Source organism: Streptomyces sp. 1222.5 (genome assembly GCF_900105245.1).
In the GTDB taxonomy this organism is placed as follows: Bacteria; Actinomycetota; Actinomycetes; order Streptomycetales; family Streptomycetaceae; genus Streptomyces; species Streptomyces albidocamelliae.
Genome location: NZ_FNSZ01000001.1, coordinates 2,219,418 through 2,334,760 on the forward strand (window position 1 = coordinate 2,219,418; position 115,343 = coordinate 2,334,760).

Genomic DNA, 115,343 nt, shown 5'->3' on the forward strand with positions numbered 1-115,343 from the left:
GCCTCGCGCGTACTCAAGGGCGTCGACGTCGTCTTCCTCGACACCGGCTACCACTTCCCGGAGACCATCGGCACCCGGGACGCCGTGGAGGCGGTGATGGACGTCAACGTCATCACCCTCACACCGCGGCAGACGGTCGCCGAGCAGGACGCCGAGTACGGGCCGAAGCTGCACGACCGCGACCCCGACCTGTGCTGCCGGCTGCGCAAGGTGCGGCCGCTCGAGGAGGGCCTGCAGAACTACCGGGCGTGGGCGACCGGCCTGCGCCGCGACGAGTCCCCGACCCGGGCGAACACCCCTGTGGTCGGGTGGGACGAGAAGCGGCGGAAGGTCAAGATCTCCCCGATCGCCCGCTGGACCCAGGACGACGTGGACGCGTACGTCGCGGAACACGGCGTGCTGACCAACCCCCTGCTGATGGACGGCTACGCGTCCGTCGGCTGCGCCCCGTGCACCCGCAGGGTCCTGGAGGGCGAGGACGCGCGCGCCGGCCGCTGGGCGGGGCGCAACAAGACCGAGTGCGGGCTGCACGGATGACCGACGAGCGGATTCAGGAGAACCACGTGACGACCGGAGCCACCGTCTGGCTCACGGGTCTGCCGAGCGCCGGCAAGACCACCATCGCGTACGAACTGGCGGGCCGGCTGCGTGCCGAGGGCCACCGGGTCGAGGTGCTCGACGGCGACGAGATCCGCGAGTTCATCTCGGCGGGGCTCGGCTTCTCCCGCGAGGACCGGCACACCAACGTGCAGCGCATCGGCTTCGTCGCCGAACTGCTGGCCCGCAACGGCGTCAAGGCGCTGGTGCCGGTGATCGCGCCGTACACGGACAGCCGGGACGCGGTGCGCAAGCGGCACGAGGAGAACGGGACGCCGTACCTGGAGATCCATGTGGCGACCCCGGTCGACGTGTGCAGCGAGCGCGATGTGAAGGGGCTGTACGCCAAGCAGGCCGCGGGCGAGCTGTCCGGACTCACCGGGGTCGACGACCCGTACGAGGAGCCGGAGACGCCCGATCTGCGGATCGAGTCGCAGCACCAGACGGTGCGGGAGTCCGCCGCGTCCGTGCACACGCTGCTGAGCGAGAGGGGACTGGCATGACCACGGCCTTCAAGGCGGAGGAAGGCACGGAGAGCCCGTACGCGCTCTCGCACCTGGACGCGCTGGAGTCCGAGGCGGTCCACATCTTCCGTGAGGTGGCGGGCGAGTTCGAGAACCCGGTGATCCTGTTCTCCGGCGGCAAGGACTCCATCGTCATGCTGCACCTGGCGCTGAAGGCGTTCGCCCCGGCGGCGGTCCCCTTCTCCCTGCTGCACGTGGACACCGGGCACAACTTCCCCGAGGTGCTGGAGTACCGGGACCGGGTGGTCGCCGCACATGGTCTGCGCCTCCATGTGGCCTCCGTCCAGGACTACATCGACCGCGGTGTGCTCAAGGAGCGTCCCGACGGCACCCGCAACCCGCTCCAGACCCTCCCGCTGACGGAGAAGATCCAGAGCGAGCGGTTCGACGCCGTCTTCGGCGGCGGTCGCCGGGACGAGGAGAAGGCCCGCGCCAAGGAGCGCGTGTTCTCCCTGCGCGACGAGTTCTCCCAGTGGGACCCGCGCCGCCAGCGCCCGGAGCTGTGGAACCTCTACAACGGCCGGCACGCCCCGGGCGAGCACGTCCGCGTCTTCCCGCTGTCCAACTGGACCGAGCTGGACGTGTGGCAGTACATCGCCCGCGAGGACATCGAGCTGCCGCAGATCTACTTCGCGCACGAGCGCGAGGTGTTCGCGCGCGCCGGCATGTGGCTGACCGCGGGCGAGTGGGGCGGTGCCAAGGACGGGGAGACGCTCGAGCGGCGCCTGGTCCGCTACCGGACCGTCGGCGACATGTCCTGCACCGGCGCCGTCGACTCCGACGCCACCACGCTGGACGCCGTCATCGCCGAGATCGCCGCCTCCCGGCTCACCGAGCGCGGCGCGACCCGCGCCGACGACAAGCTCTCCGAGGCCGCGATGGAAGACCGCAAGCGCGAGGGGTACTTCTAAGCATGAGCACGACCACGACCGAGGCACTCTCGGCCACCACGTTGCTGCGGTTCGCCACCGCCGGCTCCGTCGACGACGGCAAGTCCACGCTGGTCGGACGGCTGCTGCACGACTCCAAGTCGGTCCTCGTCGACCAGCTGGAGGCCGTGGAGCGCGCCTCCGCCAGCCGCGGACAGGACGCCCCGGACCTCGCGCTGCTCACCGACGGCCTGCGTGCCGAGCGGGAGCAGGGCATCACGATCGACGTGGCGTACCGCTACTTCGCCACGCCCCGCCGCCGTTTCATCCTGGCCGACACCCCCGGTCATGTGCAGTACACGCGCAACATGGTCACCGGCGCGTCCACCGCGGAGCTGACGGTCGTCCTGGTCGACGCCCGCAACGGCGTGGTCGAGCAGACCCGGCGGCACGCGGCCATCGCCGCCCTCCTGCGGGTCCCGCACGTCGTCCTCGCCGTCAACAAGATGGACCTCGTCGGCTACGAGGAGAGCGTCTTCGCGGCGATCGCCGAGGAGTTCACGGCGTACGCGACCGAGCTGGGCGTCCCGGAGGTCACCGCGATCCCGATCTCGGCGCTCGCCGGCGACAACGTCGTGGAGCCGTCCGCGAACATGGACTGGTACGGCGGCCCGACCGTGCTGGAGCACCTGGAGACCGTGCCGGTCAGCCACGACCTGGCGCACTGCCACGCGCGGCTGCCCGTGCAGTACGTGATCCGGCCGCAGACCGCCGAGCACCCGGACTACCGTGGCTACGCGGGCCAGATCGCGGCCGGTACGTTCCGCGTCGGCGACCGGGTCACGGTCCTCCCGTCCGGCCGGACGACGACGGTCTCCGGCATCGACCTGCTTGGCACGCCGGTCGACGTGGCCTGGACGACGCAGTCGGTGACCCTCCTGCTGGAGGACGACATCGACGTCTCGCGCGGCGACCTGATCGTGCCGACGAAGGACGCGCCGGCCACCACGCAGGACGTGGAGGCGACCGTCTGCCATGTCGCGGACGCCGCGCTCACCGTCGGCCACCGGGTCCTGCTCAAGCACGGCACCCGCACGGTCAAGGCGATCGTGAAGGACATCCCGTCCCGGCTGACGCTCGACGACCTGTCCCTGCACCCGCACCCGGGCCGGCTCGCCGCCAACGACATCGGCCGGGTGAAGATCCGTACCGCGGAGCCGCTGCCGGTCGACGCCTACGCCGATTCGCGCCGCACGGGCTCCTTCATCCTCATCGACCCGAACGACGGCACCACGCTCACCGCGGGCATGGTCGGCGAGTCGTTCGCGTCCCCCGAGCCGGTCAAGGACGCGGCCGACGACGACGGATGGGACTTCTGACGATGAACTCCACCGACTACTGGTCCACGTTCGCGAAGGAGGGCGGCCGCGTCGGCAGCGGAGCGCTCGGCAGCGGACAGGGCGGAGTGGCGCGATGTGCGTGCTGACGTACGCGCACTGCCTGCGCGCCCTGACCCCCCACAGCCGTAGACGCAGACCTGCCGACCTCCCGGCCACGACCTGAAAGACCGTGACCGCCGGGCCTCCGAGAGGAACACCTCCCGTGCCTGCAACACAAGCGTTCCGCCGCACCCTCGCGGTGATAGCCGCGCTCCCTCTTCTCACCCTCGCCGCCTGCGGTTACGGCTCCGAGGCCAAGGACGACGACACCGCCAAGGTCGCCGCCGGGGCGAAGAAGATCGACGGTCTCGACTCCGTCAAGATCGGCTACTTCGGCAACCTGACACACGCCACCGCGCTGGTCGGCAACCAGAAGGGCTTCTTCCAGAAGGAGCTCGGCGCCACGAAGGCGTCGTACGCGCCCTTCAACGCCGGGCCGTCCGAGATCGAGGCGCTGAACTCCGGTTCCATCGACATCGGCTGGATCGGCCCCTCCCCCGCGATCAACGGCTTCACCAAGTCGGGCGGCAAGAGCCTGAAGATCATCGGCGGTTCCGCGTCGGGCGGTGTGAAGCTCGTGGTGAACCCGAAGAAGATCAAGTCCCTGAAGGACGTCGAGGGCAAGCGGATCGCCACCCCGCAGCTGGGCAACACGCAGGACGTGGCCTTCCTCAACTGGGCCGCCGAGCAGGGCTGGAAGGTCGACGCGCAGAGCGGCAAGGGTGACGTGACGGTCGTCCGCACCGACAACAAGATCACCCCGGACGCCTACAAGTCGGGGTCGGTCGACGGTGCCTGGGTGCCGGAGCCGACCGCGTCGAAGCTGGTCGCCGAGGGCGGCAAGGTGCTGCTGGACGAGTCGTCGCTGTGGCCGGACAAGAAGTTCGTGATCACGAACATCATCGTGCGGCAGGCCTTCCTCAAGGAGCACCCGAAGGCGGTCGAGGCCGTCCTGAAGGCGTCGGTCGAGACCAACAAGTGGATCAACGCCAACCCGGACGAGGCGAAGGCCGCCGCGAACAAGCAGCTGGAGTCGGACTCCGGCAAGGCGCTGCCGGCCGACGTCCTCGACCCGGCGTGGAAGTCGATCCGGTTCACCGACGACCCGCTGGCGTCCACGCTCCACACCGAGGCGGACCACGCGGTCAAGGCCGGTCTGCTGGAGAAGCCGGACCTGAACGGGATCTACGACCTCACGCTCCTCAACAAGGTCCTCAAGGCCGAGGGCGCGAGCGCGGTCGGCGACGCCGGTCTCGGCAGCTGACACGGATCCGACGAGTTCCCAGGAGGTGACGACCATGGCCACGACCACGACTCTCGCCAAGGCCGCCGAGTCGGTCGAGTACGCGGCACGCCTTGAGCACGTCTCGAAGTCCTTCGCGACCCCGGCGGGGCAGCAGCTCGTGCTGGACGACATCAGCATCGATGTCGCGCCGGGTGAGTTCGTCACCCTCCTGGGGGCATCGGGCTGCGGCAAGTCCACGCTGCTCAACCTGGTGGCCGGCCTCGACCGGCCCACCGCGGGTGCCATCCGGACGGACGGCCGCCCGGCCCTGATTTTCCAGGAACACGCCCTCTTCCCGTGGCTGACCGCGGGCAAGAACATCGAACTCGCCCTGAAGCTCAGGGGGGTGCCGAAGAACGAGCGGCGCGGCAAGGCCGAGGAGCTGCTCGAACTCGTCCGGCTGAAGGGCGCGTACGGCAAGCGCGTCCACGAGCTGTCGGGTGGTATGCGCCAGCGGGTGGCGATGGCCCGCGCGCTGGCCCAGGAGAGCCAGATCCTGCTGATGGACGAGCCGTTCGCGGCCCTGGACGCCATCACCCGGGACGTGCTGCACGACGAGCTGACCCGGATCTGGCAGGAGACGGGTCTGTCGGTCCTGTTCGTCACGCACAACGTGCGCGAGGCGGTGCGGCTCGCCCAGCGGGTCGTCCTGCTGTCCTCCCGTCCGGGCCGGATCGCGCGCGAGTGGACGGTCGACATCCCGCAGCCGCGCCGCATCGAGGACGCGCCCGTGGCCGAACTGTCCCTCGAGATCACCGATGTACTGCGTGGGGAGATCCGCCGTCATGGCCAGCACTGAGACGAAGCCGGGCCAGGACGCGGGGAGCGTCGAGGCGGGCCTGGACGCACTGGAGACGGCGGCCACCGGGCGGCCGACCCTGCGGCAGACCCTCGTCAGCAAGGTCCTTCCGCCGGTCACCGCGATCGCGGTGGTCCTCGTGGTCTGGTCCCTGCTCTACCCGGTCGTCGACGACCCGACCAAGCTGCCCTCGCCGTCGGCGGTGGGGCACGCGTTCCGGGACGCCTGGGTGCAGGGCAATCTGCTCGGCTACATCTGGACCAGCGTCTCGCGCGGTCTGCTGGGCTTCTTCTTCGCGCTGCTCATCGGCACCCCGCTGGGACTGCTGGTGGCGCGGGTGAAGTTCGTGCGCGCGGCCATCGGCCCGATCCTGTCCGGTCTGCAGTCGCTGCCGTCGGTGGCGTGGGTGCCGCCGGCCGTGATCTGGCTCGGCCTGGACAACTCCATGATGTACGCGGTGATCCTGCTCGGCGCGGTACCCTCGATCGCCAACGGGCTGGTGTCCGGTGTCGACCAGGTTCCGCCGCTGTTCCTGCGCGCGGGCCGCACGATGGGCGCGACGGGCGTCAAGGGCGTCTGGTACGTCACCCTTCCCGCGGCGCTGCCCGGTTACGTGGCGGGCCTGAAGCAGGGCTGGGCGTTCTCCTGGCGGTCGCTGATGGCCGCCGAGATCATCGCCCAGTTCCCCGATCTGGGCGTGGGCCTCGGCCAGCTGCTGGAGAACGCCCGCACCGCGAGCGACATGGCCATGGTGTTCGAGGCGATCCTGCTCATCCTGTTCGTCGGCATCGCCATCGACCTGCTGATCTTCAGCCCGCTGGAGCGGTGGGTGCTGCGCAGCCGCGGCTTGATGGTGAAGAGCTGATCAGCGTGCACGCGAAGCCCGTTCTCCTCGTCGTCGCCCACGGCAGCCGCGATCCGCGGCACGCCGCGACCGTGCACGCCCTCGTGCAGCGGGTGCGGTCGCTGCGGCCGGGGCTGCGCGTGGAGACCGGCTTCCTGGACTTCAACGTCCCCTCGGTGCAGGGGGTGCTGGAGTCCCTGGCGGCGGAGGGCGTGCGGGACGTCGTCGCCCTGCCGCTGCTGCTGACCCGCGCCTTCCACGCCAAGGCCGACATCCCGGCCGTGCTGCGGGAGGCGCCGACGCGGCTGCGGATCCGGCAGGCGGAGGTGCTGGGCCCCTCCCCGCTGCTGGTCTCGGCGCTGGAACGGCGCCTGTACGAGGCGGGGCTGACGCCCGCCGACAAGTCCTCGACCGGGGTCGTGCTGGCCTCGGCGGGGTCATCGGACCCGGAGGCGAGCGCAGTGATCGCCGACATCGCGCGGGAGTGGTGGCACACCGGTTGGTGCGCCGTGCGGCCTGCGTTCGCCTCCGCATCCCTTCCGCGCACCGAGGACGCCGTACGGGAGTTGCGCGCCCTCGGCTGCGAACGGGTGGCCGTCGCGCCGTACGTCCTGGCCCCCGGCTTCCTGCCGGATCGCATCGCGCGGGGCGCGGCCGAGGCGGACGTGCTCGCGGATGTGCTGGGCCCGGCGCCGGAGGTGGCGCGCGTGCTGCTGGAACGCTACGACGCGGCCCGCTGGCCGGTCCTCGCGGCGATCGGCGCCTGATCCCGGCCGCCGCGCCCGGTGCGGCTCAGGCCGGTCACAGACCGAGGGCGTGCGTGAGGTGCTGGGTGTAGGTGAGGCTGCCGGTCCCGGCCGACGCCCGGATGGCGACGACCTCCAGCGCGGTGCGGATCCGGCCGCGGTTGGGCGGCAGCCCGTCCTCGGCGGAGAGCGCCAGCTCGCGCTGGATGACCTCGCCGTGGCCGACGAGCGCCGGGTACTCGGCGTGCAGTGTCGCGGTGAGCCGGTCGGCGGTGTTCATCAGGCTTTCGAGGTCCAGGGCGTAGGGATCGGCGGTGCTGCCGGGCTCGCCGAAGCCGGCCGGTCCGTTGACATGTCCGAAGTTGTACGTGCTCATGTCCTGTCCTCGCTTCTGGTCCTGGGGCTTCGGTCCTGAGCGGCCGTGGCGGGCTCGGGTCCGGATTCGGGCGCGCGGTGCCGGGGGCCGACGTTACCGATGTCGGTGGTCCAAGTACGGGCGCTCGGTGCGGCATTGACGTACGCCTTGACGGACGCCGTGACATGCGCATCGACGCGCGGCTCGGGCGGGGAGGAAGGTCCGGCGGGCCGCGTCGGGGGCGGTTTCGCGATCACGGTGCCACGGACGGCGGCACGTACGCCAAGTGGGCCGAAAACCGCCACCCGTCCGGGTGACGACGGTCCGTTGACCGGTGGCCGGAGGCCTGTGCGGAGGGCACGTGCTGCCGCCGCACGGGGGCAGGGGCCCGCCCGTCGCCTTCATCCGTCTCCCCTCCAGCTGTTCCGCGCGCTCCAGACTAGGGAGCGGTCACGGATTTCTCGCGGAGTTCGGCGACCCGGGCCCTTCGGAGGCGGCGCCGTGGTAACGGCCCCCGCGGTCCGGCGTTCCCCTGTGACGTCGGACCGCGGTGGCTCTTCGTTCTGCGCCGGACACGCCCCGTGTGTCACAGGCGAAGCGGGGTATCCGGGCTCGATGGGCGTTTATCGGCCAACCCCGGCCCGGCCGGCTTCCGGACCCCCGGCGCCGCTCAGCGGTCGGTGTCCGCGGGGCCGATGTCGATTCCGCGCAGGCGTTCCGGATCTGCCGTGATGTCGATGCCGGAGATCAGGCCGTCCGTGCCGAAGGTGAAGGCCAGGACCAGGCGCGGGTGTCCGCGCTCCGCCATGACCAGGCCGACCCGGCCGTCCAGCAGGGCGACCCCGGTGAGCCGGGCCCGGGCCATGGCGGCCATGGCTCCCCGGGCGACGGGTTCGGCGCCCTGGACGGTGAGCGGTTCGGGCGTGGGGACGACCAGTGCGTCGGCGCGCAGCGCGACGTCCGGGGCGAGCAGGGCGAACAGTGCCGTGAAGTCGCCGCCGCGGGTGGCGGCCAGGAACGCCTCGACGGCCGCGCGGCGGCGCCCCGCGTCGGCGGTGGGCACGGGTTCCCGGCCCCGGACCCGGCGCCGGGCACGGCTGGCCAGTTGCCGGGTGGCGGCCGGGTTCCTCTCGATCAGCGGGGCGATCTCCTCGAACGGCACCGCGAACATGTCGTGCAGTACGAAGGCGACCCGCTCGGCGGGGCTCAGGGTGTCGAGGACGACCAGCAGCGCGATGCCGACCTCGTCGGCCAGCAGTGCCTCACGGGCCGGGTCGCCGGACTCGGTGACGGCCGCGGCCGGGGAGTCGTGGGCGTCGAGAGCGTCCTCACGACGGTTGCGGCGGGCCCGCAGCAGGTTCAGGCAGACGCGGGTGACGACGGTGGTCAGCCAGCCGGTGAGGTTGCCGACCTCTCCGGTGTCGGCCTGCCGGGCCCGCAGCCAGGCCTCCTGCAGCGCGTCGTCGGCCTCGGTGGCCGACCCGAGCAGCCGGTAGGCCACGGCCGCGAGGTGCGGCCGGTCCGCCTCGAACCGCTCGGCCAGCCGCTGTCCGGCGTCCCCCGTGAAGTCGTCCACCGTTTCCCGTCCTCCCCTGTGCCCGCCGGCCCTGGGCGGCCGCGCGCCCCGGACGGGGCCACGAAACACCGAACCGGCCGGAAGATCAACCGTGTTGTGCCGCCGCTCCGCCGGCCCGGTCGGCCAGCGCGACCAGTTCGGCGACCGGCAGGGAGCCGGCCGCCCGGCGTTCCCGCGCGAATACCCCGGCGATCCGCTGGAGCAGCTCGTTGAGCGGGGTCGGCACGCCGTGCAGCCGGCCGAGGAGGACGATCTCGCCGTTGAGGTAGTCCGCCTCGATGGAGCCGGTGCCCCGGACGAGGGACTGCCAGGACGAACCCCCGCCGCGCACGGCCCCATCGAGCGGGACCAGCGTGACCTTGTCGCCGCGTGCCGCGCGCTGTTCCTCGGCGCTCGCGTGGGCGATGCCGGCCGCGTCGAGCACGGCCTCCCCCTCGGCCCGCACCCGGGCGTACAGGGCCTCGGCCGCCTCGCCGGTGACGGGCCCGCTCACCGCTTCCAGGGCGTTGCCGAGGTTGCCCAGCAGCTTGGCGTACTGCCAGCGGGCCACGTCCGGTACCACCGGCGCCTCGAAGTGCGCGTCCTGGAGGTCGGCGGAGATCCGGCGGGCGGTGCCGTCGGCGCCGTGCGGGACACGGCCGAGGTGCAGGATGCCGGTGAGCGGGGTGCCGGCCGCTGAGACGACGCCGGGTTCCACGAAGGTGGAGGGCAGCCAGACGCAGACGCCGTACACCCGGCGGAAGCGGCGCAGGGCGAGCCGTCCGCTCTCCACACCGTTCTGCAGGCAGACGAGCGGCAGTCGTTCGGCCGCCGTGCCGCCGCCCGCGACGGGCACGCCCGCCCAGGCGTCCAGGGCGGCCACGGTGTCCTGGGTCTTCACGGCGAGGACGAGCACGTCGTCGGCGCGCAGTTCACCGAGTGGGCCCGGCCCCTCGACGGCCGGCAGCCGGTACGTCGACTCGCCCTGCGGCACCCGCAGCCGCAGCCCGTGCGCGTTCAGCGCGGCGAGGTGCCGGCCACGTGCGACCAGGACGACCTCGCGCCCGGCCTGGGCCAGCCGGCCGCCGACCGTGCCGCCGACCGCTCCGGCCCCGATGATGATGTAGCGCATGGGGCAGAGCCTCGCACACCACGTGCCGTGTCCACCCGTCGCCCACGTGCGGGACCGGTGAACCCGGGCCGCTCGCGGGGCGGTTCGCCGATGCGGTCGGGGACCGCGCCGGGGCGGCGGGACGTACGCGCGGTCACGCCCCCGGAGCCGTCAGCTCGACCAGTTTGGCCACCGTGTTCCAGTTCCGGCTCGTGGCGATCAGGCCCTTGGTGATCCGCGGCCGGGCCAGTGCCTCCGCGAGCTTGGAGCGGCCGAGGCCGTCGGGGGCGTACAGGTACAGGCAGCGGTCGCCGAGCCGGAACTCCTCGGGGAGGTGGGCGGCCGGGTCGATGTCCGCGAAGCGGTCCGGGGTGACGGGTGCGGAGAAGTAGGTGACGTGCAGCTGCTTGGCCTCCAGTTCGGCGGCCGGGAAGGGGCAGGCCTCGGCGACCGCCGACAGATAGCCGTGGTCGCGTACGAGCACGTCGACGGAGAACCCGAACCGTTCCTCGATGGCCCGGGTCAGCTCCGCGGCCAGGGACTCCGCGTCGCCGCGGTCGGCGGTGAAGACGGCCTGGCCGCTCTGCAGATGGGTGCGTACGCCGGAGTGGCCGAGACCGGTCAGGAGCGTGCGCAGGTCGGCCATCGGGAGCTTCCTGGTGCCGCCGACGTTGATTCCGCGCAGCAGCGCCGCATAGGTCGTCATCCGGCCCATTTTAGAGCGGCCGTCGTGCCCCGTGGGGGTGGGCACGACGGCCGCGCCCGGCGTGCGCCGGGTTGCGCGAAACTCTCGCGGATGAGCGGGGTGCGGATCAACTCCTACACGCAGCTGTGACTTGTTCAACAAGGTTTCGTAATCACAAAGTGGATCTTGACGGCGGATCGGACACCGCCAGGCGCACCCGAGACGCGGCACCCCTGAGCCGCGTACCGGTGGATCCCCGATAGATGTAAGGGCCCGTCGTCCTCCCCAGCGGTGAGCCGGGGCCGCCGCAGCTCACCGGGCAGCACGACGAGACGCGCCCGCAGGGCCCATACCGTCGAACGGAGAAAGCACGGAAGTGGCGGCAGGGGGTCGCCACCGCACACGAGGGGGCGTACCCGTCATGGGGAAGACAGAGGTGCGGGGGCTGGCCGCCCGCGCCGGCGGCTGGAGCGCGCGGCACCGCTGGGCGGCCGTCGGCATATGGGTGCTGTTCGTGGTCCTGGCGATGGGGCTCGGCTCGGCGGCGGGGCGGGTCGACGTGGACGAGAGCGACCAGCTCAAGGGAGAGACGCACACCGCGGCCCGCATCATCGAGGACGCGGGGATCGAGGAGCCGGCCGGTGAGACCGTGCTCATCCAGTCGAAGGGCGGCTCCGTCGAGGCCACGAGCGGCGAGTTCCGGGCCGCCGTCGCCGATGTCGTCGACGCGGTGCGCGGCACCGGCAAGGTGACCGGTGTGACCTCGCCGTACGACGCGCACACCATCTCCCGGGACGGCCGCAGCGCGCTGGTGCAGTTCGATCTGCGCGGTGACGCGGAGACGGCCGCCGACCGGATCGAGCCGGTGCTGAACGCCGTGGCCGGAGTGCAGAAGGACCACGGCTCGCTGCGGATCGAGGAGATCGGCGGCGCCAGCATGCAGAAGCAGTACAAGGACGCCTTCGGGGACGACTTCCAGCAGGCCGAGTACTCGGCCGTGCCGGTGGCCCTCGGCATCCTGCTGATCGCCTTCGGGGCGCTGGTGGCCGCGCTGCTGCCGGTGGCGCTCGCGATCACCGCGATCATGGCGACGATGGGTCTGATGGGGATCGTCAGCCACCTCCAGCCGATGAGCGACACCGCCAACTCCGTGATGCTGCTGGTCGGAATGGCCGTCGGTGTCGACTACTGCCTGTTCTACCTGCGGCGCGAGCGCGAGGAGCGGGCCGCCGGGCGGGACGCGGGCACGGCCCTCCGGATCGCCGCCGCCACCAGTGGCCGGGCGATCGTCGTCTCCGGTGTCACGGTGTGCGTGGCGATGGCCGGCATGCTGTTCACCGGCCTCGCCGAGTTCGAGGCGATGGGGCTCGCCTCGCTGATGGTCGTGGCGGTCGCCATGGTCGGGTCGGTGACGGTGCTGCCGGCGCTGCTGTCGCTGCTCGGCGAGCGGGTCGAGAAGGGGCGCCTGCCCTTCGTGGGCCGGCGGCGCCGGGAGCGGGGCACCGACGGCGGGAGCCGGTTCTGGTCGGCGGTGCTGCGGGGCGTGCTCGCCAGGCCGCTGGTCTCGGTCGTCATCGCGGGCGGCACGCTGCTGGCGATCGCGGCACCCGCGCTCGGCATGAAGACCCAGCAGCTCACCCTGGACCAGGAGTTCGGCGACTCGCTGCCGATGGTGCAGACCTACAACCGCGTCAACGACGCCTTCCCGGGCGGCAGCGAACCGGCCCAGGTCGTCGTACGGGCCCAGGACATCGCCGCACCCGAAGTCCGGCAGGCACTGGCCGACTTCAAGGAGCGGGCGATCTCCTCGGGTGCCTCGCGCGGCCCGGTCGACATCAAGCTGCACAAGGCGCAGAACGTGGCGCTGGTGTCCGTGCCGCTGGTCGGCGGCTCCGACATGGACAAGGCGACGAAGAGCCTCGACAAGCTGCGGGACGAGGTACGGCCCGCGACCCTCGGCAAGGTCGACGGGGTGGAGGCACCGATCACCGGACAGGTCGCGGGCAACAGCGACTTCAACGACCAGCTGATGGGCTCGGTGGTGCCGGTCTTCGCGTTCGTGGTCGTCTTCGCCTTCCTGCTGATGCTGCTGTCGTTCCGCTCGCTGACCGTGGCGCTCACGTCGATCGTGCTCAACCTGCTGTCGGTGGCGGCCGCCTACGGCGTCCTCGTCGCCGTCTTCCAGCACGGCTGGGGCGCCTCGCTGGTGGGCGCGGAGGGCGTCGGCGCGATCGTGACCTGGCTGCCGCTGTTCCTCTTCGTGATCCTGTTCGGACTGTCCATGGACTACCACGTGTTCGTGGTCTCCCGGATCCGCGAGGCCCGGATGCGGGGTCGCGACACCCGGGACGCCATCCGGCACGGCGTGGTCACCACGGCCGGGGTGGTCACCAGCGCCGCGGTCATCATGGTCGCCGTGTTCGCGATCTTCGGCACGCTGTCCATGCAGTCCATGAAGCAGATGGGCGTGGGTCTCGCCGCGGCCGTCCTGATCGACGCGACGGTCATCCGCGGGGTGCTGCTGCCGGCGGTGATGGCACTGCTCGGCGAGCGCAACTGGTACTTCCCCAAGTGGCTGCACCGCCTCCCGGACCTGACCCATGACGAGGCGCCCGAGGTGATCGCCCAGCCGGTGCGCGGCGAGAGCGAACGGCTGCCGGTCTGATCCCACCCGCCCCGCAGGGCCCGCCGGTTCCGCGAGGAACCGGCGGGCCCTGCCCGTTGCGGGGCACGGGGTGCCTCCCCGGCGCTACTTCCGGCGCACGAGGGGCAGTTCGGCCTCGATGAGGTCGGCCGCACGCCGGGTGCCGCCCTCCTGGGCCATCTCCGCCCCAAGGGTCTTCAGACGGCGGGCCACGTCGGGGTCGTCCAGCAGCGCGAGGCCGGTCTCGCGGAGGCGCTCGGCCGTGGCCTCCTCGGTGGACAGGCGCCGGGCCACCCCGAGCGCCTGGAGCATGTCGGCGTTGCCGAACTGGTCGACGGCCTGCGGCACGGCGATCATCGGTGTGGCGGTGGCGAGCCCCTCCTGGCTGCCGCCGGCGCCGGCGTGCGTGACGAACAGGTCGGCCTGCCGCAGGATCGCCAACTGGGGCACCCAGTGGCGTACTTCGACGCCGGACGGCACGTCGCCCAGCTCGGCCGGGTCCATATGCGCGCCGATCTGCAGGACCAGGTGCCAGCCGGGCAGGTCGCCGAAGGCGCGGACGCAGCTGCGGTAGAAGGCGGGCTGCCTGGTGAAGGCCGAGCCGAGGGAGACCAGGACGACCTTCTCGGCGCCCGCGGGCCGCTGCCAGTCGCCCTGCTCGGCCCGGTCGCCCTGGCAGGCGCCGACGAAGCTGTGGACGCGTTCGTCGACACGGTCGGCGTGCGGCTGCAGCGCCTTCGGGATGAGCACCAGGGAGCGTGCCGGGCGGCCGGTGAACGGGTCCGGGTGCTCGCTGATCCCGTTCTCCGTCAGCCATGCCTCGAACCGCGCGTAGTAGGCCCGCCCGCGTGCGGTCTTCCTCGGCTCGGCCCACATCGGCTCGGCGACCTCCTCCTCGTAGCCCTCCCAGGCGACCAGGTTCGGGGACAGGGACACCGCGGGGACGCCCCAGCGACGGGCGAGGACGCGGGCCGGGTAGGAGGCGATGTCGTGCAGGACGAGGTCGGGTTCGTCGCCGGCATAGGCGTCGAGGAGCTGCGGGAGCGCCTGGATCGCGTCGTCCAGGAACGGCTCCACGTTGTCGAGCAGGGTGCTCCCCCAGGCCTCGGGATCGGCGTCGGGGCCGGGCAGGGTGGAGGTGTAGGGCACGGGCCGGGCCCCCGTGGCGGCCACCTTGTCGGCGAACACCGGCGGGACGGCGTAGGTCACGCGGTGCCCCCGGGCGACGAGTTCGCGGATCACCTCCAGGCTGGGGTTCACATGGCCGTGGGCGGCGATGGAGAACATGGCGATGTGGGCGGGGGTGACGGTCTTCGCGGTCATGTGCGGGACCGTACGCGAGACGAACCGTCTCGTCTAATCGATTTTCGGTGCTCCCGTCCTCCCGGTGGGCGCGCACACGGGCCGACCTGTGCGGATGCGAGACTGGCCGGGAACGGCCCGTACCCGGCACGCCCGGTGGGCCCACGGACCGCACGGGCAGACGGCACGGAGGCACGACGATGGACGAGGCGCGGGCGCGGGACGTACTGGACGCGGCGGGAGTCGCTTCGGGCCGGGCCCCGGACGCGCGGCTCCTCGCCCTCGGTGAGAACGCGGTGTTCGCCGCCGGCGACCTGGTGGTGAAGGTCGGCCGGGACGCCGAGCTGCTGGAGCGGGCCCGGCGCGAGCTGGACATCGCCGGCTGGCTCGCCGGGGCGCAGGTCCCGGCGGTGCGGGCGGCCGAGCCGAAGCCGCGGCTGGTCCAGGGGCACCCGGTGACCGTGTGGCGCCGGCTGCCCGACGCCGTACGCCCGGCCGAGCCGAGCGATCTGGCGCGGCTGCTGCGGATCGTGCACGCGCTGGACGCGCCGCCCTTCGCGCTGCCGCCGCGGGAGCTGCTGGGCGGTGTGGAGCGCTGGCTGCGGCTGGCGGGAGACGCGATCGACCCCGCGGACGCGGCCTACCTCCGGGCGCGCCGGGACGGTTTCGCGGCTGCCGCGGCCGCCCTGACACCGCGTCTGACGCCGGGACCGATCCACGGCGACGCCCTGCCGCGCAACGTGCACATCGGCCCGGACGGGCCGGTCCTGGTCGACCTGGAGACCTTCTCCGCCGATCTGCGCGAGCACGACCTGGTGGTGATGGCCCTCTCCCGCGACCGGTACGGACTGCCGGCCGAGGCGTACGACTCCTTCACCGAGGCGTACGGGTGGGACGTGCGGGAGTGGGAGGGCTGCGCGGTGCTGCGGGGCGCCCGGGAGACGGCCAGCTGTGCGTGGGTGGCCCAGCACGCGCCGAGCAATCCGAAGGCGCTGGCCGAGTTCCGCCGCCGGGTGGCGTCCCTGCAGGACGGGGACGAGACGGTGCGCTGGTATCCGTTCTGAATCCGGTGCGGAGCGGCCGGACCCGTGGCGACCGGCGGCACCCGTGCGGCCGGGTCAGACGGTTTCGTCCACCAGCTCCCGCAGCGGCCAGGTCCCGTCCACCACCGCCGTGGCGTCCCCCTTGCGGCGCAGGAAGTCCTGGAAGTCCGCCGCCCACTCCGCGTACCACCGGATCTGCTGCCGGTGCAGTTCCGCGGCGCCCAGGGCGGCGATCTTCGGGTGACGTTCGGCTATCGCGGACGCCAGGCACGCCGCGGCGAGGGCGTCGGCCGAGGCGGTGTGGGCCGCGTCGAGGGCTATGCCGTACTCCGCGCAGACCGCCTCCAGATTGCGCTTGCCGCGGCGGTAGCGGTCGACCCGGCGGTCGATGGTGTAGGGGTCGATGACGGGACCGGGGTGCGCGCCGCCCAGGCGGTCGGAGAGGGACGGCAGTCCGTACCGGCGCAGTTCGGCGGAGAGCAGGGTGAGGTCGAAGGCCGCGTTGTACGCGACGACCGGGACCCCGGTTCTCCAGTAGGAGACCAGGACGCCGGCGATGGCCTCGGCGACCTGGTCGGCGGGGCGGCCCTCGGCCGACGCGCGTTCGTTGCTGATGCCGTGCACGGCGACCGCGTCGGCCGGGATCTCCACGCCCGGATCGGCGAGCCATTCCCGGCGTCCCATGGGCTCACCGGCCCTGACCTCGATCACCGCGCCGGTGACGATGCGTGACTCGCGCGGATCGGTCCCGGTCGTCTCCAGGTCGAAGCCGATCAGCAGCTCCCGGTGCCAGCCCATCGGCGGCCCCCCTTCTTGCTTCTTGGTGGTGCTTTCCCCCCAGTGGTCTCCACCTTCGCACGCGGCACTGACAATCCGGGGACCGCCTTCCGCCCGCCCCCGCGGACAGTTCAGGACACCGGGCGCGAATCCGCCCAGGCCACCTCGAATTCCTCGCGGTATGTGGGGAAGAGCCCGGCTTCGCCCACGTCGTCCTTCTTGACCAGCCGGCTGCCGTTGCGCAGCACCAGCACCGGCGACTCCATCCCGCGCGCGCCCCGCAGATAGGACTGCACGACCGCGATGCCGTCGGCGCCGTCCCCGTCGACCAGGTAGGCGGTGAAGCGGGGCGTCTCGTCGTAGACCTGGATCTCGAAGGCGCCGGGGTCGCGCAGCCGGGACCGGACCCGGCGCATGTGCAGGATGTTCATCTCGACGGACCGGCTCAGTTCGCCCCGTTTCATCCCGAGTTCGCGCTCGCGGCGCTTGACCGAGCTGGAGGCCGGGTTGAGGAAGAGCAGCCGCACCCGGCAGCCGGCTTCCGCGAGCCGGACGAGCCGGCGTCCGGAGAAGTTCTGCACGAGCAGGTTGAGCCCGATGCCGATGGCGTCGAGCCGGCGTGCGCCGCCGAAGAAGTCCTCGGCCGGGAACTGGCGCAGCAGCCGCACCCGGTCGGCGTGGACGGCGACGACGTCGGCGTACCGGTCGCCGACCAGGTCCTCCACCGCGTCCACGGGCAGCCGCCGCGCGGAGGGCACGTCACCGGCCGAGCCGAGCATCTCCAGCAGCCGGGCCGAGGCCCGCTCGGCCTGGCCGAGGACCGCCTCGGACAGGGCCCGGTTGCGGGAGACGACGTTGCGGGTCACCTCCAGCTCGTCCAGGGCGAGTTCGAGGTCCCGGCGTTCGTCGAAGTACGGTTCGAAGCAGGGCCAGTGCTGCACCATCAGCTCACGCAGTTGGGGAAGGGTGAGGAAGCTGAGCACGTTGTCGTCGGCGGGGTCGAGCAAGTAGCCCTTGCGGCGGCTGACTTCACGCACCGCGACGGCGCGCTGCACCCATTCCTGTCCGGCCGGGCCCGCCGCGGCCACCACCCAGTCGTCGCCGTGGACGGGTTCGTAGACGGGACGCAGGACCGCGGCCACGACAGCACGCAGCCGCTGCTCGACGAGGTTCAGCCAGATGTAGGCCCGGCCGGCCCGCTGGGCGCGGGTGCGTACCTCGCGCCAGGCGTCGGCGTCCCAGTCCAGCTCCGGCCCGATGGTTCCCGCGTCCATCGGGCGGGCCAGGGACACCGCGCCGGGCGGGACGTCTGCGGAGTTCCCCTCGTGACCCTCGCCACCAGGGGGCAGCTCCAGCCCTCCCGAGCCCACCCGTGCACCGCCTTCCGACCCCCCGGGCCTTCCCGTCTCAACGATCAAGGAAGGGTACTCCGCGAGCGGTCGGCGGTGCAGCCGGATGGACAGGTCGGTTTCTCAACCACTTCTCTCAACTACGTGGTTTCCAATGGCCGTTCTGCCATGCGAGGTCACGGGGAGTGAGCGGATTCATAGCCGTGACGTCCCGCGGGGCGATGGCGAAGCCCTGCCAGTGCACGGGCATGGGCTGCTGGTCCTCGTCCCGCGCGATGTGGTGGAAGCCGATGTTCATCCAGACCACCGGGTGGGTCAGGGTGGTCCGGCCGTCGGCCCACTTGTCGACGGACGTGGGGTGACCCTGCCCGCACTTGGGGTTGTTGCTGGCGAACAGCTCGCACTTGTCGTACTGGGTGACGTACAGATCGTGCTTGGTGAAGCTGCGGCCCGCGTACTCGGTGGACGGCCCTGGCACGATCTCGTACGAACGGGCGTGCCCGTCCCTGTTCTTGCCGGTGGCACTGACCACACGCCACCAGCGGTAGTTCTTGTGGTCGCCGGTGAGTTCCTTGGTGACCCTGGTGCGGGTGGTCCTGGTGGTCGGGCCCTCCTGCCGGCCGGCCGGCGGGCTGACGGCCGAGTCGTACTGCTCGATCTTCGACGCGGAGGAGCCGTCGAGACCGAAGTCGAGCCGCCAGAAGACGTTGTGGCTGTGACTGGTTGCGTAGTCCTTGGCGCCCTTACCGAGGGGCCAGCCACGGCCGTCCTGGGCGTTGTAGTCGTCCCACGAGAGGCTGCCGGTCGCGCCGACGTTCATGCCGATGGTGCCGTCGTCCTGGAAGCGCCACTCGGTGATGTACTCGTACCACCCGACCTGGTTGACGGTGTAGACGAGGAAGTCCTTGCCCTGGGCCTGGTAGAGCTTGTTCGTGCTGAGGACGTCCTGCATCCGGTAGGCGTGACCGCGCGAACGGGTGGTGGTGCACAGACCCTTGACGTTCGGGTGGGTCGGGTCGCCGTCGGGCACCTTGACGGTCTTGATGGTGCCTCCGGGGCACTCGCCCGGTGCCAGGTCCATCAGTCCCTGGGCGAAGTTCTCGCCCGTGAGGTCGTCGTACTCGTGCGAGCCGTCGTCGTACGGGACGTGGATCTGGGCGAGCCGGGCGCTGTTGAGGACCTTGACCGGCTTCGGTTCGCCCTTGGGCTGGTAGGTGATCCGCTCCAGGACGAGCCCGGCCATGCTGTCGTAGCGCCAGCACATGCGCCAGGTGGTGCCGCTCGTGAGCTTCTGCTCGATCCGGTGGGCGGCGCCGCAGTCGGCGGCTGCCGGGGCGGCCGCGCGCGGCTGCGCGGCGGCCGGTCCCGCGGCGGTCGTCGCACCGGCGGCGAGCGCGGCCAGCGCCAGTCCGGCCGCCGCCGCCTTGCGCCGGGTGCGGCTGATTCTGTGCTCGGGCATGACGAGATGACTCCCTTGCCGGAGTTGCCGGGTGTGAGGTGACGGCGGTCAGCTGCGTCCGAGGGCGGCGACCTTGTGGGTGCTCAGATCGATCACGAGGGACCTCGTGTCGATCCACGGCCCGTTCCTGACCTTGGTGAACAGCCGCACGCAGCGGTGCACTCCGCACCGGTCGAGAGCCGTCGGCTGGGCGCCCGGCGCGGCCCGGTAGACACCGCCGCTCAGCAGCAGCTGGTCCGGGGAGGTGAGTTCCCGGTCCGTGGCGTCCTTGTAGTCGGCCTTCAGGCCCGCGCCCAGCGGGTCGGCGATCAGGAGCCGCGCCGCCTCGGTGTTCTCGGCCCGGCTCAGCGGCGGCTGGACGCCCCGCCGGGTGGCGGTCGCCTCGACCTTTCCGGTGTCCAGGTCGACGGTCCTGGTGATGAGGGTGTCGTCCCGGTAGTCGTAGAACGTCACGTCGGCCCGCCGGGGCGCACGCGGGTCGTCCGCCTCGCCGCCCTCCGGTTCGGCGAGGTCGACGCTCAGCCGCTGCGGGCCACGGCCCCCGTCGACGTCCTCGGCCGAGCCCAGCAGCCGCCGGTCCAGGGCGATCCGCTCGACGCGCCGGATCTCGTCGTCGGTCAGCGGGTCCCGGCCTGTGCCCCTGCTCTCCTCCGCGGGCGCCCGCTCCACGACACCGGGCGGCACCGCCCCCTGGCTCTGGGCGCTCCGCACGGTGCCCGTGCCGCCGTCGTTCCCTCCCGTCTCGTCGGCCCCTGCCGTGCCCGGCAGGGTGATCGCGACCATCGCGGCGGTCCCCACCGCCGCGAGGGCCGCTCCGGCCATCACCTTTCCCAGATGGCGGTGCACTGTCTCGCGCACGTGTTCCCCCTACTCCCCGTGATCCCGGGAGTATGTGTGCCCCACTGGTTCGGCCCACGGCGGGTACAGGAACCACCGCAGGCACTGGTCGGTGGGTAAGAGGGAGGCAAGGCACCGGAGGTTCCGTCACTTTCGGGGAGACTCGGAAGCCAACGCGGCCCCAGGGGGGCGGCACACCTGGGAGAGTCGTATCCATGCAGGTCTGGCCTGGAGAGGCGTATCCGCTCGGCGCCACGTACGACGGCGCCGGAACCAACTTCGCGGTCTTCACGGAGGCCGCGGACCGAGTAGAGCTGTGTCTGCTGCACGACGACGGCTCGGAGACGGCGGTGGAACTGCGCGAGAGCGACGCGTTCGTGCGGCACGCGTACCTGCCGGGCGTGATGCCGGGGCAACGGTACGGGTTCAGGGTGCACGGCCCCTACGACCCCGGGCGCGGGCTGCGCTGCAACTCGGCGAAGCTGCTGCTGGACCCGTACGCGAAGGCGGTCAGTGGCTCGGTCCGGTGGGGCGAGGAGGTGTACGGCTACCACTTCGGCGCGCCCGAGCGTCGCAACGACCTGGACTCGGCGCCGCACACCATGGCCTCGGTGGTGATCAACCCGTACTTCGACTGGGGCGACGACCGGCCCCCGCGCACCGAATACCACCACACGGTGATCTACGAGGCCCATGTGAAGGGTCTCACCATGCGCCACCCGGGGCTGCCGGAGGAGCTGCGCGGCACGTACGCGGGGCTCGCCCACCCGGCGGTCATAGAGCACCTGACCCAGTTGGGTGTGACGGCGCTCGAGCTGATGCCGGTGCACCAGTTCGTGAACGACCACCGGCTGGTCGACATGGGCCTGAACAACTACTGGGGCTACAACACGATCGGTTTCTTCGCCCCGCACAACGCGTACGCCTCCTGGGGCGACCGCGGCCAGCAGGTGCTGGAGTTCAAGTCGGCGGTGCGGGCGCTGCACGAGGCCGGCATCGAGGTCATCCTGGACGTCGTCTACAACCACACGGCGGAGGGCAACCATCTCGGCCCGACGCTGTCCTTCAAGGGCATCGACAACCCGTCGTACTACCGGCTCACCGACGATCCGCGCTACTACATGGACACCACGGGCACCGGCAACTCGCTGCTCATGCGGTCCCCGCACGTGCTCCAGCTGATCATGGACTCGCTGCGGTACTGGGTGACCGAGATGCACGTCGACGGCTTCCGCTTCGACCTCGCGGCCACGCTGGCCCGGCAGTTCCACGAGGTGGACCGGCTGTCGTCGTTCTTCGACCTGGTGCAGCAGGACCCGGTGGTCTCCCAGGTGAAGCTGATCGCGGAGCCCTGGGACGTCGGCGAAGGCGGCTACCAGGTGGGCAACTTCCCGCCGCTGTGGACCGAGTGGAACGGGAAGTACCGGGACACGGTCCGGGACCTGTGGCGGGGCGAGCCGCGGGCGCTGGCGGAGTTCGCCTCCCGGCTGACCGGCTCCTCCGACCTCTACCAGGACGACGGCCGCCGTCCGCTGGCCTCCATCAACTTCGTCACCTGCCACGACGGCTTCACGCTGCACGACCTCGTCTCGTACAACGACAAGCACAACCAGGCGAACGGGGAGGACAACCGGGACGGCGAGAGCCACAACCGGTCCTGGAACTGCGGGACGGAGGGAGACACCGACGACCCGGAGGTGCTGGGGCTGCGCGCCCGTCAGATGCGGAACTTCATCGCCACGCTGATGCTGTCCCAGGGCGTGCCGATGATCAGCCACGGCGACGAGTTCGCCCGCACCCAGAGCGGCAACAACAACGCCTACTGCCAGGACAACGAGCTGTCCTGGGTGCGGTGGCCCGAGGACGACAAGGACCTCCTGGAGTTCACGCGCGCGATGGTGTGGCTGCGGCGGAACCACCCGGTTCTGCGCCGGCGCCGCTTCTTCCACGGGCGCCCGGTGGAGGGCACGCACGACGACCTGTCCGACATCGCCTGGTTCACCCCCGAGGGCAGCGAGATGACCCAGCAGGACTGGGACTCGGCGCCGGCGTCCGCGCTGACGGTGTTCCTCAACGGCAACGCCATCTCCGAGCCCGGCACGCGCGGGGAGCGGATCGGCGACGACTCGTTCCTGCTGATGTTCAACGCCTCCCCGGAGCCGCTGGACTTCCTGGTGCCGGTCAACCACGGCCGGCAGTGGCAGGTGGTCGTCGACACGGCGCGCCCGGAGGGGGTGCCGGACGACCCGGCCGCGAAGGTCGCGGCCGGCGACCGCCTCACCCTGGCCGACCGCAGCCTGACGGTGCTCCAGCGACCGGCGTAGCCGGGGCGCGGGGCCGGCGGTGTCACGCGCCGGCCCCGCGCCGTCCGGCGGACCTGGTGACGGCGCCCTCGCGGAGACGGTGGTCGTCCGGCACGCGCGCAGGCAGAGCGGTACCCGCCCCCGGGGCCCCTCTCCTCTCCACGCGGGGCTGTGCGTCCGTGCACGTCCGGGTGGAGGCGTGCCGGGTGGGCGTCCGGCGTGCGCCTAGGGGAGCCGCCGGTGTGGCTCCGGGCGGGACGTCAGGGCCAGGGCGCAGGCGAGGGCCGCTGCCGTGCTCGCCGCGGCGAACGCCGCCGGCGGGCCGTAGGAGTCGGCGAGGCGGCCGGTGAGCGCGATCGCGAGGGCCTGCCCGCCGACGAGGGAGCTGGTGGCGAACGCCATCGCCTCGGACAGCCGGGACGGCGGCACCGCCCGCTCGGTCAGCCCGAAGACCGTGACGAGGTGCGAGGCGTAGGCCACCCCGAGCACGGTGACGACCGCGTACAGCCCGGCCATGCCGTCCGTGCCCAGCAGCGGCAGCGACAGCACGAAGGCGGCCCCGGTCGCCGTCCGCCACCGGGTGCGCAGCCCGAAGCGTGCCGGTACGGCGGCCATGGCGAACCCCGCGACCGCGCTCGTCACTCCCATGGCGGCGTACACGAGCCCGGCCTGGTCCTCGTGCCCGAGCCGGGCCGTGAGCGCGGTGATCCCCGCCTGGCAGGCACCGAACATGGCCCCCTGGAGGGCGAGGGCGGCCCGCAGGGCGTGGACGGAGCGGGGCATGGGGGCGGCCGCGGCCGTACGCGCGCGGTCCGGGTGACGGCACGCGGGCGCGTCCGCGCCGGCCGGCGCGGTGACCCGGGCGGTCGGATGCAGGGCGAAGGCGCTGCCGCAGACGGCGACCAGCAGGGCCGCGCCGGCGAGGGCGTACGCCGGGTGGGCCAGGACGGCGGCGACCCCGACCAGGGCCGGGCCGAGGACGAACGACATCTCGTCCAGGGTGCTCTCGAAGGACAGGGCGGCACCGACGGTGTCCTCGGAGGCACCCCAGCGGCGGGCGAGGGCCACCAGGCGGGTGCGGGCCAGCGGGCCGACGAGCGGCACGGTGGCGCCCGCCGTCGCCCCCAGCAGGGCCAGGACGGCCGTGGGCGGCCCGGCGAGCGCCCCGAGGGCGAGGGCCGCCACGGCGAGCGCGTTGGCGAGCGAGAACGCGAGGACCACCGCCCGCTGCCCGTGCCGGTCCGCGAGCCGCCCCACCAGCGGGCCGCAGGCCACCTGGCCGAGCAGCGCCCCGCCGGTCAGCCCCGCGGCCGACAGGGAGCCGCTGGTGCGGGCGACGAGCAGCACGCTGCCGAACTGGACGGTGGCCGTCGGCAGCCGCCCCAGGAACGACACGCAGGGCAGCAGCGGGCCCGTCAGGCCGATCACCCGCCGGTAGGTGTCCCGGGTGCGGCGCCGGCCCGGGATCCCGGTCGCGGCACCACTCGGCGAACCCGTCCGTGACGTTCCCATCGTCCGAAGCCAGGCACGCGCGCGTGGGTCCGGGCAGGGGTGGATGACACGAAAGGCGGCAGTCTGGGTACGTAGGTTCCCATGACTTCTGCGCGCCCCGGACCCGCAGTGCCCACGGCCACCTACCGGCTGCAGCTCCAGCCCGCGTTCCCGTTCGCCGCCGCGGCGGCGGCCGTACCGTACCTGGCGTCGCTCGGCGTCTCGCACCTGCACCTCTCCCCCGTCCTGGAGGCCGTACCGGGCTCCACCCACGGCTACGACGTCGTCGACCCCGCGCGCGTGCGCGAGGAACTCGGCGGCGAGGAGGGGCTGCGCGCGCTCTCCGCGACCGCGCGGGAGCACGGCCTCGGCCTGGTCGTGGACATCGTGCCGAATCACATGGCGATGGCGCCCCGGCACAACCGGGCCCTGTGGGAGGTGCTGCGCGAGGGGCCCGAGTCACCGTACGCGCGCTGGTTCGACATCGACTGGAACGCCCAGGGCGGGCGGGTGCTGCTGCCCGTGCTCGGCGGCCCGGTCGGCTCACAGCTCGAACACCTCGTGGCCGACGGCGACGTGCTGCGCTACCACGACCACGCCTTCCCGCTCCGCGCGGGCACCGAGGACCTGCCGCTGCCGCGGCTCCTGGACGCCCAGTGGTACCGGCCGGTGTGGTGGCGGCTGGCCCGCACCGAGCTGAACTACCGGCGGTTCTTCAGCATCTCGGAGCTGATCGGGGTGCGCGTGGAGGACCCGGAGGTGTTCGACGCCACCCACGCCAAGATCCTGCAGCTGCTGGCGGAGGGGGTGGTCGACGGACTGCGGATCGACCACCCCGACGGGCTGGCCGACCCCGACGCCTATCTGGCGCGGCTGCACGAGGCGACCGGCGGCCGCTGGACGGTCGTGGAGAAGATCCTCGCCGACGGCGAGCATCTGCCGGCCTCCTGGCCGGTCGCGGGCACCACGGGCTACGACGCCCTGCGCCAGGTCGACGGGCTGTTCACGGACCGGACGGGGGCCCACGAGCTGCTGGGCCGGTACCGGGCGTTCGCCGCCCCGCAGACGGACCGCGGCGGCAACTGGGACGCCACGGTACGGCGGGCCGCCTACAAGGTCCTCACGCACGAGCTGGCCACGGAGACCGAGCGGCTCACCCGGGTGGCGGTACGGCTGTGCGCGGCCTCGCCGGACCTGTCGCTGCGCGACCGGGCCCCGTGGGCGCTGCGGACGGCCCTGGAGGAGCTGCTGGTCCGGATGCGGGTCTACCGGCCCTACGCCCGCGGTGACGCCTCCGCCGTCGTCACGGAGGAGGCCGCCGAGGAGGCCCGGCTGGCCTTCGTGGTGCCCGAGGAGGCGGAGGCCGTCGGCGTCGTGCGGCGGCTCCTGGTGGATCCGCTCGGCGACGAGTCCGCCGCGGACCACGCCGACCGGGTGGAGTTCCGCACACGGTTCGCGCAGACCGCGTCCGCGCTGCGCGCCAAGTCCGTCGAGGACACGGCCTTCTACCGGTACGTGCCGCTGCTGTCGGCGACCGAGGTGGGCGGCGACCCCGGCGCTCCCGGCGTGGACCCGGAGGACTTCCACGCGTACTGCGCGCGCGTGCAGCGCGACTGGCCGGACACCGGAACGGTGGTCTCCACGCACGACACCAAGCGCAGCGCCGACGTCCGGGCGGCACTGGCCGTGCTCAGCGAGTGCCCCGTGCGGTGGGCCGAGCTGCTCGCCGAGGTGACGCGGGCCGAGGAGGGGGCGCCGGACGGGCAGCTGGCCTGGGCGGCCTGGCAGACGGTGTTCGGGCTGGGTCCGGCCGAGGAGGAGCGGATCCGCGAGGCGCTGCTGAAGCATGTGCGCGAGGCGGGGATGTACACCAGCTGGACGGAGCAGGAACCGCCGTACGAGGACGCGGTGGCGGCCTTCGTCGCCGCCGGCCCCTGCGGGCCGCCCGGTGAGCGCGTGGCCGCCTTCCGCAAGGTCCTGGAGCCGCACGTCCGGTCCAACGTCCTCGGCACCGCGCTGGTCCATCTGACGATGCCGGGCGTGCCGGACCTGTACCAGGGCACGGAGGGCGAGTACCGGGCGCTGGTGGACCCGGACAACCGGCGGCCCGTGCCGTTCCCGCCCGAGGTGCCCGGCGAAAAGGACGCGCTGACCGTGGCCGCGCTGCGGCTGCGGGCGCGGCGGCCGGACGTCTTCGGCACGGCGGCGGGGTACGCGCCGCTGGCCGCCGAGGGGCCCGCGGCGGAGCACTGTGTGGCGTTCGCGCGCTCGGGCGAGGCGGTCACGGCGGTGACCCGGCTCTCGCTGCGGCTCGCGGAGGCCGGAGGCTGGCGGGAGACCCGGCTGCCGCTGCCGCCCGGACGGTGGACCGACGTCCTCGCCCCGGACCGGGAGTTCACCGGTGACGCGCGCGTGGCGGACCTGTTCGAGCACCGGCCCGCGGTGCTGCTGGAACGAGTCCCCGGCAGCTGAGGCGCACGTCTGCCGGCCGCGGCCCGCACCAGCGCTGTTCCGGTGGAGCGCGGGCCCGGAAGGCCGCCGGGTGACTGCGTCCGGGCGCCCCGGCTCCCGCCCCGTCGCGTGCTTGACAGTTCACTCATCCCGTGCGGGACTTGGAGTGCGAAGCCGGGCGGAAACAAGTCGGGGGTGAGTCTCCTGCCGGAGCTGCGCTACCCCAGCGTTCCCGAACTGGTGGCCCGGGCACGAGCGTTGGCCGCTCAGGAGCCCGGGCTGTGCACGCTGCGGCAGGTGGGCAGCTCGCGCGCGGGCAGACCCCTGCACCTGCTGTCGATGGGGCACGCCGAGCGAGCGGTGCTGGTCGTCGCCGGTGCGCACGCCAACGAGCCGACGGGCGGCTCCACCCTGCAGGCGCTGGCGGAACGGGTCCTGGCGGAGCGCGGGTTGCGGTCGGGCACGTCCTGGCACTTCCTGCTGTGCGCGGACCCGGACGGGGCGAGCCTGCACGTGACCCCGGCGCCGCGCAGCCTCTTCGACTACCACCTCGGCTTCTACCGGCCCACGGGCGCGGAGCAGCCGGAGTGGTCGCCGTCGGTGCTGCCGCCGGACCGGCTGCCTCCCGAGACGGTGGCCCTGACCGGGGTGATCGACGAGGTGCGGCCGTACCTCCAGGTGACACTGCACGGCACCGATCTGGGCGGCAGCTGGGTGCAGTTGACGCGCGACGTGCCGGGTCTCGCCGAACCGTTCGCGAAGTCCGCGGCGGAGCTGCACATCCCGGTGGAGACCGGCGCCTCTGACGCGGCGGGCTGGCCGGCCTCCGGGCCCGGGGTGCATGTGATGCCCGGCCCGGAGTCGGGCGTCGCCTACCCGAGCATGCCCGACGACGCGCGGCACAGCACCTGGTACCACGCGCACCGCCACGGCGGTCTGACGGCCGTGGTGGAGGTGCCGATGTGGGCGAGCGACCTGGTGGACGACCCGGCGCCGCACCCGGCGCCCGCGGCCGCCATGCGCCGGCTGGCCCGGCGGCTGCTGCGGGACTCGCTGGAGGTGGAGGGGGTGCTCGCCGAGGCACTGCCCCGGCTGGACGGCGCGGACGGGCCGCTGCTGCGGGCCGCGCGCTGGGCGCTGCAGCTGATCCCGGGTCTCGCCGAGGACTGGGTGCACACCCCCCCGGCCGCCACGACGATGGCGTACGTGGGCAGCGTGGACGCCTTCGGACGGCGGCTGCCGCTGCGGGCGGCGGCGATGCTGCTCCGGGTGCTGCGGGAGGCGGACGACAGCGCGGCACCGCGGCTGGAACAGCTCGTGGCGCTGTGGTGCGACGCCTTCGCGACGCGTTTCGGGGCCCGCTGGGTGCCGCTGGAGAACCAGGTCGAGCATCAGTCGCGGACGGTGCTGGTGGCCGCGCACCAGGCCCGGGAGCAGGTGGTGTGAGGCGGTACGGCGCCCCGCACCACCCGGCCCGGGAGCCGCGGGGCTCAGTCGTCGAAGGCCAGGACCGATCCGGTCCGCGCTTCCATGACGCACCGGCTGGTGTACGTCTGGCGGAAGTCGACGGACCGGCCGTCCCACAGTCCGCGCGCGTGGACGGTCACCGGCGCGAAGATCATGGGGCAGAAGACGTTCTTGGCCGGGATGCGCTCGATGTCGCCCCCGGCGGCGTCGAGTTCGGCGCACGCCTCGGCCGCGCGCGCGTGCCCCAGGGGCGGGTCGCACAGCAGCAGACCGCCGCGCGGATCGCTCGGCCGGCCGTCACCCTTGGTGACCGTCAGGTAGAGCCAGTTGCCGGGGAGGGTGTCGCCGGCCGCCGCTGGGGCCGGGCCCGCGGCGAGGAGCCCGGCGGCCGCCAGCAGGGCGCCGGCCGCCGCTGTCGCTCTGGTGATGTAGGTCATGCAGGGTCCATCGGCACGGAGGCCCGGGTTCCGCAGTGCGGCTCACCCGATCGGGACGGTACGCGCGCGGAACGGAGCGCCAGTTCGAAGGCGGCCGGCCGGGATCCGCTCGGCCCGCCAAGGGCGTCAGCCCGTGGCGAGCCGGAACGCCATCCTGCCGAAGGAGACCTGGTCGCCCTCGCGGACGACGACGGAGCCGGTCACCCGGCGGCCGTTGACGGTGGTGCCGTTGGTGGAGCCGAGGTCCCGGAGGATCCACAGGCCGCCGCGGCGGCTGAGCTCGGCGTGGACGCGGGAGACGGTCTCGTGGTTCAGGCGCAGCCCGTTGGCGGGATCGCGGCCTATGCGCAGCGGGTGGGTGTGCTCGGGGTGCGGCAGCAGCAGCTTGGGCAGCCGCTCCGCCTGCCAGGCCCGGCGCAGTCGTACGGTGAAGCCGGAGACGGCCTCGACGCTGCCGAGGACCATGCGGGAGAAGCGGTTGTCACGGGGCAGGTCGGCTATGAGGACGGCGAGTTCGTCGGAGCGGCGCGCGGCGAGGGCCAGTTCCATGCGGCGCACGAACGTGTCGTGGGACAGCCGTCCCATGGCGACGCCGTCACGCAGCGCCTGCAGCGCCTTGTCGCGCTCCGCGTCGGACAACCGCGCGGGGTACGTGGAGAACTCGAAGGACGACGTCACGCTCGTGATTGTCGGGCAGTGAACCCCGAGTGTCCAGAAAACGCGGAATCGGTGCCGAAACGCGGGCACTTCCGCGACACCTGCCGGGAAAGGACTGATAGCGAAGCGGATCGATCGCCCGGGCGGCACGATGGAGCCGCGGGACAACACGGTGAGCAGACGAAGGGGAACCGTCCGTGCAGTTCGAGGTGTGGGCACCGCAGGCAGACCGAGTGACGCTCCAGTGCGAGGGCGGCACGCGCGCGTTGGCGCGCGACCCCGAGCGCACGGGCTGGTGGACGGGTGAGGCGGAGGCGGCGGACGGCGCCCGGTACGGGTTCGCGCTGGACGACGGGCCGGTGCTGCCCGATCCGCGCTCGCGCCGCCAGCCCGACGGCCCGGACGGCCTGAGCGCGGTCGTGGACCACGGCGGGTACACCTGGCGGACGCGGTGGACCGGGCGTGGGCTGCCGGGCGCCGTGCTGTACGAGCTGCACGTGGGCACGTACACGCGCGAGGGCACCCTGGACGCGGCCGCGGCCCGGCTGGAGCACCTGGTGGAACTGGGCGTCACGCACGTGGAGTTGATGCCGCTGTGCCCGTTCCCGGGCCGGCACGGCTGGGGGTACGAGGGGGTGTCGCTGTGGGCGGTGCACGAGCCGTACGGCGGCCCCGAGGCACTGAAACGGTTCGTCGACCGGGCGCACGAACTCGGCCTGGGCGTCGTCCTGGACGTCGTGCACAACCATCTGGGCCCCTCCGGCAACTACCTGCCGCTGTTCGGCCCGTACTTCACGGACACCCACCACACGCCGTGGGGCTCGGCCGTGAATCTCGACGCCCCCGGCTCGGACGAGGTCCGGGCGTTCCTGCTGGACAGCGCGCTGGCGTGGCTGCGGGACTACCGCGTCGACGGCCTGCGCCTGGACGCGGTGCACGCGCTGTACGACACGCGCGCGTGCCACTTCCTGGAGGACCTGTCTGCCGCCGTGGACGGACTCGCCGAGGAGGTGGGGCGGCCGCTGTTCCTGATCGCCGAGTCCGATCTGAACGACCCGCGGCTCATCACCCCGCGCGCGGAGAACGGCCTCGGCCTGCACGCGCAGTGGAACGACGACTTCCACCACGCGCTGCGCACCATGCTGACCGGTGAGTCGCAGGGATACTACGCCGACTTCGCCCGCGACCCGTTCGCCGCGCTGGCGAAGACGCTCACCGGCGGCTACTTCCACGACGGCACGTACTCCAGCTTCCGGGGCCGGCGGCACGGCCGTCCGCTGGACCGCGCGCGCGTGGCCGGGCACCGGCTGCTCGGTTACAGCCAGACGCACGACCAGGTCGGCAACCGCGCCCAGGGCGACCGGCTCGCCGCCGTCCTCTCCCCCGGTCTGCTGGCCTGCGCGGCGGCCCTCACTCTGACGGCGCCGTTCACCCCGATGCTGTTCATGGGTGAGGAGTGGGCCGCGGGCACGCCGTGGCAGTTCTTCACCGACCACACCGACCCCGAGCTGGCCGAGGCGGTACGGCGGGGCAGGCGGCGGGAGTTCGCGGAGCACGGGTGGGCCGAGGAGGACGTACCGGACCCGCAGGACCCGGCGACCCGGGAGCGCTCCTGCCTGGACTGGTCGGAGCCGGAGCGCGAGCCCCACGCACGCGTGCTGGCCTGGTACCGGCGGCTGATCGCGCTGCGCCACGAGCAGCCCGACCTCACCGACCCCGATCTCGCCGACACCAAGGTGGCGTACGACGACGAGGCCCGCTGGCTGGCCTTCCGGCGCGGGGACGTACGGGTGGCGGTGAACCTGGGCAAGGAGACGGCGGCGATCCCGCTCGGCACCGGCCGGACGGAGGTGCTGGCCGCGTGGGAGCCGGTCGAGGCCCCCGGCCCGGACGGGCTGCTCCAGGTGCCCGGGGAGTCCTGCGTGGTGCTGACCCAGCCCTGAGGGGCCTTCAGGGCTCGGGAGGGCGCCTCTAGGGCTCGGTCTCGTCGTCCTTGAGCTCCGTCACCCGCTCCAGCAGGATCGGCTCCCAGACCCGGCGCAGACGGGCGCGCAGCAGCGTTCCGCTGCCGCCCGTGCGACCTTCGAGGTGGCCGGTGAGGCGCACGACGGTGTCGCAGCGGGCCAGCCAGAGGCCGCGCAGGCAGGGACGGGGGCCGTAACCGGCCAGGGTGGCGGCGCGAACGGCCGCCGGGGAGCCGACGGCGACGGCGAGCCCGGCGATGTCCTCGGCGGGGTCGCCGAACGCCGCCTCGGTCCAGTCCAGGACGCCGCGCACCCGTCCGTCGGCGCCGACCACCACGTGTTCGCCGGTCAGTCCGTGGTGGGTGAGGACGGCGGTGCCGGGCTGCGCGGCGAGCTGGGCCGCCCCCGGCGGGGTGAGCTGGTGCATCCGGGAGGCGTCGAACTCGTCGGCGGCGGCGAGCCGTTCGGCCGCGTGGACGGCCATGCGGCGCAGCGCCTCCAGCGACCGCGGGGCGGTGCGGGGCACGCCGGCGCTCTCGGCCTGGCGGTGGGGCACCGCGCGCAGCCCGGTGAGCAGCCCGGCGAGGTCGGCCTCGCCGACGGCGGAGACGTCGTGCTCGTCGGCCGTGCCGCCGGGCACCAGCGTGTCGAGGGTGTAGGCGAGGCCGGGCGCCCAGTCGCCGTGCGCGATGCTGGTGGGCACGGCGACGGGCACGTGCGGGCGCACCAGGTCGCGCAGCCGCAGTTCGCGGCGGCGGCGGGCGGAGGCCTCGCGGTCGGGGGCGAGGCGCAGCACGTGGCGGGTGCCGACCCACCAGGTGTGCGCGTGGCCTTCCCGGACGGGGCGCACGTCGGGTCCGCCGGTGCCGCCGGTGCCCTCGTCGAGCAGCGAGCGGACCAGTCTGCGGACGGTGTCCGCGGTGGGTGTCGGTGCCTGGGTCATGAGTCGCGCGTGTGCCGTTCCGGGTGTCGACTGGGGATGTCCTCGGGGCCGCTCAGTCCACTATGACCATCTCACGGGTGGTGTCGTTGAGGCGGCGGCCGCCGTCCTCGGTGACCGTGACGATGTCCTCGATGCGCACCCCGAACCGGCCCGGCAGGTAGATGCCCGGCTCCACGGAGAAGCACATGCCGGGCACGAGCGGCTGCTCCTCGCCCTCGATCATGTACGGCGGCTCGTGCGTGGTGACGCCGATGCCGTGCCCGGTGCGGTGGATGAAGTACTCGCCGTAGCCGGCGTCGGTGATCACCGCGCGGGCGGCGCGGTCGACGTCCTGGCAGGCCGCGCCCGGTCGTACGGCCCGGAAGCCGGCCTCCTGGGCGGCGCGCACGACGTCGTGGACCCGGCGCTCCTCCTCGGTGGGCTCGCCGACGTGGACCGTGCGGGTGGTGTCGGAGCCGTAGCCGTCCTTCAGTCCGCCGAAGTCGAGGACGACCATGTCGCCCTCGCGGATGACGCGGTCGCCGACCTCGTGGTGCGGGTTGGCGCCGTTGGGGCCGGAGCCGACGATGGTGAAGTCGACCTGCGAGTGGCCGAAGCGGCGCAGCAGGCCGGCGAGGTCGTGGCCGATGTCGGACTCGCGGCGCCCGGCGAAGGGGACCTTCCGGATCTCCTCGAAGGCGGCGTCGGCGGCCGCGCCCGCGGCAGCGAGGAGGTCCACCTCGGCGGCGTCCTTCACCGCGCGGAGCATGGGCAGGACGTCGGTGAGGGCGGCGTAGGAGGTGCCGGGCAGGGTCCGTTGGAGCCCCAGCAGGTGCAGGGACCAGGTGTTGTCGCTGATGCCGAACCGGCCGCGGTCGTCGAGGAGGGCAGCGGTGACCGCGTAGGGATCCTTGCCGTCGGTCCAGTCGCGCAGTGTCAGCGCCGTGGCTCCGACCGCGCTCTCGGCGTCCGGGGCCTCGAGGGTGGGGACGACCAGGACGGGCTCGCGGCCGGGGGCGAGGACCAGGACGGTGAGCCGTTCGGTGACGGCGGTGGGCGTGTATCCGGTCAGCCACACCATGTCCGGCCCCGGCGCCACGAGCAGCCCGGCGAGGCCGGCGTCGGCCGCCGAGCGGGCGGCACGCTCCATGCGGGCGCCGTACTCGGCGGCGGTGAAGGGCGCGGGCGTACTACCGGTCATCCGGGCCTCCGGGCGCGGGTGGGGAAACGGGCGACGGCGTCTCGGGCAGCATCCTGCCCGGCCGGGCGGGGCGGCGCGAGCCGGTCGCCGGGAACGGGCCGGCCCGGTGACCGCGCGGGCGCCGGGGCGGCGGGTCGCCCGTGGCGCGCGGAGAATGGGCTCGGCATGGGGCCATCATGGCGCGCGGGGCGGAGGGCCACCAGAGGGTTTCGGAGCGGCGCGCGCGGCGCGCCCCGGCCCGCCCGGGTGGTCCGCGGATCCCCTCAGGTCACCACTCCCGGCGTCGCCGTCAACTGCTGGTAGCCGCCGCCGGTGTGACGCACGGTGAGGACGACGGCCTTCCCGGGCGTGGCGCGGGCGACGGCCCGGGCGAGGTCGGCGGCGGTGTCGACGCGGGCACCGCCGAACTGGAGCAGGACGTCCCCGCGGACCAGGCCGGCGGTGAAGCCGGGGCCGGGCACGTGGACGCCCACCACCAGCGCGCCCGTCTTCTCCGCGTCGACGGCCTCCACGCCCAGGGTCGCCCCGGAGCCGGCCGTGACGGGGGCCGGGGCGGCCGTGGGGGTGGCCCTGCCCGAGGGGGCCGCCGATGGGGCCTGGCGTTGCAGTTCGGCCAGTCTGCTCATGCCGATCACCGTGGCGCCGACGGTACCGACCCCGACCCCGGCGAGCAGCAGCAGGGTGCCGGCGGCCAGGCCGAGCAGCAGGGTCCGCAGCCGCCGCCCGCGCCGCCGGGCGGCGTGCGGGCGACGGGCCGGGGCGGGGGTGTCCCCGCCCCGGCGGTCCTGGCCGGGCATCGGCTTGGGCCGCAACACAGTCTGTTCCATGATTCGCTCGCCTCCGGCTGGTGCTCTACCCGGGGCACCGCGCCGCGACGAGACACGAACGAGTGAGACTGGCCGGAGGGTCGCGCAGGGTAGTCATGACCGTCGAGGCACCGGCCCGCTCAGCCGGTGTGGCCCTCGCCGTGGCCGCCGTGCGCCCCGCCGTGGTCGAACTTCAGGGCCTCCGGCGGCATCACGACGAACGGCCTCATCATGCCCATGTCCTCGTGCTCCAGCAGGTGGCAGTGGTACATGAACCGGCCGTACGCCCCGTCGAAGCGGCCCATGACCCGCAGCAGCTGGTTGCCAGGCACCCGGAACACGTCCTTGTGGCCGCGCTCGTTGGGCGCGAGCGGGATCGTCCGGCCGGCGTCGTACCTCAGGGGCGTACGGGTGCCGCCGGCCGCCGGGTCGAAGCCGGAGACGTCGTAGGCGTCCCGTCCCATCAGCTGGAAGTCGGCCAGATGGATGTGCATGGGGTGCACGATGGGCGCCAGGTTGAGGAAGCTCCACTGCTCGTGGCTGCCCTCGGCGACGGTGAATCCCAGACCGTCGTTGAACGTCCGCGCGGTGCGCCGGTAGGTCTTCGTGGTCCCGTCGGCGCCGGTGACCTGGACGATGCCGTCGGCCGGCAGTTTCAGGCCGTGCGGGGCGGCGACCTCGGTCATCTCCCAGATCTCCGGGTGCCCGCCGGCGCCCTTGGTGGCGGGCGGGGTGAGCAGGACGAGGCGGTGCCCGTGCGGGATGTCGTGGGTCAGCCGGCGGAAGGAGCCGGAGAGGACCTCGGGCAGTTCGAAGGTGTCCTCCTCGCACGTCTCTCGGACCCGGAACTCCAGCACGTGCGGGTAGCGCACGTCACCGGCCGGGTCCGGCACGCCCGGCGGCCGGCCGGGGCCCTTGTTGACGAGCCGGAGGGTGCGGCCCGCCAGGGCGCGGAAGTCGACGAGCAGGTCGAAACGCTCGGCCGGGGCCGCGGTCAGCGTGGGCATCTCCGTGTCGAAGTCGACCGGCACGGGACGCGGCAGCAGTCCGCCGTCGCTGCCGATCTGGTACACGGTCTCCGGCACCGGCTCGCCGTCCTCGTCGATCAGGACGAACTCGAAGATGCGCGCGTTGGAGGCGTTGACCAGCCGGAAGCGGTACCAGGCCGCGTCGACCTCGGCGTACGGCCAGATACGGCCGTTGACCGTGGTGTAGGGGCCGGTGAAGGGCAGCGAGACAGGCTTGCCGGTCTCCGGGTTGCTCTGCTGGACGACCACCGTCTTGTGCAGCAGCCGGCCGTTGAGGCGGCCGTCCTCGTCGGTGTCGAGGTTGCGGTCGGCGACGAGCAACGGGATCTCCCGGTCGCCGGAGGGCAGCCCCAGGGCGTCCTCCTCGTCGTCACGGACGAGGTAGGTGCCGTACAGGCCGGTCATCACGTTCCACCGGGTGATGTTCATGGCGTGGTCGTGGTACCACCACTGCACGGCCTGGTGGTCGTTGGGGTACTCCGACAGCTGGGCGTCGCCGTGGCCGACGGCGTTGTCCGCCCAGCCGTCGTTGCCGCCGCCCGTCTGGGCGCCGTGCAGGTGAGTCACCGACCAGGCGGGCAGCGCGGCCACGTCCTTGTTCGGCTCGGCGCCCCCGCGGCCGGGCTCGGTGGTGGCGGGCGGGGTGCCGGGCGCGCGGACGGGCACCTCGACGGAGGTGACCGGGTACTCGCCGCCTGCGGGGATGCGGTTGGTCCAGGCGATGCGGATCCGCCGGCCGCGCCGCACCTCGATGGTCGGCCCGGGCACCTGGCCGTCGTACCCCCACATCAGGGTCGGCGGGAGCTGCGGGTGCAGGCGCACCCAGGTGGGGCGCAGGGCGATCTCGGTCTCGCGCAGGACGTCGTCCGCGGCGGGACGCAGGACGGTGGGCACCGATAACGGCGCCGCGTACGGCGTGAGTTCACCGGGTTCGGGCGCCTTCTCCTCCGTGGTCCGCGCGGCCGGCTTCTCGATGGTCTCGGTCATGGTCGAACACCCCCGTGTGTCGCGAAGTCTGGTGGTCCGTCGTTCCTCTCGCTTCGCAAGACCCCTTGGGAGTCACGGAAGTTCCCTGAATGCCCGGTTCCGTACGCGGAGATTCGGCGACCGGCGCCGGACGTGCCGCGAGCCGTGGACCGGTCCCGGTCCACGGCTCGTGCGGAGGCGGTCAGGCGGGTGACAGTGCCGGGGTGCCGGGCGCCCGGTCCGGCAGGAAGCCGTGGGCCCGGCGGCCGAGCCACTCGGCCTTGTAGCGGTCGACGCGGCGGTGCCAGTTCAGGATGCCGGCGAGCCAGTTCTGCAGGTCGAGGACGTAGCCGTCCATGGCGGCCCGGGCCTCCTCGGACAGCCGGAAGTCGTCGTACAGCACGGGCAGTTCATGGGTGATCACGTGCTCGAACTGCTGCATGCGCTGGGTCGTCAGGTCGTGGACGACGCCGAGCGCGGTCGGGTAGTCCACGCCGAAGAAGTTCTGCACGACCAGGACGGCGTTGTGGATCTCGCCTTCGTACTCGATCTCCTTCTGGTACGAGAAGATGTCGTTCAGCAGGCAGGCGTAGTCGACGGCGGCGTTCTCCAGGGAGCGCACCGGGCCGCTGCGGTACACCTCCGGGGGTACGGCGGGGCCCCGGCCCATGCGGCACAGGCTCAGCGTGAGGTCCGAGCCGAAGGTGGCGCGCCGCATCTCCAGGTAGTCGACCGGGTCGGGGATGCGGTTCTGCAGCTGGTTGGAGAGCTCCCACACCCAGCTCTCGGTCATGGAGTCCACGGCCGCCTTGAGGCCGCGCCGCTGGTCGGGCGTCATGCCGGCGGTGGTGCGGTCCCAGAGGTCGATCAGCCCGCGCTCCATGGCGTTGCCCGGGACGACGGCCCGCTCGCCCTCGACCGGCATGCAGGCCGACAGCCGGGCCGTGGTCAGCCGGGCGGCGGCGAGGTCACGGCGGTGGCCGTACACGAGGGGGTAGTAGTCGTCGCCGTACGTCCCCCAGGCGAGCCACTGGGCGCTGAGGTCGAGGGCCTCGGGAGTGGCGTCCGGGTCCAGGCCGGCGGAGCACAGCGCCAGGTCGTACGCGGCGAGCTTGTCCTCGTCCCAGACGCCCTCCTGGAGGATGCCCGTGCGATGCGACCAGGCGACGAGACGGCGCCGGGCGGCGTCCACGTGCGGACTCAGCGCCGACTCGTACGGCATGTGGAACTCGGGGATCAGGGACGGGCCGACCTTCTGGTGGGGCACGTGGGAGTGGGCGCGCAGCCGCTCCCGGGCGGCGCCGGCGAGGAGCGCGCCGACATCGGCGGCGGAGGCACCCGGGCCGCTCGGGATCTGCCACGGCGTGCTGTCGCGGGCACCCTTGTTCATGTAGCGGCTGGAGCGCAGGTGCCATTCGTGGCCGCCGGACTGCCAGTCCTGGAGTCCCTTGGTGTAGGCGGCGACCGCGGCGGCCTCGTCCGGCCGGAGTGCCTGCTCCAGGGCGACGGCCGGGACCTCGGTCAGCGCGGTGTGCTCGAACTGGTGCAGGCGTGAGGTGAGGATGTCGTTGACGGTCTCGGCGGCCTCCTGGGTGGTGCAGCCGAAGAACTTCTCCAGGACGAGCACGCCGTTGCTGTTCTCCCCCTCGTCCTCCACCTCGCGCTGGTAGGAGAACAGGTCGTTGCGCAGGTGGACGGCGTCGGAGAAGGTCTCCATCAGCACCCGCAGCGGCCGGGTGGTGGCGACCCGGGCGGGCACCTCGGCGGTCGCGTACTCCACCAGCCCCGCCGACCAGGGGGCGCCGCCCACCTTGCGGCGCATCTCGATGTACTCGACGGGGTTGGCGATGCGCCCCTCGTTGATGTTGGACAGCTCCCACATCGACTCGTTGAGCAGGTGCTCGGTGGCCACGGAGAACCGGCGGCGCCAGTCCACGGACATCGCCGGCACCGTACGCGCCCACAGGTCCCGCAGCCCGGCCTCGACGGGGTTCTCCGGTGCGGGTACGGGCGTCGCGGGGTCGAGCGGCATGAACAGGGGCAACCGGTCCAGGTGGGCCTTGCCGGCGGCGCGGTCCTGGGTGCGCTTGAACATGTCCAGGAAGTGGTCGTCGAAGAAGAACACCCACACGTACCAGTCGGTGATGAGCGAGAGGGCGGGCCCGTCGCAGTCGGGGTGGGTGTAGGCGCACAGCAGTCCGTAGTCGTGCGCCTCCAGGTCGGCCTGCCCCCAGATCCCGGAGCCTTCCAGCATGCCCATCTCGCGCGCCCACGCGGTCGAGTGGGCGCGGGCCTCCTCGAGGTGCGGATTGAGCCGGGCGGGATACGGCATGTAGAAGTGCGGGAGTTCGAACGGCTGCGTCATGGCCCGGGCCCTACCCGCGGCCGCCGAGCCCCATCCGCCACGCCGGACATGATCACACCATCGCGTGAAAGGACCGCGAAACCCGGAACTTCCGGGGCGGATATGGGCGTTCACCGCGCGGGCCGGCCGTCGTACGCCCCCTTGCCGAGCCGGCCGCGCGGGCGCCACGGTAGCCCCATGACCTCCTTCGTACTGCCCCATGAGGTGCACGGCGACGGCGCACACAAGGTGTTCGCCGTGCACGGCTGGTTCGCCGACCGGAATGCCTGGGCCGCCGTCCTGCCGGACCTCGACCGCACCGCCTTCACCTACGCGCTGGTCGACCTGCGCGGCTACGGCGCGGCCCGGGACGCCGTGGGCTCGTACACCACGGCCGAGGCGGCCGCTGACCTGGTGGAGCTGGCCGACCGGCTCGGCTGGGAGCGGTTCTCGGTGATCGGGCACTCCATGGGCGGCGCGGTGGCGCAGCGGCTGCTGTCCGTCGCCCCGCACCGGCTGCGGCGGATCGCCGGTGTGTCGCCCGTGCCGGCCTCGGGCATGCCCCTGCCCGACGAGCAGGGCGAGTTGTTCCGGGACGCGGCGCACAAGGCGGAGAACCGGCGCATGATCATCGACTTCACCACCGGGAGCCGCCGTCCCGCGGCGTGGCTGGACCGGATGGTCGCCCGCTCGCTGGAGCGCAGTGACGCCAAGGCGTTCCGGGCCTGGCTGGACTCGTGGGCCGGGGACGACTTCCGCGCCGACGTCGAGGGCAGCGAGGTGCCCGCGCTGGCTGTGGCCGGTGAACTCGATCCGGCGCTGTCACCGGCGGTGCTGCGGGAGACCTGGCTGTCCTGGTACCCGCGCGCCGAACTGGTCGCGCTGCCGACCGCCGGCCACTACGCGATGGACGAGGCACCGCTGGACCTGATCCGGCTGGTGGAGGACTTCCTGCGCGCGGACGGCGCGGTCCCGGCCGCCGGCCGGGACCGGGCCGTCGCGGGCGAGCCGGCGTGAGCGTGCGCGAGGCCCCGCCGGTGCCGGACGTGTTCGACCCGCGCCGGTACGCGCGCGGGGTGCCGTACGACGACTACCGGGTGCTGCGCGACCACCATCCGGTGGCCTGGCAGGAGGAGCCGGAGGTGCTGGGCTGGCCGGCCGGCCCCGGCTTCTGGGCGGTGACCCGGCACGCGGACGTCGTCCGGGTGCTGAAGGACGCTCAGGTGTACTCGTCGTACCTGGGCGCGACCCAGATCCGCGATCCCGATCCGGCGGACCTGCCGTACATCCGCCGGATGATGCTCAACCAGGACCCGCCGCACCACAACCGGCTGCGACGGCTGGTGAGCCGGGCGTTCACGCCGGCACGGGTCGACCGGTTCGCGGCCCTCGCCCGGGAGCGGGCGCGCACCCTGCTGGCGGGGGCGCTGGAACGGGCCCGGCAGGGGGACGGCACGGCCGACCTGGTGGCCACGGTCACCGACGAGTACGCGCTGCTGAACCTGGCGGATCTGCTGGGCGTCCCGGAGGACGACCGGCGGCTGCTGCTGCGCTGGACCCAGCGGGTCATCGGCTACCAGGACCCGGACGAGGCGGGGGACCCGGTGCTGGACGGGGCGGGCCGGCCCGTCGACCCGCGCTCACCGGCGATGCTCGGGGACATGTTCGCCTATGCGCGGGACCTGGCCGCGCACAAGCGGCGGCATCCCGCCGACGACGTCATGACGACCCTCGCCCAGGACGGCCGGCTCGCCCCGGCCGAGCTGGAGATGTTCTTCTTCCTGCTCACCGTCGCGGGCAACGACACGGTGCGCAGCGCCGCCCCGGGCGGGCTGTCGGCCCTCGCCGGGCACCCGGAGGCGTACGAGCAGCTCCGCGCCGGGAAGGCGGAACCGGCCGCGGCCGTGGAGGAGTTGCTGCGCTGGCATCCGCCGGTGCTGACGTTCCGCCGGACGGCCGTGCGGGACACCGAGCTGGCGGGGCGGCGGATCCGGGCCGGGGACAAGGTCGTGGTGTTCCACGCCTCCGCCAACCGGGACGAGCGGGTCTTCGCCGGACCGGACCGGCTCGACCTCGCCCGCTCCCCGAATCCGCACGTCTCCTTCGGTGACGGCCCGCACGTCTGCCTCGGCGCGCACTTCGCCCGTCTGCAACTGCGGTTGCTCTACGAGGAGATGGTGCGTGCCGTGCCCCGGCCACGCCCGTCCGGCCCTCCGGGGCGGCTGGTGTCCCACTTCATCAACGGTGTGAAGTCGCTGCCGATGCACCTCATGTAGCCGAGGACACCTGGATGAGGGCGTGCGTGCCGTCGGTGCGCCAGCGCCGGCCCTCCGCCGCCACCAGCGCGTCCTCGGTCCGCGCCGAAAGACCGGTGATCACGTCGGACTTGAGGGTGCGCAGGGCGCCGACCGGTCCGGGGAAGCGTCCGGTCACCCGTGCGAACGGTGTGGTCGGCGGCCACAGCCGGTCGCCCACCAGGCGCCGGTAGTTGAGGTCTCCCTTGAGCAGGGTCAGCGTGGCCGCCGCGAAGTCGGCCCGCAGGTCGCCGGGCATCCGCTCGTACGGCAGCGGCGCGCAGGAGAACGGGTGGGCGCGGACGTCGAGCCGGCCGTCGCCGAGGGCCGACCAGAGGGCGCGGCCGTACTCACCGGCCGCGCCCGGGGCGGTGCGCAGCCGGCGCAGGGCGTCGACCACGTCGGCGGTGGTGGCGTCGGAGACGTAGTACGGGTACGGCTTGACGTGCAGCACCGCACGCGCCGCCCGCCCCTCGGTGAGGAGATGGGCGATCAGCAACAGGTCGGGGACGAGTTCGCGGCCCGCGTTGTCCGCGACCAGGACGAGGGTGCCCGCCCCGCCGGGCGGCAGCAGCGACCACAGCTCCTCGCTGTCGTCGGCGACCAGCGCGGGGGCCGGCTCGCGGGCCTCGGCGTCCACGGCGGAGAGCCGGAAACCCAGGTCGGCGCGGTTGCCCCACAGTGAGCCGTGCAGCAGCGCGCGGGCCCGGTCCTCCTCGGGCAGGTCCCGCAGGCCGTCCAGGGCCGCCAGTTCCTCGCCGGTCTCCGGAGCGTCGAGTTCCGCGCGCTTGAACGGCCGGAAGGGGTCGACACCCTGCCAGGCGCCCGGGCCGAAGTATCCGACGGCCTGGAGCAGGCGGCGGTAGAACCAGCTCTCGGACCACAGCCACGGCACGTCGTACCAGGACCGCCCGGTGTGCTCGGCCAGGTCCCACTCCTGCCAGCGGTCCCGGTCCGGGGCGTCGGCGGGCAGCGGTTCGACGGTCCCCTCGGTGCAGCTCTTCAGCAGGTCGTCCAGCGCCCGGTGCTGTCCGGGGCCGTACGGGAAGGCGTCCCGCACCTGGCTGATGATCGCGGGGTGCCGCTCGGCCAGCACGCTGTGCGGGAACGAGCCGGGTTCGTTGCCGACGATCACGGGTGCGAACGGGGTGTCGGCCATGTCCGTCACCGTACCCCGCACGTCAGGCGGTTCTGATCTCCCGCTCCAGCTGCGTGGCGAGGCTGACGTAGCGGGGGCGGCGGTGCACCGGGACCAGACCCCGGATCATCAGGTGCCACATCTCGGCGACCCGGCGCGGAAGTCGTCCGACCGGTTCGAGCGAGCGGCCGGCGACCCGGGTGCCGACGAAGAAGCAGACGAGGGAGTGCGCGACCATGCCGACGTCCAGGTCGCCGTGCACGTCGGACTCCCGGACGGCTCCGGTGAACTTCCGGGTGGCGAACTCCAGCCACTCGGTGAAGGGGTGGCGCATGGGGGGCCGTACCGCTATGTCCGCGGTGGCCAGGCGGAGTCCGGCGCGGGGCACGGGGTCCTCCACGGCGAGCCGGGCGATGCCGAAGGTGGTCCGCATCAAGGACTCCAGCGAGGAGTAGCCGCGCCCCTCGACCTCGTTCACGAGCTGCCTGGCGGCCTCGGCCTGGAGTTCCAGGATGGCGTGGGCCAGGTCCTCCTTGGCGGCGAAGTGGAAGTACAGCGCACCCTTGGTGACCTTCGCGTGCGCGACGATGTCACTCAGGCTGGTGGACTCGTAGCCGTGCTGGTCGAACAGATCGGCGGCAGCCGTGATGATCGTTGCCCGGGTCTGCTCAGCACGTAACTGCCTCGCCATCGTGTGACCCTTCCTCGCGACTCCAACGAACGGGACATGCGGTTTGTTTTTCACCCGTTGCATACGATAACTCACGGGAGGGCGGCGGGAGTCCGGGGCCGGGGCCTCGCGGCGGGACACGTGTCAGCCGTGCGTCCGGCCGCCGTCGGGACGCTCGGCGGTCCGTGCACGGACGAGACCAGAACGGCTCCCCCCTTCGTGGCGCTGTTCCCGGCAGCCGCAGGGCGACGGGTGCCGCACCCATGATCGCCACGATACGAGGCGGACGGCCGGCACCTCAACGGGGTCGCACGGGGGGCGCGAAGCAGTGGAACCGGTCGGTTCTGCGCGCCCCCCTGGGCGGCGGCCGGGCCGTTGCGCTGAACACGGGGGGCGCACGCGCCGTACAGGACTCCGCAAGACCCCGTTGCCGCGCCTGCCCAGGAGACGTCCCCGATGACTCGGAACACCGCCCGACTGGGCGTCACGGCGGCCGCCGCCGCGGCACCGCTCCTGCTGCTGCCGTGGACGGCCGGGCCCGCCCTGGCGCACGGAGCCCCCACCGACCCGGTCAGCCGGGTCTACGCCTGCTCCCCCGAGGGCGGCGACGCCGCCCGTTCGGCGGCGTGCGGGGCCGCGGTCGCCGCGAACGGCGCTCCGTTCACGGCGTGGGACAACCTGCGGGTGGCCGGGGTGGGGGGGCGGGACCGGCAGGTGATTCCGGACGGCCGGCTGTGCAGCGGGAACCTGCCCGCGTACCGGGGCCTCGACCTGGCCCGGCGGGACTGGCCGGCGACCCGGCTGGCGCCCGGGGGCCGGCTGACGATGACGTACGCCTCGACGATCGCGCACGAGGGCACGTTCCGGCTGTACCTGACCAGGCCCGGTTACGACCCGGCGAAGCCGCTGAAGTGGTCCGACCTGCCCGAGCGGCCCTTCGCCGAGATCACCGACCCACCGCTGCGGAACGGCGCCTATCGGTTCGGGGTGAAGCTGCCGGCCGACCGGACGGGCCGTCAGGTGCTCTACACGATCTGGCAGAACAGCAGCACCCCGGACACCTACTACTCGTGCTCCGACGTGGTCTTCCCGGGGGGCGGCACGGCGGCCGGCGCCGCGCGGGCCACGGGAGGGGCGACGGCCCCGGCGTCCGGGAAGCCGTCACCCCGGGCCGGCAAGCCCTCGGCCGAGGGCGGTTCCCCGGCGAAGAGCCCGGCGCCGGTGGCGTCGGCCACGCCGTCGGCGGAGGAGCGTTCACGGAAGAGCGACGCCGCCACGGACGCCGCCCCCGCGGCGGAGGCGACGCGCGGCGGCTCGGGACCCTCGGCCCCCCTGCTGGCGGGCGGCGCCGCCGCGGTGCTGGTGCTCACCGGGGGCGCCGCCCTGGCCCTGCGTCTGCGGCGGCGCTGAACCGCGTCGGCCTACGGCTCAGTTGACGTAGACCGGGGCTCCGCCGTCGGTGACGGGCGCGTACTTGGCCGTGAAGTAGCCGTTGGCGAAGCACAGCGACGAGCCGGAACTCTTGGTGAACTGCTGGTTGGTGAAGGTGATGCTGCTGTCGGCGTTGTCGGCCTTGCCGGTCAGTCCGGCCGCCTGGTAGACGCACGAGACGCTGCCCAGCAGGGTGCGCAGCTTGACCGTGGCCTGGACGACGGAGCCGCTCGGCGGCAGCACGGAGAGGGTGCCGTCGGAGGCCACCGTCGCGGTGTAGGGCAGGTTGTCGATGGTGATGCCGTTGACCCCGAGGACACCGATGACGTTGCTGGTGCAGGTGCCGCTGTCGAAGGTGTGCGCGGTGACGGACTCGGTGGCCGTGCCCGGCGCGCTCGGGTTGTCGGTGACGGTGGCCGTGAACTGGGACGACGTGCACTTGACGCCACTGGTGCCGGTCGCACTGGAGTAGAAGTTCGCCGACGTGCCCGGGGCCAGGGGCGCGGTCAGTACGTCGCCGGCCGCGGCGGCCGTGCCGCCGGCGCCGCCGGTGGTGAGGACGGCGGTGCCGTCGGCAAAGGCGGGTGCGGCCACCGTGAGGGCGAGCGCGGTGGCGGTACCGGCGAGAGCCGGCAGGGATCGCGTACGCATGCGGGTGCCTCTTTCCTGAGTGGGGTTCGGACGAGGTGACGTGCGCTGTGCGGGCCGTACGGGTGATGCCGCCGGCGCGGGGCCGTCGCGCCTTCTCCGTACGCGGCGGACCCACGACGGCGGCAGGCGGGGCGCCGGCCGGAGGTCCCGGGGGTGAACCTCCGGCCGACGAGCGGGACACGGGCGGACACCGGCCGGCCCGGGGGGAAAGGGTTCGTGCCGGAGCCGCGGCGAGGAACGACTGCCGTGCGGGTGCGTGAGCGATTGCGGTGGACCGGCGGAAGCGTCGCCATGACGGGGCCGGGAACGCGGCCGGTACCGCTCGGCGGACCCGGCGCCACGGATCCGCGGAAACAGGTGAAGTTGTAAACCTGATGCCATGTCAACGTCAAGCATTACAAGGGCTGTTGATGGTTGCAGGCGCGCGTCGCGCACATCCGACACCCTTTTCTCACATCTGTATTGACCCCCCGATGTAACCGGCGGTAACTTCCTCGCAGGCCGCCCCCACGCCGTCAGAAAGCCCTTGCGTCCGCAGGGAGTGCGAGGTGCGTGAGCGGCAGCCGCTGTCCGCGCCAGGACACCGTGCCACGGAAGCCCGATCCGCATCGCCTTCATGCCCCCTGGGAGCAGACATGGCCTCGTCCCCGGACGTCCCGTCCGCAGACAGCACCCCCGAGATCCCGGACCCGGGTGCCTCGTCCGAAGTGCCGAGCACCGCCGTCGCCGGCAGCGGGGGCGGCGAGAGGCGCGGACGCGTCCGGGGCCGCCGGGCGGCGGTGATGGCGGTGCCCGCCACGCTCGTCCTCGCGGGCCTCGCGGTCCTCACCGCGCAGGGCGCGCTCGGTGTCCAGTTCGCGATCTCCGGCATGCCGTTCACGGTGACCGCGACCGAGCTCAGCGGCACCGGTTTCGAGCAGTTCGGCGGGCTCGACAACATGGCGGACGGCAGCCCCAACGCCGGGGACACCGGCGGTCAGGTGCTCGTGGTCACCTCCGCCATCAAGAACGCCACCCTCACCAAGCTGTGCCAGAGCGTCGACCTCGGCGGCACCAACCTGCTGATCACCGCGGGCAGCGGGGCGGAGAAGGTCAGCGCGACCGACCTGACCACCGACTCCACCGAGCTGACGGGTGACGCGGCGTTCGGCAACATCGAGATCGGCAACGACGCGAGCACGCTGACCAAGGCGGGCGTGAAGGGGCCGATCGGCGTCTTCAGCCAGCAGGCGGACACCGTACGCATCGCCCATCTGCGACAGACCAACTACGCGACGACCGCTGGCGTGTTCAAGCTGCCGGGCCTCAAACTCCGGTTCAGCGAATCGGGTTGCTGACCGCCGTGCCGGACCGTCCACGCCGGGAACCGAGGCTCGCCTTCCGCGGATGGCGAGCCCGCCGGCCGTTCTGGGGCGGGCTGCTGCTCGCCCTGGGCGGCGGCGAGATCCTGCTCACCGAGAAGGCCTCGCTGAAGGTCGTGATGCACATCGGCATGCAGGGCCTGGCCGGCTATCTGCTGCCGACGCTGATGCTGCTGCTGGGCCTGCTCGTTCTCGTCAACCCCACCCAGCGACTGTTCTACTCCGTCACCGGTGTCCTGCTCTCCCTGGGCACCTGGCTCACCTCCAACCTGGGCGGCTTCTTCCTCGGTCTCCTCCTCGGCGTGACCGGCAGCTGCCTCACCTTCGGCTGGCTCCCGGACCAGGAGCCCCGCGTCGGCCGCCGCCGACGCCGCAAACGGGCACGGGCCGAACGGCGGGCGGCGCGCCGCCCACGCGTGTCTGCGGGGATTCGGTCCTGATCTCCGGAACTTCCCGGCCGCTCCGGAAGTTTCTACGGTGCTGTAGAAGTTGCTGTCGGCATGCTGAGCAGCCGGCCGGGGATACGAGGAGTGCGCATGGCCCTGTGGGACCGCTTCAAGGTGTCGGCGTCGCAGATGCAGACCCAGTTGGTGGCGAAGAAGAACGACCTGAAGAGCGGCGCGTTCCGCGACGCGAGCATGGCGATGTGCGCACTGGTCGCGGCGGCCGACGGGACCGTCGACCCGTCGGAGCGGCAGCGGGTGGCCCAGCTCATCTCCACCAACGAGGTGCTGCAGAACTTCCCGGCGGACGACCTGCGGCGCCGTTTCGAGGAGAACCTGGGCAAGCTGACGACCGACTTCGCCTTCGGCAAGGTGAGCGTGCTCCAGGAGGTCGCCAAGGCGAAGAAGAAGCCCGCCGAGGCGCGTGCCGTCATCCAGATCGGCATCGTGATCGGCGGCGCCGACGGCGACTTCGACAAGACCGAGCAGGCGGTCGTGCGCGAGGCCTGCTACACGCTGGACCTGCCGCCCCACGAGTTCGACCTCTGATCCGGGCCTGACGACGGGACGGGGGCGCGGACCACGGCGTGGTCCGCGCCCCCGTCCCCGGTGCGCGACGGTGCCGGCCGGCGGCCGGCACGGCGGGGTCAGCCGAGTCCGGCGGACTTCAGCCAGGCCTTGGCCACGTCCAGCGGGTCCTTGTTCTCCGTCTGCACCTGGGTGTCCAGGTCCAGCAGGGTCGCGGTGTCCAGCTTCGCGGAGACCGCGTCGAGCGCGTCGACGCCCTTCTGGTTCAGCGCGCCCTTGTGAACGAGCGGCTGGACGTTCTCGAAGCCGAAGAGCTTCTTCGGGTCCTGGAGGACGACGAACTTCTCCTTGCTGATGGTCGGGTCCGTGGTGAAGAGGTCGGCGGCCTGCACCGCGTCCTTCTTGAGCGCCGCCTGGGTGAGCGGGCCGCCCGCGTCCAGTGCCTTGAAGGACTTGAACTGGAGGCCGTAGACGGACTTGAGGCCCACCAGGCCCTGCTGCCGGGTCTGGAACTCCGGCGAGCCGCCGATGACCAGGTCCTTGGCGATGTCCTTCAGGTCGGCGATGGACGACTTCTCGGTGAGGTGGTACTTCTTCGCGGTGGCCGCGTTCACCGTGACCGAGTCCTTGTTCTGGGCCGTGGAGGGCTCCAGCAGGGTCAGCTTGGAGTCCAGCTTGGCCTCGATGGCGTCCGTGGTGGCGTCCGCGGTCTTCGGGGTGGCCTTCGGGTCGAGATACGCCAGCAGCGCGCCGTTGTACTCCGGCAGCACCGACAGGGAACCGTTCTTGATGAGGCCGTAGGTCGTCTCACGGCTGCCGATGTTCGGCTTGTAGGTGACCTTGATCCCCTTGGCCTTGAGCGCTTCGCCGTAGATGTCGGCGAGCAGGGTGCTCTCGGGGAAGTTGTTCGAGCCGACGACGACGCCGTCGCCGCTCGCCTTTCCTTCCGACAGGGGGTCGTCGGCCTTGTCGTTGGAGGAGCAGCCCGCCAGCAGGGCCGTCGCCGCCGCGAGGGCGACGACCGCCGCGCCTCGGTTCCTCCGGATGGACCTGCTGATAAGGGTCGTATAAGTCACTTGCTGATCCAATCCAGCCTGTTCTCGGTCAGTCAAGTGCCCCGGGGCACCGATTGGCCTCGATCTGTGGTCAGTTGTGGGTATAAGGCGGATGCCTTGTAACGGCCTCTTCACACAGGCCGAGCCGTACGGATTCAAAGAGGCGTGCCCGCCTGGGCGGTCGGCGTCAGCCGCCGCGGCGCACCCCGGGCGACACGGTGAGCCGGGACGCCGCCCAGAACACCGCGAGGGTGGCGAGGGCGAGACCGGCGACCAGGGTGGCGCCGCCCACGACCTTCTCGTAGTTGCGCTGGTAGAGGCCGTCGATGATGTAGCGGCCGAGACCGCCGAGGCTGACGTAGGCGGCGATGGTCGCCGTGGACACGATCTGGATAGCCGCGGTGCGCAGTCCGCTCAGGATCAGCGGGAGCGCGACCGGCAGTTCCACCTGGAACAGCACCCGCGCCTCCGGCATGCCCATGCCCCGCGCGGCGTCCACCGGCGAGGGGTCCACGGAGCGGACCGCCTCGTAGGTGGTGACCAGGATCGGCGGTACGGCGAGCACGACCAGCGGGATCATGACGGGCAGCAGGCCGAACCCGATCCAGATGAACATCAGCACCAGCAGACCGAAGCTGGGCAGCGCCCGCCCGGCGGTGGCGATCAGCGCGAGGGCGTTGCCGCCACGCCCGTAGTGCCCGGTGACCAGTCCGACGGGCAGCCCGATCAGGGCGGCGAGGAGGAGGGCCTCCAGCGAGTACCTGACGTGCTCGACCAGCCGGGTGGGGATGCCGTCGTACCCCTGCCAGTGGGAGGCGTCGCCGAAGAAGGCGTGCGCGAAGTTCAGTACGTTCACCGGGTGGCACCCTTCGTCGGCATCCAGGGGGTGAGGAGGCGGCGGACGAGGACGAGCAGGGCGTCGGCGAGGATCCCCAGCACCGCCGTGGTGAGCACCGAGTTCACGGCCAGGGCCGGCCGGTGGTATGTGGTGGCGGCGTACAGCATGTTGCCGAGGGCGCCCTGGTTGCCGATGAGCATGCCGACGCTGACCAGGGAGAGGCTGGACACGGTGGCCACCCGGAGGCCGGCGATGATCGCGGGCACCGCGATGGGCAACTGGACCTGTGCGTAACGGCGTACGGGACCGAAGCCCATGGCCTGCGCGGCGGCCAGGGTCTCCGGCGGGACCGAGCGGACGCCGTCCACGATCGCCGGGACCAGCACCACCAGGCTGTAGATCGCGAGCGGGACCATCACCGTGGTCTCGCTCTGGCCGAAGTAGTCGATGAGGACGACGAAGAAGGCCAGCGAGGGGATGGAGTAGAGCACCGTGGTGACGCCGAGGACGGGCGGGTAGACCCAGCGGAAGCGGACGCAGAGCTGGGCCACCGGCAGGGCGACGAGGAGCCCGGCCAGCACCGGCAGCAGGCCCTCGCGCAGATGCAGGCCGACGAGTCCCAGGTAGCCGTACTGGAGGTCGCTCGGGAGGTCGAAGAAGCCGTTCATGGGGCGGCCTTCACCGCCGCGTCCTCGGCCACCCGGCTGTGGGCGGCCCGGATCGCCTCCCCGATGACCTGCTGGGAGACGACGCCGACCGCGCGTCCCGCGTCGTCCACGGCGACGGCCCAGCCGGTCGGCGACAGCACGGCCCCGTCGAGCGCCGCGCGCAGCGAGTCGGTGCCGGGCACGAACGGACGGCCGTGGTCGATGAGCCGCTCGCGGTCGATCTCGCCGGCGGCAAGCCGGTCCGGCTCGCTCCAGCCGAGCGGCCTGCCGTCGGAGTCGGTGACGAGGAGGTAGGGAGCCGTGGCCCGGGAGGCGAGCCGTTCGGCGTCCGCGTCGATCCCCACCAGCGGCGCGGTCTCCAACTCCAGGTCCGCGGACGGGAAGAAGGACAGCCGGCGGATGCCGCGGTCGGCGCCGAGGAAGTCCTCCACGAAGGAGTCGGCGGGTGCGCTGAGCAGTTCGGCGGGCGGGGCGAACTGGGCGAGCCGGCCGCCGGTGCGCAGTACGGCGACCATCGTGCCGAGTTTGATCGCCTCGTCGATGTCGTGCGTGACGAACACGATGGTCTTGCCCAGCTCGTCCTGGATGCGCAGGAGTTCGTCCTGCAGGCCCTTGCGGACCACGGGGTCGACGGCGGAGAAGGGCTCGTCCATCAGCAGCACCGGCGGGTCGGCGGCGAGCGCGCGGGCCACGCCGACCCGCTGCTGCTGGCCGCCGGAGAGCTGGTAGGGGTACCGCTTGGCCAACGAAGTGTCCAGGCCGACCCGTTCCATCAGCTCCGCGGCCCGGGTGCGTGCCTGCTGCTTGCTGCGGCCGAGCAGCCGGGGCACGGTGGCGATGTTGTCGAGGATGGTGCGGTGCTGGAAGAGCCCGGCGTTCTGGATGACGTAACCCATCGACCGGCGCAGGGTGTTGACCGGCTGCTGCCGGATGTCGCGGCCGTCGAGGAGGATGCTGCCCTCAGTGGGTTCGACCATCCGGTTGATCATCCGCAGGGTCGTCGTCTTGCCGCAGCCGGAGGGCCCGACGAGGACGGTGATCGCGCGGTCCGGTATCTCCAGCGACAGTCGGTCGACCGCGACCGTGCCGTCCGGATATCGCTTGGTGACTGAATCTATCCGTATCAAAACGCCGAGTACCCTTCGGGTTTGGCAGCTTTCGCCCGGTCTCGGCAACGGTCGTCATGCGCAGGCCGTTGCGGGGAGAGTCTAGACCGCGAGTGTTTCGGCGCCTCGTAGATCATGTGGCGGCCGGTTCAGACCTCCTGCGGAGTGTCCTGAGCGCGCGGGTGCGGACGGGCCGCGAGCACCGCCACGTCGTCCTCGGCATGGCCGGCGTCCAGCCGGTCGACGATCGTCTCCAGAACGTCGTCGACCCCCTTGCCGACGGGGAAGCGGAGGGCGGACAGCCGGGCGAGGGAGTGGTCGATGTCCTCGCCGCGGCGCTCCACCAGCCCGTCGGTGAACAGCACCAGGGTCTCGCCCGGGGCCAGTGCGTGCGTGGCCGACTCGTATCCGCCGAGTCCGGTGCCCAGCGGTGGTCCGACGGGGACGGGCAGCTGCGTCGCCCCGCCGTCCCGGGTGATCAGCACGGGCGGCAGATGACCGGCGCTGGCCAGCGTCATCTGGCCGCGTCCCGGATCGACGCGGGCGAGCAGACAGGTGGCGGGCCTGCGGTCCGCCTCCCCGGAGGCGATGTCGTCCATCTGCCGCAGCACGCGGTGCGGGGGCAGGTCGGAGGCGGCGATGTAGCGCAGGGAGGAGCGGTAGGCGCTCATGTCGACGGCGGCCTCCAGACCGTGGCCCATCACATCGCCGACCACCAGCAGGGTGCGGCCGAAGTGCAGTCGTACGGTCTCGCACCAGTCGCCGCCGACCAGCGCGCTGCCGCCGACGGGGAGGTAGCGGATGGCGACGTCCAGGTTCGGATGCGGCCGGCCCGGGCTGGCCAGCAGGGCGCGCTGCAGGTCGCCGGCGGTGCGGCTGACGTCCTCGTAGGCGCGGGCGTGCCGGATGTGGGAGGCACCGCGCTCGGCGAGCAGGGCCAGCTGCTCGGCCTCGGCCTCGCTCGGCGGCCCCGCCTCCCGCGCCCACACCAGCACGCCGTACATGTCGTCGCCGCTGGTCAGGGGCGTACAGAGGGCGCCGCCCGAGCGGCCGCCGACCGATGGCTCCAGCCATGCGGCGGGGTTCGCGTCCACCGCGGGTGGGCCCGTCCCCCGCACCGCGGCGGTGACCCGGCGGGCGTCCGGCAGCAGCCGGGCGTCGCCGGCCACGGCTTCGTAGCCGGCGGGGGCGTCGCCGGTGCGGCGCAGCACGGCGGCGGCTCCGCCGGCCAGCCCCACGACGGCCCGGGCCAGCTCGGCGCAGGTGGTGGCCTCGTCCAGGGTCGTGCCGAGCCCGGCGAGGGCGTCCCGCAGCGCGCCGATCGGCGCTGCGGGCTCCGTGGCCGCCGAGATGCCGCCGTCCTCACGACGGCCGGCACCGAGGGGCACGGGCCTGCGGCGGGACTGGATCCAGCGCGCCACACCCAACACCCTCACAGAATCTCAAACCGGAGCGGGCGGGGCACCAGCCGCGGCCGGTGCCACCGGGCCCGGTCAGCCCTCGGCCGGCTCCAGCCGCAGGGAGATCGAATTGATGCAGTACCGCTGGTCGGTGGGGGTGGGGTACCCCTCGCCGGCGAAGACGTGCCCGAGGTGCGAGCCGCACCGGGAGCACCGCACCTCGGTGCGGACCATGCCGTGGGACCGGTCCTCGATCAGCTCCACCGCGTCGGTGTCCTTCGGGTCGAAGAACGACGGCCAGCCGCAGTGCGACTCGAACTTGGTGTCCGAGGTGAAGAGCTCGGCGCCACAGGCGCGACAGGAGTAGACACCCTTGGACTTGGTGTCCGTGTACTCACCGGTGAACGCCGGCTCGGTGCCGGCCTGGCGCAGCACGGCGTACTCCGCCGGAGTCAGCTCCGCGCGCCACTCCTCGTCCGGCTTCTCGACGTCGTACGACATGAGCCTCAGCCCCTTCACTGCGACAGGCGGTCCAGGATTTTCGGGCCCAGGTCGGTCACGTCGCCCGCGCCCATGGTGAGAACGAGATCACCGGGCTTCGCCATTCCCGCGACCACCGCGGGGATCTCCGCCTTGTCGTGCACGGCCGTCACGTCGGCGCCCGCGGCGCGCGCGGCCTCGATGATGAGCTCGCTGGTCACCCCGGGGACCGGGTCCTCACGGGCCGGGTAGATGTCGAGCACGACGGAGGCGTCCGCGAGCGTCAGCGACTGTCCCATCTCCTTGCCCAGCTCCTGGGTGCGGGAGAAGAGGTGCGGCTGGAAGACGACGAGGATGCGGGCGTCGCCGGCGGCGGCGCGCATGGCCTCCAGGTCGGCGGTCATCTCGGTCGGGTGGTGGGCGTAGGAGTCGATCACCTGGACGCCCGCCGCCTCGCCCTTGAGCTGCAGGCGCCGCTTGACCCCGGTGTACGCGGCGAGCGCGGGCGCGAGTTCCGCGGCCGGGACGCCGAGCGCGGCACCGGCGGCGAGCGCGGCGACGGCGTTGAGGGCGTAGTGGCGGCCGGGCACGGAGACCGTGAAGGTGAGCTCGCGCCCGTCCAGGAGGACCGTCACCTCGCTCCTGAGGCCCTGGGGCACCACGGACAGGACCCGGACGTCGGCGTCCTGCGCCTCGCCGTACGTCACCACCCGCACCGCACGGCCGGCGACGCGCCGGGTGAGCTCGCGGGCGCCCTCCTGGTCCGCGGAGACGACCAGGGTGCCGCCCTCGGTGACGCGGTCGACGAACGTCTCGAAGGATTCGTAGATCTCGTCCATCGAGGCGTAGTTGGCGTGGTGGTCCAGCTCGACGTTGAGGACGATGGCGACCTCGGGCGCGTACTTGTGGAAGCTGCGGTCCGATTCGTCGGCCTCGGCGACGAAGATGTCGCCCTCGCCGTGCAGCGCGTTGGAACCGGGCGCGTCCAGGTCGCCGCCGATGGCGTACGACGGCTTACGGCCCAGCGCGGTGAGGGAGACCGCCAGCATGGAGGTGGTGGTGGTCTTGCCGTGGGTGCCGGCCACCGCGATCGGGCGCAGCCCCTCCATCAGCGCGGCGAGCGCGTCGGAGCGGTGCACCACCGGGATGCCCAGCTCGGCGGCGCGGGCCAGTTCCGGGTTGTCCTCGCGGATGGCGGAGGACACCACGACACAGCTCGCGTCGTCGGCGAGGTGCGCGGCGGCGTGCCCGATGTGCACGGTGGCGCCGAGCGCGCGCAGCGCCTCGGCGGTCGCCGAGTCCCTGGCGTCGCTGCCGGCGACCTGCGCCCCGCGCTGGGCGAGGATCTTGGCGATCCCCGACATTCCGGCGCCGCCGATGCCGATGAAGTGCGGTCGGTCCATGGCGGTAGGAAGGCCGGGTGCCATGCGTTTCTCCCCAGAGACGGTACGTACGAGAGCGGGCCTAGCCTATGCGCTCGGGCACCGCCCGCCCCGCAAGGGCCCGGGGGCGGCCCGCGGTGCGGCTACGCCTTGCTGTGCGAGAACAGCTTGAGCACCGGAACGCCCACCTTGTGCCGGGCCCGGGAGGCCCAGTCCCGGTGGAAGAACTCCTCCACGTAGTGGGGGTCGGTCAGCACGATCACCTCGTCCGCCCCCACCTCGCCGACCAGCGACTTCAGCGCGTCCAGCGGATGGTCCTCGACGAGCCGCCCCTCGGCCCGGCTGCCCGCGGAGCGCAGCGCCTGCAACGACACGTCGAGGGCCTGCTGCCCCACGCTCCGGGCCTCGTCGCCCTCCGGCGTCCCGCCCTCGCGCACGGCATCGTCGAGTTCACCGAGCGCGATGTCGTCGATGGCCCGCAGCAGGCGGTCCGCCTGGTCGCCGCGCGGCTGGAGCAGCACGTGGAACGCCACCTGCTCGTCTCCGTGCAAGGTGGTGACGAACTCCACGTCGGCGGACGTCAGGGCCTTCTCGATCATCAGAACGCTTGTGAACACCCAACGCCTCTTCTCCTCCGTGGGCCCGGGACAGGGCCCCTGCGGAAACCATCCTTCCCCGTGATCGCACGGGTACTGCCGGACTAAGTCTGCCCTCCGGAAGCTGACCGGAACGGTATATTCCACCTATTTCCGGACCAACGGCCCATTTCAGGACCGACGGTAACGACCGAAGAGGAATCCGTCCTCCTCCAGGAGGGACAGGAGACCGAACCGGCGCGGAACGGCGACCGAGGGACCCCCCGCGATGCGCTGCGCGTCCCCGGCGGTCAGCGTCGGCGAGACCGTGAGGCACAGCTCGTCCAGCACCTCCGCGGCGATCAGCTGGCCGAGCAGCCGGGGGCCGCCCTCGGTGAGCAGCCGGGTGTGGCCGAGCTCGGCGAGGGCGCGCACCGCGCGGGCGGGCTCGACGCCCATGCCCTCGCCGGCCACCACCACCCGGGCGCCCGCCCTCTCGGCGGCGGCGACCCGTTCGGGGGCCGCGGCGGCTCCGGTCAGGACGAGGGTGGGGACGAGCGGCGCGGTGAACAGCGGGAGGGAGAAGTCCAGCTCCAGGCTCGCGGTGACGACCGCGATGGCCGGGGCCGGGCCCTGCCCCGCGGCCGTACGCGCGCCGGCGAACTCGGCCCGCGCCCTGGCGGGGCGGTACCCCTCCTGCCGTACCGTTTCGGCGCCGACCACGACGACGTCGGCGAGCGCCCGCAGTGTGCCGAAGATCCGCATGTCGGCGGCGCTGGAGATGGGCTGCGAGTGCCCCTCGTGCTGGGCGGCGCCGTCGAGCGAGGAGACCATGTTGGCCCGCAGCCACGGCCGCGGGGCGCCGGGCTCCGGCGTGGGGTAGGCGTAGGCGGCGGCCAGCTCGGCGAGGGTCCACTCACGGTTCACCAGGGCGTCGGCCCCGGCAGGCCCGCCCGGCCCGCCGGCGGCACCGGTCCCGGAGGCCCCCCTTCCCCCTGCCACGGCCCCGCCGAAGTCCTGGGCTGCTGTTTCGTCGGTCACAGGGAACAGGCGTCGCATGTCGTGCAGTGTGGCACGGCGCTTAGCATGGGTAACCGTGTCGTCCTCCACCCCCGCCCCCGGATCCAGCCCCGTGACCGACGCGGGCCCCCTCTCCCTGTGCGCCCGCGAGCCGCACGTGCCCGCGGACCGGCTGGTCGCCGAGATGGTGCCGCCGCCGCGTTTCGACTCGGTGCGCTTCTCCACCTACATCCCGGACCCGAACCAGCCCAGCCAGACCGAGGCCGTACGGGTCCTGGAGGGCTTCGCCGCCGGGCTCGGCGGGGCGCACGCCTCCGGCGCCGGCAGGCGCGGCTTCTTCGGGTTCGGCAGGTCCAGGGCGCCGAAGACCCCGGCCGGACCGCGCGGGGTGTACCTGGACGGCGGCTACGGCGTCGGCAAGACCCATCTGCTCGCCTCGCTGTGGCACGCCACTCCCGCCGAGCCCGCGCTCAAGGCGTTCGGCACCTTCGTGGAGCTGACCAACCTGGTCGGCGCGCTCGGCTTCCAGCAGACCGTGGCGACGCTCAGCGGCCACCGCCTGCTGTGCATCGACGAGTTCGAGCTGGACGACCCGGGCGACACGGTCCTGGTGTCCACACTGCTCGGCAAGCTGGTCGACGCGGGCGTGGCGCTCGCCGCCACCTCCAACACCCTGCCGGGCAAGCTGGGCGAGGGCCGGTTCGCCGCCGCCGACTTCCTGCGCGAGATCCAGGGCCTCTCGGCCCACTTCCGCGCCCTGCGCATCGACGGCGAGGACTACCGCCACCGCGGTCTGCCCGAGGCGCCGGCGCCGTTCGGCGACGAGGCCGTGACCAAGGCGGCGTACGCCACCGAGGGCGCCTCGCTGGACGACTTCCCGCACCTGCTGGACCACCTGGCCAAGGTGCACCCGAGCCGGTACGGCGCGCTGACCGACGGACTGCGGGCGGTGTGCCTCACCGGTGTGCGGCCGGTGCCGGACCAGTCGACGGCGCTGCGGCTGGTGGTCCTCGCGGACCGGCTCTACGACCGCGAGGTCCCGGTACTGGCCTCCGGGATGCCGTTCGACAAACTGTTCAGCGAGGAGATGCTGAACGGCGGCTACCGCAAGAAGTACTTCCGCGCGATATCCCGGCTCACGGCGCTGGCCCGCGACGCGAAGGGACTCGTCGGCTCCTAGGAGCCCTTAGTCGATCAAGCCCGCACGGGTCAAGGGCGGCTTCACGCCACGCGACCCGCATTTTTCACGCTGTCTTGCGCGTGTGACGCGCAGTTGACCCTGCAAAGGACTTTGCAGGGTTAACGTGTTTCTTGACCAATCATTGACCAGTGCTTGGTGCGCACAAGAGATGCGGATGTGGCGAAGGGGGGCGCATGTTCCGAGGTCCGACGGCCCGGGCTCTGTTCGCCCTCCTCGCCGTGGCACTGTTCGCGCTTCACCTCGTCGCCCCCGCGGGAACCTTCGCAGCCGCGCACACGGCCGGTCAGCCACTGGCCATGACCGAGCCCGGAAACCCCTCCCCCGCGATACCGGTGCGCGACGGGGCGGACACGTTCCGCGATCCGGGCCGCCCCGGTGGACCCGTGGGCCTTCCGCACGTCCGTGACCGGCAGCGCGGCTCGGCCTCCGGCTGGGCCCAGGAACACCCGCTGATACCCGGCCGGGCGGCCGAGGCGGACCCGTCGGACACCTCCGGCGCCCCGCGGCACGCCCTCCCCGGCACCTCCAGAGCGCACACCCCGGCAGCGCTCCAGGTCTTCCGCTGCTGAGGTTCGTGCCGCTCTCCCCCCACAACCGTCGTGCACGTCCGACGCGCCGGTGCGGCGCGCCAGGAGGAACCCACACGCATGCAGCCCCTCATCGACAACGCCCGTACCTTCGGACAGCGCCCTGAGGAGTTCGCCGAGCTCGCCGAAGGCCAGTCCCCTCAGGTCCTCTTCATCACCTGCTCCGACTCCCGGGTCGTGCCGGCCCTGATCACGGGCGCCCGCCCCGGCGAGCTGTTCGAGCTGCGCACCGCGGGCAACATCGTCCCGCCCCATGCCTCGCGGCACCCCACGAGCGAGGCCGCCACCATCGAATACGCCGTCGAGGTGCTCGGCGTCCGCGACATCGTCGTCTGCGGTCACTCGCACTGCGGCGCGGTCGGCGCACTGGTGCGCGGCGACGACCTCACCGCCGTACCCGCCGTGCGCGACTGGCTCGCGCACGCCACCCCGCGCCCGGCCGGCGCGGCCGAGGACCCGGAGGTCGCCGAGGGCGTCCAGAGCCACGTCCTGACCCAGCTGCTGCGGCTGCGCTCGTACCCCTGCGTCCAGCGGAGGCTGGCCCAGGGCGTGCTCGGCCTGCACGCCTGGTACTACGAGGTGCACACCGGCGCCGTACGGACGCACCGCCCGCAGACCGACACCTTCGAGTCCCTGTGAGCGCGCCGATGACCAGTGACCGCAGCCTCACCTCCCGTTTCCCTCACCTCCGGCACGACTTCGCCGCGTCCCTCGTGGTCTTCCTGGTCGCCCTGCCGCTCTGCGTCGGGGTGGCCGTGGCCTCCGGTGTCCCGGCCGAACTGGGCCTCGTCACCGGCATCGTGGGCGGCATCGTCACCGGGCTGATGCGCGGCAGCAGCCTCCAGGTGTCGGGGCCGGCGGCCGGCATGACCGTGCTCGTCTTCGAGGCGGTCAAGGAGTTCAACCTGCCCGTGCTCGGCGTGATCGTGCTCGCCGCCGGCCTGCTCCAGGTGGCCATGGGCGCCCTGGGACTCGGCCGCTGGTTCCGCGCCATCTCGGTCTCCGTCGTGGAGGGCATGCTGGCCGGAATCGGTCTGGTGCTCATCGCCGGACAGCTGTTCCCGGCGCTGGCGGCGAAGGCGCCCGACTCCGGTCTGGGCAAGATCGCCGGGCTGCCCCGCGCGTTCCTGGACGCCCTCGGCGACGGAAGGGCACTCGCCTCCCTCGCGGTGTGCGCGGGCACGGTCGCGGTGCTCGTGCTGTGGAAGCTCGCCCCGGCGAGGGTGCGCGCGCTGCCGGGTCCGCTGGCCGCGGTCGGTCTCGCCACCCTGGCCGCGTACCTGCTGAACCTGCGGGTGGCCACGGTCGAGGTGAAGGGGCTGCTGGGCTCGATCCAGCCGCCGCCGGTGAGCGCCTTCGGCGAACTGGCCGGCGTCGGCGTCCTCGGCACGATCATCGCCTTCACCCTGATCGCGTCCGCCGAGTCGCTGTTCAGCGCGGCGGCCGTGGACCGGCTGCACTCCGGTCCGCGCACCCGGTACGACCGGGAACTCATCGCCCAGGGCACCGGCAACACGGTGTGCGGGCTGCTGGGCGCGCTGCCGATGACCGCGGTGATCGTGCGCAGCGCGGCCAACGTCCAGGCGGGCGCCCGTACGAAGGCCTCCCGGGTGATGCACGGCGTGTGGCTGCTGCTGTTCGCCGCGCTGCTGCCCGGCGTGCTCGCGTACATCCCGATCCCGGCCCTCGCCGGCATCCTGATCCACTCCGGCGCCAAGCTGGTGCCGGTGCGGACGCTGGCCGCGCTGTGGCGGGAGAACCGGGGCGAGGCGCTGATCCTGTCCGTCACCGCCGTGTCCATCGTGGCGGTCAGCATGTTCGAGGGCGTGCTGATCGGCCTGGCACTGGCCGTGGTCAAGACGGCGTGGGAGGCCTCGCACATCCGCCTGGAGGTCGCGGACAAGGGCGCGGGGCCGGTCGAGGCCCACCTCTCGGGCAACGCCACGTTCCTGAGGCTGCCGAAGATCCTGGACAGCCTGGAGTCGCTGCCCCAGGACCGCCCGGTCCGCCTCGACCTCTCCGGCCTCCACCACCTGGACCACGCCTGTCGCACCGCCCTGGAGAACTGGGCCGAGCGGCACAGCGCGGCGGGGACCGAGCCGGTGCAGGTCACGATCCCGGCGGCGCGCGGACACGAGCCGGCGAAGGCGAGAACGGCCTGACCCCGGCCCGTCCACGCGCCTGTCGCGCGGCTCGCCTCCGGGCGGCCGCGCGACACGGCCGGTGGCGGGCACCCGGTGTCCGCCGCCGGCGCGGGCCCATGGCTTCCACCCCGACCCCGGGCATATCGTTGCAGGAGCGGACAGAACAGACCTCTGAACGAGGAGGTCATCATGCTCCAGGAAGTGCTGGGCGCCATCGCCGCCGCGGGCGCCGTCGGAACCGTCTATCTCGCGATGGCCGCACGGGTGGTCAAGCAGTACGAACGCGGCGTCCTGTTCCGGCTCGGCCGGGTCGCGGGTGACGTACGGGACCCGGGCCTGACGCTGGTCATCCCCTTCGTCGACCGGCTGCACAAGATCAACATGCAGATCGTGACGCTGCCGATCCCCGCCCAGGAGGGCATCACCCGGGACAACGTCACCGTCCGCGTGGACGCGGTCGTCTACTTCCGGGTGATGGACCCGACGAGCGCGCTGGTGAAGGTCGAGGACTACAAGTTCGCCGTGTCGCAGATGGCCCAGACCTCACTGCGCTCGATCATCGGCAAGAGCGACCTCGACGACCTGCTCTCCAACCGGGAGAAGCTCAACCAGGGCCTGGAGCTGATGATCGACAGCCCGGCCGTGGGCTGGGGCATCCAGGTGGACCGGGTGGAGATCAAGGACGTCTCCCTGCCGGACACGATGAAGCGGTCGATGGCCCGGCAGGCCGAGGCCGACCGGGAACGCCGGGCCCGGATCATCAACGCCGACGCCGAACTCCAGGCCTCCAAGAAGCTCGCGGAGGCCGCCCAGCAGATGTCCGGCACGCCGACGGCGCTCCAGCTGCGGCTGCTCCAGACGGTGATGGCGGTCGCGGCCGAGAAGAACTCCACGCTGGTGCTGCCCATCCCCGTGGAACTGCTGCACTTCCTGGAGCGGGGCGGGCAGCAGGGCACACCGGGCACCGGCGGGGAGCGGCGGCAGCCGCCGCCGGAGGCCGCCGCCCTCCCTGAGACGCTCCCCGAGGACCTGGCGGAGGACGTCCCCGAGCAGCCCGCCCCCAACGGCGACCCGGCCCGGCCGGGCATCGCCGCGCTCCCGGACAGCCTGCCGGAGGGGCTCGCGGAGCAGCCCGCCCCCAACGGCGGCGGAGGGGCAGGCTCCGCGCAGGGGCCACGGGAACGGCTGCCGAAGCAGACGTGAGCGGTGACCGGTGGGGTACCCGGCGGGCATGCACGAGCAGCGCAGGGTCACCGACTCGTACTGGCTGACGACCGCCCCCGGGCCGTCCCGTCCCTCGCTGGCCGGGGACGTCGACGTCGACGTGGCGGTGGTCGGCGCGGGCATGGCCGGCATCAGCACCGCCCACGAACTGACCCGTGCCGGCCTGCGGGTGGCGGTCCTGGAGGCCGGCCGGGTCGCCGGCGGCGTCACCGGGTTCACCACCGCCAAGCTGACCGCGCAGCACACGCTCGTCTACGACCGGCTGCGCCGCACGCGCGGGCCCGAGGGGGCGCGGCTGTACGCCCGTTCGCAGTCCGAGGCGATCGAGCACGCGGCGATGCTGGTGGCCGAGCTGGGGATCGAATGCGAGTGGGAGGTGCGGGACGCCTACACCTACGTGCGGGACCGGGAGCGCGCCGAGGAGGTGCGGGCCGAGGCGGAGGCCGCGCGGGAGGCGGGGCTGCCGGCCACGTTCGTGACCAGGACGGGGCTGCCGTTCCCGGTGGCGGGCGCGGTCCGGGTCGCCGAGCAGGCCCAGTTCCATCCGGTCAAGTACCTGCGGGCGCTCACCGCCGACCTCGTCGCGCGCGGCGGGCAGGTGTACGAGGAGACGCGGGTCGTCGGACTGCAGGAGGGCGGGGAGCCCTGCCGTCTGACGACGGAGGCGGGTCACACGGTGACCGCCCGGGACGTCGTGATCGCCACGCACTATCCGGTGTTCGACCGGGCTCTGCTGTTCGCCCGGCTGTCGCCGCGCAGGGAACTCGTCGTCGCGGGCCCGCTGGGCGACGGCCTGGACCCGGCGGGCATGTACATCACCCCCGAGGAGAACACCCGCTCGGTGCGCACCGCGCCGTACGGCGCGGACGGTCAGCGGCTGCTCGTCGTCACGGGCGAGCACTTCACCCCGGGCACCGGCGATCCGCAGGCGGGCTTCGACCGGCTCGCCGGCTGGGCCGAGGTGCACTTCCCCGGCGTGAGGCTCGACCACGCCTGGGCCACCCAGGACAACGAGTCGACCGACACCGTGCCGCTGGTCGGCCCCTTCCACCCGGGCGCCCGCCACACCTACGTGGCCACGGGCTTCGGCGGCTGGGGCCTGAGCGGCGGCATCATGGCCGGGCTGCTGCTGACCGCGCTGATCACCGGCCGTGACAGCGCCTGGCGCGAGCTGTACGACCCGCGTCGGCTGAAGTCCGTGGTGCGCGAGGCGCCGTCGCTGCTGAAGACGCAGGCGGAGGTGGCCCGGCACTTCGTCGGCGACCGCCTGAAGCCGGCGGCGTCCGTGGACGATCTGGCCCCCGGGGACGGCGCGCTGGTCCGGGCCGGCGGCGAGCGGCTCGCCGTGCACCGCGACGAGGAGGGCGATCTGCACGCCGTGTCGGCCCGCTGCACCCATCTGGGCTGCCTGGTCGCCTTCAACCGGGCCGAGCGCGCCTGGGAGTGCCCCTGTCACGGCTCCCGCTTCGACGTGGACGGCTCGGTGCTCCAGGGACCGGCGGTCAAGCCGCTGGAGCAGCACGATCTCGGCTGACCGGTGACCGACGGCCCGCCGCGCGGGTGACCGTGCCGCCGCGCCACGGGACATATCACCATACAAACGTGCATTCAGTCCTACGTTCGTACGGTGATCCCACTTGCACGCCGTCTCACCGCCGTCTGCGCCCTGGGCGCGGCTCTCACCGCCTGCGGCACCGCGGGCCCCGCGGGTACCGCGCACCCGGCCAAGTCGCCCGTGTCCTCCTCCCCGTCCCCGGCCCGCCCGCCGCTGCTCGCCCCGGGTCCGGGCGGTCTGACCCCGGTCTTCGAGCACGGTCCGCGCACCCTGGGCAAGACCGTCGCACTGACCTTCGACGCCGACATGACCGCCGACGAGGGTCGCCGCGCGGCCTCCGGCGAGCACTTCGACAACCCGGGCCTCATCGCCGCCCTGCGTGCGCTGAAGGTGCCGGCGACCGTCTTCATGACGGGCCGCTGGGCCGACCAGTACCCGGCCGAGGCCCGCAGCCTCGGCCACGAGGCGCAGTTCGAGGTCGCCAACCACTCCTACAGCCACTACGCGTTCACCGACGACTGCTACGGCCTGCCGACCGTCGGCGCGGACCGGATGCGGTCGGACGTCGAGCGGGCCTACACCTCCCTCCGCAAGGCGGGCGTGCCGAAGCCGATGCCGTACTTCCGCTTCCCGGGCGGCTGCTACGACCAGCAGGCCCTGCGCGCGCTGAGCGGGCTCGGGGTGACCGCGGTGCAATGGGACGTGGTGAGCGGTGACGCGTTCGCCACGGACGCCGACGCGGTGGTCCGGCAGGTCCTGGACGGGGTGAAGCCGGGCTCGGTGGTCGTCATGCACTGCACCCGCAGCGCCGCCCCGACGACCGAGCGGGTCGTCCGGTCCGTGGTGCCGGAACTGCGCAAGCGCGGCTACCGCTTCGTCAAGGTCTCCGAGCTGATCGGCGAGAGCGGCGGACACCGCTGAGCGTCCTACGCTGGGAGCATGAGCGACGAGGACTACTGCACGATCGCCGACGCCACGAAGCCGCCGAGGGCCGACGGGCCGCCGTACGCGCAGTGCGTGCTGTGCCGGGAGCCGACGGAGTACCCGGAGTCGTACAAGGGCATCACGCTCTGCCCGGTGTGCGAGTGGCAGGAGGCGCAGCGCACCGCCTGCTCGGGGTGACCGGCTGCCGGGCGCAGCCGCGGCGCGTCAGCGGGGCATGCCCCGGCTCAGCTCCGCCGCCCGCGCCCGCAGGTCCGCCGCCCACGCTCCGCCCTCGGCCGGTCCGGACATCCCGGTACGGGCCGAGACCTGGACGTCCGGCAGCGGGCCGTCCGGGACGGCTTCGAGCCCTGCCCAGTCCACGGGGACGCCGGCGCGCCCGGCGAGGACCAGCACGGTGGCGACGAACCCCTCGGACAGGGCCAGCAGCACGGAGTGTCCGGTGCGGCGGTGCCGGGCGAGGAGGGTGTGGGTGAAGACGCCGAGGACGACGGGGTCGACCTGGCACTCGTCGTTCTCCATCGGCCCGAGGCCCGACGGCAGCCCCAGCTCCGCCTCGAAGACCGCCACCTGGCGCAGGAAGAGCCGCGCGGCCCCGTCGGAGGGGTTCCACAGCGTCTCGTCACCGATGTCGAAGTACTGACTCATCCCGGTCCCCCGCCCGTCGATCCGGAGTGGATCAAAAGTTGATCAAGAGAGCAGAGTAGTCGGCCGGTCCGGTGCGGGGCGCCGGAATCCCCTCCACGCGGAACGCGCGTTGATCGGCGGGTCGGCGGCTTCGTAGGGTGGGCTGTCGTGAGCCACGTTCCCACCTCCGGTGACAGTCCCTTCCAGGCCGAGCGCACTCCCCGCGACGAGGCACCGCAGTTCGTTCTGCCTCTCGTCGTGCGGATCGAGCGCGGCGCGCCGCCCGCCCGTACCGACGCTCTGGAGACGGCCGCCCGTGCCGTGCTCCAGCTGCTCGGCGACGCACGGGCGCACGGCGACGGCGAGTGGGCCGAGGCCGTCCGGAACTGGGAGGACGCCCGGATCCGCAAGGTCGTCCGGCGGGCCCGCGGTGCCGAGTGGCGGCGCGCCGAGGCGCTGCCGGGGATCACGGTGACCGGCAAGTCCGCGGAGGTCCGGGTCTTCCCGCCGGTCCCGCTGGACGGCTGGCCCAAGGAGCTGGCCAAGCTCCAGGTGTCGGGCACGGAGCTGGACGACCCGGAACCGCCCGCCGCGGCGGACCCGGGCCGGCCCGTGCTGTGGCTCAACCCGGAGCTGCGGATGTCGGCCGGCAAGACGATGGCCCAGGCCGGGCACGGCGCCCAGCTGGCGTGGTGGGCGCTGTCCGACGCCGAGCGCGCCGCCTGGCGGGACGCCGGCTTCCCGCTCTCCGTCCGCACCGCCGAACCCGCCGACTGGGCCCGGCTGACCGGTGGCGGGCTGCCCCTGGTCCGGGACGCCGGTTTCACGGAGATCGCACCGGGCTCCTGCACGGTCGTCGCCGACCACCCGGCGCTCCACCGCTGAGGCGAACCGGGCGGGGACCCTCCGCGCCGGAACCTCAAATGTTGCTCTGAACACGCCGGCGACGGGGTTCGGGGCCGCCCGCCGGGGCCATACCCCCGTCACTCGGCGCACGAGCACCGCGCCTGGAGGAGGGGGAGGCGCCATGCGGCGACTGGGCACGGGGATCGGCTGGCGGCCGGAGATCGCGGACGCCGTGGAACGCATGCCGGGCATCGACTGGGTGGAGGCGGTGGCGGAGAACCTCTGCCCGGGCCACCTCCCCGAGTCGCTGCGGCGGCTGCGCGAGCGGGGCGTGACGGTGATCCCGCACGGCGTCTCCCTCGGCCTCGGCGGCGCGGACCGCCCCGACGAGGGGCGGCTGACGGCGCTGGCCGAGCGGGCGGAGGCGCTCGGCGCCCCCCTGGTCACCGAGCACATCGCGTTCGTCCGGGCGGGCGGTGCGCTCACCGCGTCCCCGCGTCTCGAAGCGGGCCATCTGCTGCCCGTGCCGCGTACCCGGGACGCCCTGGACGTGCTGTGCGAGAACGTGCGCATCGCGCAGGACGCGCTGCCGGTGCCGCTCGCCGTGGAGAACATCGCCGCGCTGTTCTCCTGGCCGGGTGAGGAACTGACCGAGGGGCAGTTCCTGTCCGAACTGGTCGAGCGGACCGGGGTACGGCTGCTCATCGACGTGGCCAACCTGCACACCAATCACGTCAACCGGGGCGAGGACCCGGCGCAGGCGCTGGCCGCGCTGCCGCTGGAGGCGATCGCCTACGTCCATGTCGCGGGCGGTTTCGAGCGGGACGGCGTCTGGCACGACAGCCACGCGCACCCGGTGCCGGCCCCGGTCCTCGATCTGCTGACCGACCTCGCCTCCCGGATCGCCCCGCCGGGCGTCCTGCTGGAACGCGACGAGAACTTCCCGGAACCGGCGGAACTGGAGCGGGAGTTGACCGCGATCCGGGGCGCGGTCCGCGAGGGGCGCGCACGGGCGGCCGACGGCACGGCTCCCGCGGCCGGCCCCCCGGCCGGCTCTCCAGCCGGCTCTCCGACCGGCTCTCCGGGCGATTCGGCGGGCGGCTCGGCGGGCGGGGGTGTCGCGGTCCTCACGCGGACGGCGGCGGGAGTGGGCACCCGGGAGGCGACCAGGGAACGGCTGGGGGTCGCGCAGGCCGCCGTACTGTCCGCGCTGGTCGCCGGGACGCCGGTGCCGGAGGGGTTCGACCGGGTGCGGATGGGGGTGCAGGCGCGGGCGCTCGCGGCGAAGCGGGCCGGCGTGGTGGCGAAGGTGGCCCCCGAGCTTCCGGAGATCCTGGGCGCGGGATACCGGCCGGCGTTCCTGGAGTACGCCCGGACGCGGCCGATGAGCGAGGGCTACCGGCGGGACGCGCTGGACTTCGCCGGTCACCTGCTGCGCACCGCGCCGCCCGCCGAGGCGGCGGCCCAACGGGACCTGCGGAACTGGTGGCTGGACCGGGCGGGCCCGGCCCCCCGCCCCCGCGGCCCGGTGGCACGGGCACGGGCGCTGCTGCGGAGGGGCTGAGGCCGGGAGGTGCGGCCGGGCGGGGCCGGTTCGTCCGAGGGCGCGGGCGGGGTGCCGGGACGCCCCGGGGGCGCGGGCCGTGTCCGCGGCCCCAGTAATATGCCAAGCCGCACCCACCCACCCTCAAGCACCCCTGGTGTGCGGTGCCGTATCAGGAGGCGCCATGCGACCGCGACCCCCGCTCGAGGGCCGAGGCATATTCAGCGGTACCGGGCTCATCATCACGGGCCTGGCGGCGACGGTCGCGGCGCTGCTCTTCCCGCTCTGGTCGTACACCGACCGGCCGGACGCGGCCTCCGCGGGCGTGCTGAGCGCACGGACCGTCACCACCCCGTTCGGCCCGCTGTCCGAGCAGGACCGGGACTTCATCACCAAGGTCCGGCTCGCCGGCCTGTGGGAGCTGCCCGCCGGCGAACTGGCGGAGCGCGAGGGGACCAGCCCGGCCGTCCGCACCGCCGGAGCGCACCTCGTCGACGGCCACAGCTCCCTCGACGCCCACGTGCGGACCGTCGCCACGCAGCTCGGCGTCCCGCTGCCCAACGAGCCGAACGAGCAGCAGAAGCAGTGGCTGGCCACCCTGGGCGCGGCGCGCGGGCAGGACTTCGACCGCCGATTCGCGGGCATCCTGCGCCTGGCGCACGGCCGGGTGTTCTCGCTGGTCGCCCAGGTCCGGGCGGGCACCCAGAACTCCCTGGTGCGGGACCTCGCCGACGACGCCAACGCCACCGTCCTCGACCACATCAAGATCCTGGAGGCGACGGGGTACGTCGACTTCGCCGCGCTGTCCCGGGATCTCGCGGCCTCCGCGACCCCGGTCCCCCCGCCCCCGGCCGTCCCGCCGGGCGCCGCCGTCCCGGTGACGCCCCCGCCCTCGGCCACCAGCGCGCCGCCGCCGACGAGCAGCCCCTGACCTGCGCGGGAAACGGAACGTCACGTACCCGCAACGCTCGGAGTTCGAATGCTGAACAGGGCATGGCGTTCGCACGGTCCTCTGGCATACAAACACGTCATGTTCTGGGTCCTTCTTCTCCTTCTGGCCTGGGCGTTCGCCGGCCTCGCGTGCACCCGGCTGTGCCTGGCGGCGGTCCGCGCGGCGGCCTCGGACGCGGGCGGCACCGCACCGGACGGGGCGCACGCCCTGACGCTGTACGAGGCGGCCTTCCTGTCCGGCGGCCCGGCCCGGGTCGCCGACGTCACCCTGGTCTCCATGGCCCGGCAGCGGCGGCTGCTGCTGGCGCACACGGGCTGGGCGACGGTGGTCGACCCGCGGGGCCGTGACGAGATGGAGCGGTCCGTCATAGGGGCGATAGGCCCGGAGGGCCAGTCCCGGATCGCTCCGGTGCGGGCTCGCGCGGCCGGTGCCGAGTCCGTGCGCCGGCTCGCGGACGGCCTGGTCCGCGCGGGCCTCGCGGTGCCCGACGGCTCCGGTACGAGCGTGGGCGCGGCCGTGCGCCAGGTGCGGGCCGCCGCCCTGACCGTCGTCGTGCTGGGCGCGGCCGCGCTGACGCTGCCCGTCCAGACGGGGACGCCCCGGCTCCTGGTCGCCCTGTGGTTCGCCCTGCCCCTCACGCTGTCCCTGAGCTGTCTCGCCATCGCCCGGTTCGAGGTGCACCCGTACTCGCGCTGGGCCTCCCCGGCCGGTCAGCGGCTCCTGGGCGCGCTCACCCGCGGTCCGGCCGGCGACGAGCGGTCGTTCCTCACCTCGGTCGCCGTGCGCGGCATCCGCGCGATCGGCGAGCCGGAACTGCGCGCGGCCTTCGCCCATCGCGACCAGCCCTGGCGGGAGTGAGGGCACCCTCGGGGGCGCACAGGGGGCATTGACGCCGACACCGGCCGGGTGGTGCTTGCCTTCACCGACGGCCGACCGAAATATCCCTTCTGGTGTCGCCGGGCCGTGGCAGCCGTGCCATCGCCGCCGCGCACCGGAGGGATACACGATGAGAGCTGCCGCCCTGTACTCGGCCGCCGGGTCCTTGCTGCTGGCCGGGCTGGCCGCGGCCCCGGCGGGCGGCGCGCCCGCCGCTCCCGGGGCGCCCGACGGCCCCGGCGCGGCCGACCTGCGCGGCACCGCCGTGGCCGCGGCCCGCGCCCGGGCGGCCGGTGTCGACTTCGGCGCGTGCTCCGCCGCCGACGTGCCGGAGGCGCCCAGCGGCCTGCGCTGCGGCACGGTGACCGTCCCGCTGGACTACGCCCACCCGGACGGCAAGCAGATCAGACTCACCGTCAGCCGGATGCGGGCCTCCCAGAAGGACCCCCACAACAGCAAGCGGAAGGTCCCCCGGCAGGGCGCCCTCGTGTACAACCCGGGCGGCCCCGGCGCCTCCAGCATGTACTTCCCGCTGATCGGCATGGTCCCGGAGTGGAAGCGGATCGCCGCCGCGTACGACCTGGTCGGCTACGCGCCGCGCGGCGTCGGCCGTTCCGCGCCGCTGTCCTGCGAGGATCCCCGGCGGTACTTCAAGGCACCCACCGCGTCGCCGACGCATCCGTCGGAGGCGTACAAGCGCGAACGCGTCGCGGCGGCGAAGGCGTACGCGCGCGGGTGCGCCCAGCGGTCGGGCAGCGGGCTGCGCCACTACACCTCCCTCAACAACGCCCGTGACCTGGACGTCCTGCGGGCCGCGCTGGGCGAGGACCGGCTGACGTTCATGGGCGCGTCGTACGGCACCTACTTCGGCGCGCTGTACGCGGCGATGTTCCCCTCGCACGTGCGGCGGATGGTGCTGGACTCGGCGGTCAACCCGGACCCGGCGAAGATCTGGTACCGCAGCAACCTGGACCAGTCGGCCGCGTTCGAGGAGCGCTGGACGGACTTCCGCGAGTGGATCGCCCGCCACGACGACGCCTACCGGCTCGGGAACACGCCCGCGAAGGTGCAGCGCAGCTACGACACCGCGCGGCAGCGGCTGGCCGGGAAGGCGGCGGGCGGCAAGGTCGGTCCGGGCCAGCTGCAGAACGCCTTCCTGGCGGCCGGGTACTACGACGACTTCTGGCCGAGCCGGGCCGCGGCCCTGTCGGCGTATCTGCACGGCGATCCGCAGCCTCTGGTCCGGCTGGCGGCCCCGATGGCGGAGACGGCCGCGGAGGCGGAGAACAGCAGCGCGGTGTACACGGCCGTGGAGTGCAACGACGCGCCCTGGCCGACGGACTTCACGGTGTGGGACCGCGACAACACCCGGCTCGCCCGGGTCGCGCCCTTCGAGACCTGGGACAACGCCTGGCTGAACCTGCCGTGCGCCTACTGGCAGACGACCCGCCGGCAGCCGATGGACGTGCGCACCGGCCCGGGTGAGCTGCCGCCGGTGCTGATCCTGGCGGCCGAACGGGACGCGGCCGCGCCCTACTCGGGTTCCGTGGAGATGCAGCGGCGGCTGGCCGGCTCGGTGCTGGTGACCGAGCGGGACGCGGGCACGCACGGCGTCGCCGGCGGCCCGAACCGCTGCGTCAACGCCTACTTCGACGCCTACCTGCTGGAGGGGCGCCTCCCGGCGCGGCACGCGTCCTGCGCGCCGCGCCAGGAACCGAAGCCGGACGCCTCCGGCGGACGGACCGCCGCGGAGGTCCGGCGCGGCGGCGTCAAGGGCAGCAGCGGCCGGCGCTGACTCAGGCCAGGCCCGCGACCAGCTCCGCCACCGACTTGCGGCGGCCGGTGTAGAAGGGCACCTCCTCGCGGACGTGCCTGCGGGCCTCGGAGCCGCGCAGGTGGCGCATGAGGTCGACGATGCGGTACAGCTCGTCGGCCTCGAAGGCCAGCACCCACTCGTAGTCGCCGAGGGAGAACGAGGCGACCGTGTTGGCGCGCACGTCCGGGTAGCCGCGGGCCATCTTGCCGTGGTCGGCGAGCATGCGGCGGCGGTCCTCGTCGGGGAGCAGGTACCAGTCGTAGGAGCGCACGAAGGGGTAGACGCTCACGTAGTTGCGGGGCGTCTCGTCGGCGAGGAATGCCGGGATGTGCGAGCGGTTGAACTCGGCGGGGCGGTGCAGCGCCATGTTCGACCAGACCGGCTCCAGCGCGCGGCCCAGCCTGGTGCGCCGGAAGAGGTTGTACGCCTCCTGGAGCTGGTCGCTGGTCTCGGCGTGCCACCAGATCATGAGGTCGGCGTCGGCGCGCAGACCGGAGACGTCGTAGGTGCCGCGGACCGTCACGTCCTTGGCGGCGAGCTGGTCGAACAGCTCCTGGACCTCGTCGGCGTATCCCGCGCGGTCCTCGGGCAGCACGTCCTTCAGCTTGAAGACCGACCAGAGGGTGTAGCGGATGACCTCGTTGAGGTCCTTGGCCAGCTTGCCCTTGTTCGGGATCCTGCCGGACTCGGTGGTGGAGGCGTCGTCACTCATGGTCCCTATTGTCCCGCGCCGCCGTGCAGGCTCTGCACCGGGTTCGCCGTCAGCTCACGGACCGCGCGCAGGTCGCCGTCGAGCTGGTCCACCGCCGCGTTCGCGCTCGCGACGCACGCGGGGATGCCGACGCCGTCGTACTGCGCGCCGCACACCGCGAGGGCCGGCAGTGCGGCCACGTGCGCGCGGATGCGGGCCACGCGCGCGTGGTGCCCGACGGGGTACTGGGGCAGGCCGTCGGTCCAGCGGGTGACGCGCGCCGCCACGGGCACGGCGTCCACGCCGGTGGCCTCGCGCAGGTCGTGCCGGGAGATCTCCACGAGGTCGGCGTCGTCCCGCCCGAGGACCGCCGTCTCGCCGTGGCGGCCGACGGAGGTGCGGACCACGACCACGTCGGGGTCCTCCTCGGCGATCCACCCCCACTTCTGGGAGGCGAAGGTCGACGCCTTGATGGTGCGGCCGTCGACCGGCGGCACCAGGAAGCCGCTGCCCTCGGGCAGGCGCAGGCCGGCGCGCCGGTAGGCGAGGGTGACCAGGGCCATCGAGGCGTACTCGACGGCGTCCAGTTCGGCGGCGGCCGCCGGGGACTCGGCGCGCAGCAGGCCGGCGGCGGCGGGGGCGGGGACGGCGAGGACGACGGCGTCCGCGTGCAGTTCCCGGTCGCCGGCCAGGACGCGCCAGCCGGCGTCCGGCCGGTCCGCCGTGCCCGCGCGGCGCAGCTCCCGCACCTGCGTGCCGGTGCGGATCTCGCCCCCGCGGGCCCGCACCGAGGCGGCCACCGACAGCGGGAGGGTGCCGACGCCACCCTCGATGCCCATGAACACCGGGCCGGTCTGCCGGGCGGCGGCCGCCTTCGCCTGGATCTCGCGGACCGCCTCCGTCAGGGAGTCGTGGGTGAGCGCCGCCTGGTAGAGCTGCGGCACGGCGGAGCGCAGCGAGATGCGGTAGGCGTCGCCCGCGTAGACACCGCCGAGCAGGGGCTCGACGAGCCGGTCGACGACTTCGTGGCCGAGCCGGGCCGCCACGTACTCCCCCACGGCCACGTCGTCGCCGACCTCGGTGCGGGGCAGGTCCGCGTCCCGCTCGATGCGGGCCAGGCCCTCGTCGGACAGGACGCCGGTGAGGGCGGCGGCGGTGCCGGGCACGCCCATCACATGCCCCTTGGGCATGGGGCGCAGGGCGCCGCGGGTCCAGATCGAGGCGGTCGCGGTGGCCGGGGTCCGCAGCCGCTCGGCGAGACCCACCTCGCGGGCCAGGGCGACGGCCTCGGGCCGGCGGGCGAGCATCGACTCGGCGCCCAGGTCGACCCGGGCGCCCGCGATCTCGCCGGGCAGCAGCTTGCCGCCGACCCGGCCGGAGGCCTCCAGCACGGTCACGCGCGCGCCCCGCCCGAGCAGCCGGTGGGCGGCGGCCAGCCCGGCGATACCGGCCCCGATGACGACGACATGCCCTGCTCGCGTACCCGTTGCGCTCATGTCCCCCACTCTCTCAGACCCCGTCGGCATGCCCGCCGGGACCTGGGGCTGCCCCACCGCGCGGGTCCCGGTGTCCGGGCCGAGTCCGGACCGTGACCGCTTCGGGACCGGCGGGCCCCAACGTTCCGGCGGCCCCCGCCGTCGAAGAAGCGTCACCGGTCACCGGTCACAGTCCTGCGTCTCAGTCGTCGTTCTCAGTCGTCGTTCTCAGTCATCGGGGGTTGCCGCCCATGCACACGCAACGATCCACCGGATCCGCACGATCCGCGCGCTCCGTCCGGACCCTCGCCGGGGTCCTGCTCGCCGCGTCCCTCGCGCTCGCCGGGTGCAGCGGCGCGAACGACTCGGGCGGTGACTCGAAGTCCGCCGCGGGCGCCGAGGCCCGGCAGGACAGCGGCTCCGGCGCGGCGGCAGACAAGGGGAAGTCGGCGCCCAGGACGCCCGACCTCGCCCCGAGCGCGATCATCCGCACCGCGTCCCTCACCGTCGAGGTGAAGGACGTGCCGAAGGCCCTGTCCTCGGCACGGTCGGCCGCCGAGGGAGTGGGCGGCTTCGTCGGCGACGAGAGCACGACCCGGGACTCCGACGGCCACGAGAACACCCGGGTCGTGCTGCGCGTGCCCACCGAGAAGTACGACGAGGTCCTCACCTCGCTGCAGGGCACGGGCCGGCTGGTCGACCGCACGGCGAAGGCGGTGGACGTCACCGACCAGGTCGTGGACGTGGAGAGCCGGATCAGGTCCCAGCGGGCCAGTGTGAACCGGATCCGGGCGCTGATGGACCGGGCGACGAAGCTGAGCGACGTGGTCACACTGGAGGGCGAACTGAGCAGTCGTCAGGCGGATCTGGAGGCCCTGCTGGCCCGGCAGGCGTCCCTGAAGGACCGCACCAGCCTGGCCACCATCACCCTCTCGCTGTCCGAGACGCCCGTGAAGAAGGCCACCCACGACGACACGCCCGGGATCGTGGACGCGCTGGCGGGCGGCTGGCACGTGTTCGTCACCATCCTGCGCTGGATCGTCCTCGCGCTCGGCGCCGCGCTGCCGTTCGCGGCGTTCGCGGCGCTGCTGGCCGTGGTGTGGCTGCGGGTCGTACGCCCCCGGCTGCCGCGCCGTGCCGGGCCCGCGCCGGCGACGACGGTGGGCCCGCTGCCCTCGGCCCGTCCGGCGCCGGACACCGCGCGGGAGGCGGACCGGGACTGAAATGCTCGCGCCCCGTAGCGTGTTCCCATGAGCATGAGCGCTGCGCGGGGCGGGACGGAACGGCTGGTCGTGATCGGCGGCGATGCCGCGGGACTGTCCGCGGCATCGCAGGCACGCCGGCTGAGGGGCCGGGACGAACTGGAGATCGTGGCCTTCGAGCGCGGCCACTTCACCTCCTACTCGGCGTGCGGCATCCCGTACTGGGTGGGCGGCGAGGTCGTCGAGCGCGACCGGTTGATCGCCCGTACGCCCGAGGAGCACCGGGCGCGCGGCATCGATCTGCGGCTGCGCACCGAGGTCGTCGGGATCGACGTGCCCGGGCAGCGGGTGCGGGCGCGTGACGTCGACTCCGGCGCCGAGTCCTGGACGCCGTACGACAAGCTCGTGATCGCCACCGGTGCCCGGCCGGTCCGCCCGGACCTGCCCGGTGTGGACGCCCCCGGCGTGCACGGTGTGCAGACGCTGGACGACGGCCAGGCCCTGCTCGACACGCTGGCCCGCACGCGCGGCCGCCGGGCGGTGGTCGTGGGTGCCGGGTACATCGGCGTGGAGATGGCCGAGGCGATGATCAACCGCGGTTTCGAGGTGACGGTCGTCAACCGCGGCAAAGAGCCGATGTCGACGCTCGACCCGGACATGGGCCGCATGGTGCACCGGGCCATGGAGGGCCTCGGCATCACCATGGTGAACGACGCCGAGGTCACCAAGCTGCTCACCGGCGAGGACGGCCGGGTCCGCGCGGTGGCCACCGAGGACGCCGAGTACCCGGCGGACCTGGTGATCCTCGGTATCGGCGTCCGTCCGGAGACGGCCCTCGCCCGGTCGGCGGGTCTGCCTCTCGGCGCCCACGGCGGCCTGCTCACCGACCTCGCGATGCGGGTGCGCGGCCACGAGAACATCTGGGCGGGCGGCGACTGCGTGGAGGTGCTGAACCTGGTCTCCGGCCAGGAGCAGTACGTCCCGCTCGGCACCCACGCCAACAAGCACGGCCAGGTCATCGGCACCAACGCGGGCGGCGGTTACGCCACGTTCCCGGGTGTGGTCGGCACGGCCGTCAGCAAGGTCTGCGACCTGGAGATCGCCCGCACCGGACTGCGCGAGAAGGACGCGCACCGGGTGGGCCTGCGGTTCGAGACGGTCACCGTCGAGTCGACGAGCCGGGCGGGCTACTACCCGGGCGCCTCCCCCATGACGGTCAAGATGCTCGCCGAGCGCCGCACGGGACGGCTGCTCGGCGTCCAGATCGTCGGCCGGGAGGGGGCCGCCAAGCGCGTGGACATCGCCGCGGTGGCGCTGACCGCGCAGATGACGGTGGAACAGATGACGGCCCTGGACCTGGGCTACGCACCCCCGTTCTCACCGGTGTGGGACCCGGTCCTGGTGGCGGCGAGGAAGGCGACCGCGAAGGTGCGCGCGGCCGTGGCCGCGCACCCCCCTACGCCGTCCCGCTGATCCGCGGCAGCGAGGTGACCCCCGCGTTCGACGTCACGGCCGGGGGCTGCTCCGCGGAGGGCTTGGCGTGGGACGCGGACGGGCGGGTGGAGCGCAGGCGATGACCCACCGCCTCGTCCAGCGTCACGGGCCGCTGCATCTGCACGGCGAGCCGCCCCGCCTCCTGGCCGAGCCGCGCCACGTCCTCCCAGGGGAGGCGTACCACCAAGGTCAGCTCTGCCTCGCCGTCGGGCAGAGCGTGCATGGCCGAAACCTGCGGAGCGTTCGTCATCGCCTGATCCTCACGTCGGTTACGGAGGGATACGCACGGGTGCCCGCCGGCGTTCACCGGTTCACGGGCCCCGTCGCGGGCAGTACTCCTGTGTGGTCATTCCCGTCCATGACGTGAACCCGGTGCGCCGCACCCCCTGGGTGACGTACGCGCTCATCGCGGCCAATGTGCTCGTGTTCCTCACCACGCCCGGTCTGGCCGGCTCCGTGGCCGGTGACGGCGAACTGGTGCGGCTGTGCCATCTCCAGGCCTTCATGGACCAGTACGCGGCGGTCCCGAAGGAGCTGATCCACCATCAGCTGCCGCGGCTGGTGCCCACGGGCGAGGTCGGCGTGGGCCCGCACGGCCCGGGCTGCGTCGTCGGCCCGCCCGGGTACCACAAGTCACCGGCGCTGTCGGTCCTCACGGCGATGTTCCTGCACGGGGGCTGGCTGCATCTGCTGGGGAACATGCTGTTCCTGCTGATCTTCGGCAACAACGTCGAGGACCGGATGGGCCACGTCCGGTACTTCCTCTTCTACGTCGTCTGCGGCTACGCGGCCGGCTACGGCTTCGCGCTCCTCAACGCCTCCTCGGGCGACCCGCTGATCGGCGCCTCCGGTGCCGTGGCCGGCGTTCTCGGGGCCTACCTGGTGCTGTATCCGAAGGCCCGGGTGTGGGTGCTCGTGCCGTTCCTGGTCTTCCTGCCGCTCCGGCTGCCCGCCTGGATGGTGCTGGGCTTCTGGTTCGTGCTCCAGGCGGTGTACTCCTCCGGGCACGGCGTCTCCGGCGCCGGGACGGTGGCGTACACGGCCCACGTGGCAGGCTTCGTGGCGGGCATGCTGCTGGCGTGGCCGCTCAAGCCGGGCACGCCCGCCCCGCCGGAACCGCCCGGCCTGCTGTTCGGCAGGCGGGCGCGGCCGTACTACACCTGGTGAGTCAGCGCGCGGTGCGCGTGTGGACGTACTCGACCAGCCGGGTCAGCGCGTCCGGGTCGGTGTTCGGCATGACACCGTGGCCGAGGTTGAAGACGTGGCCCTCCAGACCGGCGGCCGCCTGAAGCACCTCACCGGCCTTGGCCTCGACGGTGTCCTTGTCGGTGAACAGGACGGTGGGGTCGAGGTTGCCCTGGAGCGCCTTGCCGGGGCCGACGCGGCGCACCGCCTCGTCCATCGGCACGCGCCAGTCGACACCGACGACGTCCGCGCCGGCCTCGCCCATGAGCCGCAGCAGCTCACCGGTGCCGACACCGAAGTGGATGCGCGGGACGCCGTACCCGGCGACCGCGTCGAAGACCTTCGCGGAAGCGGGCATCACCGAGCGGCGGTAGTCCGCCGGCGCCAGCGAGCCGACCCAGGAGTCGAACAGCTGGACCGCGCTCGCGCCGGCCTCGATCTGCACCTTCAGGAAGGCGGCCGTGATGTCGGCGAGCCGGTCGAGCAGGTCGGCCCAGAGCTCCGGGTCGCCGTACATCATCGCCTTGGCGTTCTCGTACGTGCGTGAGGGGCCGCCCTCGACCAGGTAGCTAGCGAGGGTGAACGGGGCGCCCGCGAAACCGATCAGCGGGGTGGCACCCAGCTCGCGGGTGAGCTGGCCGATCGCCTCGGTGACGTAGGGGACGTCCTCGGGGGTGAGATCGCGCAGCCGGGCCAGGTCGGCGCGGGTGCGGATCGGCTGCTCGACGACCGGGCCGACACCGGGCTTGATGTCGAGGTCGATGCCGATGGCCTTGAGCGGGACGACGATGTCGCTGAAGTAGATCGCCGCGTCCACGCCGTGCCGCCGCACCGGCTGGAGCGTGATCTCGGTGACCAGCTCGGGCATCATGCAGGACTGGAGCATCGGAACGCCCTCGCGCACCTTGCGGTACTCGGGCAGGGAGCGGCCGGCCTGGCGCATGAACCACACGGGGGTGTGCGGTACGGCTTCGCGCCTGCACGCCTTGAGGAAGGCGCTGTCGTACGTCGCTGTCGGCTGCTGGCCCGAAGGGCTTCCGTTGGCACTCACGACGGCAAGTCTCCCACGGCCCGGGAAGGAGAAGTGCGCCTGCCCTTCGGGGGTGTCCCTCCCTGCACACGGGCCCTGTTCCCCTTACTCTTCCCCGCATGGCTGCGGCTCAGGGACGACTGTCGGACGGCGCTGACGGAATGGACGACGCGAAGGACACCGCGCAGGGGGGTACGGGCGGTGGACTGCCGCCCGCGTTCCGGGCCGCGGTGGACGCGCTGCGCGCCGCGCGGGTGCGCCCGCAGGTCGAGGTGGAGCCGACACCCGCGCCGCAGCGGCTCGCCCCGCACGCGTACGCGCTGGAGGCGGTGGTGGTCGACGGCGAGCAGGAGCTCGCCGACGGGCGGCTGGTGCTGCTGCACGACCCGGCCGGGCACGATGCCTGGCAGGGGACGTTCCGGCTGGTGACGCTGGTGCGCGCGGAGCTGGAACCGGAGATGGCGGCCGATCCGCTGCTGCCGGAGGTGTGCTGGTCGTGGCTGACCGGTGCGCTCCAGGGGCGGGGACTCGGCTACGGCGAGCCGAGCGGCACGATCACGCGTGCGAGTTCGCACTACTTCGGCGGCCTGGCCGAGCGGCCGGCCGCCTCGCAGATCGAGATCCGGGCGTCCTGGACGCCCCGCGAGGGCATGGGCGGGGTGCCGGACACGGCCGCGCACCTGGCCGCCTGGTGCGATCTGCTGGCGCAGGTCGGCGGTCTGCCGCCGGCCGGTCCCGGCGACGCCTCGGTGGTGACCCTGCCGCAGCGCAGGGGTCCGCAGTCGCGGTGACCTGACCGCGCCGATCCGCCGACACCACTCCGACGGACGCCTTATTGACCCTCTCTTTGTCGATACGGCCACTTTCCGCACTCGAATCGCATCCGCTCGAACCGATTCGATCTTCGGATGATCGATCGCGTGTCCGAATTGCACAGATTGTTACTCACTAGATCGTGATCATTCTCTAAAGGCGGACGAGTTTGCTGCCGAAGACGACTGTGACCTTGAAAGCACGGTTCGTCCCGGCTTCCTCCCCAAAGCCGGCCCCTTCCCCCCACCCAGGAGGCCTGGTGTCCGTTCTCCTCGAGCAGCCCGCAAGCCTGGTCGCCTACCGCCCGAACAAGCCGACCGCCATGGTGGTCGTGGCCGACCCGCGTGTCCGTTCCACCGTCACCCGCCATCTGTGGGCCCTCGGAGTACGCGACGTCATCGAAGCCTCGTCCGTCGCGGAGGCTCGTCCCCGCATCGGCAACCCGCGCGACATCTGCGTCGCCGACGTCCACCTGCCCGACGGCTCCGGCCTGACCCTGCTGTCCGAGACCCGCGCCGCGGGCTGGCCCAACGGCCTGGCCCTCTCCGCCGCCGACGACATCGGCGCGGTCCGCAACGCCCTGGCCGGAGGGGTCAAGGGCTACGTCGTCACCGGCACCCGCACCAACATCGGCCTCCCCAGCCGGCCCGGTGCCGCTCCCCTCGGCGGCGCCGCCCGCATGCACCGCCGTCCCCCGGGTGCCCCGAGCCACCCGGGTGGCTACCGGGAGCTGTCCGGGCGTGAGGTCGAGGTGCTGCGGCTGGTCGCCGAAGGCCAGTCGAACAAGGCCATCGGCGTCTCCATGGGCCTGTCCGCCCTCACCGTCAAGAGCCACCTGGCCCGCATCGCCCGCAAGCTGGGCACCGGCGACCGTGCCGGCATGGTGGCGGTGGCCCTCCGTACCGGAATCATCCACTGACCCCACTCCATGCCCCGCTCGGCGGAATCACCGGTTCTCTCGTGTGAACCGGAAGTTTCACCGACCTGACTGGTTTACGACCCTCGGGCGCCCGTCGACGGAACGTTCCGGCGACGGGCGCCTTCCACACACCGATACCCTTGACAGGTGACCGACGCCCAAGACACCGCAGCAGACAGTTCCCTGCGCACCAGCGGAGGCACGCCTCCCGAAGACGCCGGATCTTCTGAGGCGGGGGCGCCGACACCGCTGCTCGAGCCCCGCGAGGGCATTCCGCCCGTGATCGCCGACGAGGCGGCCCTCGCCGAGGTCGTCGCCGCGTTCGCCGCCGGCACCGGCCCCGTGGCCGTGGACGCCGAGCGCGCCTCCGGCTACCGGTACGGCCAGCGGGCCTACCTGGTGCAGCTGCGCCGCGAGGGCGCCGGCACCGCACTGATCGACCCCGTCGCCTGCCCGGACCTGTCCGGCCTGGGCGCCGCGCTGTCCGGCGTCGAGTGGGTGCTGCACGCGGCCACCCAGGACCTGCCCTGTCTGCGCGAGATAGGCATGGTCCCGACCCGCATCTTCGACACCGAGCTGGCCGGCCGGCTCGCCGGCTTCCCCCGGGTGGGCCTCGGCGCCATGGTCGAGGGCGTCCTCGGCTACGTCCTGGAGAAGGGCCACTCGGCCGTCGACTGGTCGACCCGGCCGCTGCCCGAGCCCTGGCTGCGCTACGCCGCCCTGGACGTCGAGCTCCTCGTCGACCTGCGCGACGCCCTGGAGAAGGAGCTGGACCGGCAGGGCAAGCTGGAGTGGGCCCTGCAGGAGTTCGACGCGATCGCGGCCGCGCCGCCCGCCGAGCCCCGCAAGGACCCCTGGCGCCGGACGTCCGGGATGCACAAGGTGCGCCGGCGCAGGCAGCTGGGCGTCGTCCGGGAGCTGTGGCAGACCCGGGACCGCATCGCGCAGCGCAGGGACGTGTCACCGGGCAAGGTGCTGAGCGACGCCGCGATCGTGGAAGCCGCACTCGCCCTCCCCTCCGGCGTGCACGCGCTGTCCGCGCTGAACGGGTTCGGGCACCGGATGGGCCGCCGGCAGCTGGAGCAGTGGCAGGCCGCCGTCGACCGGGCCAGGGCCCTCCCCGACGCCGCGCTGCCGCAGCCGGGCCAGCCGGTGACCGGCCCGCCGCCGCCGCGTGCGTGGGCCGACAAGGACCCGGCCGCCGCCGCTCGGCTGTCCGCCGCCCGGGCCGGGGTCTCGGCACTGGCCGAGGAGCTCGGCATGCCCCAGGAGAACCTGGTGTCCCCGGACACGGTCCGGCGGCTGTGCTGGGAGCCGCCCGCGGTCGCGGACGCCCCGGCCGTGCGGACGGCGCTGGCGGACTACGGCGCGCGTCCGTGGCAGGTGGAGCAGGTGACTCCGGTGCTGGTCGCCGCACTGGCGACGAACGACGCCTGATCCACCGCGGGACGGGCCGCACCGGCAGCCGCGGGATCGTCATGGCTGGTCGCGGCGGTCCTCCGCGCCCCGACGGGCGGGCCGCCGGCGCCACCGGCGCATCGAGATCAAGCCATCCCGACGTGCGCGGCCCTCGCGCACGGCCGCGCCCTGCCCTCGTTCGGCACCGGCTTCCCGGTGTGACCTTCGCCGCTCCCTCCGGCAGGACTGTGCAGCTACGTTACTCATAAGTAGCATGGGTCCTGAGCGCGCGCTCAGCGCAACGCAGCAGTGCCATCCCGCACCCTGGAGGAGAGCCATCGTGCCTCGTACCGTCAGGGACGTCGTCTTCGTCGACGGCGTCCGCACCCCGTTCGGCAAGGCGGGCCCGAAGGGCATCTACCACGAGACCCGTGCCGACGACCTCGTCGTGAAGGCGATCCGGGAGCTGCTGCGCCGCAACCCCGGCCTGGACCCCAAGAAGATCGACGAGGTCGCCATCGCCGCGACCACGCAGATCGGCGACCAGGGCCTGACCATCGGCCGCACCGCCGGCATCCTCGCCGGTCTGCCGCAGTCCGTACCCGGTTACTCCATCGACCGCATGTGCGCCGGCGCCCTGACCGCCGTCACCGCGGTCGCCGGTTCCGTCGCCTTCGGCGCGTACGACGTCGCCGTCGCCGGCGGTGTCGAGCACATGGGCCGCCACCCGATGGGCGAGGGCGTGGACCCCAACCCGCGGTTCGTCAGCGAGAAGCTGGTCGACGAGTCGGCCCTGTTCATGGGCATGACGGCGGAGAACCTGCACGACCGCTACCCGAACATCACCAAGCAGCGCGCCGACGAGTACGCGGTGCGCTCGCAGGAGAAGGCCGCCAAGGCGTACGCCAACGGCAAGATCCAGCAGGACCTCGTGCCGATCTCGGTGCGCCGGACCAGCCCCGAGGGCGGCGAGACCGGCTGGGGCCTCGTCACCGCCGACGAGCCGATGCGCCCGGGTACGACCCTGGAGAGCCTCTCGGGTCTCAAGACGCCGTTCCGCGTGCACGGCCGGGTCACCGCCGGCAACGCGGCCGGTCTGAACGACGGCGCCACCGCGTCGCTCATCGCGAGCGAGGACTTCGCCCGCGAGAACGGCCTGCCCGTCAAGATGCGCCTCGTCTCCTACTCCTTCGCGGGTGTGGAGCCCGAGGTCATGGGCTACGGCCCGATCCCGGCCACGGAGAAGGCCCTCACCCAGGCGGGCCTGTCCATCTCCGACATCGGCCTGTTCGAGATCAACGAGGCCTTCGCCGTCCAGGTCCTGGCCTTCCTCGACCACTACGGCATCGCGGACGACGACGAGCGCGTCAACCAGTACGGCGGCGCGATCGCCTTCGGTCACCCGCTCGCCTCCTCCGGCGTCCGTCTGATGACGCAGCTGGCCCGCCAGTTCGAGGAGCAGCCGCAGGTCCGCTACGGCCTCACCACCATGTGCGTCGGCTTCGGCATGGGCGCGACGGTCATCTGGGAGAACCCGCACTTCGACGGAGGCGACAAGTGAGCACCACCGCTGAACTCCTGAAGGGCGCGGCCGAGCTGTTCCCGGACGAGGTCGTCACGCAGGCGCACGTACGCCACTTCGACCTGCCGTTCGGTGCCGGCCGGTTCGCGTTGATCACGCTGGACAACGGCCTGGACCACACCAAGCCGACCACCTTCGGCCCGCAGTCGCTGGCGAACCTCAACGCCGCGATCGACCAGGTGGAGAAGGAGGCGGCCGACGGCACGATCGTCGGTGCCGGTGTCACCGGCAAGCCGTTCATCTTCGCCGTCGGCGCCGACCTCAAGGGCGTCGAGCTGCTGAAGCGGCACGAGGACGCGCTGGCCATCGGCAAGGGCGGCCACGAGGTCTTCAAGCGCCTCGCGTCCCTCGCGGTCCCGACCTTCGCCTACTACAACGGCGCGGCCATGGGCGGCGGCGTCGAGGTCGGCCTGCACTGCACCTACCGGACCGTCTCCAAGGCGATCCCGGCGTTCTCGCTGCCCGAGGTCTTCCTCGGTCTCGTCCCGGGCTGGGGCGGCTGCGCGCTGCTGCCGAACCTGATCGGCGCCGAGAAGGCCGTCTCGGTCATCATCGAGAACTCCCTGAACCAGAACAAGCAGCTCAAGGGCAAGCAGGTCTTCGACCTGGGCATCGCCGACGCCCTCTTCGAGGGTGCCGACTTCCTGGAGCAGTCGCTGATCTGGACCGCCCAGGTGCTCAAGGGCGACGTCAAGGTCGAGCGTCCCGCGATCGACCGCGGCGAGGGCTGGGACGAGGCCGTCGCCAAGGGCCGCTTCATCGCGGACTCCAAGGTGCACGGCGCGGCCCCGGCCGCCTACCGCGCCCTCGACATCATCGCGGCCGCCAAGGACGGCGACCTGCAGCAGGGCTTCGACGCCGAGGACCAGGCCCTCGCCGACCTGATCATGGGTGGCGAACTGCGCTCCGGCATCTACGCGTTCAACCTGGTGCAGAAGCGCGGCAAGCGTCCCGCGGGCGCCCCGGACAAGAGCCTGGCCCGCCCGGTCACCAAGGTCGGCGTCGTCGGCGCCGGTCTGATGGCCTCGCAGCTCGCCCTGCTCTTCCTGCGCCGCCTCGAGGTGCCGGTCGTGCTGACCGACATCGACCAGGAGCGCATCGACAAGGGTGTGGGCTACGTCCACGCCGAGATCGAGAAGCTGCTCGGCAAGGGCCGGATCAACCAGGACAAGGCCAACCGCCTCAAGGCGCTGGTGACCGGTGTCCTGGACAAGGCCGAGGGCTTCTCCGACGCCGACTTCGTCATCGAGGCCGTCTTCGAGGAGATCGGCGTCAAGCAGCAGGTGTTCGCGGAGGTCGAGGCGGTCGCCCCGGCGCACGCGATCCTCGCCACCAACACCTCCTCGCTGTCGGTGACGGAGATGGCGTCGAAGCTGCAGCACCCCGAGCGGGTCGTCGGCTTCCACTTCTTCAACCCGGTCGCGGTGCTGCCGCTGCTGGAGATCGTCCGCGGCGAGCAGACCGACGACGCGTCCCTCGCGACCGCGTTCGCCGTCGCCAAGAAGCTGAAGAAGACCGCGGTCCTCACCAAGGACGCCCCGGCGTTCGTCGTGAACCGCATCCTGACCCGCTTCATGGGCGAGATCCAGAACGTCATCGACGAGGGCACCCCGGTCGAGGTCGCCGAGAAGGCCATCGAGCCGCTCGGTCTGCCGATGTCCCCGCTGGTGCTGCTGGAGCTGGTCGGCCCGGCGATCGGTCTGCACGTCTCGGAGACCCTCAACCGGGCCTTCCCGGACCGCTTCACGGTCTCCCCGAACCTCGCGGCCGTCGTCAAGGCGGGCAAGCGCGGCTTCTACGTCTACGACAGCGGCAAGCCGGAGCTGGACCCGGAGGTCGCCGCGCTGCTGAAGCAGGGCGACGTCGTGCTGACCGAGGAGCAGGTGCGGGCGCGGGTGCTCGACGCGGTGGCGCAGGAGATCGGGCTCATGCTCGACGAGGGCGTCGTCGCCGAGGCCCAGGACATCGACCTGTGCCTCATCACGGGCGCCGGCTGGCCCTTCCACCTGGGCGGCATCACGCCGTACCTGGACCGCGAGGGTGTCTCGGAGCGCGTGAACGGCAAGAAGTTCCTGGCTCCGGGCGTGGCGAGCGTCCCGGCGTAACGCCGATCGGTGCACGACAGGGGGCCTCCGCCGTGGCGGAGGCCCCCTGTCGCGTCGCTCAGTAGGTGCCGCCGTAGTAGGGCACCGCGCCCGCTCCGGCCGGGACGTCCATGACGGTGAACGGCACCTGGGTCACGGCCGATTCGCCGCCCGCGGTGTCCACGGCGAAGACGTCGACGATGTGCACGCCGGGGCTCCACGGCCAGCCCGAGTCCCATGACCAGCTGCCGTTGGGAGCGACCGCGGCGCCGCCCAGCAGCACCCCGTTCTCCCGGAACCCGATCTGCGCGGCGCCCGGGGCGGCCCCGCTGAAGACCACGCGGGCGTCCATCACCTGCTCGTGGGCGACGGGTGCGAGCACCATGGGCGCCGCCTCGCTGTGCCCGACCGTTGACACCCTGGCGTCCGGCATCCCCTGACCGGAGGCGAAGGACGGGACGGCCGGTGCGTCCACCGCGGTGAACGGCACCTCGGACCGCTCGGAGTGGAAGCCCTCGCCGTTCACCGCGAAGAGCCTGACGAGGTGCTTGCCCTTGGTCCAGGACCGGTTCAGCTCCCAGGTCCACGTGCCGTCGGGGGCGACGGGCGGCGAGCCGAGGAACTTGCCGTGCTCCCACAGGCTCACCCGGACGGCGCCGGGCGCGACGCCGGTGAACACGGCTCCGGTCATGGGGACTTCGGCGTTGAAGGCGGGGGCCAGCACCGTCGGCGGCGGGAAGCTGTGCGAGTCCTTCACCATCGAGGTGCCGGACAGGTAGGCGTTGATCCCCGACTTGTCGCGGTCGGGCTCCTCGTAGCCGTTGCGCACGAAGCCCAGGCGCGGCGGCATCCCGTCGGCCAGAAGGTTGACGATGCCCATGAGCGCGGGGACGTTGCGCCGGGTGACCTGGGTGTGGTCGGTGATGAACGGCGATTCGCTGTAGATGAAGTTGAAGTTCTCGTAGCCCTGGAAGAGGCCGAGGAAGGGTTCCACCTGGGCCGTGTACTGCTCGTCCTGCGGAGAGGAGAGCAGGTAGATGTTGGCCTCCCTGTTGGTTCCCGAACGCACCAGCTCGGGCAGGATCGCGTCCACGGCGCGCACGTTCTCCTCCGGCACCCCCTCGCCCAGCATGAACGCGGCGACCTTGGGGTGGACGGTGGCGACGTACGTGCCGACGAGGAACTGCGGGACGATCGAGACGATGTTGCGGAAGCCGTACCGCAGCCCGAAGTAGAGGGCCGCGCTGCCGCCCTTGGAGCCGCCCCACATGGTGACGTCGTCGGGGGTGAGGGAGAGCGCCTTCATGACGTTGAAGATGAGCGTGGCGACGGACTGCTCCAGCGAGAAGTCCATGTCCTGGCACAGGTAGTAGCTGTTCATGCCCTGGAACCGGTCACGGATCCAGAGGATGTTCGCCCTGACGTTGTCGAAGACGCCGTTGGACCAGCCGTAGTCGTCGGGCGCCGAGAAGTTGGCGAAGACGACGACCAGGTGCCTGTTGCCGTTCTTGGCGTGGGCGAACCGGTATTCGACGGGGAACGTCCCGGAGGCTTCGATCCCGTTGAGCAGTTGCCGCCCTGTCGCGGGTGATTTGGACATGTACGGACTCCACTCTCGGTTGTGCTTCGAAGTCGGTCGGGTGCGGCGTACCGGATGATTGGCCAATGATCAGTTGATCGGACATGATGTCCTGATGTTTCGGACCAGTTCCGCGTCGGCGGCCGGCTCCGGCGGCTCCCGGTGGCGCGGCCCGGTGGCCGTCGCGGCGGCACTGCTGGGCCTCGTGACAGCGGTGGCGTCGGCCCAGCTGTCCGGGCCGGCGCGGTCCGCGGCGCCGCGGCGCACCCTCACCGTGGCCACCTGGAACATGTGCGGCGTCGAGCAGTGGAACTGCCGCAGCACCGGGAGCCCCACCGCCAAGAGGAACGCGCTGGAGGCGATGGCCTCCCGGTCCGGCGCGCGGGTGTTCTTCCTGCAGGAGGTCTGCGCCGGTGATCTGGACAGGGTGCGCGCGGACCTCGGCGCCTCCTGGCACACCGAGTTCCGGCCCTACACCTGGCGCGGCGTCACGGGGCGTACGACCACGGTGCGCTGCGCCGGAGCCGGGCAGGGTGCCGCCGGTGTCGCGCTGCTGTCGGCGTACCGGCTGTCGGCCGTCGAGCCGGTGGAGTCGCGTCAGCCCGCCGTGGGGCTGCGGCGCGGCATCCTGTGCGCCACGGTCGCGGACCAGGGCGTCCGGGTGTGCACCGCTCATCTCAGCAGGCCGGGGGACGACCGCGCCCACCCGGACTGGGAGCTCCGCGACGACCAGTTGAAGGCACTGGCGGCGGCGGTGCCGGGGCGCACGGTGTACGGCGGTGACCTCAACACCGACCCACCGGGGCCGCGCGACCCCGACTCCTGGATATGGCCGGCCGGGCCCTACCGCGCCCAGCGGGAGTGCGATCAGGCGTCCGCGTCGTCCCGCTCCGGCCGGCCCACGCATGTCTCGGGGCACAAGATCGACTACCTGTTCTCCGACCTGCCCCGCCTCGACTGCTCGGTGCGCGGTACCGGCGCGTCCGACCACTACGCCCTGCTCCTGCGGGTCCGGACGCGCTGACGGTTGGCCGGCCCGGCGGGCGCGGACGGGCGCCTGCGGCTGGTTCACCGGCGAGGTCATGGCTGCCGGCAGCCGTTCGCCGTGGCACGGACCGGCGTCACACGACCACGCCCTCGTACGCCCGGCCGTCCGGGGAGGCCGCGGCCGCGGGGAACTGCCCGGCCGGAGCGGACCAGGTGCCGGGGTGGGGCTGGCCGGGCACCGCGTCCACCAGGTGGGTGGCGTGGCCGGCGGGGGGCTGCTGGGCGGCCGTCTGCGGCGCGGCGAACCAGTTGTGGTCGTGCCACTGGTGGATCGGGGTGAGCGCCCGCACGGTGTGGCGGGTGTCGACGGTACCGACCGCCGGGGCGTGCGCGTCCCCGGGCGCGAGGTCACCGCCTGCGACCAGCATCCGGTCGGCGAGCCGCGCGGACGCGTAGCCGTCGTCCAGGTCGCAGAACTCGCGCTGGAACCAGCGGTAGCGCTCCGCGTAGTGCTGCTGGATCCGGTCGATCCCGCGAATGGCGGTCACCAGGTCCTCGGAGCGGTACAGCAGCGGGCCGGGGGCGCTGTTCTCGAAGTCGAAGTAGAAGCCGCGCAGCGTGTCGCGGTAGTGGTCCAGGTCGTAGGTGAAGAAGAGGATGGGCCGCCCGGTGTTGACGTAGTCGAACATCAGGGACGAGTAGTCCGTGATCATCACGTCCGTGATGAGCGACAGGTCGGCCATGTCGGGGTAGTCGGAGACGTCGAAGACGAATCCGTCGCCGGCGCCCGGCACCGGGTCCACCACGTTCGGATGGCGGCGCACCAGGAGCACGTGGTCGGCGCCGAGTCGGGCGCGCGCGTCGTCGAGGTCGACCCGGAAGTCGAGCTTGTACTTGCCCGGAGCGTAGAACTGGTCGTCGCGCCAGGTGGGCGCGTACATCACCACGCGCTTACCCTCGGGCAGACCGATGCGCCGCCGGATCTCCCGCTCCCGCTCCTCCATGCCCGGCCGGCGCAGGATGTCGTTGCGCGGGTAGCCCGACTCCACCATCTCCCCGGGGAAGCCGAAGGCCCGCTTGAGGATCGGGGTGGAGAAGCTGTTGGGCGAGACCAGCATGTCCCAGTTCTGCACCTCCTTCTCGACCCGCTCCAGGTAGCGCTGGTCGGCGAAGTGGATGGCCTCGATGTCGTGGCCGATCTTCTTCAGCGGGGTGCCGTGCCAGGTCTGCACGACGACCTGGCCCTCGCGCTTCTGGAACCAGTCGGGGAGGTGGTTGTTGGCGACGACGTACCGGCTGCGCGCGAGGGCGTCGTACCACTCGGGCGACCACATGCGCACCGGCTTCGCCGTGGCCGGCACCTGCACCTGGTCGTCCCGTACGACCCAGAGGTGTTCCAGATCCGTGCCGCGGCGGACGAGTTCCTCGTGCAGGGCCCGCGGGCTGTCGGAGTACTGGGTGCCCTTGAAGGCGTCGAAGAGGACCGCTTGACGCACCGGTGCGCGGCGCGCCGCCGGGTAGGCCCGGGTGCGCAGCTGCTTCTGGCGGTAGGGGCCGCGGGCATGGTCGGGCATGGCCGAGTGGACCATCACGGAGAGCCGGTCGTACGCCTCGGCCTGGATCTCGTAGCGGCGCTCGCCGCGCTCGTAGTCCTGGGGGAACGCGCCGACGACGTCCTGGTGGAGCTTGACCATCAGGTCCTCGAGCCGGTCCTCGCGGGCGACCGCCGAGAGGTCCTGGCGGCGCAGGAAGAAGTCCCACCGGCCGGCGGCGAGGGGGATCTCCCCGGCGAGCGTGCGCATGGCGGCGGGGCTGAGGACCGCGCCGAACCGGGAGCCGTCCCAGACCAGCGGGACGGTGCGTTCCGCGCCGTGCGCACGCGAGCGCACGACCAGGTGCGCGGCCCGGTACTGCTCGGGGGTCAGGCGGTCGGCGGTGTCGTACCGGCCCTGGATCTCCATCGAGCCGTCCTCCCGCCAGGCCACGTGCGTGGCCATCGGCAGGGCGGCGCGCTCGAAGAGCACCAGGTAGCCGGAGCCGTTGCGGTGGACGACGACCTCCCGGTCGCCCTCGCGGGTCTGGAGCGCGGCGGGCATGCGGTAGAAGCCGTCCTCGGTGTCCTCCGCGACCACCGGGTAGATGGGCGCCTTGCGCCCCTCGACGTGGAAGGTGGTCTTCCAGCCGTTGCTGCCCATGCTCCAGGACTGCGGGATGTCCGTGCCCGCCTGGGCGTCGGCCCGGAACTTCGGGACCAGGTGGCGCAGCGGGATCCTGGCCGCGAAGGTGCACCAGCCGTCGCCGCCCGGGGTGAACCACACCCGGCCGTCGTGCCGTCCGGCGCCGCTCATGCTGGTCACCCGGAGCTTGCCCCAGTCCGGGACCTTGGGACCGAGATAGACGCCGCGCAGCTCCAGCTGGTCGCCGACGAGGCGGTGGCTGGTGATCCGGCAGCGCACGACCTCCACGCGCAGCTTCAGCTTGTCCTGGAGGAACAGCGGCAGGATGCGGGTGTTCTTGTCGACGTACCGGTACGGCGGGTTGGCGGCGCTGCCGGCGCCGCCGCGGTTGATGCCCCGGTAGCGGAAGAGGCCGCGGCTGAGGACGCCGGCCGCGACGTCCCAGGTGCCCTCGACCCACTTGCCCTTCTGCTTCAGGCGCGTCGTGTCGATCCGCGTCTCGAAGCCGGCCCAGTCGTAGCAGTAACGATTCTGCGCCGAGTTCTCGGTGGCCTGCGGTGCGTACGTGGTCTTCGCCGGCGTGACGACCATCCGGCCCTGCTTCTTGTTGCGCAGGGCGATCGCCTTCACCGACATGTGCTTCTTGTGCACGTTGATGAAGCGGACGTAGGCGGTCCCGCTGAGCGTGAGCAGGTCCGAGTTCTCGCTCCAGCGCGCGGCGCTCAGGGCGCCGTGCAGGGAGAACTCCTTGTCCAGCCGGTACGCCTTCTTGTCGAGGCCGACCTCCCGGTCCCCGAGGCCGGGGTAGTTCAGGTAGCGGTGGAAGCGGCGGTGCACGGGCAGCGGGCCGCCGCGGCGCTCGAACTCCAGGACCTCGAGGAGCTGCGGCAGCCGGTCCTCGCGCACCAGGAGCCACTTGACCCGGGCCTCGGCGGGCAGTTCGTCGATGACGGTGAGGTCCGCCTCGTCGAGGAACTCGTTCGCCCACCGCATGAACGACTCGCGGTACTCCTCGTCGGCGTCCGGGAGTACCTTCAGGTGCAGCAGCAGGTCGGACTTCAGGCACGCGAGGTCGTACTTGCGCTTGCTGTCCAGGTACGCGCGCGAGCCCTGCTCGGCGAGGAAGCGGCTGACCGTCTGCACGGCCGTGACACGGTCGCGCAGGTTCGACAGCTCGGTGTAGCGCTGGGTGATGGACGGGGCGGCTCCGCCCTCACGGCGGCGCCAGTAGTAGACGACGTCCGTGAGGACGTCGACCTTCTCGGCACGGAAGTGGGCGTACATGTTGACCCAGGAGTCCTCGTACAGAACTCCCTCGGGGAACCGGATCCCGTTGCCGTCCCAGAAGGACCGCCGGAACACCTTGTTCCACACCGTGCGGTCGTAGATCAGGGCGTCGAACTTCGTGATGTGGGTGCCGCGCCGGTTCTTCTGCATCGGCCCCTTGTGCAGCGGTGACTGCCACTTCTTGGTGGAGTTCATCATCTGCACGTTGCCCGAGACGAAGTCCGCCGCGGATTCGTCGAGGGTGCGGATCAGCAGCTCGTAGGCGTATTCGGGGATGACGTCGTCGCCGTCCACGAACGCGAGGAACTCCGCGTGCGGGTGCAGGGAGCGCAGGCCCGCGTTCCGGGCGTGCCCGGGGCCGTGCGCGTGCTGGCGGATGAGCTTGAAGCGCGGGTCCGCGGCGCAGAAGTCGGCGGCGATGCGCACCGAACCGTCGCTGGAGCCGTCGTCGACGAGGATCACCTCGAAGTCGCGGAACGACTGACGGGCGATCGACTCCAGGCATTCGGCCAGGTAGTGCTCGACATCCTGAAAGGGAACGACGACACTCAGGCGCGGATGATCCGCCAACTCGCACTCCTACCCAGACATTTCGTCCACCGGGACATCGAACAGTCCCGTACCGGACGCCCCACCCTCAAAGCGGCCGTGCACCCGGGCCGACCCCCTTGCCGGCCGTGCACCATCCGCACCTGTGACCCCGGTAAAACCCCCTCCACCGTTGTTCACAGATGAACCACATCTTATTTCACTCTTACCAGTGGTCAAGACTTGTTCATGTGCCATCCATCTCAGTCCCTGGGTATCGTCACCCGCCCCCCAAATCCCCTTGGCGAGATGCCTATAGTTCTCCCACTGCATCCACAGCATTGGGCCGGCCTCCCCCCACCCGGGCCCCGATCCTCCGCATCGCGGAGCCCGTGAGGAGAGGAACCGAAGGCGATGACGCACAGCGCCACCACCGAGCCGCGGCGTGCCCGCCGGGGCGCGTCGAACGGCGGGCGGCGAAAGCCGCGGGGCGGCAAGAGGCGCTGGGGCCGCATCGTGCTGCTGTCCGTCCTGGTCCTGCTGCTGGCCGCGGGCGGCGTGGGCTACTGGCTCTACAGCGACCTCAACGACAACATCAAGGGCGTCGACATCGACAAGGCGATCGGTGACGACCGCCCGCAGAAGCTGCCCACGTCGGGTCAGAACATCCTGATCCTGGGGTCCGACTCACGGGCCGGCGCCAACGCCTCCCTGCACACGGGCAACGTCTCCGGCGCGCGCTCGGACACCGCGCTCGTGATGCACATACCCGAGGGCCGCACCAAGGCCGTCGCGATCAGCATCCCCCGCGACACCCTGGTGACCCGGCCCGACTGCACGAAGACGGACGGCACCGAGGTGGCCTCCGCGAAGCGTGTGATGTTCAACTCCATCTATTCCCAGGTGGGTCCGGCCTGCGTGGTCAAGACCGTCGAGCAGATCTCGGGGGTCCGCATGGACCACTACGTCGAGATCGACTTCGCCGGCTTCAAGGGGCTGGTGGACGCGATAGGCGGCGTGGACGTCACCGTGGACAAGGACATCCACGACTCCTCCAGCGGCCTGGACCTGTCCGCCGGATCGCACCGGCTGGACGGCACGCAGGCGTTGCAGTTCGTCCGCACCCGGCACGGGATAGGCGACGGCAGCGACCTCGGCCGGATCGGACTGCAGCAGCAGTTCATGATCGCGCTGCTCTCCGAGATCAAGAAGCAGGACCTCCTGGGCAGCCCCACCAAGACCTACAAGATCGCCGACGAGCTCACCGCCGCGCTCACCACCGACTCCGACCTCGCCTCGCTCTCCAAACTGGCGGAGTTCGGCCGCAGTCTGAACGGCGTCGACCCGTCCACCATGGAAACGATCATGCTGCCGGTGGCGTACGACAAGGTCGACCCCAACCGTGTCGTGGCGGCGGAGCCGCAGGCCACCCAGCTCTGGAAGGCGATCCGGTCGGACGCCGAGATCCCCGAGTCGGCGAAGAAGTCGCCCGCGACGGGCGGCTGACGACACCACGGTGCCGGCCGGCCGCTGCTTCAGCGGCCGGCCGGCACCGTGCGTCCGTGCGCCGGAACTCCGGCGCGTCGGTGGATCAGAGCCTGTGCCAGTGGGTCAGGGAGAGTCCGGCGCCGTCCTCCTGACGGGCCACCTTGGGCGCGCCGTCGGGGCCGATGAGCGCCATGACCACACGGCCCCGGCCGTCCCGCGCCAGTGCCGGGCCGCCCTGGCAGGCCTCGGCCAGGACGTACCACCAGAACCCGGCCTCCTCGTTCTCGGTGCCGCCCATCCCCAGCACGGGCGAGCCGTCCTGGTCCCGGTAGGCGAGGACGAGGCAGTCGTAGCCGTCCAGATCGGTGCGCAGCACCGCGTACGGCCGCTCGGCCGCGGACCCGCCGAGCATGGTCGGCCAGCCGCCGATCCGCCAGGCCGCGGCGACACCGCTGTCCGCCTCCCTCCAGAAGAACGTGGCCCGGTCGGGCGCTGTCTCGGCAGCGGCGAGGGTGCCGGGCGCCGCGCGCAGCGAGAAGCCGCGCGGGCTGCCGAAGTCCCCGCCGGGCGCGGACTGACGCCAGATCAGCACGCCGGTCCCGGCCGCGGCGCAGACCTCCATCCGGCCGCTCGCCAGGACGACCGAGGCGGGCGGCCCGTCGAGGCCGTTGCCGTGCAGGTCCTCCCACGCCCGCCACTTGCCGTTCGGGGCCTCGCGGCGCAGCATCAGGCCGCCGTGGCCGCCGCGCACGAAGACGTGCACCGTGCCGTCCTGCGCGACCGCGCCGGCCGGCCGGCCCACGTCCCCGTCGGGGTGCGGGGTGCCGAGCGAACGCCAGTCGGTGAAGGCGAGGCCCGTCTGGTACTGGATGGCGTGCACGATGTCGACGTTCGGCGAGCCGTCGGCCTTGGTGCGCTCGCGGCGCCCGAGGAAGTGGACGTAGCCGTCGGCGCCCTGGACCACGGTCAGCTCGGTGAGCCCCGGCACGGCCACGAAGTGCGGGCCGCTCCATTCGGGGCCGCCGGCCGTGGTCTCCGTCCAGCGCAGGAGTCCGCCGTCCGTGGGCGCGTAGAGGGTGAGCCGGCCGTCCTTGCCCCGGGTGAGCCAGTTGCCGTGAGCGACCCCGGACGCGACCCGTCCCTGTCCCTCACCTGAGCGCCCCACCGGGCGGGCGGCCTCCACGGGGCCCGCCTGCCTTCTCCGCATGGCCTCGTGCACCTTCCTGAAGTCCGCCGCATCACGGCCACGGGAACCCTGAAACTCGAACCATCATATGCTCTTCGCGCAAGCGTTCCCCAGCCTCCACCGTCCCGGCGCACAGGGGGCGTGCCGCGGCTCACCTCTACCCTTGGGCCATGACCGACGCTCCCCGCTCCCCGGACGCGGACGACCCGCTGCTCGTCATCGTGGACGGCGCCAACGTCGTCGGATCGCGGCCCGACGGCTGGTGGCGCGACCGCCGGGGTGCCGCCGAGCGCCTCCGCGACCGGCTGGCCGGTGCGGGGCTGCCGGGCCCGCCTGCGCCCGTGGAGATCGTGCTGGTGGTCGAGGGTGCGGCGCGTGGCGTGGAGTCGGTGCCGGGTGTCCGGGTGGAGTCCGCGCCCGGCAGCGGCGACGACCGGATCGTGGAGCTGGCCGCCGAGCACGCCGGCCGGCCCCGCCTCGTGATCACCGCCGACCGGGAGCTGCGCCGGCGGGTGACCGGCCTGGGCGCCGAGGTGGCCGGCCCGCGCGCGGTACTCGGCTGACCCGGGCCGGCGGCAGCGGCCGTCTCCCCGGGCCGTCCCGGCACCCGGCCGCCTCCGAGCCGGCCCGGCTACTCCCCCGACAGCCGGGTGTACAGGACCGCGCCGTCCACCCTGGCGATCTCCTCGTAGCGTGACTCCAGCAGGCGGCGCAGGGTCGGCACGCGCGTGGGGGCGTACGGCTGGCCGCGGGAGTCGTCGACGACCAGGGCGGGGCTGTGGGCGCTCATCTCCCGCCGGAAGACCGGCCAGGTGCCCGCGACGGCGTACTTCTCGCCGACCTGCGGTCCGTCCCGGCCGCCGCTGTAGTTGGTGAGCAGGCCCGCGGTGAGGAAACGGGTCGCGGGGGTGCGGCCGGCCAGCCAGTACGTCTCCGGGTGTATGCCCCAGACGAGTACGCGGTCGGCGGACTTCGTGCGGTGTTCCAGGGCGGTCGCGAGCCGCTGGGCGTGGGCGAGGTCGGCGCGCGCGGCGAAGAGGCCCCAGACGAGGAAGCAGGCGCAGCAGCAGGCCGAGGTGAGCACGGCCCGCACGCGCCGTTCCCGGGGCAGGACGTGCAGCGCCCGGGTGGCCAGCAGGGCGAGCGGCGCGGTGAGTTGCAGGTAGTAGTGGCCGAAGAAGTGGAAGCCGAGGGCCACGGCGGCCGCCGAGGAGGCCAGCCACAGCCAGAGGTCCGCCGCTCCGGAGCGCGCGGTGCGCAGGGACCGCACGACGGGCGGGAGCAGGCCCGCCGAGGCGCCGGCCAGGATCGCGGTGTTCGTCAGCGCCCGGACCAGGACGTGGAGTTCGGAGCCGGTGAAGGAGGCGTACGCGGCGGAACCGGTCACCGTCCAGAACAGGAACCCGGCCGGGTCGGTCAGGAGGGCCGCGCCGAGCACCGGCACGGTCAGCCCGGCCGCGAGCCGCAGCAGGCCCGCGCGCGAGGCGCCGTGCCGGTGCAGCAGCAGGGCCACCGGCAGCAGCACCGCTCCGCCGGTCTGCTTGGTGAGGAACGCGGCGGCGACGGCGGCACCGGCCGCGCCCCAGCGCCCCCGGTCGGCGCACCACACGGCCGCGGCCGTGCAGGGCAGTATGAACACCTCGAACGTGGCGGCCTGCGCGTCCTCGGGGTTGAGCCCGACGGAGACCAGCAGGTACAGCACCCCGGCGGTCCGGCCCGCGCCGTCGCCCCAGCGGCGGCGGGCGATCGAGACGAGCAGAAGCGCGGTGAGCAGCTGGGCGAGGACCGCGAGCACTCTCAACGGGGTGAGGGAGCCCGAGCCGCACAACGCGAACGCGCCCTCGTACAGCCAGGGCAGCAGCGGCGGTTTGCGGTCCACGACGGTGTCGTAGAGGTGCCCGCCCTGGGTGAGCAGGCGGGCCTGCACGGCGAGGTAGCCCTCATCCGGGTTCCACAGCGGGCGGACGAAGGACGGCACCCGGGTCACGCAGGCCAGGAGCGCCAGGAGGGGCAGCAGCCGCGTCCAGAACGCCGTCCGGGTGGGTGCGGTCCGGGCGGGGGCGAGCGCGGCGGCGAGCATGGGCAGCACGCTATCCGGCCCCGACGTCTCCGCCGAAGCGGGACATACGGGGCCAGGGCGACGAGGTGGAGGTTACGGGGCGTTTCCGGCGGGCGGCGGGGGCGCCTTCTCCGCCGTCTGCCCGCTCGTGGCGAGGCGGCTGTGCTTACGGCCGTAGAGGAAGTAGACGAAGAAGCCGATCACCATCCAGATGGCGAACCGCAGCCAGGTCTCGGCCGGCAGGTTGAGCATCAGCCACAGCGTGGCGCAGACGGACACGATCGGCACGAAGGGCACCCACGGGGTCCGGAAGGCACGCGGCAGGTCCGGGCGGGACTTGCGCAGGATGATCACGCTGATCGCGACGACCACGAAGGCGAACAGCGTGCCGATGTTCACCAGTTCGGCCAGCTCGCTCAGACTGGTGAAGCCGGCGACGATCGCGATGATCACACCGAGCAGGATGGTGGGCCGGTGCGGGGTCTTGAACTTCGGGTGGACGCGCGAGAAGAAGCGCGGCAGCAGTCCGTCGCGGCTCATCGCGAAGAACACCCGGGTCTGGCCCAGCAGCAGGATCAGGCACACGGTGGTCAGGCCGATGGCGGCGCCGAAGCTGATCACGCCCGCGTACCAGGGGTGCCCGATGGCCTTGAAGGCGTCGGCGAGGGGGGCCTCCACCGACAGCCGGGTGTACTTCTGCATGCCGGTGACGACGATGGACACGGCGACGTACAGCACGGTGCAGATGAGCAGCGAGCCCAGGATGCCGCGCGGCATGTCCCGCTGCGGGTTGCGGGTCTCCTCCGCGGCGGTGGCGACGATGTCGAAGCCGATGAAGGCGAAGAACACCACCGAGGCCGCGGTGAAGATGCCCATCACGCCGAAGTTGGCCGGTGCCCAGCCGAACATCAGCTGCACGAGCGGGGCGCCCAGGTTGCCGCCCGCCTTCACCGGCTCCGCGGGCGGGACGAACGGCTTGTAGTTCTCGCCGCGGATGAAGAACGCGCCGGCGATGATCACGATCAGCACGACGGCCACCTTGATGGCGACGACGACCGAGGTGATCCGCGCGGACAGCTTCATGCCGAGGACGAGGATGCCGGTGAGCACCAGCACCAGGGCGGCGGCGAGGATGTCGAAGCCGAATCCGTGGGCGCCGTCCCGCCCGGCGAGGTACGCCGGCAGGTGCCAGCCGGCGTTGTCCAGCAGCGAGCGGATGTAGCCGGCCCAGCCGACCGCCACCACCGCCGTGCCCAGCGCGAACTCCAGCACCAGGTCCCAGCCGATGATCCAGGCGGGCAGCTCGCCGAGGGAGGCGTAGCTGAACGTGTACGCCGAGCCCGCCACGGGGACCGTGGACGCGAACTCCGCGTAGCACAGGGCGGCGAGGGCGCAGACGACACCGGCCGCGACGAAGGACAGGGCCACCGCCGGACCGGCGTTGTTCCTGGCGACCTGTCCGGTGAGGACGAAGATGCCGGTGCCGATGATGACACCGACACCGAACACCGTCAGATCGAGCGCGGAGAGGGACTTCTTGAGCGAATGCTCCGGTTCCTCGGTGTCCCGGATGGACTGCTCGACGTTTTTCGTCCGGAAGAGCGCGCTGCTCACGTTCCTGCCTCCCACGCTTGTGAGGCCTCGATATGGCTCAACATGATCGAGAGGGTCGGGACTCGTATGCCCCGGCACAGGCAGGTTCACGCAGACGGGCCGGTTCCGCCACCGCAGAAGGCGGCGGAACCGGCCCGGAAGTGCGCTGTCCCTAGTCGCGCGCGGTTTCCACGGATTCCACCGCGTCCGCCGTTCGGTCGAACCGGCCGTCCATCTTGGAGACCAGGCCGGTGACCTGACGGGCGATGTCCGGCGCGGTCAGCCCGATCTCGGCGAGCACCTCGGCGCGGGAGGCGTGGTCGAGGAAGCGCGGCGGGATGCCGAAGTCACGCAGCGGGACGTCCACGCCCGCGTCGCGCAGGGTCTGGGCGACGGCCGAGCCGACGCCGCCGACGCGGCTGTTGTCCTCGACGGTGACGACGACCCGGTGCCGCTCCGCGAGCGGGGCCATGGCCTCGTCGACGGGCTTGACCCAGCGCGGGTCGACCACGGTGGTGGAGATGCCCTGCTTGTCGAGCAGGCCGGCGACCTCCAGGCACATCGGGGCGAGCGCGCCCACCGAGACCAGCAGCACGTCCGGCTTGTCGGTGCCGGGCTCGCGCAGCACGTCCATGCCGCCGACGCGGCCGACCGCCGGTACGGCGGGGCCCACGGCTCCCTTGGAGAAGCGCACGACGGTCGGCGCGTCCTCGACGGCGACGGCCTCGCGCAGCTGGGCCCGCACCTGGTCGGCGTCGCGCGGCGCGGCGAGCCGCAACCCCGGCACGACCTGGAGCAGCGACATGTCCCACATGCCGTTGTGCGAGGCGCCGTCGGTGCCGGTGACACCGGCCCGGTCCAGCACGAAGGTGACCCCGCACTTGTGCAGGGCGACGTCCATGAGGACCTGGTCGAAGGCGCGGTTGAGGAAGGTGGCGTAGACGGCGAAGACGGGGTGCACGCCCGCGTGCGCGAGGCCGGCGGCGGAGACGGCGCCGTGCTGCTCGGCGATCCCGACGTCGTACACCCGGTCGGGGAAGCGCTTGGCGAACTTGTCCAGGCCGACCGGCTGGAGCATGGCCGCGGTGATGGCGACGATGTCGTCGCGCTCCTCGCCGAGCCGGACCATCTCCTCGCCGAACACGGAGGTCCAGTCGGCGCCGGAGGACGCGATCGGCAGACCGGTGTCGGGGTGGATCTTGCCGACGGCGTGGAAGCGGTCGGCCTCGTCCTGCAGGGCGGGCTGGTAGCCGCGGCCCTTCTCGGTGAGGCAGTGCACGATGACCGGGCCGCCGAACCGCTTGGCCCGCGCCAGCGCCGACTCCAGCGCCTCGATGTCGTGGCCGTCGATGGGGCCGACGTACTTCAGGCCCAGGTCCTCGAACATGCCCTGCGGGGCGATGAAGTCCTTCAGCCCCTTCTTGGCGCCGTGCAGGGTCTCGTACAGCGGCCTGCCGACGACCGGGGTGCGGTCGAGGATGTCCTTGGTGCGGGCGAGGAAACGCTCGTACCCGTCGGTGGTGCGCAGGGTCGCCAGGTGGTTCGCCAGGCCGCCGATGGTCGGCGCGTACGACCGCTCGTTGTCGTTGACGACGATGACCAGCGGGCGGTCCTTGGCCTCGGCGATGTTGTTCAGCGCCTCCCAGGCCATGCCGCCGGTCAGCGCGCCGTCACCGATGACCGCGACGACGTGGCTGTCCCGCCTGCGCAGCTCGTTGGCCTTGGCGATGCCGTCGGCCCAGCCGAGCACGGTCGAGGCGTGGCTGTTCTCGATGACGTCGTGCTCGGACTCGGCCTGCGAGGGGTAGCCGGACAGGCCGCCCTTCATCTTCAGCCGGGAGAAGTCCTGCCGGCCCGTGAGCAGCTTGTGCACGTACGACTGGTGGCCGGTGTCCCAGAGGACCTTGTCCTTCGGGGAGTGGAAGACGCGGTGCAGGGCGATGGTGAGCTCGACCACGCCGAGGTTGGGGCCGAGGTGGCCGCCGGTCTTGGAGACGGCGTCGACGAGGAAGGTCCGGATCTCCCCGGCCAGCTGGTCCAGCTCCTCCAGGCTGAGCCGGTCCAGATCGCGCGGTCCCCTGATGCGGGTCAGCATCGGCACCCGTGCCTCCTTGCAGTAGAGCTGATCGAGCTGTTGCCGGGCTTGTCGAGTCTAATGTTCGCGCTGTGCACGACACGACAGCGCCCGGCACCTTCGGAGTGCCGGGCAGCTGAGAAGGGGCGCGGGCGACCGCGTGGCCGGTCGCGGAGGACCGGAACCCGCGGTCGGACCCACGCCCCTGCGGCGGGACCGGGATCGCTTACGCGCGACCCGCCGTCTTCTGCGTCTTGCGGGTGATCGAGTCGATGACGACCGTGGTCAGCAGCACAGCCGCGGTGATCATGTACTTCACCGGCTCGGCGATGGACTCCAGCTGGAGACCGTACTGGATGGACACGATCACCAGCACACCGAGGAGCGCGTTCCACGTGCGGCCGCGGCCACCGAAGAGCGAGGTGCCACCGATGACGGCCGCGGCGATCGCGTTCATCAGCAGGTCACCGGTACCGGCGCTCTGGTTGGCGGAGGCGATCTTCGAGGCCAGGAAGAGACCGCCGATGGCGGCGAAGCCGCCGGAGATCGCGAAGACCGAGATGCGCACCGCGGTGACGTTGATGCCCGCACGCCGGGACGCCTCCACGCTGCCGCCGAGCGCGAAGATCTTGCGGCCGTACGGGGTGCGCCGGAGCACGAAGTCCGTGCCGACCAGGAAGGCGAGGAAGATCACCGTGGCCAGCGGCAGGCCCTTGTACTGGTTGTACAGGTAGGCCGCGGCGAAGGAGACGACGGCCAGCAGCACCGTGCGCAGGACCGTGTCGCTGAGCGGCCGGGACGGGACGCCCGCGGCCTCTCGGCGCCGGTTGCCGAGGAAGGAGCTGACGAAGAACAGCGCCACCACGACGACCGCCAGACCGTAGGCGGCGCCGACGTCCGTGAAGGTGTACGTGGTCAGCTTGCCGATCAGACCGTCGCTGTCGAGGTTGATCGTGCCGTCCTCGCCCAGCACCTTCAGCATGAAGCCGAGCCAGAACAGCAGGCCGGCCAGGGTGACGGCGAAGGCGGGGGCGCCGAGCACCGCGAAGAAGAAGCCGTGCAGCGAGCCGATGGCGGCACCGGCGGCGATGGCGACCAGCACGGCCACCCACTCGGGCCAGCCCTGGTTGACCGTGAGGACGGCGGCGAGGGCGCTGGCCGCGCCGCTGACCGAGCCGACGGAGAGGTCGATCTCGCCGAGCAGCAGCACGAAGACGATGCCGACGGAGATCATGCCCGTGCCGACCATCGTGACCGTGATGTTGCTGATGTTCTGCGCGGAGAGGAACTCGGAGTTCAGGACCTGGAAGATGATGCAGATGATCGCGAGACCCAGGACGACCGGGAGGGAACCCAGCTCACCGGCCTTCATCTTGCGCTTGAACTCGGTCCAGTAGCCGAGCAGGCCCTGCTCGCGCACCAGGAGGCGCGGGTCGACCGCGGTGACGGCGGCGGCCGCTGCCTCGGGGTTCTCGACGACGTGCTCGCCCTCGCCGGGCGTCTTGTCGAGATTCGCGGAGGTGTTGTCGAGGCTCACTTGGAAACCTCCCCGTTCGTGCTGGACGTGCGCGCGGCACGGCGGGTCACGGCGTTGTCGGTGGCGCCGGTGATGGCGGAGATGATCTCCTCCTGCGAGGTCGTCTTGACCTCGAAGACGCCGTTGTTGCGGCCGAGGCGCAGGACGGCGACCTTGTCGGCCACCGCCTTCACGTCCGCCATGTTGTGGCTGATGAGGATGACGGCGTGACCGCGCTCGCGCAGGCGCTCCACCAGGTCGAGGACCTGGGCGGTCTGCTCGACGCCGAGGGCCGCGGTGGGCTCGTCGAGGATGACCAGCTTCGGGTCGCCGAGCATGGAGCGGGCGATGGCCACGGTCTGGCGCTGACCGCCGGAGAGCGAGGCGATCGGGATGCGGACGCTCGGGATGCGGATCGAGAGGGTGGTGAGGAGCTCGCGGGCGCGGCGCTCCATCTCCACCTCGTCGAGGACGCCCCACTTCCTCAGCTCACGGCCGAGGAACAGGTTGCCGACGACGTCGATGTTGTCGCACAGCGCGAGGTCCTGGTAGACCGTCGCGATGCCCAGGGACTGGGCGTCGTGCGGGCGGCTGATGGAGACGGCTTCGCCGTTCCACTCGATAGCGCCCTCGTCGATGGGGTGCACGCCGGCGATCGTCTTGACCAGCGTGGACTTTCCGGCACCGTTGTCGCCCACCAGGGCGACCACCTCACCGGCGTGGACCTCAAGCTCTACGTCGGTGAGCGCCTGAACGGCACCGAACCGCTTGGAGACCCCGCGCAACGCCAGCACGGGCGTAGCGGACACGTGAACCATCTCCTTCGCCGCCTGACCCGGCGGGAGGTTGTGCAGAAGTTTGGAGGAGTTTTCCGTCCGGCGCCCCGCGCCGAGCTTGCGGGGCTGTGTGATGCGCGGGGCACCGGAGGAGCCTTGGGCAGTCTGTCGCTCTTCCCGCGGGTGTTCACGGACGAACACCCGGGGCGGGAAGAGACTCGGGACCGCTTACTTCAGACCGAGCTTGGCGCAGGCGGCCTTGTACTTGCCGGTGCAGATCTCGTCGATCGTGTAGACGCCGTCCTTGACGACGGTGTCCTTGATGTTCTCCTTGGTCAGCGAGGTGACCGGGACGAGCACCGACGGGACGTCCTGCGCGGAGCCCGAGGAGACCTTGTCCTTGGCGACGGAGTCCAGGCTCTCGCCCTTGGCGAGCGCCACGGCCATCTCGGCGGCGGCGTCGGCCTCGGGGGCGTAGGGCTTGTAGACGCTCATGTACTGCTCACCGGCGACGATGCGCTGCACACCCGCGAGTTCGGCGTCCTGGCCGGTGACCGGGACCTTGACGCCCGCGGCGTTGAGGGCGGTGATGATACCGCCGGCCATGCCGTCGTTGGCGGAGTACACGCCCGCGATCTTGCCCTTGCCGACCGAGGAGATCGCCGCCTCCATCTCGGAGTTGGCGTTGTCCGGCGACCACTCCTTGGTGTCGTACTCCTTGGCGATGGTGACCTTGCCGTCGAGGACGGAGTGCGCGCCCTTCTTGAACTGGGCGGCGTTCGGGTCGGTCACCGAGCCGTTGACCATGACGATCTTGGAGGACTTGGTGGCCTTGCTGCCCAGCGCCTTCAGCAGGGCCTCGCCCTGGGTCTTGCCGACCTGCTCGTTGTCGAACGAGGTGTAGGCGCTGATCGGGCCCTCGGCGAGACGGTCGTAGGCGACGACCTTGATGCCGGCGTCCTTGGCCTTCTGGACCGAGTTCTGGATGGCCTTGGCGTCCACCGCGTCCAGGATCAGGACGTCCACCTTGTTGGTGATCATGGTGTCGACCTGCTGCGCCTGCAGGTTCGCGTCCTGGCGGGCGTTGTTGTACTGGACGGTCGCCTTGCCGTTCGTCAGCTCCTTGATCTTCTTCTCGATCAGCGGCTTGTCGAACTTCTCGTAACGAGCGGTCTTGTTCTCCGGCAGGAGCAGGCCGACCTTGATGTCGTCGCCCTTCTTGGCCGACGCGGAGGAAGAGTCGTCGTTGCCCTTCGACTCCTTGGCGCTGCCACAAGCCGCGAGCGAGACGGCCATCGCACCGGCGGCAATGGCAACGGCGGCACGACGCATACGTGCGTTCACTTCACAAACCTCCCTGACGAGGCCGCGTCGTTGCGGCCGAGGTGGCTGGAAGTCAACTCGGCCACACGTGCGACGTCAAGAAGTAAATCCTTAACGAGATGGCAACGGTGCCATCCGTTCTCTAAGTGAAGGCAGGCGTGGCCATCGACAGTGATCCGTCCAAAAGGGTCGAATCGCCCATCTCGCTGAGGGCGAGGGCAAGCGCCCCGAGCACCTCGGCACGGCCCCCAAGAGCCCCCGGGAGAACGGACAGTTGGCGCGCCGCGCTGGGGATTGCGTAGCGGCCGACGGACTCCCTGATCGGCCCGAGCACCAGCTCACCGGCCTCGGCGAGATCACCGCCGAGGACCACCCTGCTCGGGTTCAGCAGATTGCAGAGATTGGCCACTCCACTGCCGATGTGGCGGCCGACGTCGGCGATCACCCGACGACAGCCCGGGTCTCCGTCCCTGGCCAGCCGTACGACACCCTCCATGGTCAGGTCGGGTCCGTGGCTGGGCTGGAGCAGCGGGAGCACATAGCGTGCGGCCGCGAACGTCTCCAGGCAGCCGCGGTTGCCGCAACGGCAGACCGGGCCGGATTCGTCGAGTGTAATATGTCCGATTTCGCCAGCGGTGCCACCGGGCCCGCGGTAGATCTTCCCGTCGATCACCAGACCGGCGCCGACACCGCTCGCGACCTTGATGTAAGCAAGATCACGCACGCCCTTGCCGCTGCCCCAGACGAGCTCGCCGAGGGCGCCGAGGTTGGCGTCGTTGTCCACGTGAACGGGCACGCCGAGCCGTTCCCGCAGTTCCTCCGCGGGCTTGGTGCCGCCCCAGCCGGGCAGGATCGCGGTGGACCCCAGCGTCCCCGACTCCACGTCGATCGGGCCCGGCACGCCGAGCCCCACGCCGGCCACCTTGGACCGGTCCACCCCCGTTGCTGCGATCAGGCGACTGACCAGCTCCTCGGCCCGGTCGAAGCCCTGCGCGGAGGACGCGTCGACGTCCAGCGGCTCGGACTCCTCGGCCAGCACCTGGTGGGCGAGGTTCCCGATCGCGACGCGCAGATGGGTGTGCCCGAAGTCGACGCCGATGACGATGCCGGCGTCACCGCTCAGGCTGACGCTGCGGGCCCGTCGGCCGCCCGCCGATGTGGGCGTGACCTCGACGGTTCCGCCGTCCTTGAGCTCCCGCACGATGTTGGAGACGGTCGCGGCGGACAGACCGGTCGTCCGCGCGATCTCCGCCTGCGTGAGGGACCCTGCCAGGCGTACGGCCCGGACGACCCGCTCCAGGTTGGCTCGGTGCAGCGATGACTGCGACCCTGGAGTCTCCACGACTGACCTCCTGAGCGCGGGGCCGCTTCGGCGAGGCCCCGTGTATGTCCAACTAGTGAACTCTAAGCTGAGCCGTTCGGGGTCACTTCCGTCAAGAGGTTGAACCGTTTCCGGGTACGGGACACACCTGTGCACGCCGCCCCGGCGACCGGGACGGCGTGCGTTCGAAGGGTCGCGGAGCGCTTCCCGCGCGCCGCCGCTACTTGAGCGTCGCCGAGGTCAGACCCGCCTGCACCTGGCGCTGGAAGGACAGGTAGACGACCAGCATCGGGATCATCGCGATGGTCACGCCGGCGAAGAGAACGGGCAGGTCGGAGGCGTACCCCTGCTGCTGTTGCAGCTGGATCAGCCCCTGGGTGAGGACGTAGCGCTCGGGGTCGGAACCGCTCTGCGGCTGCATCAGCACCGTGGGCAGGATGAACTGGTTCCACTGCCCCAGCGTGTTGAAGATGCCGACGCTGATCAGACCGGGCTTCGCCATCGGCAGCATCACCTGGAAGAAGGTCCGGGTGTGCGAGGCACCGTCCAGGACCGCCGCCTCGAAGACCGCCGTGGGCAGGGTCCGGAAGAAGGAGTGCATGAAGAACACCGTGAACGGCATCGAGTAGGCGATGTAGACCAGGATCAGCCCCTGGTAGGTGTTCAGCATGTCCAGCCGTTTGACCATGAAGAACAGCGGGACGAGGGCCAGGAACACCGGGAACATGGCGCCGGCCACGAAGAAGTAGTAGAGCAGCCGGTTGCCCCAGAACCGGTACCTGGCCAGCACGTACGCGGCCATGGAGCCGAACAGCATGGTCAGCGGCACGGAGAACACCAGGACGATCACGGTGTTCAGGAAGTAGTCGCCGATGCCCTTGTCCCAGGCCCGGCTGAAGACGTCGAAGGACCAGCTGTGCGGCCAGCCGAAGGCCGAGCCGCCGATCTGGACGTCGGTCTTGAAGGAGCTGAGGACCAGCCACAGCAGGGGCAGCACGATCAGCAGGCCCCACAGGGCGAGGAAGCCGTGCGAGAAGACGTTCAGGACCACGCCCTCGCCGCGCCGGTCGCCGGGGCGGACGGGGACCTTGTCCACGGGCCGCTCGGCGGGGACGGGGGCGGTCTCCTTGATGGGTGCGCTCATCCTCGGCACTCCGCTCAGAACTCGATGCGCTCGCGGCGGGTGGCGCGCAGCGTGACGACGGACAGGACCAGGGTGAGCAGCAGCATGATCACGCCCATGGCGCAGGCGTAGCCGCTCTTGCCGTAGTAGAGGAAGTTGCGCATCATCACCGTCGACATCACGTCGCTGTGGTGATCGGGGCCGCCGCCGTACGCGCCCATGTTCTGGGTCATGGAGGAGACCAGCACGAACATGTCCATGGCGACGATGCCGAGGTAGACCCAGGCGGTCTGCACGGTGTCCCACAGCAGCGGCAGGGTGATGCGGAAGAAGGACTGGTTGCGGTTGGCCCCGTCGATCAGGGCGGCCTCGTAGATGTCCCTCGGGATGGACTGCATGGCGGCGGAGAACAACACCAGGTAGAAGCCGACGCCCTGCCAGACCACGGCCACCATGAGGGCCCACAGCACCAGGTTCGGCTCGTTCAGCCATTCCACCGGATTGTCGGCGTCCACCAGGCCGACCTTGATCAGCGCGCCGTTGAGCAGACCGCCGCCGTCACTGCGGTACACCGCGTTGAACAGCACCGCGAGAATCGCCAGCGACAGCACCTGCGGAAAGAAGTAGACGACTTTGTAGACCTTCGACCCGGCCACGCCCTGCACTCCGCCGGCCCGGCTGCGCCCGCCCGCGTTCAGCATGAAGGCGAAGAACAGGGCGAGCAGAATGGTGATCACCGGGATGAAGACCAGGAACAGGATGTTGTGCCAGATGGCACCCAGGAAGACGTCGTCCTGGAACAGCGCCTGGTAATTGTCCAGACCCACGAAACTGAAGGTCTGCGACTGCCCCTTCCAGTCCGTCAGCGAATAGCCGAACGTCTGGATGTACGGCCAGATCACGAAGACCACATAGAGCGCCACGGGGACGAGGAGAAACCCCGCGACGAACCGGTACTGCCCTTTGCGCATCGGCGTCCCTGCCCTTGATGTGTCCGGTCGCCACCGACACCCCGGGGGTGCGGGGAACCGCGCGGCGGGCCCCGTCGGACCCGCGCTGGCGGTCGCACCCGCACCCCGGAGGCGGCCGGTGGACCTAGTCCCGGTGGTTCTTCTTCGACGCAGGGTCCTTCGCCTGCTTGTCCACCGCGGCCTGACAGCGCTTCAGCCATTCCTTCGGCTGGATGCGCTTGGCCATGAGCTCGTTGGACGCGGCCTCGATGGCGGTCCCCATCTCGCTGTACCACTCGGTGTACAGGAAGCGGAAGGTGTTGTCGCCGGCCGCCTTGGACGCCTCGACCGTGGACTGCGTGCCCGGCCGCAGCTTGACGCTCGGGTCCACGCCGTCCTTGAGGATGGTGAGCGAGTTCGCCTCCTTGGCGAAGAGCGTCGACCACTCCTTGGAGAGCATGCGCCGCATGAACTCCTTCGCCCCCGGCAGGTTGTGCGCCTTCGAGGGGATGATGAAGGGCTCGCCCGAACCGGCCCGGATCGCCTCGAACGGCAGCTTGCTGCCCGACAGCAGCGGCATCGGCAGGAACTTCATGTCGAAGTCCGACGGGGTCTGCTTCAGCTGCTCGTTCTCCAGCCAGGAGCCGCAGGTGATGAACGCGGCCTTGTACTGGTTCCAGCGGGTCTGCGACTCGGTGTGCGTCAGGCCGTTCGTCCCGGGCATCAGATAGCCCTTCTCGACGACCTCGTAGATGGCCTCGACGCCGGCCTGCGCCGCCTCCGAACCCACGAACGCCTTGGGGTCCAGGTTGTCGATCGCCTTCATCGCGTCCAGACCGCCCTTCTTGGCGATCAGGTCCATGATGGCGACGTTGATGTAGTACGGGTACTTGCCCTGGTGGGCGAGACCGCCGATGCCCTGGGACTTGGCGTCCTTGCAGATGGCGAGGAAGTCCTCCCAGGTCTTGGGCTCCTCCCAGCCCTTCTCCTTGAAGAGCTTGCCGGAGTACCACAGGCCCCACACCGTGTAGATGTAGTTCAGCGCGACGACCTTGCCCTCCTGCATGCCCGGGTCGAGCGTGCCGGGGATCAGGGTGTCGCGGACCTTCTTGGAGGGGTCGTCGACCGACGGGGAGTCCAGGACCTCGGCGAGGTCCAGCAGCTGCCCGTTCTTGTACAGGACGTCGACCTTGATCTGCTGGGCGCCGGAGTCGTCCACGATGTCCGGCGGGTTGCCGCCGTTGAAGCGCGGCTGGAGCTTGCCGGTGATCTCCTGCGTGCCGGTGTGGGTGGAGGTGATGCCGAGCTTCTTGCCGAAGTCGGCCTCCCACGCCTTGGCGTAGTCGTCGCCGTAGCCGCCCTTGAAGACGACGACGTCGAGCTTGCTGCCCTTCTTGGCGCCGAAGGGGTTGTCCTTGGACTTCTCCCCCTTGGTGTCGCCGCCCCCGTCCGAGTCGCCGTCGCCGCCGCCGCTGGCGCAGGCGGACAGGAGGCTCATCGTCGGAACGCTGATCAGGCCGAGCGCGGCGGACCGCTTGATCAGATCGCGGCGGCCGACACCCGAGGAACCGGTGTTCCCGTCGGAAGTGGATCCCATGCTCAAGTCCTCGCCTTCTCCAGGACTCAGGCGGTGAACCGGATCCTCCCCGGCACCGCTGTCGGGTCAAGCTGGGTGGTACAGGAAGTACTTCATGCGTCTGGTACCGAGCGTGCATCTTGTACCGGGCGCCGACAGGTATAGTCCACTTCCGGCCGACGGAGCAAGATCGAATACAGGGTTCGCGGCCGGTCTTTTCCGAGTTGAGACCTCTTGGAAATATGAGCGCCCTGTGGGCGACCTGGCGGAAAAAGTCGCGACATAAGTCCCTGAATGCCACGCCCAACACCCTTGACATCACCGGTCACTTGGCCACCTACTGGTTCCTGCGAACCGAATTGACAACGTTGTCCACCGCGGTCGCAGGAGGGGAAATCCGTAGATGCAGCGGAGAACTCGGCACAGATGGGGTCCGGCGGTCGTCCTCACGGCCGCCTTTGTCATGGCCGTCGGCGGGCAGGGCGCGGCGGTCGCCCTGCCCGCCAAGGCTCCGGTCGCCGACCGGGAGTTCGCATCCTCGTTCGAGGCGGGCGACCCGGCACCGGACTGGCTGAACACCGTCGACGCCTCGGCGGACGGCGGCAAGCGCGCCTCCGGCGTCGACGGCGGCTACAGCACGGGCATCCCGGGCAATGTGAGCGACCATGTCACCGAGGTCCGGGCGAGCGGCGAGAACACCGGCGCGGGTGAGGTGGCGGAGAACCTCGTCGACGGCGAACCCGGCACCAAGTGGCTGGCCTTCGAGCCGACCGGCTGGGTGGAGTTCGACCTCGACAAGCCCGTCAAGCTGGTGACGTACGCGCTCACCTCGGCCAACGACTTCGACGGGCGCGACCCGAAGGACTGGACCCTGCTGGGCTCCACCGACGGCAAGGACTGGAAGACCGTCGACACCCGCTCGGGCGAGAACTTCTCCGAGCGGTTCCAGACGAAGTCGTACGACCTGGCCGAGCCGGCCGAGTACCAGCACTTCCGGCTGGAGGTGACGAAGAACAACGGCGCGTCGGACATCCTGCAACTCGCCGACGTGCAGTTCTCCACCGGCGGTACGGGCGGGCCGGTGCCGCAGGACATGCTGACGCTCGTCGACAAGGGCCCGAACGGCTCCCCGACGGCCAAGGCGCGGGCCGGTTTCACCGGGAAGCGCGCCCTGCGCTACGCCGGCCGGCACACGGCGGGCGGCCGGGCGTACTCGTACAACAAGATCTTCGACGTGAACGTGCGGGTCGGGCGCGACACCCGGCTGTCGTACCGCGTCTTCCCGTCGATGGCCGACGGCGACCGCGACTACGACGCCACGAACGTCTCCGTCGACCTGGTCTTCACCGACGGCACCTCGCTCAGCGGGCTGGGTGCGCAGGACGAGCACGGCTTCCCGCTGACACCGCGCGGGCAGGGCGCGTCCAAGACGCTGTACGTCAACCAGTGGAACGACGTGGCCTCCCGGATCGGCTCGGTCGCGGCCGGCAGGACGGTCGACCGGATCCTGGTGGCGTACGACTCCCCTGACGGCCCGGCGAAGTTCCGCGGCTGGGTGGACGACATCTCCCTGAAGGAGGCCGCCCCCGAGAAGCCGAAGGCACACCTGGCGGACTACGCGCTGACCACCCGGGGCACCAACTCCAGCGGCAGCTTCTCACGCGGCAACAACTTCCCCGCCACCGCGCTCCCGCACGGCTTCAACTTCTGGACCCCGGTGACCAACGCGTCGTCGCTGAGCTGGCTGTACGAGTACGCGCGGGCGAACAACGACGACAATCTGCCCACCGTGCAGGCGTTCAGCGCGAGCCACGAGCCGAGCCCGTGGATGGGTGACCGGCAGACCTTCCAGCTGATGCCGTCGGTGGCGTCCGGCACCCCGGACACCGGCCGCGAGGCGCGAGAGCTGCCCTTCCGGCACGAGAACGAGACCGCACGCCCGTACTACTACGGGGTCCGGTTCGAGAACGGCCTCAAGGCGGAGATGACGCCGACCGACCACGCGGCCGTGCTGCGCTTCACGTATCCGGGCGACGACGCGAGCGTGGTGTTCGACAACGTCACCGAGCAGGCGGGCCTCACGCTCGACAAGGAGAGCGGGACCGTCACCGGCTACTCGGACGTGAAGTCGGGCCTGTCGACGGGCGCGACCCGGCTGTTCGTGTACGGCCGGTTCGACAAGCCGGTCACGGACGGCACGTCGAGCGGGGTGAAGGGCTGGATGCGCTTCGACGCGGGCGCCGACCGCACGGTCACCCTGCGCCTGGCGACCTCGCTCATCAGCGTCGACCAGGCGAAGGACAACCTGCGCCAGGAGGTCGGCGGAGCCTCGTTCGACACCGTGAAGGGCCGTGCCCTGCGCGCCTGGGACAAGCTGCTCGGCAAGGTCGAGGTGGAGGGCGCCACCACCGACCAGCTGACCACGCTGTACTCCGGCCTCTACCGGCTCTACCTGTACCCGAACTCCGGCTTCGAGAAGGTCGACGGCGAGAACCGGTACGCCTCCCCCTTCTCGGCGATGCCGAACCCGGACACCCCGACGCACACCGGCGCGAAGATCGTCGACGGCAAGGTGTACGTCAACAACGGGTTCTGGGACACCTACCGGACCACGTGGCCGGCCTACTCGTTCCTGACGCCGTCCCAGGCCGGTGAGATGGTCGACGGGTTCGTGCAGCAGTACAAGGACGGTGGCTGGACCTCCCGGTGGTCCTCCCCCGGCTACGCCGACCTGATGACCGGCACCTCCTCGGACGTGGCGTTCGCCGACGCCTACGTCAAGGGCGTGAAGTTCGACGCGAAGGCGGCGTACGACGCGGCCGTGAAGAACGCGACCGTGGTCCCGCCGATGTCGGGCGTGGGCCGCAAGGGCATGACCACCTCGCCCTTCCTCGGCTACACCAGCACCGACACCCACGAGGGCCTGTCGTGGGCGATGGAGGGCTACGTCAACGACTACGGCATCGCCCGGATGGGCCAGGAGCTCTACCGCAAGACGGGCGAGAAGCGCTACCAGGAGGAGTCGGAGTACTTCCTCAACCGGGCCCGGGACTACGTGAAGCTGTTCGACTCCAAGGCCGGCTTCTTCCAGGGGCGCGACGCCAAGGGCGGCTGGCGCGTGGACTCCGCGAAGTACGACCCGCGCGTGTGGGGCTACGACTACACGGAGACCAACGGCTGGGGCTACGCCTTCACCGCCCCGCAGGACAGCCGTGGCCTGGCCAACCTGTACGGCGGCCGGCAGGCCCTCGGGGACAAGCTCGACGAGTACTTCTCGACACCGGAGACGGCGTCCCCGGACTACGTCGGCTCCTACGGCGGTGTGATCCACGAGATGACCGAGGCGCGGGACGTCCGGATGGGCATGTACGGCCACTCCAACCAGGTCGCCCACCACGTCATCTACATGTACGACGCGGCCGGCGAGCCCTGGAAGACGCAGGCGAACGTGCGCGAGGCGCTGTCCCGGCTCTACACCGGCAGCGAGATCGGGCAGGGCTACCACGGCGACGAGGACAACGGCGAGCAGTCGGGCTGGTACCTGTTCTCCGCGCTCGGCTTCTACCCGCTGGTCATGGGCAGTGGTGAGTACTCCATCGGCTCCCCGCTGTTCAAGAAGGTCACCGTGCACCTGGAGAACGGCCGGGACCTGGTGGTCAAGGCGCCGAAGAACAGCGCGAAGAACGTGTACGTCCAGGGCGTGACGTTCGACGGCCGTCCCTGGAAGTCCACCTCGCTCCCCCACTCCATGCTGTCCAAGGGCGGCGTGCTGGAGTTCCGCATGGGGGCCGAGCCGTCGACCTGGGGCACCGGCAAGGACGCGGCGCCGGTCTCCGTCACCCGGGACGACAAGGTGCCGGCCCCGCGCGCGGACGTCCTCAAGGGTGACGGCGCCCTGTTCGACGACACCTCGGCGACGAACGCGACGGTCACCTCGGTGGATCTGCCGGCCGGCGGTGCGGTGAAGCCGGTGCAGTACACGCTGACCTCGGCGGACCACGCCAAGGCGCCGACCGGCTGGACCCTTCAGGGCTCCACGGACGGCACGGACTGGAAGACCCTGGACCACCGCTCCGGCGAGACGTTCACGTGGGACCGCCAGACACGTGCCTTCACCGTCGCGGCGCCCGGCACCTGCACGAAGTACCGGCTGGTCCTGGACGGCGAGTCGACGCTGGCGGAGGTGGAGCTGCTGGCCTGACGCGGACGCGCGCGAACGGAGAAGGGGGGCGGACCCGGTCGGGTCCGCCCCCTTGCCGTGCCCGCCGCCGTGCGGGTGATCAGCCGGTGGCGAGGGTGAACACGTGCAGGTCCGTGTTCTCCGGGAGCCGGACGCTCCTGATGGTCCGGCCGTCCGGTGCGGTGAAGGGCTTGGTGGCGAAGACGTACGTCGCCACCGGGTCCTTGTCGGCGCCGGCGACGTTGCGGTACGCCGCCTTGGCGACGACCTCGTTGCCGTACTGGACGGTGCCGCCCCCGCCGCCGACGGTCCAGTCGGTGAAGGACAGGTCGACGGTGCCGGTCGTGCCGTCGTCGTAGGTGACGGTCGCCTCGGCCCGCTGGTTGCCGTTGACCGCGCTGCCGATGAAGGACAACGACGTCGCCGCCCCGGTCGGTTCGACGGTCTGGCCGGCCGCCGAGGCGTTGTCGGGGCGGCCGGCGGGCGAGTCGGGCCAGGTGAAGCCGAGACCGCCGGCCGTACCCTTGCCGCCGGGGGTCAGGCCGGCCGCGGCGAGGGCCTGGCGGGAGTAGCTCCAGCCGCCGCCGTCGTAGTCGGCCTCGTCGTGATCGCCCCGGTCGTCGGAGACACCGGTGTTGTCGTAGGCGGCCAGGAGGGTGCCGGGGGCGGCCACGGTGAGCGAGACGGGCTGCCGGTACGAGGTGTCGCCCGAGGTCACCGTGACCTCGACGTCGGCGAAGCCCTGCTCGGCGGCCTTCGCTGCGGTGAGCGTGATCTCCTGGGCGCCGTCGGTCACCGTGCCCTCGGCGGGCACGGCCGTGACGCCGGCCGGGGTCTCGACGTGGAAGCGCACGTCGGGACCGGTGCCGCCGTTCAGCGACTGGGCACGGATGCCGATCTTCGTGCTGTCGCCGGGCGCGAGGGTGGCGGCGGTGGGCCCGACGCCGATCTGGTACGGCTGCTCGCCCTCACGGAAGGACGGCGGCGGGCTGCCCGCGCCCCAGGCACGGTTCGGGGAGGCGGACAGGGTGTAGTCGAGGCGGCCGCCGTCCCGGACGAAGGACGCGGGCAGCCAGGGCCGGTCGCTGCTCCGGCCGTCGACCTTCAGGGACTGGACGTAGGGGGCGCCGGCCGCCGCGCCCGCGGCCCTGACGGAGATGTCGTTGCCCTCGGGCCGATGGATCTCCACCCGCTCGAACAGGGGTGAGGCCAGGACCAGTTCGGCCCGGGAGGGGACCTGCGGGTACATGCCGAGCGCGGAGAAGACGTACCAGGCGGACATGGCGCCGAGGTCGTCGTTGCCGGGGATGCCGCCGGGCTGGGTGGACCACAGCTGCCGCATCGCCGCGCGGACGGTCTCCTGCGTCTTGTACGGGGCGCCCGCGTAGTCGTACAGGTAGGGCACGTTGATCGACGGCTCGTTGTCCAGCTCGGACTTGCTGCCGCCGTTGCCGGTGAAGGCCCAGCCGCCCTTGTCGTCGTGGAAGAAGTCGTCCAGCCGCGCGAGCGCCCTGTCCCTGCCGCCGAGCGCGGCGAACAGACCGGCCGGGTCGTGCGGGACCATCCAGGTGTACTGGGCGGCCGAGCCCTCGACGAAGCCGTTGCCGGTGTCGGGGGTGAATCCGGTGACCCAGCTGCCGTCGGCCTTGCGGTTGGCCACGTAACCGCCGCTCGGAGCGGCCGCGATGTTGAAGTTGTTCTGCCACCACTGGGCGCGGCGGGCGAAGGCGGCCCGGGTGTCCTTCTCCCCCGCGGCCGCCGCGAGCCGGGAGAGCGAGAAGTCCGCGGTCGACATCTCGAGGGTCTCGGCGGCGCCGCCCCAGGCGTTGGACACGCTCGGCATGTAGTGCAGGTCGAGGTACTTGTCGAGCGAGGGGCGCTGCCCCACGGAGAGCACCGGCTTGCCGGCCGCCGACAGGTCCTGCTCCGTCGGTACGGTCGCGGCCCGCACCAGGGAGTGCAGGGCACCCTCGAGATCGAAGTCGGTGCCGCCGAAGGCGTGGATGCCGGCCAGGGCGGTCGCCGAGGGGTCGCCGTTCATGACGTGGGTGCCGCTCGCGCCGTGCAGCCAGCGGTCCCAGACCCCGCCGTTCTGCCGGGCGAGCTCGTACAGCGACTGGGCGATGTCGGAGCCGGTGCGCGGGTCGAGCAGGGTGAGGAGCTGCACCTGGTCGCGGTAGACGTCCCAGCCGGAGAAGGTGCCGTACTGGGCGCGGTGGCCGCGGCCCACCTGGTGCTCCTCGCCGTCGCCGCCCCGGTAGCGGCCGTCGGCGTCGCTGATGACGTTCGGGTGCAGCAGCGCGTGGTACAGCGCGGTGTAGAAGGTGGTGCGCTCGGCGTCCGTGCCGCCGCCGACCCGGACGGCGCCGAGCCGCTCGCGCCAGGCGCGGCGGGCCGCCTCCCGGACGGCGTCGAAGGAGCGGTGCGGCGGGTTCTCGGCGGCGAGGTTCGCCTCGGCGGCGGCCCGGCTGACGTAGGAGATGCCGACCTTGACGTTCACCGGTCCGTCGCCGGGTGCGAATTCGACGTAGCCGCCGGCTCCCTTGCCCGCGACGGGCCGCCCGCCCTGGGAGAAGCCGCCCGTGCCGCCGGACGCCCGGGTGCCGCCGGGGTCGAGCCGGCCGTCCTGCCAGGTGCCGGTGGCCTTGAAGGCGCGGTCGAAGCGGGCGGTGAAGTGCAGCGTGTAGTAGGAGCGGCGGCCCTCGGGGTCGAGGTAGCCACAGAAGTTCCCGGAGGTGACGGAGCCGGAGATGGTCCGGGTGCCGGGGTCGATGGTGACCGTCGAGTCCTCGGAGCCCACCTCGGAGTTCGCGGTGCGCACCAGCAGCGAGGCGGGTCTGCCCGAAGGGTAGGTGAACCGGGCCGAGCCGGTGCGCGCGGTGGCGGTGAGGTCGGCGGTGACGCCGGAGGCCAGGCCCACCTTGTAGTGGCCGGGTTCGGCGGTCTCGTCGGCGTGGGTGAAGTCGGAGGCGTAGACGGCGTCCTTGGTGTCGCTCGCCGGGGAGGTGGTGACCTCGCCGGCGTACGGGAAGATGGGGATGTCGCCGCTGCCGCCCGCGCACCCGGTGCCGGACATGTGGGTGAGGCTGAAGCCGCGGACGCGGGTGGCGTCGTACTGGTAGCCGCCGGGCGCCGCGGTTCTGGTGGCGTCCCCGCGGGTGTTCTCCGGGCTCCAGGAGAGCATGCCGAACGGCACGACGGCGCCCGGGAAGACGTTCCCGCCGTTCCTGGTGCCGATCAGCGGATCGACGTACGGGGTGGGGTCCTTGACGAGGCCGGGGGGCGCGGCGGTGACCGCCAGGGCGGGCGTTGCGGCGCCGCCGGTCGCGAGCAGCGCGGCCAGCAGCAGGGACAGGGGTCTGAAACGCATGACGCGGCCCTCTCCTTACGGACGGGTCGCGCACCACAGGTCGCACAAGCCGCAGGGACAGTAACGTGCGCCACCGGTACCACGGAAGACCGCCTGCTCTTGCGCGGGCGCACGCCGGCATCACCCGGTCGGGCTACCCAAGTGGGTTGACATCGTTGTCGGTTGAGGCGGTAAAGTCATGTACAGACCATGAGACAACGTTGTCGCGCACGACGTCGACGCACAAGCCACGCAGCACCCGCTCAGGTACCACCCCCCTCCGGGCAGGCGTTCACCCCCCTCACCTGCCCGGCTCGCGGACCCGGTGCGCCAAGCCACCGGGTCCGCCCGGAGCGGCCCGTCGCGGACACCCGCGTTCGCGCGAACGCGCATGACATCACGACCTCCGGGTGACTCCCCGGAGTCGGGCGTTCCACGCAGCGCGAGAATCGGGGTCGAAAGTGGTCCAGGTCATGGACCGGCCATAGCCATCCGGGAATCACCGGTGCTACAAATGCCGCATGTTGGATGCATGCGCCCGAATCAGGCGTCTTGCATGGCGCACCGTGATCGGCAAGAGCCCTCGAAGCGTCGCCGGACAGGTGTTCCTGCTACAGGTGGCGCTCGTCGTGCTGCTCGTGCTCTGCGCCGTCGTGGCTCTGGTACTGCAGTCGAGGCGGGACACCACGACCGAGGCCAAACGCCGTTCGATCGCCGTCGCGGAGACCTTCGCCCACTCGCCCGGCGTCGTCCAGGCGCTCAACGGCCCCGACCCCTCCAAGGTCCTC

Annotated in this window: 93 protein-coding genes and 1 pseudogene (2 of these 94 cut by a window edge); 46 read left to right on the forward strand and 48 right to left on the reverse strand. The window is 72.1% G+C overall.

The genetic code is table 11. The features are described from left to right. From BLW57_RS09980 to BLW57_RS10020, 8 genes are all read left to right on the forward strand, one after another. A protein-coding gene (locus tag BLW57_RS09980) for a phosphoadenylyl-sulfate reductase (protein WP_093473800.1) crosses the window boundary here: on the forward strand, positions 1 to 537 show its 3' portion. The gene continues 174 nt to the left of window position 1, outside the view; only the last 537 of its 711 coding nucleotides appear in the window; its start codon lies off the left edge, out of view; its stop codon occupies positions 535 to 537. Further along, the gene (cysC, locus tag BLW57_RS09985; protein ID WP_093473802.1) at positions 534 to 1,100 is read left to right on the forward strand and encodes an adenylyl-sulfate kinase; all 567 of its coding nucleotides are present in this window, start codon (positions 534 to 536) and stop codon (positions 1,098 to 1,100) included. The genes BLW57_RS09980 and cysC overlap by 4 nt, the downstream gene beginning before the upstream one ends. Further along, positions 1,097 to 2,032, forward strand: a complete 936-nt coding sequence (gene cysD, locus BLW57_RS09990) for a sulfate adenylyltransferase subunit CysD (RefSeq protein WP_093473803.1) — start codon at positions 1,097 to 1,099, stop codon at positions 2,030 to 2,032. The genes cysC and cysD overlap by 4 nt, the downstream gene beginning before the upstream one ends. Positions 2,033 to 2,034: 2 nt before the next feature. Then, the gene (locus tag BLW57_RS09995; protein WP_093473805.1) at positions 2,035 to 3,369 is read left to right on the forward strand and encodes a sulfate adenylyltransferase subunit 1; all 1,335 of its coding nucleotides are present in this window, start codon (positions 2,035 to 2,037) and stop codon (positions 3,367 to 3,369) included. 223 nt (positions 3,370 to 3,592) lie between these two features. Beyond that, positions 3,593 to 4,693, forward strand: a complete 1,101-nt coding sequence (locus BLW57_RS10005; protein ID WP_093473808.1) for an aliphatic sulfonate ABC transporter substrate-binding protein — start codon at positions 3,593 to 3,595, stop codon at positions 4,691 to 4,693. Positions 4,694 to 4,727: 34 nt separating this feature from the next. Further along, entirely contained in the window at positions 4,728 to 5,513 is a 786-nt protein-coding gene (locus tag BLW57_RS10010; RefSeq protein WP_093473809.1) for an ABC transporter ATP-binding protein, read from the forward strand. Beyond that, on the forward strand, positions 5,500 to 6,378 hold the full coding sequence (locus tag BLW57_RS10015; protein ID WP_093473811.1) for an ABC transporter permease: 879 nt from the start codon (positions 5,500 to 5,502) through the stop codon (positions 6,376 to 6,378). Before BLW57_RS10010 ends, BLW57_RS10015 begins: the two co-directional genes overlap by 14 nt. 5 nt (positions 6,379 to 6,383) lie before the next feature. Further along, complete coding sequence (locus tag BLW57_RS10020; RefSeq protein WP_371127783.1) at positions 6,384 to 7,124, forward strand: sirohydrochlorin chelatase; 741 nt, start codon at positions 6,384 to 6,386, stop codon at positions 7,122 to 7,124. A gap of 34 nt (positions 7,125 to 7,158) precedes the next feature. On the opposite strand, the gene BLW57_RS10025 is transcribed toward BLW57_RS10020, so the two are convergent. The 4 genes from BLW57_RS10025 to BLW57_RS10040 all read right to left on the reverse strand — a co-directional run bounded on the left by BLW57_RS10025 (position 7,159) and on the right by BLW57_RS10040 (position 10,830). Continuing rightward, positions 7,159 to 7,479, reverse strand: a complete 321-nt coding sequence (locus BLW57_RS10025) for a hypothetical protein (protein ID WP_093473812.1) — start codon at positions 7,477 to 7,479, stop codon at positions 7,159 to 7,161. Positions 7,480 to 8,128: 649 nt separating this feature from the next. After that, the gene (locus BLW57_RS10030) at positions 8,129 to 9,034 is read right to left on the reverse strand and encodes a sigma-70 family RNA polymerase sigma factor (RefSeq protein WP_256339452.1); all 906 of its coding nucleotides are present in this window, start codon (positions 9,032 to 9,034) and stop codon (positions 8,129 to 8,131) included. Between the two features lie 85 nt (positions 9,035 to 9,119). Beyond that, complete coding sequence (locus BLW57_RS10035; RefSeq protein WP_093473813.1) at positions 9,120 to 10,145, reverse strand: ketopantoate reductase family protein; 1,026 nt, start codon at positions 10,143 to 10,145, stop codon at positions 9,120 to 9,122. 133 nt (positions 10,146 to 10,278) lie between these two features. Beyond that, on the reverse strand, positions 10,279 to 10,830 hold the full coding sequence (locus tag BLW57_RS10040; RefSeq protein WP_093480633.1) for a DUF1697 domain-containing protein: 552 nt from the start codon (positions 10,828 to 10,830) through the stop codon (positions 10,279 to 10,281). A gap of 400 nt (positions 10,831 to 11,230) precedes the next feature. Between BLW57_RS10040 and BLW57_RS10050 the strand changes: the two genes are divergently transcribed. Then, positions 11,231 to 13,474 (forward strand): MMPL family transporter, encoded by a 2,244-nt coding sequence (locus tag BLW57_RS10050; RefSeq protein WP_093473815.1) that lies wholly within the window; start codon positions 11,231 to 11,233, stop codon positions 13,472 to 13,474. Between the two features lie 84 nt (positions 13,475 to 13,558). On the opposite strand, the pseudogene mgt reads toward BLW57_RS10050, so the two are convergent. Continuing rightward, positions 13,559 to 14,852, reverse strand: a pseudogene (gene mgt / locus BLW57_RS10055) (macrolide-inactivating glycosyltransferase). A gap of 103 nt (positions 14,853 to 14,955) precedes the next feature. Here mgt and BLW57_RS10060 point away from each other — a divergent pair. Continuing rightward, complete coding sequence (locus BLW57_RS10060; RefSeq protein WP_093473818.1) at positions 14,956 to 15,819, forward strand: phosphotransferase enzyme family protein; 864 nt, start codon at positions 14,956 to 14,958, stop codon at positions 15,817 to 15,819. 54 nt (positions 15,820 to 15,873) lie between these two features. Here the strand turns inward: BLW57_RS10060 and BLW57_RS10065 are convergent, their stop codons facing one another. From BLW57_RS10065 to BLW57_RS10080, 4 genes are all read right to left on the reverse strand, one after another. Next, positions 15,874 to 16,596: a 3'-5' exonuclease gene (locus BLW57_RS10065; protein ID WP_093473819.1), complete on the reverse strand. Its 723-nt coding sequence runs from the start codon at positions 16,594 to 16,596 to the stop codon at positions 15,874 to 15,876. Between the two features lie 110 nt (positions 16,597 to 16,706). Then, the gene (locus BLW57_RS10070) at positions 16,707 to 17,945 is read right to left on the reverse strand and encodes an SAV2148 family HEPN domain-containing protein (RefSeq protein ID WP_093473821.1); all 1,239 of its coding nucleotides are present in this window, start codon (positions 17,943 to 17,945) and stop codon (positions 16,707 to 16,709) included. 115 nt (positions 17,946 to 18,060) lie between these two features. Next, positions 18,061 to 19,383, reverse strand: coding sequence for a copper amine oxidase (locus BLW57_RS10075; protein WP_093473822.1), 1,323 nt, complete (start codon positions 19,381 to 19,383; stop codon positions 18,061 to 18,063). Between the two features lie 48 nt (positions 19,384 to 19,431). Continuing rightward, the gene (locus BLW57_RS10080) at positions 19,432 to 20,241 is read right to left on the reverse strand and encodes a Tat pathway signal sequence domain protein (RefSeq protein ID WP_093473824.1); all 810 of its coding nucleotides are present in this window, start codon (positions 20,239 to 20,241) and stop codon (positions 19,432 to 19,434) included. Positions 20,242 to 20,435: 194 nt separating this feature from the next. On the opposite strand from BLW57_RS10080, the gene glgX reads away from it, so the two are divergent. Beyond that, a complete protein-coding gene (gene glgX / locus BLW57_RS10090; protein ID WP_093473825.1) occupies positions 20,436 to 22,544 on the forward strand; it encodes a glycogen debranching protein GlgX in 2,109 nt (702 codons plus the stop codon). 204 nt (positions 22,545 to 22,748) lie between these two features. Here the strand turns inward: glgX and BLW57_RS10095 are convergent, their stop codons facing one another. Next, positions 22,749 to 24,035, reverse strand: coding sequence for an MFS transporter (locus tag BLW57_RS10095; protein WP_107450017.1), 1,287 nt, complete (start codon positions 24,033 to 24,035; stop codon positions 22,749 to 22,751). An 81-nt stretch (positions 24,036 to 24,116) separates the two neighbouring features. Between BLW57_RS10095 and treY the strand changes: the two genes are divergently transcribed. Further along, entirely contained in the window at positions 24,117 to 26,486 is a 2,370-nt protein-coding gene (treY, locus tag BLW57_RS10100) for a malto-oligosyltrehalose synthase (RefSeq protein WP_256339453.1), read from the forward strand. 174 nt (positions 26,487 to 26,660) lie between these two features. Continuing rightward, positions 26,661 to 27,911, forward strand: coding sequence for a M14 family zinc carboxypeptidase (locus BLW57_RS10105; protein WP_093473828.1), 1,251 nt, complete (start codon positions 26,661 to 26,663; stop codon positions 27,909 to 27,911). Between the two features lie 44 nt (positions 27,912 to 27,955). Here the strand turns inward: BLW57_RS10105 and BLW57_RS10110 are convergent, their stop codons facing one another. Both BLW57_RS10110 and BLW57_RS10115 read right to left on the reverse strand, forming a co-directional pair. Further along, a complete protein-coding gene (locus BLW57_RS10110) occupies positions 27,956 to 28,369 on the reverse strand; it encodes an SSI family serine proteinase inhibitor (RefSeq protein ID WP_093473830.1) in 414 nt (137 codons plus the stop codon). A gap of 126 nt (positions 28,370 to 28,495) precedes the next feature. After that, a complete protein-coding gene (locus tag BLW57_RS10115) occupies positions 28,496 to 29,047 on the reverse strand; it encodes a DUF1707 and FHA domain-containing protein (RefSeq protein WP_093473832.1) in 552 nt (183 codons plus the stop codon). Positions 29,048 to 29,223: 176 nt separating this feature from the next. On the opposite strand from BLW57_RS10115, the gene treZ reads away from it, so the two are divergent. Next, complete coding sequence (gene treZ, locus BLW57_RS10120) at positions 29,224 to 30,969, forward strand: malto-oligosyltrehalose trehalohydrolase (protein WP_093473833.1); 1,746 nt, start codon at positions 29,224 to 29,226, stop codon at positions 30,967 to 30,969. Positions 30,970 to 30,997: 28 nt separating this feature from the next. Here treZ and BLW57_RS10125 read toward each other — a convergent pair whose 3' ends face one another. The 5 genes from BLW57_RS10125 to cyc2 form a co-directional block, all read right to left on the reverse strand. Then, the gene (locus tag BLW57_RS10125; protein ID WP_093473835.1) at positions 30,998 to 31,933 is read right to left on the reverse strand and encodes a phosphotransferase; all 936 of its coding nucleotides are present in this window, start codon (positions 31,931 to 31,933) and stop codon (positions 30,998 to 31,000) included. Between the two features lie 52 nt (positions 31,934 to 31,985). Further along, complete coding sequence (locus tag BLW57_RS10130; RefSeq protein WP_093473836.1) at positions 31,986 to 33,113, reverse strand: aminopeptidase P family protein; 1,128 nt, start codon at positions 33,111 to 33,113, stop codon at positions 31,986 to 31,988. 263 nt (positions 33,114 to 33,376) lie between these two features. Continuing rightward, positions 33,377 to 33,940: a PDZ domain-containing protein gene (locus BLW57_RS10135; protein ID WP_093473838.1), complete on the reverse strand. Its 564-nt coding sequence runs from the start codon at positions 33,938 to 33,940 to the stop codon at positions 33,377 to 33,379. A 119-nt stretch (positions 33,941 to 34,059) separates the two neighbouring features. Further along, positions 34,060 to 35,934 (reverse strand): O-aminophenol oxidase PhsA, encoded by a 1,875-nt coding sequence (phsA, locus tag BLW57_RS10140; protein ID WP_093473839.1) that lies wholly within the window; start codon positions 35,932 to 35,934, stop codon positions 34,060 to 34,062. Between the two features lie 181 nt (positions 35,935 to 36,115). Beyond that, entirely contained in the window at positions 36,116 to 38,278 is a 2,163-nt protein-coding gene (cyc2, locus tag BLW57_RS10145; RefSeq protein ID WP_093473841.1) for a germacradienol/geosmin synthase Cyc2, read from the reverse strand. A 177-nt stretch (positions 38,279 to 38,455) separates the two neighbouring features. Between cyc2 and BLW57_RS10150 the strand changes: the two genes are divergently transcribed. Then, the gene (locus tag BLW57_RS10150) at positions 38,456 to 39,274 is read left to right on the forward strand and encodes an alpha/beta fold hydrolase (protein ID WP_093473842.1); all 819 of its coding nucleotides are present in this window, start codon (positions 38,456 to 38,458) and stop codon (positions 39,272 to 39,274) included. Then, positions 39,271 to 40,533 (forward strand): cytochrome P450, encoded by a 1,263-nt coding sequence (locus tag BLW57_RS10155; RefSeq protein WP_093473844.1) that lies wholly within the window; start codon positions 39,271 to 39,273, stop codon positions 40,531 to 40,533. Before BLW57_RS10150 ends, BLW57_RS10155 begins: the two co-directional genes overlap by 4 nt. On the opposite strand, the gene BLW57_RS10160 is transcribed toward BLW57_RS10155, so the two are convergent. Both BLW57_RS10160 and BLW57_RS10165 read right to left on the reverse strand, forming a co-directional pair. Continuing rightward, positions 40,526 to 41,710 (reverse strand): damage-control phosphatase ARMT1 family protein, encoded by a 1,185-nt coding sequence (locus tag BLW57_RS10160; protein ID WP_093480635.1) that lies wholly within the window; start codon positions 41,708 to 41,710, stop codon positions 40,526 to 40,528. The genes BLW57_RS10155 and BLW57_RS10160 overlap by 8 nt on opposite strands. Before the next feature lie 22 nt (positions 41,711 to 41,732). Then, entirely contained in the window at positions 41,733 to 42,380 is a 648-nt protein-coding gene (locus BLW57_RS10165; RefSeq protein WP_093473845.1) for a ScbR family autoregulator-binding transcription factor, read from the reverse strand. 435 nt (positions 42,381 to 42,815) lie between these two features. Between BLW57_RS10165 and BLW57_RS10170 the strand changes: the two genes are divergently transcribed. Continuing rightward, positions 42,816 to 43,769 carry a lytic polysaccharide monooxygenase auxiliary activity family 9 protein gene (locus BLW57_RS10170; RefSeq protein ID WP_093473847.1) on the forward strand — a complete coding sequence of 318 codons (954 nt, stop codon included), beginning with the start codon at positions 42,816 to 42,818 and terminating at the stop codon, positions 43,767 to 43,769. An 18-nt stretch (positions 43,770 to 43,787) separates the two neighbouring features. Here BLW57_RS10170 and BLW57_RS10175 read toward each other — a convergent pair whose 3' ends face one another. Then, a complete protein-coding gene (locus tag BLW57_RS10175; RefSeq protein ID WP_093473848.1) occupies positions 43,788 to 44,441 on the reverse strand; it encodes a Tat pathway signal sequence domain protein in 654 nt (217 codons plus the stop codon). Between the two features lie 635 nt (positions 44,442 to 45,076). On the opposite strand from BLW57_RS10175, the gene BLW57_RS10180 reads away from it, so the two are divergent. The 3 genes from BLW57_RS10180 (at position 45,077) to BLW57_RS10190 (ending at position 46,794) form a co-directional block, all read left to right on the forward strand. Further along, positions 45,077 to 45,778, forward strand: coding sequence for a DUF6230 family protein (locus tag BLW57_RS10180; RefSeq protein ID WP_093473850.1), 702 nt, complete (start codon positions 45,077 to 45,079; stop codon positions 45,776 to 45,778). Positions 45,779 to 45,783: 5 nt separating this feature from the next. Beyond that, complete coding sequence (locus tag BLW57_RS10185; protein ID WP_256339454.1) at positions 45,784 to 46,242, forward strand: DUF6114 domain-containing protein; 459 nt, start codon at positions 45,784 to 45,786, stop codon at positions 46,240 to 46,242. Between the two features lie 96 nt (positions 46,243 to 46,338). Further along, a complete protein-coding gene (locus BLW57_RS10190; RefSeq protein ID WP_093473853.1) occupies positions 46,339 to 46,794 on the forward strand; it encodes a tellurite resistance TerB family protein in 456 nt (151 codons plus the stop codon). Positions 46,795 to 46,892: 98 nt separating this feature from the next. Here BLW57_RS10190 and BLW57_RS10195 read toward each other — a convergent pair whose 3' ends face one another. The 9 genes from BLW57_RS10195 to BLW57_RS10235 form a co-directional block, all read right to left on the reverse strand. Beyond that, positions 46,893 to 47,849, reverse strand: a complete 957-nt coding sequence (locus BLW57_RS10195; protein ID WP_093473854.1) for an ABC transporter substrate-binding protein — start codon at positions 47,847 to 47,849, stop codon at positions 46,893 to 46,895. Positions 47,850 to 48,015: 166 nt separating this feature from the next. Continuing rightward, on the reverse strand, positions 48,016 to 48,684 hold the full coding sequence (locus BLW57_RS10200) for an ABC transporter permease (protein WP_093473856.1): 669 nt from the start codon (positions 48,682 to 48,684) through the stop codon (positions 48,016 to 48,018). Next, positions 48,681 to 49,334 carry an ABC transporter permease gene (locus tag BLW57_RS10205; RefSeq protein ID WP_093473857.1) on the reverse strand — a complete coding sequence of 218 codons (654 nt, stop codon included), beginning with the start codon at positions 49,332 to 49,334 and terminating at the stop codon, positions 48,681 to 48,683. Before BLW57_RS10205 ends, BLW57_RS10200 begins: the two co-directional genes overlap by 4 nt. Then, positions 49,331 to 50,461, reverse strand: a complete 1,131-nt coding sequence (locus BLW57_RS10210) for an ABC transporter ATP-binding protein (protein ID WP_176985532.1) — start codon at positions 50,459 to 50,461, stop codon at positions 49,331 to 49,333. Before BLW57_RS10210 ends, BLW57_RS10205 begins: the two co-directional genes overlap by 4 nt. 128 nt (positions 50,462 to 50,589) lie before the next feature. Next, positions 50,590 to 51,861: a PP2C family protein-serine/threonine phosphatase gene (locus BLW57_RS10215; RefSeq protein ID WP_256339455.1), complete on the reverse strand. Its 1,272-nt coding sequence runs from the start codon at positions 51,859 to 51,861 to the stop codon at positions 50,590 to 50,592. Positions 51,862 to 51,933: 72 nt separating this feature from the next. After that, a complete protein-coding gene (gene msrB, locus BLW57_RS10220) occupies positions 51,934 to 52,341 on the reverse strand; it encodes a peptide-methionine (R)-S-oxide reductase MsrB (protein ID WP_093480637.1) in 408 nt (135 codons plus the stop codon). A 14-nt stretch (positions 52,342 to 52,355) separates the two neighbouring features. Then, the gene (murC, locus tag BLW57_RS10225; protein ID WP_093473860.1) at positions 52,356 to 53,747 is read right to left on the reverse strand and encodes a UDP-N-acetylmuramate--L-alanine ligase; all 1,392 of its coding nucleotides are present in this window, start codon (positions 53,745 to 53,747) and stop codon (positions 52,356 to 52,358) included. A 98-nt stretch (positions 53,748 to 53,845) separates the two neighbouring features. Continuing rightward, positions 53,846 to 54,319, reverse strand: coding sequence for an indole-3-glycerol phosphate synthase (locus tag BLW57_RS10230; protein ID WP_093473862.1), 474 nt, complete (start codon positions 54,317 to 54,319; stop codon positions 53,846 to 53,848). 150 nt (positions 54,320 to 54,469) lie between these two features. Further along, positions 54,470 to 55,336 (reverse strand): pyrimidine reductase family protein, encoded by an 867-nt coding sequence (locus BLW57_RS10235; RefSeq protein WP_093473864.1) that lies wholly within the window; start codon positions 55,334 to 55,336, stop codon positions 54,470 to 54,472. Positions 55,337 to 55,373: 37 nt separating this feature from the next. Here BLW57_RS10235 and zapE point away from each other — a divergent pair, with 37 nt between their 5' ends. From zapE to BLW57_RS10275, 8 genes are all read left to right on the forward strand, one after another. Next, complete coding sequence (gene zapE, locus BLW57_RS10240) at positions 55,374 to 56,477, forward strand: cell division protein ZapE (RefSeq protein WP_093473865.1); 1,104 nt, start codon at positions 55,374 to 55,376, stop codon at positions 56,475 to 56,477. Positions 56,478 to 56,671: 194 nt separating this feature from the next. Next, positions 56,672 to 57,067, forward strand: coding sequence for a hypothetical protein (locus BLW57_RS10245; RefSeq protein ID WP_093473867.1), 396 nt, complete (start codon positions 56,672 to 56,674; stop codon positions 57,065 to 57,067). A 78-nt stretch (positions 57,068 to 57,145) separates the two neighbouring features. Beyond that, positions 57,146 to 57,724: a carbonic anhydrase gene (locus BLW57_RS10250; protein ID WP_093473868.1), complete on the forward strand. Its 579-nt coding sequence runs from the start codon at positions 57,146 to 57,148 to the stop codon at positions 57,722 to 57,724. A gap of 8 nt (positions 57,725 to 57,732) precedes the next feature. Further along, complete coding sequence (locus BLW57_RS10255) at positions 57,733 to 59,247, forward strand: SulP family inorganic anion transporter (RefSeq protein WP_093473870.1); 1,515 nt, start codon at positions 57,733 to 57,735, stop codon at positions 59,245 to 59,247. Between the two features lie 171 nt (positions 59,248 to 59,418). Then, entirely contained in the window at positions 59,419 to 60,432 is a 1,014-nt protein-coding gene (locus BLW57_RS10260) for a slipin family protein (protein ID WP_256339456.1), read from the forward strand. Positions 60,433 to 60,460: 28 nt separating this feature from the next. After that, a complete protein-coding gene (locus BLW57_RS10265) occupies positions 60,461 to 61,987 on the forward strand; it encodes an FAD-dependent oxidoreductase (protein ID WP_176985533.1) in 1,527 nt (508 codons plus the stop codon). 93 nt (positions 61,988 to 62,080) lie between these two features. Beyond that, positions 62,081 to 62,929, forward strand: a complete 849-nt coding sequence (locus BLW57_RS10270) for a polysaccharide deacetylase family protein (RefSeq protein WP_093473873.1) — start codon at positions 62,081 to 62,083, stop codon at positions 62,927 to 62,929. A gap of 18 nt (positions 62,930 to 62,947) precedes the next feature. Further along, positions 62,948 to 63,130 (forward strand): hypothetical protein, encoded by a 183-nt coding sequence (locus tag BLW57_RS10275; protein WP_093473874.1) that lies wholly within the window; start codon positions 62,948 to 62,950, stop codon positions 63,128 to 63,130. Between the two features lie 27 nt (positions 63,131 to 63,157). Here BLW57_RS10275 and BLW57_RS10280 read toward each other — a convergent pair whose 3' ends face one another. Then, complete coding sequence (locus BLW57_RS10280) at positions 63,158 to 63,598, reverse strand: DUF6086 family protein (protein WP_093473876.1); 441 nt, start codon at positions 63,596 to 63,598, stop codon at positions 63,158 to 63,160. A gap of 147 nt (positions 63,599 to 63,745) precedes the next feature. Between BLW57_RS10280 and BLW57_RS10285 the strand changes: the two genes are divergently transcribed. From BLW57_RS10285 to BLW57_RS10305, 5 genes are all read left to right on the forward strand, one after another. Beyond that, positions 63,746 to 64,462 (forward strand): aminoacyl-tRNA hydrolase, encoded by a 717-nt coding sequence (locus BLW57_RS10285; protein ID WP_093473877.1) that lies wholly within the window; start codon positions 63,746 to 63,748, stop codon positions 64,460 to 64,462. Between the two features lie 142 nt (positions 64,463 to 64,604). Continuing rightward, positions 64,605 to 65,987 (forward strand): MbnB/TglH/ChrH family RiPP precursor modification enzyme, encoded by a 1,383-nt coding sequence (locus BLW57_RS10290; protein WP_093473879.1) that lies wholly within the window; start codon positions 64,605 to 64,607, stop codon positions 65,985 to 65,987. Positions 65,988 to 66,150: 163 nt separating this feature from the next. Beyond that, positions 66,151 to 66,897: a DUF4142 domain-containing protein gene (locus BLW57_RS10295; RefSeq protein ID WP_093473880.1), complete on the forward strand. Its 747-nt coding sequence runs from the start codon at positions 66,151 to 66,153 to the stop codon at positions 66,895 to 66,897. A 99-nt stretch (positions 66,898 to 66,996) separates the two neighbouring features. Continuing rightward, positions 66,997 to 67,776, forward strand: coding sequence for a TIGR04222 domain-containing membrane protein (locus tag BLW57_RS10300; protein ID WP_093473882.1), 780 nt, complete (start codon positions 66,997 to 66,999; stop codon positions 67,774 to 67,776). A 148-nt stretch (positions 67,777 to 67,924) separates the two neighbouring features. Then, positions 67,925 to 69,589, forward strand: coding sequence for an alpha/beta hydrolase (locus BLW57_RS10305; protein WP_093473883.1), 1,665 nt, complete (start codon positions 67,925 to 67,927; stop codon positions 69,587 to 69,589). A gap of 1 nt (position 69,590) precedes the next feature. Here BLW57_RS10305 and hemQ read toward each other — a convergent pair whose 3' ends face one another. Together hemQ and hemG are read right to left on the reverse strand one after the other, a co-directional pair. Next, positions 69,591 to 70,322 carry a hydrogen peroxide-dependent heme synthase gene (hemQ, locus tag BLW57_RS10310; protein WP_093473885.1) on the reverse strand — a complete coding sequence of 244 codons (732 nt, stop codon included), beginning with the start codon at positions 70,320 to 70,322 and terminating at the stop codon, positions 69,591 to 69,593. A gap of 5 nt (positions 70,323 to 70,327) precedes the next feature. Next, the gene (hemG, locus tag BLW57_RS10315) at positions 70,328 to 71,797 is read right to left on the reverse strand and encodes a protoporphyrinogen oxidase (RefSeq protein ID WP_093473886.1); all 1,470 of its coding nucleotides are present in this window, start codon (positions 71,795 to 71,797) and stop codon (positions 70,328 to 70,330) included. 230 nt (positions 71,798 to 72,027) lie between these two features. Between hemG and BLW57_RS10320 the strand changes: the two genes are divergently transcribed. Both BLW57_RS10320 and BLW57_RS10325 read left to right on the forward strand, forming a co-directional pair. Next, entirely contained in the window at positions 72,028 to 72,999 is a 972-nt protein-coding gene (locus BLW57_RS10320) for a DUF4349 domain-containing protein (RefSeq protein WP_093473888.1), read from the forward strand. Positions 73,000 to 73,026: 27 nt separating this feature from the next. Beyond that, positions 73,027 to 74,451, forward strand: coding sequence for an FAD-dependent oxidoreductase (locus tag BLW57_RS10325; RefSeq protein ID WP_093473890.1), 1,425 nt, complete (start codon positions 73,027 to 73,029; stop codon positions 74,449 to 74,451). On the opposite strand, the gene BLW57_RS10330 is transcribed toward BLW57_RS10325, so the two are convergent. Then, a complete protein-coding gene (locus BLW57_RS10330; RefSeq protein ID WP_093473891.1) occupies positions 74,435 to 74,722 on the reverse strand; it encodes a hypothetical protein in 288 nt (95 codons plus the stop codon). The genes BLW57_RS10325 and BLW57_RS10330 overlap by 17 nt on opposite strands. A 92-nt stretch (positions 74,723 to 74,814) precedes the next feature. Here BLW57_RS10330 and BLW57_RS10335 point away from each other — a divergent pair, with 92 nt between their 5' ends. After that, the gene (locus tag BLW57_RS10335) at positions 74,815 to 75,639 is read left to right on the forward strand and encodes a rhomboid family intramembrane serine protease (RefSeq protein WP_093473893.1); all 825 of its coding nucleotides are present in this window, start codon (positions 74,815 to 74,817) and stop codon (positions 75,637 to 75,639) included. Position 75,640: 1 nt separating this feature from the next. Here BLW57_RS10335 and hemE read toward each other — a convergent pair whose 3' ends face one another. Further along, positions 75,641 to 76,708: a uroporphyrinogen decarboxylase gene (hemE, locus tag BLW57_RS10340; protein WP_093473894.1), complete on the reverse strand. Its 1,068-nt coding sequence runs from the start codon at positions 76,706 to 76,708 to the stop codon at positions 75,641 to 75,643. A gap of 98 nt (positions 76,709 to 76,806) precedes the next feature. Here hemE and BLW57_RS10345 point away from each other — a divergent pair, with 98 nt between their 5' ends. The 5 genes from BLW57_RS10345 to BLW57_RS10365 all read left to right on the forward strand — a co-directional run bounded on the left by BLW57_RS10345 (position 76,807) and on the right by BLW57_RS10365 (position 83,504). Beyond that, complete coding sequence (locus tag BLW57_RS10345; RefSeq protein ID WP_093473896.1) at positions 76,807 to 77,478, forward strand: DUF3000 domain-containing protein; 672 nt, start codon at positions 76,807 to 76,809, stop codon at positions 77,476 to 77,478. A gap of 281 nt (positions 77,479 to 77,759) precedes the next feature. Next, positions 77,760 to 78,419, forward strand: a complete 660-nt coding sequence (locus BLW57_RS10350; protein WP_093473897.1) for a response regulator transcription factor — start codon at positions 77,760 to 77,762, stop codon at positions 78,417 to 78,419. Positions 78,420 to 78,566: 147 nt separating this feature from the next. Beyond that, on the forward strand, positions 78,567 to 79,856 hold the full coding sequence (locus BLW57_RS10355; protein WP_093473899.1) for an HRDC domain-containing protein: 1,290 nt from the start codon (positions 78,567 to 78,569) through the stop codon (positions 79,854 to 79,856). Between the two features lie 301 nt (positions 79,857 to 80,157). Continuing rightward, a complete protein-coding gene (locus BLW57_RS10360) occupies positions 80,158 to 81,378 on the forward strand; it encodes a thiolase family protein (RefSeq protein ID WP_093473900.1) in 1,221 nt (406 codons plus the stop codon). Next, positions 81,375 to 83,504 carry a 3-hydroxyacyl-CoA dehydrogenase NAD-binding domain-containing protein gene (locus BLW57_RS10365; protein WP_093473901.1) on the forward strand — a complete coding sequence of 710 codons (2,130 nt, stop codon included), beginning with the start codon at positions 81,375 to 81,377 and terminating at the stop codon, positions 83,502 to 83,504. Before BLW57_RS10360 ends, BLW57_RS10365 begins: the two co-directional genes overlap by 4 nt. Before the next feature lie 58 nt (positions 83,505 to 83,562). Here the strand turns inward: BLW57_RS10365 and BLW57_RS10370 are convergent, their stop codons facing one another. After that, positions 83,563 to 85,083: a hypothetical protein gene (locus BLW57_RS10370; protein WP_093473903.1), complete on the reverse strand. Its 1,521-nt coding sequence runs from the start codon at positions 85,081 to 85,083 to the stop codon at positions 83,563 to 83,565. A gap of 94 nt (positions 85,084 to 85,177) precedes the next feature. Here BLW57_RS10370 and BLW57_RS10375 point away from each other — a divergent pair, with 94 nt between their 5' ends. Further along, positions 85,178 to 86,086 carry an endonuclease/exonuclease/phosphatase family protein gene (locus BLW57_RS10375; protein ID WP_093473904.1) on the forward strand — a complete coding sequence of 303 codons (909 nt, stop codon included), beginning with the start codon at positions 85,178 to 85,180 and terminating at the stop codon, positions 86,084 to 86,086. A 97-nt stretch (positions 86,087 to 86,183) separates the two neighbouring features. On the opposite strand, the gene BLW57_RS10380 is transcribed toward BLW57_RS10375, so the two are convergent. Further along, positions 86,184 to 90,083, reverse strand: coding sequence for a bifunctional glycosyltransferase/CDP-glycerol:glycerophosphate glycerophosphotransferase (locus BLW57_RS10380; protein ID WP_093473906.1), 3,900 nt, complete (start codon positions 90,081 to 90,083; stop codon positions 86,184 to 86,186). Between the two features lie 372 nt (positions 90,084 to 90,455). On the opposite strand from BLW57_RS10380, the gene BLW57_RS10385 reads away from it, so the two are divergent. Beyond that, positions 90,456 to 91,547: an LCP family protein gene (locus tag BLW57_RS10385; protein ID WP_093473907.1), complete on the forward strand. Its 1,092-nt coding sequence runs from the start codon at positions 90,456 to 90,458 to the stop codon at positions 91,545 to 91,547. Positions 91,548 to 91,632: 85 nt separating this feature from the next. Here BLW57_RS10385 and BLW57_RS10390 read toward each other — a convergent pair whose 3' ends face one another. Beyond that, a complete protein-coding gene (locus BLW57_RS10390) occupies positions 91,633 to 92,736 on the reverse strand; it encodes a DUF8189 domain-containing protein (RefSeq protein WP_093480638.1) in 1,104 nt (367 codons plus the stop codon). A 149-nt stretch (positions 92,737 to 92,885) separates the two neighbouring features. On the opposite strand from BLW57_RS10390, the gene BLW57_RS10395 reads away from it, so the two are divergent. Further along, positions 92,886 to 93,278, forward strand: coding sequence for a PIN domain-containing protein (locus BLW57_RS10395; RefSeq protein ID WP_093473909.1), 393 nt, complete (start codon positions 92,886 to 92,888; stop codon positions 93,276 to 93,278). Positions 93,279 to 93,346: 68 nt separating this feature from the next. Here BLW57_RS10395 and BLW57_RS10400 read toward each other — a convergent pair whose 3' ends face one another. From BLW57_RS10400 to ngcE, 10 genes are all read right to left on the reverse strand, one after another. Continuing rightward, positions 93,347 to 94,795, reverse strand: a complete 1,449-nt coding sequence (locus BLW57_RS10400) for a glycosyltransferase family 39 protein (protein ID WP_093473910.1) — start codon at positions 94,793 to 94,795, stop codon at positions 93,347 to 93,349. Positions 94,796 to 94,867: 72 nt separating this feature from the next. Further along, a complete protein-coding gene (locus BLW57_RS10405) occupies positions 94,868 to 96,388 on the reverse strand; it encodes an amino acid permease (RefSeq protein ID WP_093473912.1) in 1,521 nt (506 codons plus the stop codon). Positions 96,389 to 96,539: 151 nt separating this feature from the next. Then, positions 96,540 to 98,468: a 1-deoxy-D-xylulose-5-phosphate synthase gene (gene dxs, locus BLW57_RS10410; RefSeq protein ID WP_093473913.1), complete on the reverse strand. Its 1,929-nt coding sequence runs from the start codon at positions 98,466 to 98,468 to the stop codon at positions 96,540 to 96,542. Positions 98,469 to 98,667: 199 nt separating this feature from the next. Then, positions 98,668 to 99,978, reverse strand: coding sequence for a sugar ABC transporter permease (locus tag BLW57_RS10415; protein ID WP_093473915.1), 1,311 nt, complete (start codon positions 99,976 to 99,978; stop codon positions 98,668 to 98,670). After that, the gene (locus tag BLW57_RS10420) at positions 99,975 to 100,775 is read right to left on the reverse strand and encodes an ATP-binding cassette domain-containing protein (protein WP_073897473.1); all 801 of its coding nucleotides are present in this window, start codon (positions 100,773 to 100,775) and stop codon (positions 99,975 to 99,977) included. The genes BLW57_RS10415 and BLW57_RS10420 overlap by 4 nt, the downstream gene beginning before the upstream one ends. A gap of 186 nt (positions 100,776 to 100,961) precedes the next feature. After that, the gene (locus BLW57_RS10425; RefSeq protein ID WP_176985921.1) at positions 100,962 to 102,065 is read right to left on the reverse strand and encodes a substrate-binding domain-containing protein; all 1,104 of its coding nucleotides are present in this window, start codon (positions 102,063 to 102,065) and stop codon (positions 100,962 to 100,964) included. A 133-nt stretch (positions 102,066 to 102,198) separates the two neighbouring features. Continuing rightward, positions 102,199 to 103,398: an ROK family transcriptional regulator gene (locus BLW57_RS10430; RefSeq protein ID WP_093473920.1), complete on the reverse strand. Its 1,200-nt coding sequence runs from the start codon at positions 103,396 to 103,398 to the stop codon at positions 102,199 to 102,201. Between the two features lie 199 nt (positions 103,399 to 103,597). Then, on the reverse strand, positions 103,598 to 104,521 hold the full coding sequence (locus tag BLW57_RS10435; RefSeq protein ID WP_073897479.1) for a carbohydrate ABC transporter permease: 924 nt from the start codon (positions 104,519 to 104,521) through the stop codon (positions 103,598 to 103,600). A 14-nt stretch (positions 104,522 to 104,535) separates the two neighbouring features. Then, the gene (locus tag BLW57_RS10440) at positions 104,536 to 105,471 is read right to left on the reverse strand and encodes a carbohydrate ABC transporter permease (protein WP_093473921.1); all 936 of its coding nucleotides are present in this window, start codon (positions 105,469 to 105,471) and stop codon (positions 104,536 to 104,538) included. 124 nt (positions 105,472 to 105,595) lie between these two features. Continuing rightward, a complete protein-coding gene (gene ngcE / locus BLW57_RS10445) occupies positions 105,596 to 107,047 on the reverse strand; it encodes an N-acetylglucosamine/diacetylchitobiose ABC transporter substrate-binding protein (protein ID WP_093473923.1) in 1,452 nt (483 codons plus the stop codon). 382 nt (positions 107,048 to 107,429) lie between these two features. Between ngcE and BLW57_RS10450 the strand changes: the two genes are divergently transcribed. Continuing rightward, on the forward strand, positions 107,430 to 111,227 hold the full coding sequence (locus tag BLW57_RS10450) for a GH92 family glycosyl hydrolase (protein WP_256339457.1): 3,798 nt from the start codon (positions 107,430 to 107,432) through the stop codon (positions 111,225 to 111,227). A 79-nt stretch (positions 111,228 to 111,306) separates the two neighbouring features. Here the strand turns inward: BLW57_RS10450 and BLW57_RS10455 are convergent, their stop codons facing one another. Further along, positions 111,307 to 114,576: a GH92 family glycosyl hydrolase gene (locus tag BLW57_RS10455; RefSeq protein ID WP_093473926.1), complete on the reverse strand. Its 3,270-nt coding sequence runs from the start codon at positions 114,574 to 114,576 to the stop codon at positions 111,307 to 111,309. Between the two features lie 500 nt (positions 114,577 to 115,076). Between BLW57_RS10455 and BLW57_RS10460 the strand changes: the two genes are divergently transcribed. Next, positions 115,077 to 115,343: the 5' end (the start) of a SpoIIE family protein phosphatase gene (locus tag BLW57_RS10460; RefSeq protein ID WP_093473927.1), read on the forward strand. It continues 2,457 nt past the right edge of the window; 267 of the gene's 2,724 nt are visible here — the first part of the coding sequence; the start codon lies at positions 115,077 to 115,079; the stop codon falls past the right edge of the window.

What these genes read in the sequence shown, in the direction of transcription:
- cysC (WP_093473802.1), top strand. Translation starts at nt 534, where the DNA reads ATGACCGACGAGCGGATTCAGGAGAACCACGTGACGACCGGAGCCACC.
- cysD (WP_093473803.1), top strand. Translation starts at nt 1,097, where the DNA reads ATGACCACGGCCTTCAAGGCGGAGGAAGGCACGGAGAGCCCGTACGCG.
- BLW57_RS09995 (WP_093473805.1), top strand. Translation starts at nt 2,035, where the DNA reads ATGAGCACGACCACGACCGAGGCACTCTCGGCCACCACGTTGCTGCGG.
- BLW57_RS10010 (WP_093473809.1), top strand. Translation starts at nt 4,728, where the DNA reads ATGGCCACGACCACGACTCTCGCCAAGGCCGCCGAGTCGGTCGAGTAC.
- BLW57_RS10015 (WP_093473811.1), top strand. Translation starts at nt 5,500, where the DNA reads ATGGCCAGCACTGAGACGAAGCCGGGCCAGGACGCGGGGAGCGTCGAG.
- BLW57_RS10025 (WP_093473812.1), bottom strand. Translation starts at nt 7,479, where the DNA reads ATGAGCACGTACAACTTCGGACATGTCAACGGACCGGCCGGCTTCGGC.
- BLW57_RS10035 (WP_093473813.1), bottom strand. Translation starts at nt 10,145, where the DNA reads ATGCGCTACATCATCATCGGGGCCGGAGCGGTCGGCGGCACGGTCGGC.
- BLW57_RS10040 (WP_093480633.1), bottom strand. Translation starts at nt 10,830, where the DNA reads ATGACGACCTATGCGGCGCTGCTGCGCGGAATCAACGTCGGCGGCACC.
- BLW57_RS10050 (WP_093473815.1), top strand. Translation starts at nt 11,231, where the DNA reads ATGGGGAAGACAGAGGTGCGGGGGCTGGCCGCCCGCGCCGGCGGCTGG.
- BLW57_RS10060 (WP_093473818.1), top strand. Translation starts at nt 14,956, where the DNA reads ATGGACGAGGCGCGGGCGCGGGACGTACTGGACGCGGCGGGAGTCGCT.
- BLW57_RS10065 (WP_093473819.1), bottom strand. Translation starts at nt 16,596, where the DNA reads ATGGGCTGGCACCGGGAGCTGCTGATCGGCTTCGACCTGGAGACGACC.
- BLW57_RS10075 (WP_093473822.1), bottom strand. Translation starts at nt 19,383, where the DNA reads ATGCCCGAGCACAGAATCAGCCGCACCCGGCGCAAGGCGGCGGCGGCC.
- glgX (WP_093473825.1), top strand. Translation starts at nt 20,436, where the DNA reads ATGCAGGTCTGGCCTGGAGAGGCGTATCCGCTCGGCGCCACGTACGAC.
- BLW57_RS10095 (WP_107450017.1), bottom strand. Translation starts at nt 24,035, where the DNA reads ATGGGAACGTCACGGACGGGTTCGCCGAGTGGTGCCGCGACCGGGATC.
- treY (WP_256339453.1), top strand. Translation starts at nt 24,117, where the DNA reads ATGACTTCTGCGCGCCCCGGACCCGCAGTGCCCACGGCCACCTACCGG.
- BLW57_RS10110 (WP_093473830.1), bottom strand. Translation starts at nt 28,369, where the DNA reads ATGACCTACATCACCAGAGCGACAGCGGCGGCCGGCGCCCTGCTGGCG.
- BLW57_RS10125 (WP_093473835.1), bottom strand. Translation starts at nt 31,933, where the DNA reads ATGACCCAGGCACCGACACCCACCGCGGACACCGTCCGCAGACTGGTC.
- BLW57_RS10130 (WP_093473836.1), bottom strand. Translation starts at nt 33,113, where the DNA reads ATGACCGGTAGTACGCCCGCGCCCTTCACCGCCGCCGAGTACGGCGCC.
- BLW57_RS10135 (WP_093473838.1), bottom strand. Translation starts at nt 33,940, where the DNA reads ATGGAACAGACTGTGTTGCGGCCCAAGCCGATGCCCGGCCAGGACCGC.
- phsA (WP_093473839.1), bottom strand. Translation starts at nt 35,934, where the DNA reads ATGACCGAGACCATCGAGAAGCCGGCCGCGCGGACCACGGAGGAGAAG.
- cyc2 (WP_093473841.1), bottom strand. Translation starts at nt 38,278, where the DNA reads ATGACGCAGCCGTTCGAACTCCCGCACTTCTACATGCCGTATCCCGCC.
- BLW57_RS10150 (WP_093473842.1), top strand. Translation starts at nt 38,456, where the DNA reads ATGACCTCCTTCGTACTGCCCCATGAGGTGCACGGCGACGGCGCACAC.
- BLW57_RS10160 (WP_093480635.1), bottom strand. Translation starts at nt 41,710, where the DNA reads ATGGCCGACACCCCGTTCGCACCCGTGATCGTCGGCAACGAACCCGGC.
- BLW57_RS10165 (WP_093473845.1), bottom strand. Translation starts at nt 42,380, where the DNA reads ATGGCGAGGCAGTTACGTGCTGAGCAGACCCGGGCAACGATCATCACG.
- BLW57_RS10170 (WP_093473847.1), top strand. Translation starts at nt 42,816, where the DNA reads ATGACTCGGAACACCGCCCGACTGGGCGTCACGGCGGCCGCCGCCGCG.
- BLW57_RS10175 (WP_093473848.1), bottom strand. Translation starts at nt 44,441, where the DNA reads ATGCGTACGCGATCCCTGCCGGCTCTCGCCGGTACCGCCACCGCGCTC.
- BLW57_RS10180 (WP_093473850.1), top strand. Translation starts at nt 45,077, where the DNA reads ATGGCCTCGTCCCCGGACGTCCCGTCCGCAGACAGCACCCCCGAGATC.
- BLW57_RS10190 (WP_093473853.1), top strand. Translation starts at nt 46,339, where the DNA reads ATGGCCCTGTGGGACCGCTTCAAGGTGTCGGCGTCGCAGATGCAGACC.
- BLW57_RS10205 (WP_093473857.1), bottom strand. Translation starts at nt 49,334, where the DNA reads ATGAACGGCTTCTTCGACCTCCCGAGCGACCTCCAGTACGGCTACCTG.
- msrB (WP_093480637.1), bottom strand. Translation starts at nt 52,341, where the DNA reads ATGTCGTACGACGTCGAGAAGCCGGACGAGGAGTGGCGCGCGGAGCTG.
- murC (WP_093473860.1), bottom strand. Translation starts at nt 53,747, where the DNA reads ATGGCACCCGGCCTTCCTACCGCCATGGACCGACCGCACTTCATCGGC.
- BLW57_RS10235 (WP_093473864.1), bottom strand. Translation starts at nt 55,336, where the DNA reads ATGCGACGCCTGTTCCCTGTGACCGACGAAACAGCAGCCCAGGACTTC.
- BLW57_RS10245 (WP_093473867.1), top strand. Translation starts at nt 56,672, where the DNA reads ATGTTCCGAGGTCCGACGGCCCGGGCTCTGTTCGCCCTCCTCGCCGTG.
- BLW57_RS10250 (WP_093473868.1), top strand. Translation starts at nt 57,146, where the DNA reads ATGCAGCCCCTCATCGACAACGCCCGTACCTTCGGACAGCGCCCTGAG.
- BLW57_RS10255 (WP_093473870.1), top strand. Translation starts at nt 57,733, where the DNA reads ATGACCAGTGACCGCAGCCTCACCTCCCGTTTCCCTCACCTCCGGCAC.
- BLW57_RS10260 (WP_256339456.1), top strand. Translation starts at nt 59,419, where the DNA reads ATGCTCCAGGAAGTGCTGGGCGCCATCGCCGCCGCGGGCGCCGTCGGA.
- BLW57_RS10265 (WP_176985533.1), top strand. Translation starts at nt 60,461, where the DNA reads ATGCACGAGCAGCGCAGGGTCACCGACTCGTACTGGCTGACGACCGCC.
- BLW57_RS10275 (WP_093473874.1), top strand. Translation starts at nt 62,948, where the DNA reads ATGAGCGACGAGGACTACTGCACGATCGCCGACGCCACGAAGCCGCCG.
- BLW57_RS10280 (WP_093473876.1), bottom strand. Translation starts at nt 63,598, where the DNA reads ATGAGTCAGTACTTCGACATCGGTGACGAGACGCTGTGGAACCCCTCC.
- BLW57_RS10290 (WP_093473879.1), top strand. Translation starts at nt 64,605, where the DNA reads ATGCGGCGACTGGGCACGGGGATCGGCTGGCGGCCGGAGATCGCGGAC.
- BLW57_RS10295 (WP_093473880.1), top strand. Translation starts at nt 66,151, where the DNA reads ATGCGACCGCGACCCCCGCTCGAGGGCCGAGGCATATTCAGCGGTACC.
- BLW57_RS10300 (WP_093473882.1), top strand. Translation starts at nt 66,997, where the DNA reads ATGTTCTGGGTCCTTCTTCTCCTTCTGGCCTGGGCGTTCGCCGGCCTC.
- BLW57_RS10305 (WP_093473883.1), top strand. Translation starts at nt 67,925, where the DNA reads ATGAGAGCTGCCGCCCTGTACTCGGCCGCCGGGTCCTTGCTGCTGGCC.
- hemQ (WP_093473885.1), bottom strand. Translation starts at nt 70,322, where the DNA reads ATGAGTGACGACGCCTCCACCACCGAGTCCGGCAGGATCCCGAACAAG.
- hemG (WP_093473886.1), bottom strand. Translation starts at nt 71,797, where the DNA reads ATGAGCGCAACGGGTACGCGAGCAGGGCATGTCGTCGTCATCGGGGCC.
- BLW57_RS10320 (WP_093473888.1), top strand. Translation starts at nt 72,028, where the DNA reads ATGCACACGCAACGATCCACCGGATCCGCACGATCCGCGCGCTCCGTC.
- BLW57_RS10325 (WP_093473890.1), top strand. Translation starts at nt 73,027, where the DNA reads ATGAGCATGAGCGCTGCGCGGGGCGGGACGGAACGGCTGGTCGTGATC.
- BLW57_RS10330 (WP_093473891.1), bottom strand. Translation starts at nt 74,722, where the DNA reads ATGACGAACGCTCCGCAGGTTTCGGCCATGCACGCTCTGCCCGACGGC.
- BLW57_RS10345 (WP_093473896.1), top strand. Translation starts at nt 76,807, where the DNA reads ATGGCTGCGGCTCAGGGACGACTGTCGGACGGCGCTGACGGAATGGAC.
- BLW57_RS10370 (WP_093473903.1), bottom strand. Translation starts at nt 85,083, where the DNA reads ATGTCCAAATCACCCGCGACAGGGCGGCAACTGCTCAACGGGATCGAA.
- BLW57_RS10375 (WP_093473904.1), top strand. Translation starts at nt 85,178, where the DNA reads ATGTTTCGGACCAGTTCCGCGTCGGCGGCCGGCTCCGGCGGCTCCCGG.
- BLW57_RS10385 (WP_093473907.1), top strand. Translation starts at nt 90,456, where the DNA reads ATGACGCACAGCGCCACCACCGAGCCGCGGCGTGCCCGCCGGGGCGCG.
- BLW57_RS10390 (WP_093480638.1), bottom strand. Translation starts at nt 92,736, where the DNA reads ATGCGGAGAAGGCAGGCGGGCCCCGTGGAGGCCGCCCGCCCGGTGGGG.
- BLW57_RS10395 (WP_093473909.1), top strand. Translation starts at nt 92,886, where the DNA reads ATGACCGACGCTCCCCGCTCCCCGGACGCGGACGACCCGCTGCTCGTC.
- BLW57_RS10400 (WP_093473910.1), bottom strand. Translation starts at nt 94,795, where the DNA reads ATGCTCGCCGCCGCGCTCGCCCCCGCCCGGACCGCACCCACCCGGACG.
- BLW57_RS10420 (WP_073897473.1), bottom strand. Translation starts at nt 100,775, where the DNA reads ATGGTTCACGTGTCCGCTACGCCCGTGCTGGCGTTGCGCGGGGTCTCC.
- BLW57_RS10425 (WP_176985921.1), bottom strand. Translation starts at nt 102,065, where the DNA reads ATGCGTCGTGCCGCCGTTGCCATTGCCGCCGGTGCGATGGCCGTCTCG.
- BLW57_RS10435 (WP_073897479.1), bottom strand. Translation starts at nt 104,521, where the DNA reads ATGAGCGCACCCATCAAGGAGACCGCCCCCGTCCCCGCCGAGCGGCCC.
- BLW57_RS10440 (WP_093473921.1), bottom strand. Translation starts at nt 105,471, where the DNA reads ATGCGCAAAGGGCAGTACCGGTTCGTCGCGGGGTTTCTCCTCGTCCCC.
- ngcE (WP_093473923.1), bottom strand. Translation starts at nt 107,047, where the DNA reads ATGGGATCCACTTCCGACGGGAACACCGGTTCCTCGGGTGTCGGCCGC.
- BLW57_RS10450 (WP_256339457.1), top strand. Translation starts at nt 107,430, where the DNA reads ATGCAGCGGAGAACTCGGCACAGATGGGGTCCGGCGGTCGTCCTCACG.
- BLW57_RS10455 (WP_093473926.1), bottom strand. Translation starts at nt 114,576, where the DNA reads ATGCGTTTCAGACCCCTGTCCCTGCTGCTGGCCGCGCTGCTCGCGACC.